The sequence below is a fragment of the Parapedobacter composti genome, assembly GCF_900112315.1.
Classification (GTDB): Bacteria; Bacteroidota; Bacteroidia; order Sphingobacteriales; family Sphingobacteriaceae; genus Parapedobacter; species Parapedobacter composti.
The window spans coordinates 1-115,343 of sequence record NZ_FOLL01000006.1; the positions used below are offsets into that span (position 1 = coordinate 1).

General features: G+C 53.5%; 101 protein-coding genes (1 of these 101 running past the window's edge). 61 read left to right on the top strand and 40 right to left on the bottom strand.

The features are described 5' to 3' along the window. Both BM030_RS08060 and BM030_RS08065 read right to left on the bottom strand, forming a co-directional pair. Positions 1 to 951 (bottom strand): helix-turn-helix domain-containing protein (locus BM030_RS08060; RefSeq protein WP_139215845.1); only part of this gene is annotated, 951 nt, incomplete at its 3' end. Between the two features lie 107 nt (positions 952 to 1,058). Then, positions 1,059 to 1,433, bottom strand: a complete 375-nt coding sequence (locus BM030_RS08065) for a hypothetical protein (protein WP_090973062.1) — start codon at positions 1,431 to 1,433, stop codon at positions 1,059 to 1,061. A 215-nt stretch (positions 1,434 to 1,648) separates the two neighbouring features. Between BM030_RS08065 and BM030_RS08070 the strand changes: the two genes are divergently transcribed. From BM030_RS08070 to BM030_RS19840, 6 genes are all read left to right on the top strand, one after another. Beyond that, positions 1,649 to 2,629 carry a hypothetical protein gene (locus BM030_RS08070; RefSeq protein ID WP_090973064.1) on the top strand — a complete coding sequence of 327 codons (981 nt, stop codon included), beginning with the start codon at positions 1,649 to 1,651 and terminating at the stop codon, positions 2,627 to 2,629. A gap of 201 nt (positions 2,630 to 2,830) precedes the next feature. Further along, positions 2,831 to 3,304 carry a protein kinase family protein gene (locus tag BM030_RS08075; RefSeq protein WP_090973066.1) on the top strand — a complete coding sequence of 158 codons (474 nt, stop codon included), beginning with the start codon at positions 2,831 to 2,833 and terminating at the stop codon, positions 3,302 to 3,304. Between the two features lie 509 nt (positions 3,305 to 3,813). Beyond that, positions 3,814 to 4,497: a DUF6266 family protein gene (locus BM030_RS08085; RefSeq protein WP_090973070.1), complete on the top strand. Its 684-nt coding sequence runs from the start codon at positions 3,814 to 3,816 to the stop codon at positions 4,495 to 4,497. A gap of 79 nt (positions 4,498 to 4,576) precedes the next feature. Continuing rightward, the gene (locus BM030_RS08090) at positions 4,577 to 5,017 is read left to right on the top strand and encodes a DUF5675 family protein (RefSeq protein WP_170845665.1); all 441 of its coding nucleotides are present in this window, start codon (positions 4,577 to 4,579) and stop codon (positions 5,015 to 5,017) included. Between the two features lie 111 nt (positions 5,018 to 5,128). After that, complete coding sequence (locus BM030_RS08095) at positions 5,129 to 5,368, top strand: hypothetical protein (RefSeq protein ID WP_139215846.1); 240 nt, start codon at positions 5,129 to 5,131, stop codon at positions 5,366 to 5,368. Further along, a complete protein-coding gene (locus BM030_RS19840; protein ID WP_170845666.1) occupies positions 5,358 to 5,528 on the top strand; it encodes a hypothetical protein in 171 nt (56 codons plus the stop codon). The genes BM030_RS08095 and BM030_RS19840 overlap by 11 nt, the downstream gene beginning before the upstream one ends. Before the next feature lie 138 nt (positions 5,529 to 5,666). Here the strand turns inward: BM030_RS19840 and BM030_RS08100 are convergent, their stop codons facing one another. The 5 genes from BM030_RS08100 to BM030_RS08120 all read right to left on the bottom strand — a co-directional run bounded on the left by BM030_RS08100 (position 5,667) and on the right by BM030_RS08120 (position 10,477). Then, positions 5,667 to 6,044, bottom strand: a complete 378-nt coding sequence (locus tag BM030_RS08100; RefSeq protein ID WP_090973077.1) for a VOC family protein — start codon at positions 6,042 to 6,044, stop codon at positions 5,667 to 5,669. A gap of 42 nt (positions 6,045 to 6,086) precedes the next feature. Continuing rightward, positions 6,087 to 7,355: an RNA polymerase sigma factor gene (locus BM030_RS08105; protein WP_090973078.1), complete on the bottom strand. Its 1,269-nt coding sequence runs from the start codon at positions 7,353 to 7,355 to the stop codon at positions 6,087 to 6,089. Positions 7,356 to 7,360: 5 nt separating this feature from the next. Beyond that, the gene (locus BM030_RS08110; RefSeq protein ID WP_090973080.1) at positions 7,361 to 7,705 is read right to left on the bottom strand and encodes a YciI family protein; all 345 of its coding nucleotides are present in this window, start codon (positions 7,703 to 7,705) and stop codon (positions 7,361 to 7,363) included. Between the two features lie 97 nt (positions 7,706 to 7,802). After that, a complete protein-coding gene (locus BM030_RS08115) occupies positions 7,803 to 9,044 on the bottom strand; it encodes a metallophosphoesterase (RefSeq protein ID WP_090973082.1) in 1,242 nt (413 codons plus the stop codon). A gap of 2 nt (positions 9,045 to 9,046) precedes the next feature. Next, positions 9,047 to 10,477 (bottom strand): RtcB family protein, encoded by a 1,431-nt coding sequence (locus BM030_RS08120; protein ID WP_090973084.1) that lies wholly within the window; start codon positions 10,475 to 10,477, stop codon positions 9,047 to 9,049. A 104-nt stretch (positions 10,478 to 10,581) separates the two neighbouring features. Here BM030_RS08120 and BM030_RS08125 point away from each other — a divergent pair, with 104 nt between their 5' ends. After that, positions 10,582 to 11,046, top strand: coding sequence for a VOC family protein (locus BM030_RS08125; RefSeq protein ID WP_090973086.1), 465 nt, complete (start codon positions 10,582 to 10,584; stop codon positions 11,044 to 11,046). Positions 11,047 to 11,095: 49 nt separating this feature from the next. Here BM030_RS08125 and BM030_RS08130 read toward each other — a convergent pair whose 3' ends face one another. From BM030_RS08130 to BM030_RS08160, 7 genes are all read right to left on the bottom strand, one after another. Then, positions 11,096 to 12,235, bottom strand: a complete 1,140-nt coding sequence (locus BM030_RS08130; protein ID WP_090973089.1) for a TlpA disulfide reductase family protein — start codon at positions 12,233 to 12,235, stop codon at positions 11,096 to 11,098. A gap of 27 nt (positions 12,236 to 12,262) precedes the next feature. Further along, entirely contained in the window at positions 12,263 to 13,687 is a 1,425-nt protein-coding gene (locus tag BM030_RS08135) for a PKD-like family lipoprotein (RefSeq protein WP_090973091.1), read from the bottom strand. A 1-nt stretch (position 13,688) separates the two neighbouring features. Next, positions 13,689 to 14,537: a DUF4843 domain-containing protein gene (locus BM030_RS08140; protein ID WP_170845667.1), complete on the bottom strand. Its 849-nt coding sequence runs from the start codon at positions 14,535 to 14,537 to the stop codon at positions 13,689 to 13,691. Then, positions 14,524 to 16,011 carry a RagB/SusD family nutrient uptake outer membrane protein gene (locus BM030_RS08145; protein WP_090973095.1) on the bottom strand — a complete coding sequence of 496 codons (1,488 nt, stop codon included), beginning with the start codon at positions 16,009 to 16,011 and terminating at the stop codon, positions 14,524 to 14,526. The genes BM030_RS08140 and BM030_RS08145 overlap by 14 nt, the downstream gene beginning before the upstream one ends. Positions 16,012 to 16,045: 34 nt before the next feature. Then, complete coding sequence (locus BM030_RS08150) at positions 16,046 to 19,435, bottom strand: SusC/RagA family TonB-linked outer membrane protein (RefSeq protein WP_244518790.1); 3,390 nt, start codon at positions 19,433 to 19,435, stop codon at positions 16,046 to 16,048. Positions 19,436 to 19,530: 95 nt separating this feature from the next. Then, positions 19,531 to 20,706 carry a FecR family protein gene (locus BM030_RS08155; RefSeq protein WP_090973097.1) on the bottom strand — a complete coding sequence of 392 codons (1,176 nt, stop codon included), beginning with the start codon at positions 20,704 to 20,706 and terminating at the stop codon, positions 19,531 to 19,533. A 69-nt stretch (positions 20,707 to 20,775) separates the two neighbouring features. Next, a complete protein-coding gene (locus BM030_RS08160) occupies positions 20,776 to 21,369 on the bottom strand; it encodes an RNA polymerase sigma factor (RefSeq protein WP_090973099.1) in 594 nt (197 codons plus the stop codon). Positions 21,370 to 21,507: 138 nt separating this feature from the next. Here BM030_RS08160 and BM030_RS08165 point away from each other — a divergent pair, with 138 nt between their 5' ends. From BM030_RS08165 to BM030_RS08185, 5 genes are all read left to right on the top strand, one after another. Continuing rightward, positions 21,508 to 22,197 carry a FadR/GntR family transcriptional regulator gene (locus BM030_RS08165; RefSeq protein ID WP_090973101.1) on the top strand — a complete coding sequence of 230 codons (690 nt, stop codon included), beginning with the start codon at positions 21,508 to 21,510 and terminating at the stop codon, positions 22,195 to 22,197. A gap of 164 nt (positions 22,198 to 22,361) precedes the next feature. Continuing rightward, entirely contained in the window at positions 22,362 to 23,513 is a 1,152-nt protein-coding gene (locus BM030_RS08170) for a sialidase family protein (protein WP_211657557.1), read from the top strand. 54 nt (positions 23,514 to 23,567) lie between these two features. After that, on the top strand, positions 23,568 to 24,479 hold the full coding sequence (locus tag BM030_RS08175) for a DUF6772 family protein (RefSeq protein ID WP_090973103.1): 912 nt from the start codon (positions 23,568 to 23,570) through the stop codon (positions 24,477 to 24,479). A gap of 11 nt (positions 24,480 to 24,490) precedes the next feature. Next, positions 24,491 to 24,829 carry a hypothetical protein gene (locus tag BM030_RS08180; protein WP_090973105.1) on the top strand — a complete coding sequence of 113 codons (339 nt, stop codon included), beginning with the start codon at positions 24,491 to 24,493 and terminating at the stop codon, positions 24,827 to 24,829. Between the two features lie 6 nt (positions 24,830 to 24,835). Further along, the gene (locus BM030_RS08185) at positions 24,836 to 26,305 is read left to right on the top strand and encodes a sodium:solute symporter family transporter (RefSeq protein WP_090973107.1); all 1,470 of its coding nucleotides are present in this window, start codon (positions 24,836 to 24,838) and stop codon (positions 26,303 to 26,305) included. A 19-nt stretch (positions 26,306 to 26,324) separates the two neighbouring features. On the opposite strand, the gene BM030_RS08190 is transcribed toward BM030_RS08185, so the two are convergent. Continuing rightward, positions 26,325 to 28,037 carry a hypothetical protein gene (locus BM030_RS08190; protein ID WP_090973108.1) on the bottom strand — a complete coding sequence of 571 codons (1,713 nt, stop codon included), beginning with the start codon at positions 28,035 to 28,037 and terminating at the stop codon, positions 26,325 to 26,327. Positions 28,038 to 28,042: 5 nt separating this feature from the next. Further along, positions 28,043 to 30,517, bottom strand: a complete 2,475-nt coding sequence (locus BM030_RS08195) for an alpha-L-rhamnosidase (protein ID WP_090973256.1) — start codon at positions 30,515 to 30,517, stop codon at positions 28,043 to 28,045. A gap of 278 nt (positions 30,518 to 30,795) precedes the next feature. Here BM030_RS08195 and BM030_RS08200 point away from each other — a divergent pair, with 278 nt between their 5' ends. Genes BM030_RS08200 through BM030_RS08210 form a run of 3 tightly spaced genes read left to right on the top strand, consistent with a single transcriptional unit; the run spans position 30,796 to position 32,609 of the window. Then, positions 30,796 to 31,374, top strand: coding sequence for a hypothetical protein (locus tag BM030_RS08200; protein ID WP_139215847.1), 579 nt, complete (start codon positions 30,796 to 30,798; stop codon positions 31,372 to 31,374). After that, positions 31,295 to 31,903, top strand: a complete 609-nt coding sequence (locus tag BM030_RS08205; RefSeq protein WP_139215848.1) for a hypothetical protein — start codon at positions 31,295 to 31,297, stop codon at positions 31,901 to 31,903. The genes BM030_RS08200 and BM030_RS08205 overlap by 80 nt, the downstream gene beginning before the upstream one ends. Beyond that, a complete protein-coding gene (locus BM030_RS08210) occupies positions 31,884 to 32,609 on the top strand; it encodes a hypothetical protein (protein WP_090973111.1) in 726 nt (241 codons plus the stop codon). Before BM030_RS08205 ends, BM030_RS08210 begins: the two co-directional genes overlap by 20 nt. Positions 32,610 to 32,685: 76 nt before the next feature. On the opposite strand, the gene BM030_RS08215 is transcribed toward BM030_RS08210, so the two are convergent. Beyond that, the gene (locus tag BM030_RS08215) at positions 32,686 to 33,438 is read right to left on the bottom strand and encodes an acyl-CoA desaturase (RefSeq protein WP_090973112.1); all 753 of its coding nucleotides are present in this window, start codon (positions 33,436 to 33,438) and stop codon (positions 32,686 to 32,688) included. Between the two features lie 231 nt (positions 33,439 to 33,669). Here BM030_RS08215 and BM030_RS08220 point away from each other — a divergent pair, with 231 nt between their 5' ends. The 5 genes from BM030_RS08220 (at position 33,670) to BM030_RS08240 (ending at position 38,496) form a co-directional block, all read left to right on the top strand. Continuing rightward, positions 33,670 to 34,239 carry an RNA polymerase sigma-70 factor gene (locus BM030_RS08220; RefSeq protein ID WP_090973257.1) on the top strand — a complete coding sequence of 190 codons (570 nt, stop codon included), beginning with the start codon at positions 33,670 to 33,672 and terminating at the stop codon, positions 34,237 to 34,239. 1 nt (position 34,240) lies between these two features. After that, the gene (locus tag BM030_RS08225) at positions 34,241 to 35,191 is read left to right on the top strand and encodes a FecR family protein (protein WP_090973113.1); all 951 of its coding nucleotides are present in this window, start codon (positions 34,241 to 34,243) and stop codon (positions 35,189 to 35,191) included. Then, on the top strand, positions 35,191 to 36,810 hold the full coding sequence (locus BM030_RS08230; RefSeq protein WP_090973114.1) for a peptidase associated/transthyretin-like domain-containing protein: 1,620 nt from the start codon (positions 35,191 to 35,193) through the stop codon (positions 36,808 to 36,810). Before BM030_RS08225 ends, BM030_RS08230 begins: the two co-directional genes overlap by 1 nt. A 78-nt stretch (positions 36,811 to 36,888) precedes the next feature. After that, positions 36,889 to 37,461, top strand: a complete 573-nt coding sequence (locus BM030_RS08235; protein WP_170845668.1) for a porin family protein — start codon at positions 36,889 to 36,891, stop codon at positions 37,459 to 37,461. Positions 37,462 to 37,470: 9 nt separating this feature from the next. Next, positions 37,471 to 38,496, top strand: a complete 1,026-nt coding sequence (locus tag BM030_RS08240; protein ID WP_090973116.1) for a hypothetical protein — start codon at positions 37,471 to 37,473, stop codon at positions 38,494 to 38,496. Between the two features lie 86 nt (positions 38,497 to 38,582). Here BM030_RS08240 and BM030_RS08245 read toward each other — a convergent pair whose 3' ends face one another. Together BM030_RS08245 and BM030_RS08250 are read right to left on the bottom strand one after the other, a co-directional pair. Continuing rightward, positions 38,583 to 40,844, bottom strand: coding sequence for an alpha-L-rhamnosidase-related protein (locus tag BM030_RS08245; protein ID WP_090973117.1), 2,262 nt, complete (start codon positions 40,842 to 40,844; stop codon positions 38,583 to 38,585). 93 nt (positions 40,845 to 40,937) lie between these two features. After that, a complete protein-coding gene (locus BM030_RS08250; protein ID WP_090973118.1) occupies positions 40,938 to 41,687 on the bottom strand; it encodes a YoaK family protein in 750 nt (249 codons plus the stop codon). A gap of 254 nt (positions 41,688 to 41,941) precedes the next feature. Here BM030_RS08250 and BM030_RS08255 point away from each other — a divergent pair, with 254 nt between their 5' ends. From BM030_RS08255 to BM030_RS08270, 4 genes are all read left to right on the top strand, one after another. After that, positions 41,942 to 42,811 carry a DUF4886 domain-containing protein gene (locus tag BM030_RS08255; RefSeq protein WP_170845669.1) on the top strand — a complete coding sequence of 290 codons (870 nt, stop codon included), beginning with the start codon at positions 41,942 to 41,944 and terminating at the stop codon, positions 42,809 to 42,811. A gap of 103 nt (positions 42,812 to 42,914) precedes the next feature. Continuing rightward, positions 42,915 to 43,961, top strand: a complete 1,047-nt coding sequence (locus BM030_RS08260) for a sensor histidine kinase (RefSeq protein ID WP_090973120.1) — start codon at positions 42,915 to 42,917, stop codon at positions 43,959 to 43,961. 98 nt (positions 43,962 to 44,059) lie between these two features. Beyond that, on the top strand, positions 44,060 to 44,251 hold the full coding sequence (locus BM030_RS08265; RefSeq protein ID WP_090973121.1) for a cold-shock protein: 192 nt from the start codon (positions 44,060 to 44,062) through the stop codon (positions 44,249 to 44,251). A 59-nt stretch (positions 44,252 to 44,310) separates the two neighbouring features. Further along, complete coding sequence (locus BM030_RS08270; protein ID WP_090973122.1) at positions 44,311 to 45,036, top strand: SDR family NAD(P)-dependent oxidoreductase; 726 nt, start codon at positions 44,311 to 44,313, stop codon at positions 45,034 to 45,036. A gap of 33 nt (positions 45,037 to 45,069) precedes the next feature. Here the strand turns inward: BM030_RS08270 and BM030_RS08275 are convergent, their stop codons facing one another. Beyond that, complete coding sequence (locus tag BM030_RS08275; protein WP_090973123.1) at positions 45,070 to 47,514, bottom strand: OstA-like protein; 2,445 nt, start codon at positions 47,512 to 47,514, stop codon at positions 45,070 to 45,072. A 71-nt stretch (positions 47,515 to 47,585) separates the two neighbouring features. On the opposite strand from BM030_RS08275, the gene tilS reads away from it, so the two are divergent. From tilS to BM030_RS08300, 5 genes are all read left to right on the top strand, one after another. Then, entirely contained in the window at positions 47,586 to 48,911 is a 1,326-nt protein-coding gene (gene tilS / locus BM030_RS08280) for a tRNA lysidine(34) synthetase TilS (RefSeq protein ID WP_090973124.1), read from the top strand. Positions 48,912 to 48,915: 4 nt separating this feature from the next. Next, on the top strand, positions 48,916 to 49,401 hold the full coding sequence (locus BM030_RS08285) for a hypothetical protein (protein WP_170845670.1): 486 nt from the start codon (positions 48,916 to 48,918) through the stop codon (positions 49,399 to 49,401). 78 nt (positions 49,402 to 49,479) lie between these two features. Next, positions 49,480 to 49,776, top strand: a complete 297-nt coding sequence (locus BM030_RS08290) for a DUF4834 family protein (RefSeq protein WP_170845671.1) — start codon at positions 49,480 to 49,482, stop codon at positions 49,774 to 49,776. Between the two features lie 26 nt (positions 49,777 to 49,802). Beyond that, positions 49,803 to 50,942, top strand: a complete 1,140-nt coding sequence (gene recF, locus BM030_RS08295) for a DNA replication/repair protein RecF (RefSeq protein WP_090973127.1) — start codon at positions 49,803 to 49,805, stop codon at positions 50,940 to 50,942. Next, on the top strand, positions 50,917 to 51,216 hold the full coding sequence (locus tag BM030_RS08300) for a DciA family protein (protein WP_397235459.1): 300 nt from the start codon (positions 50,917 to 50,919) through the stop codon (positions 51,214 to 51,216). The genes recF and BM030_RS08300 overlap by 26 nt, the downstream gene beginning before the upstream one ends. Here BM030_RS08300 and BM030_RS08305 read toward each other — a convergent pair. Further along, a complete protein-coding gene (locus BM030_RS08305) occupies positions 51,211 to 51,924 on the bottom strand; it encodes a response regulator transcription factor (RefSeq protein ID WP_090973129.1) in 714 nt (237 codons plus the stop codon). The genes BM030_RS08300 and BM030_RS08305 overlap by 6 nt on opposite strands. 76 nt (positions 51,925 to 52,000) lie before the next feature. Beyond that, the gene (locus BM030_RS08310; RefSeq protein WP_170845672.1) at positions 52,001 to 53,431 is read right to left on the bottom strand and encodes a sensor histidine kinase; all 1,431 of its coding nucleotides are present in this window, start codon (positions 53,429 to 53,431) and stop codon (positions 52,001 to 52,003) included. A 311-nt stretch (positions 53,432 to 53,742) separates the two neighbouring features. On the opposite strand from BM030_RS08310, the gene BM030_RS08315 reads away from it, so the two are divergent. The 7 genes from BM030_RS08315 to BM030_RS08345 all read left to right on the top strand — a co-directional run bounded on the left by BM030_RS08315 (position 53,743) and on the right by BM030_RS08345 (position 66,085). After that, a complete protein-coding gene (locus BM030_RS08315) occupies positions 53,743 to 56,856 on the top strand; it encodes a SusC/RagA family TonB-linked outer membrane protein (protein WP_090973131.1) in 3,114 nt (1,037 codons plus the stop codon). 40 nt (positions 56,857 to 56,896) lie between these two features. Beyond that, positions 56,897 to 58,693: a RagB/SusD family nutrient uptake outer membrane protein gene (locus tag BM030_RS08320; RefSeq protein WP_090973132.1), complete on the top strand. Its 1,797-nt coding sequence runs from the start codon at positions 56,897 to 56,899 to the stop codon at positions 58,691 to 58,693. A 24-nt stretch (positions 58,694 to 58,717) separates the two neighbouring features. Next, positions 58,718 to 59,668, top strand: coding sequence for a BT_3987 domain-containing protein (locus tag BM030_RS08325; protein WP_090973133.1), 951 nt, complete (start codon positions 58,718 to 58,720; stop codon positions 59,666 to 59,668). Positions 59,669 to 59,838: 170 nt separating this feature from the next. Continuing rightward, complete coding sequence (locus BM030_RS08330; protein ID WP_139215849.1) at positions 59,839 to 60,720, top strand: hypothetical protein; 882 nt, start codon at positions 59,839 to 59,841, stop codon at positions 60,718 to 60,720. 34 nt (positions 60,721 to 60,754) lie between these two features. Further along, the gene (locus BM030_RS08335) at positions 60,755 to 61,420 is read left to right on the top strand and encodes a basic secretory protein-like protein (protein WP_211657558.1); all 666 of its coding nucleotides are present in this window, start codon (positions 60,755 to 60,757) and stop codon (positions 61,418 to 61,420) included. Beyond that, complete coding sequence (locus tag BM030_RS08340; protein WP_090973136.1) at positions 61,420 to 63,744, top strand: GH92 family glycosyl hydrolase; 2,325 nt, start codon at positions 61,420 to 61,422, stop codon at positions 63,742 to 63,744. The genes BM030_RS08335 and BM030_RS08340 overlap by 1 nt, the downstream gene beginning before the upstream one ends. Before the next feature lie 85 nt (positions 63,745 to 63,829). Beyond that, on the top strand, positions 63,830 to 66,085 hold the full coding sequence (locus BM030_RS08345) for a GH92 family glycosyl hydrolase (protein WP_244518806.1): 2,256 nt from the start codon (positions 63,830 to 63,832) through the stop codon (positions 66,083 to 66,085). Here BM030_RS08345 and BM030_RS08350 read toward each other — a convergent pair. The 5 genes from BM030_RS08350 to sucC all read right to left on the bottom strand — a co-directional run bounded on the left by BM030_RS08350 (position 66,063) and on the right by sucC (position 72,285). Further along, the gene (locus BM030_RS08350) at positions 66,063 to 67,583 is read right to left on the bottom strand and encodes an ATP-binding cassette domain-containing protein (protein ID WP_090973138.1); all 1,521 of its coding nucleotides are present in this window, start codon (positions 67,581 to 67,583) and stop codon (positions 66,063 to 66,065) included. The genes BM030_RS08345 and BM030_RS08350 overlap by 23 nt on opposite strands. A gap of 4 nt (positions 67,584 to 67,587) precedes the next feature. Beyond that, entirely contained in the window at positions 67,588 to 68,769 is a 1,182-nt protein-coding gene (nhaA, locus tag BM030_RS08355; RefSeq protein ID WP_090973139.1) for a Na+/H+ antiporter NhaA, read from the bottom strand. Positions 68,770 to 68,814: 45 nt separating this feature from the next. Further along, positions 68,815 to 69,435: an L-threonylcarbamoyladenylate synthase gene (locus BM030_RS08360; RefSeq protein ID WP_090973140.1), complete on the bottom strand. Its 621-nt coding sequence runs from the start codon at positions 69,433 to 69,435 to the stop codon at positions 68,815 to 68,817. A gap of 107 nt (positions 69,436 to 69,542) precedes the next feature. Then, positions 69,543 to 70,988: an asparagine--tRNA ligase gene (asnS, locus tag BM030_RS08365; protein ID WP_090973141.1), complete on the bottom strand. Its 1,446-nt coding sequence runs from the start codon at positions 70,986 to 70,988 to the stop codon at positions 69,543 to 69,545. Positions 70,989 to 71,094: 106 nt separating this feature from the next. Further along, positions 71,095 to 72,285 carry an ADP-forming succinate--CoA ligase subunit beta gene (gene sucC / locus BM030_RS08370; RefSeq protein WP_090973142.1) on the bottom strand — a complete coding sequence of 397 codons (1,191 nt, stop codon included), beginning with the start codon at positions 72,283 to 72,285 and terminating at the stop codon, positions 71,095 to 71,097. A gap of 149 nt (positions 72,286 to 72,434) precedes the next feature. Here sucC and BM030_RS08375 point away from each other — a divergent pair, with 149 nt between their 5' ends. The 5 genes from BM030_RS08375 (at position 72,435) to BM030_RS08395 (ending at position 78,304) form a co-directional block, all read left to right on the top strand. After that, positions 72,435 to 73,097 (top strand): ABC transporter ATP-binding protein, encoded by a 663-nt coding sequence (locus BM030_RS08375; RefSeq protein ID WP_170845673.1) that lies wholly within the window; start codon positions 72,435 to 72,437, stop codon positions 73,095 to 73,097. A gap of 1 nt (position 73,098) precedes the next feature. Beyond that, a complete protein-coding gene (locus BM030_RS08380) occupies positions 73,099 to 73,584 on the top strand; it encodes a hypothetical protein (protein WP_139215850.1) in 486 nt (161 codons plus the stop codon). Positions 73,585 to 73,617: 33 nt separating this feature from the next. Continuing rightward, positions 73,618 to 74,247: an HAD family hydrolase gene (locus BM030_RS08385; RefSeq protein ID WP_090973144.1), complete on the top strand. Its 630-nt coding sequence runs from the start codon at positions 73,618 to 73,620 to the stop codon at positions 74,245 to 74,247. A gap of 11 nt (positions 74,248 to 74,258) precedes the next feature. Further along, the gene (locus BM030_RS08390) at positions 74,259 to 75,719 is read left to right on the top strand and encodes a S41 family peptidase (RefSeq protein WP_090973145.1); all 1,461 of its coding nucleotides are present in this window, start codon (positions 74,259 to 74,261) and stop codon (positions 75,717 to 75,719) included. Between the two features lie 164 nt (positions 75,720 to 75,883). Then, the gene (locus BM030_RS08395; protein WP_090973146.1) at positions 75,884 to 78,304 is read left to right on the top strand and encodes an alpha-ketoacid dehydrogenase subunit alpha/beta; all 2,421 of its coding nucleotides are present in this window, start codon (positions 75,884 to 75,886) and stop codon (positions 78,302 to 78,304) included. A gap of 6 nt (positions 78,305 to 78,310) precedes the next feature. On the opposite strand, the gene BM030_RS08400 is transcribed toward BM030_RS08395, so the two are convergent. From BM030_RS08400 to BM030_RS08420, 5 genes are all read right to left on the bottom strand, one after another. Beyond that, positions 78,311 to 79,168 (bottom strand): ROK family protein, encoded by an 858-nt coding sequence (locus BM030_RS08400; protein ID WP_090973147.1) that lies wholly within the window; start codon positions 79,166 to 79,168, stop codon positions 78,311 to 78,313. Beyond that, the gene (aroC, locus tag BM030_RS08405) at positions 79,155 to 80,255 is read right to left on the bottom strand and encodes a chorismate synthase (protein WP_090973148.1); all 1,101 of its coding nucleotides are present in this window, start codon (positions 80,253 to 80,255) and stop codon (positions 79,155 to 79,157) included. The genes BM030_RS08400 and aroC overlap by 14 nt, the downstream gene beginning before the upstream one ends. A 73-nt stretch (positions 80,256 to 80,328) precedes the next feature. Further along, positions 80,329 to 81,591: a 3-phosphoshikimate 1-carboxyvinyltransferase gene (gene aroA, locus BM030_RS08410; protein ID WP_090973149.1), complete on the bottom strand. Its 1,263-nt coding sequence runs from the start codon at positions 81,589 to 81,591 to the stop codon at positions 80,329 to 80,331. Beyond that, positions 81,592 to 82,698 carry a chorismate mutase gene (locus BM030_RS08415; RefSeq protein WP_090973150.1) on the bottom strand — a complete coding sequence of 369 codons (1,107 nt, stop codon included), beginning with the start codon at positions 82,696 to 82,698 and terminating at the stop codon, positions 81,592 to 81,594. Between the two features lie 128 nt (positions 82,699 to 82,826). After that, positions 82,827 to 83,651, bottom strand: coding sequence for a prephenate dehydratase (locus BM030_RS08420; RefSeq protein WP_090973151.1), 825 nt, complete (start codon positions 83,649 to 83,651; stop codon positions 82,827 to 82,829). Positions 83,652 to 84,015: 364 nt separating this feature from the next. Here BM030_RS08420 and BM030_RS08430 point away from each other — a divergent pair, with 364 nt between their 5' ends. The 6 genes from BM030_RS08430 to BM030_RS08445 all read left to right on the top strand — a co-directional run bounded on the left by BM030_RS08430 (position 84,016) and on the right by BM030_RS08445 (position 86,960). Further along, positions 84,016 to 84,513, top strand: a complete 498-nt coding sequence (locus BM030_RS08430) for a hypothetical protein (RefSeq protein WP_090973153.1) — start codon at positions 84,016 to 84,018, stop codon at positions 84,511 to 84,513. 69 nt (positions 84,514 to 84,582) lie between these two features. After that, positions 84,583 to 84,948: a hypothetical protein gene (locus BM030_RS08435; RefSeq protein WP_139215851.1), complete on the top strand. Its 366-nt coding sequence runs from the start codon at positions 84,583 to 84,585 to the stop codon at positions 84,946 to 84,948. A 32-nt stretch (positions 84,949 to 84,980) separates the two neighbouring features. Beyond that, positions 84,981 to 85,124 (top strand): hypothetical protein, encoded by a 144-nt coding sequence (locus BM030_RS19845; RefSeq protein WP_170845674.1) that lies wholly within the window; start codon positions 84,981 to 84,983, stop codon positions 85,122 to 85,124. A 26-nt stretch (positions 85,125 to 85,150) separates the two neighbouring features. Beyond that, positions 85,151 to 85,348, top strand: a complete 198-nt coding sequence (locus tag BM030_RS20180) for a response regulator (protein ID WP_244518808.1) — start codon at positions 85,151 to 85,153, stop codon at positions 85,346 to 85,348. Beyond that, positions 85,300 to 85,647 (top strand): winged helix-turn-helix domain-containing protein, encoded by a 348-nt coding sequence (locus BM030_RS08440; RefSeq protein ID WP_244518795.1) that lies wholly within the window; start codon positions 85,300 to 85,302, stop codon positions 85,645 to 85,647. The genes BM030_RS20180 and BM030_RS08440 overlap by 49 nt, the downstream gene beginning before the upstream one ends. Then, positions 85,644 to 86,960 carry a sensor histidine kinase gene (locus tag BM030_RS08445; RefSeq protein ID WP_090973155.1) on the top strand — a complete coding sequence of 439 codons (1,317 nt, stop codon included), beginning with the start codon at positions 85,644 to 85,646 and terminating at the stop codon, positions 86,958 to 86,960. The genes BM030_RS08440 and BM030_RS08445 overlap by 4 nt, the downstream gene beginning before the upstream one ends. Positions 86,961 to 86,981: 21 nt before the next feature. On the opposite strand, the gene BM030_RS08450 is transcribed toward BM030_RS08445, so the two are convergent. Further along, a complete protein-coding gene (locus BM030_RS08450) occupies positions 86,982 to 87,356 on the bottom strand; it encodes a DUF423 domain-containing protein (RefSeq protein WP_090973156.1) in 375 nt (124 codons plus the stop codon). A gap of 9 nt (positions 87,357 to 87,365) precedes the next feature. Beyond that, positions 87,366 to 88,151 (bottom strand): patatin-like phospholipase family protein, encoded by a 786-nt coding sequence (locus BM030_RS08455; RefSeq protein WP_090973157.1) that lies wholly within the window; start codon positions 88,149 to 88,151, stop codon positions 87,366 to 87,368. 130 nt (positions 88,152 to 88,281) lie between these two features. On the opposite strand from BM030_RS08455, the gene BM030_RS08460 reads away from it, so the two are divergent. Next, positions 88,282 to 89,268, top strand: coding sequence for an ABC transporter substrate-binding protein (locus BM030_RS08460; protein ID WP_090973158.1), 987 nt, complete (start codon positions 88,282 to 88,284; stop codon positions 89,266 to 89,268). 14 nt (positions 89,269 to 89,282) lie between these two features. Here BM030_RS08460 and BM030_RS08465 read toward each other — a convergent pair whose 3' ends face one another. Beyond that, entirely contained in the window at positions 89,283 to 90,320 is a 1,038-nt protein-coding gene (locus BM030_RS08465) for an LLM class flavin-dependent oxidoreductase (RefSeq protein WP_090973159.1), read from the bottom strand. A 143-nt stretch (positions 90,321 to 90,463) separates the two neighbouring features. On the opposite strand from BM030_RS08465, the gene BM030_RS08470 reads away from it, so the two are divergent. The 4 genes from BM030_RS08470 to BM030_RS08485 all read left to right on the top strand — a co-directional run bounded on the left by BM030_RS08470 (position 90,464) and on the right by BM030_RS08485 (position 96,204). Continuing rightward, complete coding sequence (locus BM030_RS08470; protein WP_090973160.1) at positions 90,464 to 91,765, top strand: Gfo/Idh/MocA family oxidoreductase; 1,302 nt, start codon at positions 90,464 to 90,466, stop codon at positions 91,763 to 91,765. 57 nt (positions 91,766 to 91,822) lie between these two features. Continuing rightward, entirely contained in the window at positions 91,823 to 93,268 is a 1,446-nt protein-coding gene (locus BM030_RS08475) for a carbon starvation CstA family protein (RefSeq protein WP_090973161.1), read from the top strand. Positions 93,269 to 93,370: 102 nt separating this feature from the next. Beyond that, positions 93,371 to 95,566, top strand: a complete 2,196-nt coding sequence (locus tag BM030_RS08480) for a DUF7133 domain-containing protein (RefSeq protein ID WP_090973162.1) — start codon at positions 93,371 to 93,373, stop codon at positions 95,564 to 95,566. An 11-nt stretch (positions 95,567 to 95,577) separates the two neighbouring features. Continuing rightward, a complete protein-coding gene (locus BM030_RS08485; RefSeq protein ID WP_090973163.1) occupies positions 95,578 to 96,204 on the top strand; it encodes a bifunctional 4-hydroxy-2-oxoglutarate aldolase/2-dehydro-3-deoxy-phosphogluconate aldolase in 627 nt (208 codons plus the stop codon). A 161-nt stretch (positions 96,205 to 96,365) separates the two neighbouring features. On the opposite strand, the gene BM030_RS08490 is transcribed toward BM030_RS08485, so the two are convergent. Further along, entirely contained in the window at positions 96,366 to 97,391 is a 1,026-nt protein-coding gene (locus tag BM030_RS08490) for a LacI family DNA-binding transcriptional regulator (RefSeq protein ID WP_090973164.1), read from the bottom strand. A gap of 116 nt (positions 97,392 to 97,507) precedes the next feature. Between BM030_RS08490 and BM030_RS08495 the strand changes: the two genes are divergently transcribed. The 8 genes from BM030_RS08495 to BM030_RS08530 all read left to right on the top strand — a co-directional run bounded on the left by BM030_RS08495 (position 97,508) and on the right by BM030_RS08530 (position 110,262). Further along, a complete protein-coding gene (locus tag BM030_RS08495) occupies positions 97,508 to 98,353 on the top strand; it encodes a sugar phosphate isomerase/epimerase family protein (RefSeq protein ID WP_090973165.1) in 846 nt (281 codons plus the stop codon). 51 nt (positions 98,354 to 98,404) lie between these two features. Continuing rightward, positions 98,405 to 99,829, top strand: coding sequence for a Gfo/Idh/MocA family oxidoreductase (locus BM030_RS08500; protein ID WP_090973166.1), 1,425 nt, complete (start codon positions 98,405 to 98,407; stop codon positions 99,827 to 99,829). Between the two features lie 82 nt (positions 99,830 to 99,911). Further along, complete coding sequence (locus BM030_RS08505; protein ID WP_139215852.1) at positions 99,912 to 100,712, top strand: PorV/PorQ family protein; 801 nt, start codon at positions 99,912 to 99,914, stop codon at positions 100,710 to 100,712. Beyond that, complete coding sequence (locus BM030_RS08510; RefSeq protein WP_139215853.1) at positions 100,699 to 102,747, top strand: ComEA family DNA-binding protein; 2,049 nt, start codon at positions 100,699 to 100,701, stop codon at positions 102,745 to 102,747. Before BM030_RS08505 ends, BM030_RS08510 begins: the two co-directional genes overlap by 14 nt. A 55-nt stretch (positions 102,748 to 102,802) precedes the next feature. Then, positions 102,803 to 103,942 carry a glycerate kinase gene (locus BM030_RS08515; RefSeq protein WP_090973259.1) on the top strand — a complete coding sequence of 380 codons (1,140 nt, stop codon included), beginning with the start codon at positions 102,803 to 102,805 and terminating at the stop codon, positions 103,940 to 103,942. Positions 103,943 to 103,979: 37 nt separating this feature from the next. Then, positions 103,980 to 106,040, top strand: coding sequence for a ComEC/Rec2 family competence protein (locus BM030_RS08520; protein ID WP_170845675.1), 2,061 nt, complete (start codon positions 103,980 to 103,982; stop codon positions 106,038 to 106,040). Continuing rightward, a complete protein-coding gene (locus tag BM030_RS08525) occupies positions 106,037 to 107,926 on the top strand; it encodes a RecQ family ATP-dependent DNA helicase (protein ID WP_090973170.1) in 1,890 nt (629 codons plus the stop codon). Before BM030_RS08520 ends, BM030_RS08525 begins: the two co-directional genes overlap by 4 nt. 122 nt (positions 107,927 to 108,048) lie before the next feature. Continuing rightward, a complete protein-coding gene (locus BM030_RS08530) occupies positions 108,049 to 110,262 on the top strand; it encodes an NADP-dependent isocitrate dehydrogenase (RefSeq protein ID WP_090973171.1) in 2,214 nt (737 codons plus the stop codon). Between the two features lie 246 nt (positions 110,263 to 110,508). Here the strand turns inward: BM030_RS08530 and rpsA are convergent, their stop codons facing one another. Continuing rightward, positions 110,509 to 112,452, bottom strand: coding sequence for a 30S ribosomal protein S1 (gene rpsA / locus BM030_RS08535; RefSeq protein ID WP_090973172.1), 1,944 nt, complete (start codon positions 112,450 to 112,452; stop codon positions 110,509 to 110,511). Positions 112,453 to 112,664: 212 nt separating this feature from the next. Here rpsA and BM030_RS08540 point away from each other — a divergent pair, with 212 nt between their 5' ends. Then, positions 112,665 to 113,585, top strand: coding sequence for an OmpA family protein (locus BM030_RS08540; RefSeq protein WP_090973173.1), 921 nt, complete (start codon positions 112,665 to 112,667; stop codon positions 113,583 to 113,585). Between the two features lie 76 nt (positions 113,586 to 113,661). On the opposite strand, the gene BM030_RS08545 is transcribed toward BM030_RS08540, so the two are convergent. The 3 genes in view from BM030_RS08545 to mltG are tightly spaced (at most 2 nt apart) and all read right to left on the bottom strand, a layout consistent with a single transcriptional unit that may run on beyond the window. Then, the gene (locus BM030_RS08545) at positions 113,662 to 114,639 is read right to left on the bottom strand and encodes a YihY/virulence factor BrkB family protein (RefSeq protein ID WP_090973174.1); all 978 of its coding nucleotides are present in this window, start codon (positions 114,637 to 114,639) and stop codon (positions 113,662 to 113,664) included. A 2-nt stretch (positions 114,640 to 114,641) separates the two neighbouring features. Continuing rightward, on the bottom strand, positions 114,642 to 115,049 hold the full coding sequence (locus BM030_RS08550; protein WP_090973175.1) for an acyl-CoA thioesterase: 408 nt from the start codon (positions 115,047 to 115,049) through the stop codon (positions 114,642 to 114,644). Further along, positions 115,049 to 115,343 carry the 3' end of an endolytic transglycosylase MltG gene (gene mltG / locus BM030_RS08555; protein WP_090973176.1) on the bottom strand. The gene runs 752 nt beyond the window's last position, so the window shows 295 of its 1,047 coding nt (coding positions 753-1,047); its start codon lies off the right edge, out of view; it ends in the stop codon at positions 115,049 to 115,051. The genes BM030_RS08550 and mltG overlap by 1 nt, the downstream gene beginning before the upstream one ends.

Here is a 115,343-nt window from a genome sequence, read left to right on the forward strand (position 1 = left end):
TGCCCAGCCAAGGCCATAGGCCACCGCGGCGATGGAATGGCCGGTGCTGAGCCTGCGCTTGGCCTCTTCAATACGGCAGGCGGTGATGTGCTGGATCAGTTTGTGTCCATGCAGGCGGCGGTGGAGCTCGCGCAGGCGCCGCGGCGTGGTTTGCAGCGTGGCAGCAACCTGGCCCACGGTTGGGGGCGGCTGGCTGCCGTCCATACGGGCTACCAGCTTCTGGATGAGTTGGCGGGCTGTATCAACGAGCGCCGCGGACCTCCCGTCGTGCTCGGCTTGCTTGCATTCATCATAACACAGCGCCACCAGATGGGCTACGGGGCGTTGCAGGGCATAGTCCATGAATATGCCGGCATGGCGCGGCATGGTGAGCAAAAGGTGCAGCCAGGTGTGCATGTGATGTGAAATGGGCGAGGGACGAAGGTAGCGGTATTCAGCAAGCTGCTGCTTTTGATATAGCAGCAATTCATCAAATGGGTTTTGCCGGCTACGGACATGGCGGGTTAGCCACTTGCCTTTGGGTACGCATGTGGCCAAGGCGTACCGATGGGTTTGCCGGTCTGGAACGATGCGAACCACCGCGCTGGCGGGTGGCGTGTACACGGCCACATGGTGGTTGCGGGGTAAGTGTAGCGCATGGCTATCCAGCGGAGCGGCGGCGCGGAATGCCGAATGCCCCGCCAACTGATATACCAGGTACAGGTCGTGGAGGTGGCTCTCAACGCGGAGCTCCACTGCGGCTGCCGCGGGCAGGTATGCCTCCAGCACGGCAACAAATACATTAAAGGCGTCGTACCAGCGGTAGATGAGCTGACAGCCATCTCCGGCGTAGTAGACCGTGGCATCCGCTGCTACGAACGGCATGGGATGGCTGGGTGCAAACGGCCGGTTGCGCAGGCAGGTGAGCAAGGGAACGGCCAGCCCGAAATGCAGTGTAAAAGGTGTTTTCATACGGCAGCGGAATGGCAATCCGGCGCGGTCGGCCCGGGGTCCCACGAGCCGGCTCCGCGCGGATTGACGAACCAAGAAACTGCTTTCCGATCTGCGGGAAGGTGCCGTCAGTAACTTATCCGGACAATGAACTGCCCCGTGAAGCTGGCCTCGCGGCCTTGCCCGTCGGCGCTTTCAAACTGCTTGATAAGCTCTTCCAGCTTGGCTCCTTTGATAGCCGGCTTTTCCGGTTTTTCCAAGATGATGGGCAGCCGGTGGCGCACGGCGAAGTACACACCGTCTGCAGCAAAGCGCACGTGTGCGTAGTCCAGTTGCCGCAGGTATGCCTGCTGCGACTCATCAAGCGAAAACCGCTGGATAAGCCAGTCTTCGAAATGAAGGAAAGCAAACTCCGCCTCTTGGCGGACAACAGGGTCTGGTTGCGCGTAAAGGCGGTCCTGCCAGTCGCGCACACCTTCAGGTGTAAATGGATAGTTCATCATGTGTTTGAATTTTGGTTTTGAGAGGGCTAATTTCGAGACACCTGTGAAAAGATAAAACCCTGAACCGCCTTGTGCTGCAACGAACGGCCATAACCGGCTAACGAAGTGGCCCGGGTTGCCAACGAACGACACTTTTTTTGGAACGAATTGTCGCAGAAAATTGTACTTTTGTATACCACAAGACATAAACCCATTCTTAAAACCGTAGGATAATCATGGAAGAAACCCCAAAAGTTCCGGATTATGACGATCGTGCGCCAAAGTTGTGGGCAGCTGCCGTGGCCGGCTTGGCCATCTGCGCTTTGGGCATGCGTGAGAAATTACTGGTGTTGATAGTGGAGCACTTCTTGGCTGTGATGACCGTTTTCCTGCTCACTGCCGGGTTGGCGTGGTGCCTGATACATTACGTGTCTTGGCAAACACGCCGCCTGGACCGCACCTTGCCCTGGCATACGGCTTTTGGGCAACGCCTGCTCCGCCAACTGGGGTGGTGCGTGGCATTGCCCGCAACGGTGATATTGCTGTTTGCCGTGGCGTTTTTCAACGCGCTGCCGCAACCGGTATCCGTGGGCGATACCCGTTACTTTTATGCGGATTTTCCGCTGGCGGTATTGATGCTGATAGGCCTCAGCGCCGGCTACGGCTTTGCCTATGGCTACTGGTACGTGGAAGAACTCCGGAGCGAACGGGCTTCGGTCAGGGAGGCACTTGGCCGGGAGGTAGCGGTATACCGGGAAACCATTGCCCGGCTGGAAGAGAAGAATGCCGCGCTGGTTTCCTTGCTTCATGGCGGGCAGGCTAATGAGTCGGAAGCAAGGTATTCGCTTACCGATAAGGAAGGGACCCATGCCATTCTTTATACGGATATCGCCTATTTCCGCGTATGGAGGGATAAGGTTGGGGAGGGCCGGGTTAACCGCTTCATCCAACTGGTATTGCTTGACGGCACGGTCTATGTTGCCAAAGAGCCGTCGCTCGCCAAGGTGGTGGAGGTGACCGGGGGGTATTTTGTACCGATACACCGCCGTTATGCGGTTGCGCCGCATGGCATCAAATCGTGCACCCAAAACGGCAAGGGCAGGCTTACACTGTTGCTCCAACCCAATGACATACCGGTAAAGCTGAGCGGCAGGGCCTCGCGCAAGCTGAAAGCGTGGGTGTTTGAGCAGGTAGGTGCCATTTTGCTTGAATCTTGATGATGATGTTTAAGTAGTTTTGGATAAAAACTTTATCTTTAGCCTGTTAAATTAATCAATTGTTTCACCGCCATCTACCGGTGGAGCTATTGGCCGCCTAGGGAAGCCGATCTGCGGGCGGTTGAAGTTTGGAACTGTATTCCTGTGGCATGCCGGTTGCCGGGTCTGCCGCCTTGACGATGGCGCTTCATCCTAAGTGCCATGATTGCCAACCTATTGCTTGAGATAATCAACTTGTTGGGCCACCTGGTGCGGACCGCCAGCGGTCTGGTGAAGGAAGTACGGCCCCTTATCCGTGAGTTCAAAGAGTATTTGCGCGCTCGGCGCGAGAGCGGTATGCCATTGACGGATCCATCGGCAGAACATCCGCTTGTTCAGGAACATCTTGCTTCCATTGCAGCCGTAGCCCGAACGCTCACGGAAACCGGCGTGCTGGAACAACTGGCCAAGCACCTGCCGGACATGACCCTGCGCCTGCACCGCGGTTTGCACCGCGAAGAACCTAAACTGTTCATGGCGGATGTGCTGCGGCACCTCGGCATCAGTGAGCGTACGTACTACCGCAAGGTAGCCCAAGGCAAGCTGAGGCCCCGCAAGTGGGAGGGGCCGGACTTCTTTTACCTCAGTGACCTGGAGGAGGAACGCAGAGAGAGCGTGCGCCGCGGAAGGGTGTAGGCACCGCCCCCGGTCTGCGCGTGATTCGTCCGGCTTTGGCAGCACCCTTGGCTTGCTCTTGCCGGCGCGACCTCCGGCTGGCGTTCGGCCAGTTGTCGAAGGATTGTCGAAGCGCCGTCGAAGGATTGCCGAAGCGCTGTCGAAGAATTGTCGAACAAGTCTCGAACAACTGTCGAAGCCGTGCCGAACAATTGCCGAGCAACCGGGGGCCGTACTCTCCTGCGAAGACCCGTAAGTGTGACCGCCTGGCGCAAACGGGAGGCCGTGGTGGAAAAGCGGATCCGTCCGGACGGGCCGCCCTGTATGCTTATACCTAATTACTGTTATGCCGTTTTTTTGAATTTGGCAGCGATTGGCAGCAATCTGTGCCAATTACTGCCAATCGCTGCCATAAGTTGGCGCATGCCCCTCCACGGGGCTACGTTTGCTCCCGGAAAGCAAAGGATACCGGTATACAGCAGCTTTCTGGGAGTAATAAACAGAATGTTCAACAGTAAAATTTTCAAATTATGGCAATTTTCAAGAAAGGAATCAACGGCGCGTTTTCGGGCACCATCGGCAGTACGGTGGGCGCCAGCTGGCGGCACATCCACTACATGCGCAGCTTGCCCAAGCCGAGCAAGAAGCCGGCATCGCCGCAGCAGCTGGCACAGCGGGCCAGGTTTGCGCTGGCGGTGAGTTTCCTCCAGCCCATGAAATGGCTGGTGAACCTGGGCTTTAACGACCGGCAGCGGGGCCGCAGCACGGGATATAACCGCGCGCTGCAACTGTTCATCACGCAGGCCATCACGGGCGACTATCCGGATTATGGGATAGATTTCTCCAAGGTGACGGTAAGCCAGGGCAATATGGATAAGCTCGTGGGCCTGTCTGTGGCTTCAGATGCCCCCAACACGTTGTCGCTGGCGTGGACGGACCTCAGCGAGGGGGCGGTTGACCCGGGCGAGGTGAAGGGATCGTATGATGACGACCGTGTGTATGTGCTGCTCTACAACCGCACGGAGCAGCTCTTCACCACCAACCGCTCGGCCCTGCGCGGCAGCGAAGGGCTGCAGCTGGAGCTTCCGCCGGTCTTTGCGGGCCATGAGTTCCATGCGTGGGCGTTTGTGCGCCACCGCGATGGCATGAGGCAGTCGACCAGCCAGTATGCTGGCACGGTGGTGCTGGCGGGCGAACCGGACCCGGGGCCGTAACAGCGGCGGGGCCAATGCCCATCGCAGCGGGGCGGGGAAGGCCCCGCTGCTTTTTGTGTTACCCAAAAGCTGATGGATTATGATAAGCATTATCCGCGTGGCGCAGGGGAAGAACAGTACCCTGAGCCACCTCTATATCGGCGGCCTGTTTGCCTGCTACCTGCTGGAAGACAGCATCCGCGAGGAGAAGATTCCGGGGGCTACGTGCATCCCGGAAGGGGAATACCGCCTGCGGCTGAACCCTTGGGCGGGCATGAATGCGCGCTACAGCGTCCGGTACCCGAAGGTGCACCGGGGTATGGTGGAGATTACGGGGATACCGGACTTCAGCCTGGTGTTCATCCACATCGGCAACTACCATACCGACACGAGGGGGTGCCCGCTGACGGGGGCTTACTGGCGGCTGGTGGATGGCGACTACCAGGTGCTGCACTCGGCGGCGGCGTATAAGTTTGTGTACCCGCAGCTGGTGGAGGCTATCGAGCGGGGAAATGACCGTGTGGTGGTTGGGGGACGGTGATCGGGGTTGGGTGGACGGTGATGGGTGGTCGGTGGTGGGTGATCGGGGGTCGGTGATCGGTGGGTGGGTGATTTAGTTAATTTTTTGGTTTAATTTAAAATGTATAAAAATATGAATTACAGCAATAAAACTACGGATACGTCAACGGATAAGGCACAGGGGTTGTACGACCGGATTAAGGCGACGCTGGCGGTGGCGAGCCAGTTCATCATTGCTGCGCCGGTGAAGCTGCCGCCAAAGGTGGTGGCGGTGGCCAGGTATGTGGCGCTGGCGATTGGTGTGCTGGAGGCGGTGGAGCAGGCGGCCCGTGAGCCGCTGGCAGGGAAAGGGGGTGCGGACGATGAGGGTTGACCAGCGGCTGGGCATCGGCACTACGGGTGGCACGCTGCTGAGCGTCGTGGGCCAGCTGGGCGTGCACGACGTGGTGCGCACCGCCGTGCTGGCGGCCATCGGGGCGGTGGTGAGCTTTGCGGTTACGCTGCTGCTGCAACGCTGGTGCAGGCGGCGGTGAGGGAGAGATGCAGGGCGGGCGGTTATGCGTCCGCCTTGTTTATTTCTGCCGTCGCACTATTTGTCGGAACCTTGTGATGTAGTTTGATAGGTATCACTGGTTTTTTTGTTAAAAATCAAGGAGATATCGGAGCGGCGCTTAACTTTCAGGTTCGCGCTGCTGCAGGTTGAAGACCGTACCTGCCGGGTCGGTGATCCAGTGCATGTTTTCAGGGAGCGCTTCAAGCTCATCGCACGTTTCCACGCCTTGTGACCGCAGGTATCCGGTAGCCGCCTCCACATCCGGCACGGTAAGTTGCAGCCAGGTTTCTGAATGGGTATAGTTGTCCACACAATCCAGCCAAACCACGTTGCTGCCGAATTTTACCCGGTGCGTCCGGGAAACGGTGGGGCTGGTTATGGGTTTTTCTTCGACCTCCAGCTTCAGGACGTCCCGGTAGAAAGCAACCGTTTTTTCATACTTGCTTTTGGGTATCTTAATGGCGATGTTAATTCCTGCCTCAAATTTAATATCCATGGTTTCAATGTTAATTCAAGTTCACGACAATGGTACGCAAAGTTACCTGATGGTTGCGGCGCTTTTGCTGGCTTCCATCCGTTTCCGGATGAGCTGCTTGTCCAGCGGGTTCTGGGCCAAAGACAGGGCTTCTTCATAGGCGGCATGGGCCTGCGCGGTGTAGCCCGCGCGCTGGTAAACGTGGGCCTTGGTTGCGGCAAGCAGAAACGCGCTGCCGGCGCTGCCGTCGCCTTTAAAAGCCGCCAGCTCGCTGACAACCGGCAGTGGCCCCAGGGCATAGCTCTGGGCAATGAGCCGGTTCAGACGGATGAGCGGGGAGTTGGGTTCCATGTTTTCCAGCAACCGGTATAACCGATGGATGGCTCCCCAGTCGGTGGCATCGAAGCGGGGCGCGGCGCAATGGTAAGACGCAATCAGCGCCTCCAGGTAGTACTTACCTGCATGGCCCCGGCGCTGTGCCTGGTCAAGGTAATGGAACCCTTCGGCAATCAGCCTGCGGTCCCACAGCGCCCGTTCCTGTTCTTCCAGCGGTATCCAGTCGCCGTAGGCTGCCCGGCGGGCCGGAAAGCGGGCGACACCGAAAAACATCAGCGCCAGCAGGGCATCCACCTCGGCTTCGGGAGGTGCCACGGGGTGCAGCAGCTTGGTCAGGCGCAGGGCTTCGTAGCAGAGGTCAACGTCGATGCCTTTGCTGTTGCGCGTGGATTTATACCCTTCGTTGAACATGAGGTAGAGGATGGTACAGACGGTGGGCAGCTGCGGGGCCACGTCGGCCAGGGATTGCTGGCCCAGCGTGAGCGGCTTCTGGCGGAGCAGGGCTTTGCTGCGCTGCAACGCCTTTTTGACGGCCTCGCGGTTCATCTGAAGGGCATTGGCCAGCTCGGGTATGCCGAAGCCGCAGAGGATGTGCAGCGTAAGCAGGATGCGGTCGCGCTCGCTCAGTGCCGGACGGCAGCATACCACCAGCAATTGGATCTGGCTGTCTGTGCTTGCTTCGTCTGCCAGCGCGGGGTCTGGGTCGGTAGTAGACAGCGCGTGCAGCGGGGCTGCTGCTTCATCGGCGTAGCTGTGCCGCGCATCGCGCTTCAGGGCGTTGATGAGCTTATTGCGGGCAACCTGCGACAGCCATGCGCGCGGATGGTCAGGTGGCCCATGGTAGCGCCAGTGCGTCAGGGCCGTTTCAAAGGTGTCCTGCACGGCATCGAGGATGGTGTCCAGGTGTGCCATGCCATACACCCGGGCAAGGGATGCGACCATCCTGCCCGAGTGTTCACGGAAAAAGTGCGCTGCAAGTTGTCCGCTGGTGTCCATGGCTGCTAGTCTTCCATGGGCATGATTTCGCGGACTTCCACGGCGCGGTCCCAATCCAGATCGGGGTTTCCCTTGGCAATCTCGATGGCTTCTTCCAGCGATTCGGCCAGCAGGATGTAATACCCGCTCACGCATTCCTTGCCTTCCAGGAATGGGCCGTCAGATACGATGCGCTGCTTGCCGCGGATGTGGGCGCCCCCGGCTTCCAGCGGTTGGGCCTCTTTGAACCGGCCGTTTTTCTTGAGCGTTTCTACCCAGCTGTAGTGCTTCTCGATGCAGGCCTGCATTTCGTCGGCCGACATTTCGCCGTAGTTGGCATCTTCACGGATTAACATCAAAAACTCTTTCATCTGTGTTGTTGTTTTTTGTTTATACCTGAGACAACCGCTGCCTGCGTTTGGGGACAATTTTTTTCTGCAAGATACTGATTTTTTTAAAATCGGTGCATCAAGCGGGTGACAGCTCCAGCAGGGCGATTTCGGGCGGCATGCCCAGCCGGCCGAGGTAGCCGAGGAAGCCGAACCCGCGGTTGACGTATAGGTACTGATGCCCGCGACGGTAAAGTCCGGCCCATTGCTTGTAGAAGTATTGCGCCGGGCTCCACTTGAACCACCGCGATTCGAAACCGAACTGCATGCCGTGCGTATGCCCGCTCAGGGTGAGCACCACCTGCGGATAGTTGCCAACGACCTCGGCTTCCCAATGCGAGGGGTCGTGGCTGATGAGTATCGCCGGGCGGTTGGCGGGTGTGCCGGAAAGGGCCTTGGCGAGGTTGCCGTAGCGGGAGAAGCCGGCGCGGCCGCTCCAGTTTTCTACGCCGGTGAGCGTGAGCGTGTCGCCGCCGCGCTGGATGGCGACCGATTCATTCAGCAGGGGCTGCCATCCGGCCTGGCGTTGGTATTGGAGCAGCTTGCGGAGGTTTTCTTGCTTGGCGCTGAGCGATGGCCAGCGGACGTAGTCGCCGTAATCGTGGTTGCCCAGCACGGAATAGACGCCCAGCGGTGCACGGAGCGCTGCGAAAATGGAAAGGTAAGGGGCAAACTCGTCGGCCCGGTTGTTGACCAGGTCGCCCGAGAAAAGGATAAGATCGGGGTGAAGGGCCAGGGCCATATCAACCCCGCGGCGCACGGCCTCCGGATTGTCAAAACTGCCGGCATGGATGTCTGAAAGCTGCACGATGCGCAGGCCGCGGAAGGCTTCGGGAAGGCCGCGGATGGGTATCTGCACCGTGCGCACCCGGTAGCGGTAGCGCCGGAATACCCCGTAGAGCAGGCCAAGGGTGAGCAGGCCTCCGCCGAGCATGGCCAGCTGGCCGGCAAGGGGGCTCCGCTGGACGGCCACGTCTGCCGTGCCCGGGGTGGCCCAGGCGGAGCGCGCCGCCGTCAGTGCGGCCTTGATGCCGGTAAGGAGGTCGCCCGCGAGCATAAGGGCGGCCATGGCAATCTGCCCCAGCAGCACGGCTATGAGCGCATGTACGGCATGTTTCGCCCACGTGTTGGGCCAGCCGGCAGCCGACCAGCGGCTGTACATCAGGGGGCTGGCCAGCGCGCCCGCGCTGAGCAGCCCGTAGGCAATCAGCAGCAACTGCCGGGCGGGGGCTTCCACATGCCGCAGGCCGGTGTGCACGGCCGTGAAGGCATAGTAGGCGGTGGCGGCGAGGAAGAGCAGTAAAAAGAGGAATGCCCGCATCGTTAATCCTCCCGGCTGCCGTCGTCAGCCATGCGCACGAGGCGCGGTGTGAATGTTGCCACCACCTCCACCAGCGCGGTCTGCGCGGCCATTACGGTGTGGATGTCTTTATAGGCCATGGGCGCTTCATCCAGCCCGGCGCCGATGAGCGTGACGCCGTGCTGCTTCAGCGTGGCCTTCATGGCGTCGCGGCTGATGGTCTTGATGGCCTGCGTACGGCTCATCTGCCGCCCGGCGCCGTGCGAGGCGGAGCTGATGGAGGCCGCTTCGCCCTTGCCGCGCACGAGGAAGCCGGGGGCCGTCATCGAGCCGGGGATGATGCCCAGCACGCCTTTGCCGGCGGGGGTGGCGCCCTTGCGGTGCACGACGACTTCCTGCCCGTTCCATGTTTCTTTCCAGGCGAAGTTATGGTGGTTTTCTACCCGCGCCAGCACTTCGGCGCCCAGGGCGGCGGCCATCTTGCGGTGGATGATGTCGTGGCTGGCCGAGGCATAGCTGCCCGCCAGCGTCATCGCCTGCCAGTATTCCTGCCCCGCGTGGGTATCCAGCCCGAGGTAGGCGAGGTTCCGCGCTTCACTGGGCAGGTGGCACAGCTCTTTGGCCAGCTTGGTGTAGTGCCCGGCGATGGTGGCGCCCAGCCCCCGCGAACCGGAATGGGAGAGGAGGGCCAGGTATTTGCCTGCGGGTATGCCCAGCGGCTCATCGGCAGCGGGAAATTCGATGATGCCGAATTCTACGAAATGGTTGCCCCCGCCGGAGGTGCCCAACTGTGCCCAGGCCTTGTCTTTGAGGTTAGCCACGAAGGGGTTCATGCCGAAGGCTTCGTCTGTGAGCACCTGATGGTCGGCCCGCTCGTGCGGCTTGAAGCCATGGCCCGCGCCGAAGCGCGTCTGTGCAATGAGCTCCCGCTTGAAGCGGGCGTGGTGTTCTACGAAGAACGTTTCCGGGATGTCGTAGATAGACAGCGCCATGCGGCAGCCGATATCTACCCCCACGCCGTAGGGAATGACCGCGTTGTCGACGGCCAGCACGCCGCCGATGGGCAGCCCGTACCCTTGGTGGGCGTCTGGCATCAGCGCGCCGGCCACCGCCACGGGCAACTGCATGGCCACATCCATCTGCGCGCGTGCGCCGGGTTCGATGTGCGATTCGCCGTAAACGGCGTAGCCGGTGCCGGCTTCCCGCAGGGGGATGGGGGCTATGTCGGCCATGGCGGCCGCTTCGATGAGCGCATTGGCCAGTTTGCCGTAAACGGCATGGGCGGCGTAGGCTTCGGGTGCCGCCAGCACATCGGCCAGTTGCGCAAGCAGGGTTTCTTTGCCCAGGCGCTGGTGTTTCCCGGCCGTGCGCAGGGCCACGCCGAAAGCACGGCCGGGTGTGTATCCGAGCGCCATCAGGTCTTCGCTGTTGATAACGTTTGTTGGTGTGTTCATCGCTTATGCTTCAGTGGTATTGTTATACGAAATCTGTGCCAGAAGCCGCTGAAAGTTGCTGTTCAATGATTTGCGGTTTGAAGAACTTTAGTTAAGTTTGACCTATGAAACCATCAGTTATAAGCTGCCTGCTTGTTTTGTTGTGCCTTTCAGGCCATGCAGGTAAAAGCTACGGCCAGGAAAAGTACACGGTGTTTAACCATATTGCCCTGTCTGTTTATGATCTGGAAAAAAGCGCTTCGTTCTATCAGAACGTGCTGCTGCTGGACACCATCCCCGAACCGTTCAAGATAGGCAGGCATAAATGGTTTGCGATTGGCGGGGGGCTGTCATTGCACCTGGTGCGCGACGCAAAAGAAATAAAGGAGCATAACCGGAGCACGCATATGTGCTTTAGCGTGAAATCCATAGACGACTTCATTGCCCGGCTGGACAGATTCGGCGTGGCCTACTACAACGTGCACCACGAACGGGGCAAGGTGAACGTGCGCGTGGATGGCGTTAAGCAACTGTACATCCAGGACCCGGACGGGTATTGGATAGAGATTAACGACGAACGCATGGAATGAAAAATCCCCGGCAACGGATGCTGACCGGGGATTTTGCAGTTGCCGGGCCTTAGTTGCCCAATATTTCGGCCAGCACGGTGTGCAGCCGCTCGTCGCGCAGGTTGGATGCGACAATCCGCCCTTCGGGGTCAATGAGGTAGTTCTGCGGTACGCCGCGCACGCCGTAAAGCACGGCAACGGCATTGCTCCACCCTTTGAGATCAGACACATGTACCCACGGCAGGCCGTCTTTTTCGATGGCTTTGAGCCAGGCATCGCGGCCGCTTTTGCTATCGAGCGATACGCCCAGCACTTCCAGCCCTTTGTCTTTATACGCTTCGTAGGCCTTTACCAGGTTGGGGTTTTCGGCGCGGCAGGGTGCGCACCAGCTGGCCCAGAAATCGACCAGCACATACCGGCCGCGGTAGTCTGACAGGCTGACGGGTTGGCCGTTGATGTCTGGCTGCGTGAAATCGGGTGCGATGTTGCCTATCTGGATGGTTTTTTCGGCTTGGATGCGGGCGGCCAGTTGCTTGGCGGTACTGAGGTTGCGTACTTCTTCAGACAGGCTGGCCAGCACGGGCTCGATTTCGCTGAGGGGATGCCCGTTGGCCACGTCGCGCAGGGCCTCGGCAGAAAAGATGGAGTTGGGGTTGTTTTTGGCAAACTCCAGCTCCTTCAGGCGCCGGTCTGCAAGGATCTTATCGTACTTGTTGCGCAGGGCGGTCATCTTTTCGTTGTACTGGGGGTCGCTCTGGGGGATGGACGCCGCCGTTTTGCCTGCTTCGTCCATAATGGCGATGAAACAGCCGCCCACCTCGTTCAGAAAGGCGGTGTATTCGGCATGCATGGGCGAACCGGTGATTGCTGCATTGTGCAATGAATCGGTAATCGCGATGTGGTAATTTTCATTGCCGACGTAGAAGTAAAGGCGGTCGCCGATGTTCTGAATCATGTATTTGCCTTGGCCCTGATGGTCGAAGATCATCCGTGAATAGCTTGGCTCGCTTACGGCCCCCCGGAACTGGAAGGTGCCGTTGGTAACGATGGTGGAGTCGCTGATGCTCTCGCCGTTGCTCGTGTAGTCAAGGTATACCACACAGCCTTCTTTTGAGGCCGGGGTAGTGCCGTTGATTTGGAAACCTGTTTGGGCAAAGAGCATAGCCGGCCCGGTAAATAAACTGATTAATGTGATTTTTAGTGTATTCATCTGTTCTTTATTTATGCTGTGTTTAAATCAAAACCGGAAGGCGATATCCACCGGATAGCCGGGTATGCCGTTGATCTGCCCGGTGAGGTCGCCGAACCGGCCGGTGCTGATGGCCAGGTAATAGAGGCTGTTGCCCGAGCCGACCACCAGCGTGTTTTCGTTGTCGGCCAGTTTGAGCATCGTGACGGGCGCCTGGAAGCTGGTGTTCAGCTCGCGTACTTCTTCGTTGAGCGGGTTATACCGGTACACCTTGCTGCCTGCGGCGATGTAGATGACTCCGTTGCGCGCGGCCAGCAGTTTGGTGCCTTCGCCGAAGAGCTCCTGGCGGATAAACGTGCGTTTGTGCAGGGGCGTAAAGGTGAACGGCCCGTTGAAGTTGACCGTGAAGGCCAGTTCATGGACAAGGCCGTCGTGGCCGGCGACATAGGCATAGGTTTCTGAATTGTTGATCTGCACCAGTTCAATGAGATCCATGCCTACGTTGTGGGGGTTGAAGATTTCGGGGTTGGCCACATTGTATTGGGTGCCGAAATACGTGGGGTCGCCATACAGGTTGAACCGCAGGAACTGTTTCCTGTGCTGATCGAACCCGATGAAGCTGGTGCCGGCATCAAGGGTGGTCATCACAAATGAGGGGGCCAGCGTGTAATCGCCGTCGGCATAGCTGCCGAACATGCCGTAGGTGGTCGACTGGTTCCACGTGCTGGTGGTGCCGCCGTAGAGTTTGCCGTTGATAACGCCCATCAGCACCCCCCGGTTGAAGTGCCGGAGCGAACTGACCGTGATGGTTTCCGGCGCAAAGAAGAAATTGGCGGCCAGCGTGTTGGGGTAGAGGGGATCTTCCTGCATGGTGGATACGTTGAGCCGTACGCCGCCGTTGCGGCAGATGATCCAATAGCCCAGGGGCATGTTGCCCGTGGCTTGGTCATGCATATAGAAGAGCTGGACGGGGTTAGCCGGAAGCTGCTTGTTATGGATGGCTTCATAAAGCCGGGCCTGCACGGTGCTGTCTGGCTTGATGAAGGAAAGGCGCGTGATGCCGTCTTCGACGCTGAGCACCGTGGTGCCGCGCACAAACTCGGTGATGCCCTGTACCTCAAAGTTATGGAAGTACCTCATCCCGTTGCTTTTGTTGTGTACGGTAAGGCGTGCGGCATATAGGTTGGCCTGCAGGCCGAAGATGATGCGCAGCGACGGCCCCGTGAGCTCGTAGGTGCCTGCGGGGGCTTCGGGGGCGAATATCCGCCATTCCAGTTCGATATCATCGCCGGGCGCGGCCTGCACCACCGGCTCGATGATCAGGCTGTCGCCCACGACGGCTTCGTACCGTTCTTCCAGGTTGGATACCTGCGGTTCGATGGGCATGTTGATGTCGTAATTGCCTTTATCTTTATAGCACCCCGCCACCAGGAAGGCGAGGACCAGGGCGAGGGAAAAATGTGGGTGTTTCATGTTATCTGACCTCCTCTCCGTTTTCGTCAATAAAATAGTACAGGCCGGACGCGCTGCGGCGCAGCGGGATGATGCGGCCGGGGTTGTCTTGGTGGTAAAAGTGGTAAAGTGCGGTGCTGCCTGCCGCTGCCGGCTCCAGCACGTAGCCTTTCTCGGGGTGGTTCTGAACCCAGCCGAAGGGGTTGTTGAGCATCATGGTAAGCATGGAGGCGAAGTACAGGTTTTTGGGGGCGTCAAGGCCATCCATGGTGAGCTCGGTCTGTTCGGTGACCAGCAGGAACAACTGGTGCTTGGTGCGCGAGTAGCTGCCCAGCCACATGCTCCACCATGCCGGTTGCTCCAGCCGTGCGGAAATGACCACCTTGGCCCGGATAATGCGGGGGTTTTCGATGCCGAAGTGGTCGGAAGCCCGGAGCTTGATGATGAGTGAAACGGCGGTGGATTCCAGATCGGCCGTATTGTAAACCACCAGCGGCAGGTAGGTAAGGCCCGAATCGGCGGGCAGGGTATATGCCGGCTTCAGGGGCTCGTAGTGCGTGCCCGCCACGGCCGACGAGGAGTCTTGCTCCACATAGGCTTCGTACTGCCGATCGCGGCCCTCGCGGACGCCGGAAAGGCGTACGGGAATGAACACCGTATCCTGGGCTTTGGTGAGGTCGTAGGCGAAGGTGTAGACGATGCTGTCGCGCAGGTCATCGTTGTCCAGGTCGAAATAGATATTCGCCGGATGGTCATACATGGTTAAACCCGCTTTTTCGCAACCGGAAAGCAGGAACGAGAGGCCGGCGAGCGCGCATAAGAGTTTCAGCGTATAATGGGGATACATGGGGTGTGAATTAACGGTTTCCATAAATAATTTCATCGTCTGGCAGGGGCAGCACGAATATGGCGTCTGATGGCGCAATGGTGGTGCCGCTTTGTGCGGGAATGCCGCGGTGCAGCCGCTTATAGGCGTAAAATACCTGCCCTTCTGCCAGCAGTTCCTTGCGGTATTCTTTGAGCAGCTCTTCGGTAAACGCTTCTTCATTGGCCGCGGTGAGCGGATCGTTGATTCCGCGGTGCATGCGCACGGCGTCTATGTAAGCGGTGGCTGCCTGGGGGTCTGCTGCGTAGGTGCATTCAGCGGCAATATAATAGAGCTCGCTGAGCCGGATGGCCGGGGCCATCAGGTAATGCCGGTTGGCATCCTGCGCGTCGCTCAGGGTATTGCGGCGGTATTTCGTGATGATGGACAGGAAATTGGTGTTTTGCGAGATGGAAGTGTACCATTGCCGGTAGCGCTGGTCGGTGCTGCCAACGGTGGCCGTTTCGTAGAAGGCCTGGTTGACCGGCTGGGCGATATACATGCCGCTGTTGTTTTCCCGGAACCAATCTTGGTTGTAGGCGTCGTTTTTGCCGGGAATGTACCAGCCGAAAATGAGCTCTTTGTACAGGATACGGTCTTTGTCTTTGGCGTCTACGGCCATGAAGTCTTCCAAGGCCGTCCAGGGGAACTTATCGGCACCGATGACCTCCTGGGCCTGGAGCAGGGCGTTGTTCTTGTCGCCCCGGTAGAGGTAGGCGCGTGCCAGCGTGCCGCATACGGCGAAGTAATTCAGCCGGTGCCGCCGGTTCTGCAGGAAAAGGTTGCCGGACGATTCTTCGGTGTTGCTTGTTGGCTCTACCGGATAGCCGATGACGTAGCCGGGGCTGCGGATGGGGTCATCGGCCAGCAGCGCCTTGGCGGCCTCCAGATCGCGCACGATGGAGTCAAGCGCTGCCGATACGGTTGACATGGGGGTGGTATTCTTGGAATATGCCGTAACGTAGGGGATGCCCTGGGCACCGGCATTGCGCAGGGGCGAGGGAGCAAACAGCCGCAGGGCGTCAAAATGGAGGTAGGCGCGCAGGGCGAGCGCTTCGCCTTTGATCAGTTCGTGCATGCCGGGCTGGAACAGCCTCGCCTGGCCGTCTATCCGCGCCAGGATGAGGTTGCAGTTGGCGATGGCATGGTACAACCCTTTCCAGATGTTGTCTTTGCGGACGATGAAGTCGCCATCGTTGTATTCGAAATTGCGTGTGCGTAGGTAACGCAGCGGATCTTCGTTGGAAATGGTGTAATGCTGTGCCAGTACCTCGGGTGTGCCGATGGTGAGCTCCTTGCCATACAGGTCGTTTTGCGTGGCGCGGCTGTAGACGCCGAGCAGGGCTTCTTCGAATCCCTCGGCGGTAGAAAAGAGCACGTCGCGGTCGACCTCCGTTTCGGGCCGGATGTCCAGCCACTTGCTGCAGGAGGCGAATCCGGCAAGGAGTATGGTGAGTAGCGATAAGGTAATCTTGTTCATCGTTTTTATATCAAAAATGTGCCGATAATTTTAATTAAAACGCCGCCTGCAGGGTAAACGTGGCCGTCCGCGCGAAGGGATAGTCTATCCCGCGCTCTATCTGGACAGACGACCACCGGAACAGGTCGTTGGCGGTTACGCCCAGCCGGAGGCGCGACATGGCGAGCTTGGCGGCCAGTGCCGGGTTCAGGTCATAGGACAGGAACACCGACTGCAGCGACAGCGTGTGGTCTGGCATGATGAAGCGCGACGATACGCGGGTTTGGCCGAGATCCTGGATGTTCTTGAAGAACGCCCTGTCGCCGGGCTTCTGCCATTTCTCTTCAAACACGCGCCGGTCTACATTATACCGCGGATCGGCGTTTTCCACCCGGTCTACGAGCGTTTGGTTGTATAGGTCGCCGCCGAAGCGGGTCTGGAAGTAAACCACGGCCATGAACTGCTTATACCGCACGGTGGTGCCGAAGGAGCCTTCCATCTTGGGGGTGGCGTTGCCCACCACGGTGATGTCGCGCGCGTCCCACTCGTAAGAGAGGGTGCCGTCTCGTTTGATGAATATTTCCCTGCCGTTTTCCGGATCGATGCCCAGTGAGGGCACGGCGTAAATGGCGTCAATGGATTGCCCTTCGTTGTAACGCAGCAAGGGGACGCCGCGGAGGTCCGGCTCGCCGTTTTCCGGCGTTTTCTGCTGGGCATCGTTTACGCGATCGTTATAGGCTTTCAGCGCGTTGGAAATGCGGACAATCTTATTGGTGTTGTGGGCGAAATTGCCCATCAGCGAAACCGTCCAGTCGCGGTTGTTGACGGCTTGCCACGTGAGGTTGAGCTCTGCTCCGCGGTTTTCCATATCGCCCAGGTTTTCTTTGTATGACGAGAACCCGGTGGAAGGCGCGATGGTGATGTCTGCCAGGATATCGCGGGTAAGCCTGCGGTAAACGCGCGGCGTCATGACCAGCCGGTCGTTGAACAGGCCCAGGTCAAAGCCGGCGTCTGTGGTCAGCGTTTTTTGCCAGGACAGGCCCGTGTTGCCGAACGACTGCACGATGGCGCCGATTCCGGAAGAGTACCAGTTATCCTGCTGGTAGCGGTAGGTGGTGCGCGACATGTAGGGCGAGAACTGGACGGAACCGGTAACCCCGGTGGTGAAGCGCAGGCGGAGGAGGCTGACGGCATCAGACCGGAACCAGGGTTCCTGATGGACGTTCCACCCCAGGCCGGCCGACCAGAAGGGGGCGGTGCGGTTGTCGCTGCCGAACTTGGACGAACCGTCTATGCGGACGGTGGCATCCAGCAGGTAGCGGTTGTGCAAGGAATAGTTGGTGCTGGCGAATAGCCCGAACAGGCGCGATTCGTAAAGGTCGCTGGATGGACTGGCATTTTCTGCATACCCTTTGGCGAAGCCGATGCTGCTGAAACGGTCGTTGGGGAAGCCGATGGCTTCGAACGCCCGTTCGTCCAGCCGCTCGGTGCGGATGTTGGTGCCGCCAACCAGGTTGAAGCTATGGTCGCCCACCTGCTTGATGTAGTTGACGCGCAGGTTGCCATCCCAGAACGTTTCGTCCAGATTGGCGTTGTAATAGGCGCCTTTCTCGTCGGTGCGCGAAGCTTCGTAGTTATAGAACTCGTTGGCCAGCGGCGAACGGTAATGGCTTACCTGGTGGAGCCGCTTGGTGAAGCTGATCTGGCCGCGCAGCCGCAGGCCGGGTGCCAGCTCGAACTCGCCGGCAAGGTTATCGATAATCTCGTTGTAGTTGCCGCGGTTAAAGCTGCTGAGGGTGGCGTCGAAGAGCGGATTCAGCAGGTTAACGTAGGAGATGTTGTTGGTGTTTCCGAGATAGGCCAGCCGCTCAGGGCTTTGCACGACGTTGCCGTTATCATCGGTCATCCGGTAGTAGGGGTTCATGCGCACGTAGTCGGCAAAATTGCCGTAGGGCGATTCCTGCGAACCCACCACGGTAATGGCGAGCTCGTTCTGGAACCGGATTTTGTTGTTCAGGTTGTAGCTGAAGTTCATGCTGCCGGAATACTGGTTGCGGTGCGAACCCTTCATGACGCCGGGCCGTGTCTGGTAGCGCAAATCCACGCCGTAGCGGAACACCTGGGAGCCGCCTTCTACGAAAAGGCCGTGTTTCTGGCCTACCGCCGTACGCACGGGCTGCGACAGCCAGTAGGTGTTTACGCCGCCGACCACGCTGGCCATCTTGGCATAATAGAGCACATCCAGGTCGTATTGCGACTGCCCTCCGCGCGCGGTGTATAGTCCGGCAAGCCGCTCGTATTCCAGCTTTTCTGCCGCATTGAGCACGTGGTAGTCGGTGAGGTCCGGCCCGCTGACACTGGTTTCGTGGTTGTAGGTGAGCTGCAGCCTGCCGTCTTTGGGCACTTTGGTGGTGATGACCATTACCCCGTTGGCGGCGCGCGACCCGTATACGGCCGTGGCGGCGGCATCTTTCAGGAGTGTTACCGACGCGATGCGGTTCATGTCGAGATCAAGCACCTTCTGCACGCTGACCTCATAGCCGTCCAGGATGAAGGCGGGCATGTTTACCGTGGTGGTGACATTGTCGCGCCGGAGGATTTCCGTATCCACCCCGCCGGGCAGGGCCGATGAGCCGCGCACCGTGATGTTGGGCAGGGCATTGGGGTTGGAGCCGGCAATGTTGTTTTCAGCCAACCGGAAGGAGGGGTCAAAAGTCTGCATGGCCTGCAACACGTTCTGTGGATTGACCCGCTGCAGCTCTTCGCCGCTTTTGGTGATGGCCGTGCCGGTATAACTGTCGCGGTTGATCACCTGGTAGCCGGTAACCACCACCTCGTCCATCTCGCTGGTTTCTTCTTCCAGCACGATGGTATATTCGGTTTGGCCGGACACGAGCATAACGGTTTGGGGCTGATAGCCCATGAAGCTGACCACCAGCCGGTTGTCTGCGGGCATTTCCGTAACGGTGAACCGGCCGGCATCATCGGCCACCACGGTGGGCCTGCCCTTCAGGGCGATGGTGGCGCCGGCCAGCGGCACCTGCTTCGCGCCGACCGTGCCCAGCACAACGCCCCGGACGGGCTGCTGCCGGGCCGGAGGGCTTTCCTGCGGCTGGGCAGGGCGTTGCTTCTGCTCCAGCATGATGGTTTTATCGACAAGACGGTAGCCCAGGGGCTGGTTTTTGAGCAGCAGCGCAACAAAGTCAAGCACGGGCATGTTGCGGACGTTTACGGTGACGGGCAAGGTATGGGCAAACATGGACGTATTGCCCACCACTTCATAATCCGTTTGCTGCCTGATTGCTTTTAGCGCCTCGGACAGCGGCTGGTTGGCCGCCCGGTAAGTGATGTGTTGTGAATACCCCGCCAGGCTAACCTGCAAAAACAGGGTCATATGAAGAAAAGCGATGATTTTCATCACGGGTAACGTATATTTTTTGTTCATTCAATTGTGTTTGGTTCGATAAGGAATTAAGTGATTCCGTGTGGGTGGTGGTTTTGATACAGGGTGTCGGTGTGTTCGATAGGGCCTCCTTTCTGTTAGGGATTACGAGTGGCTGTTGATAAGATTAGTGTGGTATCAGGCGTTAGGCGATAGCGGATGCCGTTGGTTTCCAACAGGCTCATCACCGTGGCCAGGTTGTGGTTGCGCCGGATGCCTCCGTAAAATTCGATGGCCGGGATGCGGCCTTCGTAGGCTACCTTGATGTTGTACCAGCGGGACAGTTCGCGCATGACCTGCGGCAGGGTTTTGCCGTCAAAATGGAAGCGGCCATCGCGCCAGGCGGTATACTGATCAGTAGCTACCTCCTGTATGCTGAAGCGGCCTTGCTGGAGGATGCTCTGTTTGCCGGGGGTAAGGAGCTGTGCAGGCTGCCCCGTGGCCGCGCCGTTCAGGGATACGCTGACTTTGCCGGTTACCAGTGTGGTGGTGATGGTGTTTTCGTCGGGATAGGCATTGATATTGAACTCCGTGCCAACCACGGCAAGCTCTTGGTGGCGGCTGGCCACGATAAACGGGCGCTGCGGGTCTTCCGCTACGGCGAAATACGCTTCGCCCTCAACCGTCACCCGGCGTTCGCTCCCGTAAAAACGGCTGGGATAGGTAAGGGTAGAGGCCGCATTGAGCCATACGGTGGTGCCATCGGAGAGCGTTACGCGGTAGGTGCCGCCTTTCGGGGTGGCCAGTGTAAGCGTACCGGCATGTTGCGGGGTGGGCCGGCTGGAATCGGGGGCTTCGCTGACCACCGCGCTTCCATCCGCATAAGTGATGCCATCTGCCACCACAATGCCTGTCTGCCGTTCGCTTAACGCAACGGTGGAACCGTCGGCCAGCGACAAGGTCGCCTGGTTGCGCCCCGGCGCGATATCCTGCATGGCCAGCGCCGTTTCAGCGGGCCGGGGCGGGCGGCCCCAGAAAAACCACACGGCACCCGAAACGGCAAGCAGCACGGCCGCGGCCTGAAGCCAGGTGCGCAGCGGCGCACGGCGCCGCGGTTGCCGTATGACTTGCCTGAAAATGCGGTTTGCACGCGTTGCCGGCATGGCGCGCGCATTGCCCGGCCCGATGGACGCCCAAACGCCATGCATGAGCGCCTGGAGTGTGGGTTCGTGCGCCGCGGCATGAAGCACCTGCTCCCATTCGGCCTTTTCCGCGGCCGAAAGCTGGCTATCCAGGTAACGTTGGTGTAAGTATTCGATACGGCTTTTGTCCATAACCAAGCGGAGCTTTCAATTAAAGACGCACGCGCGGCCCCGCAGGGGCAACGGTGGGTTAAAAAAATATTAAAAAAGTTTTAACAATAGCAGCAACACGCCGGATACCCCGTGCTTGTTGAGGTAATCTCGGAGAAAGCGGAGCGCCAGTTTCATGTGCCGGTGCACGGTTTGCTCCGATATGGCCAATTTCTGGGCCGCCTGGCTGTAGGTAAGCCCTTGTTGATGGCAAAGTTGGTATACCCGCTGCTGCTGGGGCGGCAGCCTGGCGATGCCTTCTTCCAGGATGCGGCGCGTATCGCGCAGCAGGATGGCCTCTTCGGTGTTGTTGGTGAAGGGTTCCTCCGCCGCGGGCAGCGGGGTATGGAGTTTTTCCCGAACCTTGTTGCGGCGGAGGCAATCCAGCGCGTGGTTGCGTGCGATAATGAAGATATACTGCTGCAGATCGCCGATACCGGCCAGGTCGCTGCCTTTTCGCCACAGCTTCAGGAACACCTCCTGCACGGCTTCTTCGGCTTGCTGGTCTGACTTCAGGTAATGCAGGGCGAACGTGTAGACGCGCGATTGATAGGCATCAAAGATGAACTTAAAGGCACGCGAATCTCCCCGGGCCGAGCGGGCCAGCGCATCTTGTTCGTCGAAATCAGCCGGGATTTCGCTCATTGTGTATTCTCCATAGTGCGAAAATAGCAAAATCGTACCGAAATGCCGCGCGCTTGCCTGATCGCCGCTTGCAAGAAGCAAAAAAGTGATTTCGTGACTTATTTTTCTATTTTTGACGCGAACTAGCGCGGAGCCAGCATGGACAAACAAGCAGTGAATCACATCGTAAGTATCACCATGACCGATCAGGCGGAGCGCCGCTTAAGGGAATACTTCGTGGATAAAGGGTATAAAATCGGGGATACCCTGCCAAAGGAAATGGAGTTGGCCGAAGCACTGGGCGTAAGCCGGAGCGTGATCCGCGAGGCGATGAGCCGCCTGCGCATGCTCGGACTCATCGACGTGCGCAAGCGCCGGGGTACTGTGCTGACGGAGCCTGACGTGCTTGGTGGTATGGAACGTATTCTTGACCCGAACTTGCTTGGCAAAAATACGCTGCAGCGCCTGTTTGAGGTGCGGCTGATGCTCGAAATGGGGCTCGGCGATTTCCTGTACCCCCGCATCCAACCCGGGCATTTAAAACAATTGGACAACATTGTGCTGGAAGAGCGCGCCGCCCAGGATAAGGCGTCCCTGGTGCGCCTGGATATCCAGTTTCATGCCACGCTGTATGAAATTACCGGAAACCCGGTGCTGATACGGTTCCAGCATATGCTGCAGCCGATTTTCCAGTATGTACTGGATTACCGCGAGGCTATCCACCAGCCCGGTGCCGCGCCGAGGGTGACCCATGGCGATTTGGTGGACACCCTCCGCCGGGGTAATCCGGCAAGCTTCCGCGAAGCGATACGGGCTCATTTTGAGCATCATTTTGGGCTTATTGGCTGATGCCTGCGGTCTTTTTCAATAATTTAAGCCTGAAATTTGGTTTTGTCAATGCGGTGGCTTTACTTTGCGTACGGTTAATAAGTCAGACATATATGATTTAATTATATGTTTGACATATAAACATGAAGTTCTATAAACCAATTATTGATGCTATTTAAATTCAGATGAGAAAGCATGTTTTTCCTTACGGCGTATGGGCAGCTCTGGTATTCATTGTGGGATGTCAGGGCAGCCGGATGGCGGTGCAGCCGCGTGAAATCCGCACCATTGATTTGTCTGACGATACGGCCCGCCATGTGATGGTGGCTGAAGGTACGGCGGAGGTTTACCAGGGGCACCCGACTACGGTGCTGCTGCCGGATGGCAAGACGATATATTGCGTGTGGACCTACGACCATGGGGGAGTGTGCGGCCCCATGAAACGCAGCGACGATGGTGGCCTGACCTGGAGCGGTCTGCTTGACGTGCCGGACAATTGGCCGGCCGTGAAAAACTGCCCTGCCATTTACCGGCTGCCGGACAGCGAGGGGAATCACCGATTGTTTGTTTTTGCGGGCGAGGGACCGGACGGTAGTATGTACCAGTCATATTCCGAAGACGACGGCCGCACCTGGTCGCCCATGGCGTCTAACCACATCGGGCCAAGCGTGATGCCGTTCTGTACGATTATGCCGATTAACGGCGGCAAGCGCTTGCTGGCGATGTCGAATATCCGGAGACCGGGAGAAAAGGTGGAAAAGCGCTCCAATGTGGTGGTGCAGAGCTATTCGGATGATGGTGGGTTTACATGGTCGCCCTGGCAGATCGTGCTCGACCTGCCCGGACTGAAACCCTGCGAGCCGGAGCTGGTGCGCTCGCCTGACGGCAAGCAGTTGCTTTGCCTGATCCGCGAAAATGTAAAACGGGTGGCGCTGTATATGACCAGCGACGATGAAGGGGCCACCTGGTCTGAAGTGAAGGCGCTGCCGGGGCCGTTGCACGGCGACCGCCATAAGGCGAAGTATGCGCCGGATGGCCGCCTGGTGGTGGTATTCCGCGATACGGGGCACGATAATCCTACGCGCGACCATTTCGTGGCGTGGGTAGGTACGTATAACGATATCCTGAAGGGACGCGACGGACAGTTCAGGGTGAAGCTGCTGCACAGCCATAAAAAGGCCGACTGCGGCTACCCCGGACTGGAACTGCTGCCTGACGGTACGTTTGTGGCAACGACTTATGTCAAGTACCGCGAGGGGCCGAAGAAAAATTCGGTGGTGAGCACGCGCTTTACGCTCCGGGAGCTGGATGCTTACGGTATATCAGCCGCTAACTGACTAAAAAGGGATCGCCAGCTTGTGCGGGTTAAGGGTAAACGATAACGACAATACATGATAGACTATCGATTAGCTAAATTCCAGCCCCTGAAACACCTGGTTTGCTATGATGATTTCGACCGGGGCCTCTGCGGGTGGACCAACCTGATGCCCAACTACACGCTGGATAATTTCGGCGTGCGCAAGAGTATCGTTGAAAAAACCCAATGGGGGCCTATCATGCTGAGTACGGCGACCTTCCGGTTTCCGGGAACGCACGGCTCGATGGATGGGCTTTATTCATTGAAACTGGCGACGCGCCCGGTTGCGAACCGCTATGAAGAGCCGCCCGCCCCGGGCAGCATGAGCCATGCGATTAAGCGGCTGACAACGCACCGGAAGCCGGGGCGCCTGCAGTTTGAAATGTGGTATGCCTATACCACCGAACAGGACCGATCGGGGCTGAGTGAAAACGATATCCGTGCCTTCGGCGTGAGTTTCGATACGCAGAACGCACAGGCCCGTAACTTCGCGGGGGTACGGTACGTGAATTCGGTAAATGGCGAACTGAAAAAGCAGTGGCAGGTGATGCAGGCGGGGGAGGTTAGTGACGCGGACTGGGCATACGGCACCGACGGCGACTGGTGCAAGCGGGGGGTAGACCCCATGTGGTACGGGCGGCGCTACCCGGATGGGGAGGCCGACGGCTACCGGTTTATCCCCGACAGCCGGCAGGAGCTGTGCTACAACGAAAGCGACGATAAAATCAACTGGTTGTACCTGCGCTTCACGTACGACCTGGAAAGCCGCCGGTACGTAGAACTGCAGTCGCGCGACCGGGTGTTCGACCTCAGCGCTTTTGCGCCTACGGATGTCCGTCCGTATGCGCGCATCGAGGGCCTGCTGAACCCGGTTATCTGGGTAGAGAACGACAGCAATCGGCGCGTATTCCTGTTCGTGGATTCGGTAGTCATTTCTGTAGATTGATAAACGGGCCGATGATGAGACATTTCCAAACAAGCACCGTGGAACAACGGAGGGTTGTTGACACCGATTTTGCCACCCACCCCTTGGAGGTGGCCTGGGCGTCTGAAGCTATCTTTTTTGTGGATGCCGAGCAATTGGATGAAGGGGGCGGTCCGCTGCTGCTGAAGGTACAGCTATCGGTGGATGGGGTGAACTGGCTGGACGAGGGCACGGCTTTCGAACCGCTCCGCGGTAACGTCAGCGCCTTCCGGCGGGTGAGCCATTTCGGGGGCTGGCTGCGCTTGGAAGGCAGCCTGCCGGAGCGGGGCAGCGCGTATCGGGTAACTATCCACCTGGTGGCTAAAGCATAGTGCCGCATGCATCCGGTAGACAGCATAATCGTTGTGGTGTATTTCATCGCCGTTGTGGTGGTGGCAAGCCTTTTCAGCAAGTCGCAGCAGTCGCTGAAAGACTTTCTGATGGGCGGCCGCAACATCCCGTGGTGGGCTGCCGCGCTGGCCGGTGTGGCCACGGTGACCAGTGCCATCTCTTATATCGGTGCCGTGGGCCTCGGTTTCAGCACAAACTTCGGGTTTTTGCAGTACCGGCTGGCGGTGCCGATGGCCATTGCCGTGATTTGCTTGATTATCATGCCCTTTTTCTTCCAGCTGCGGCTCTATTCGATATACGAGTATCTCGAGAAGCGGTTCAGCCCCATGCTGCGTCTGCTGGGCAGCGGCCTGTTTCTGCTCTTCAAATGTGCTTTCCTGGCGGTGGGTATCTATGCCCCGGCATTGGTCATGAGTGTGCTTATGGGAATAGACCCGTTGTGGATAGTGCTGGTTACGGGGGTGGTAACCACCGGCTATACGCTGCTGGGCGGAATGAAAGCGGTGATTTGGACCGACGTGCCCCAGCTGCTTATCATGATGGGCGGCATCTTCATCGTTATCTTCGTTGCTGCGTCTCGAATCGATGGCGGCTTCGGCCAGGTGTTTGCGCTTGCCGGAGCGCACGGTAAATTCGACTATGTTAACTGGTCTGCCGACCCCACGGACACCTATACCGTATGGAGCGGTATCATCGGGGGGACATTTCTCATTATTTCGCAATTTGGTGCCGACCAGGCGGAGATGCAGCGCTTCCTTTCGGTCAATTCCCTGAGGCGGGCCAATTGGGCTTTTGTGACCTCCCTGCTGGTGGCATCGTTGATCGGCTTTCTGATCTTCTTTGAGGGAGCGGTGCTTTTCGCCTTTTATACTCAGGAAGGGAATACCGACATCCCCACCAATGAAGTATTCATCCGGTTTGTTATCAACGAGCTGCCGATTGGGGTGAAGGGACTGATGGTGTCTGCCCTGTTTGCCGCGTCTATGTCGACCATCAGCTCGGTGCTTAACTCGATGAGCACCGTATTCATGGCCGATTTCCACCGGCGTTTCAGCCGGGGTGAAGGCTCCGTGCGCGTGGCGCGCGGGATGACCATGCTTTTCGGTCTGGTAGCCACGGCGCTGGCGTGCCTGGGCGGCTTGCTGGGTAACCTGCTGGAAGCATCAACGACCATTATCAACTTTTTCGGCGGTGCGCTGGTTGGCGTGTTTCTGCTTGGCATGCTCAGCAAACGGGCGGAAAGCGGCGGCGCTATAACAGGACTGGTGGCCGGCTTTGTGGCGGTACTTGCCACGTGGCTGGCCACCAGTGTATCGTTTATGTGGTACAGCGCCATCGGCGGCATCACCACCCTGGTGGTGGGTGAGCTGTACAGCCGCCTGTCTGGACGCCGGCCCCGGGCTGAGCAGCTGAAGCTGGTGCTTAAGGTGCCCCGTTTGGTCCGGCGTGGCCGGTGATGACGCCCGGGATGCGGCGTTAATACGCGTTTATGCCCTTGTTGTCTATCACCCCGTCGTAACCCGGGCCGCCCGCGCCGAGGTAGCCGTAGCTGGCACCACTTTTATCGGGGCTTACCCAGAAGGAATACAGCTTACCGTTGCTCAGCTGAAACCGGAACTGTACCGGCTTGCCGGCAATGGAAGAGAGGTCTTCCCCTCCGGTCCACTCGATCTGATGCAAGGTTTTGTTTACCCGCGTGGGCTTGCAGTGCTTCATGGAAAAGGGCTTGATGACCTTGCCCCGCTCGTCCAGGATTTCTGCGCGGAGTTCGCCCTCGGGGCAGTCTACATTGACGAAAAGGTATTTGCCGTCGAACGTAACGGGCCGGGTGACCAGGTGCCCCGCCTTTTTGCCGGCTTCCATGGAAGCGAATCCGTCTCTCCGCAGTTTGGCCATCCCGATGCTGGCGCCGGTATACATGCCGCGGAAACCGTCTGACGCCTGGCCGGAATAACCGCAATAGGGGAACCACAGTTCATCGCCCATCACCAGGCACACGCCCATGGTGCCGTGCAGGTATCCGCGGTCCCAGTCGCCTTCTTTCCGCGTGGCGGCGATGAACGGACGGCGGTCTGGCCGGTGCCAGTGGAATCCATCGCGGCTGAACCCTAATTTCAGCTCCGTGATTTTGGGGAAACGCCCTTCGTTGGCAACCCTATTGGTGGGGCCCAGGTGGACGTAAAACTCGCCGAGGATAACGCTCTCGTAAGCAACGGCATTGAGGCTGTACAATTGCGCAAAGTTGCCGATGTCGGGGTCGGGTTTATCCAGGGTATCGGCATTGACCCAGAAAACAGCATCGTCCCAGTTGGTGCCCTTCATGAACTCTTCGCTCTCCAGGTACCACCGGGCGCGGCCGCGTCCCTGCTTTTTGAGGCTGAACACCCACACATCCCGGAAGGGATTGTAGAAGAACGAGCAATAGTCGTCTGCCCGGTGAGCGGGCAGTCCGTGTGACCATATCCGGCCATCCCTGGAAAAATGCAGCGTATGGTCCCTCCGGTCGGCTAAGTGCGTGCCGCGGTCGGTAACCATCTTGAACTTTTCATCGGGATTTTCGGTTTGGCTGTCTAACCATATGGCGTTGTCGCCGCCGGCATTAAGCCAGCCACCGGGAAGAATGATATTCTGGTCTACCAGCCCCAGATCCGGACGTTTCCAGTCGACCAGATTGGTGCTCGTTGCCATGGCCAGTCCGCCGCGCCAGCCGGCCGTGTAGAACATTTTGAAGAGGCGGTCGTCAAAATCATAGAATACGCCGCCGTGGCCCAGGTAGGTAACGTCTTTATGGCCCGGTTCAGAACTACCCAGCGACTCCTTTTCGTAGTCGGTTTCGGGGAAAAATACGGGGTTTTGGTCCAGCTTCTCCGCGGCATGGAATACCCGGTTGAGCGTTGTATTGGCGATGAGGAAATCATCCACGAACAACTGGCGCCCCGTGTTGATGTTGATGACATCCGGCGGATTGACGAGGTAGGGCGGCGTGCGGTAGCCGACGAACTTCGGGTCGTCATACCGGGGTGGCCACTGCTCGGGAAGCCTGATGTTGTTATAAAGTACTTCGGGCCGCCGCTGGGCCGTGGAATCTTGGGCAGCCGCTATTCCGCAGGCGGTTATCAGCCCCATGACAGACAGGGCTTTTAACGTGGTGAGGCGGAGGGCTGGTGTGGCGTGTTTTTTCAATGACATTTCAGCTACTTCTTGTTGGGTTTATAAACAAAGGTATATGTTCCTGATCCGAGTTTGAGCTTGACCGCATCGCCCGATTGGGCGGCGTCTTTTAATCCTTTTATGGCGGTAAGCGGCTGGTTGCTCTCTTGCACATCGGCGAGCGTGGCCTGGGGCAGCAGCACCGTGGCGCTCGTATTGGGCGGTATGGTAACGCTGACCTCCATGCGGTCTGCGGTATACTGCCAAGCGGTATGGATATCGCCATACAGCAGCAGTTTGTAAGCGACGTCGGTATAGCCGAACCGGGTGAGTACATGGTTAAGGTAGGGCGTGCCGACGAAGCCGGTTGTCAGGTGGTAATCATACGATTCAATGTTTTCAACCAACCGCCGTGCGGCCTGTTCGCGGAGTTCTTCGGGCAGGATATCAAAATGCAGCGCCAACACGTAGGCGGTTTGCGTGGGAGACACCAGGCGGCCGTTTGCGGTGACGAATTCATCCATGAATGCCTGCTTCAGCGTTGGCAACAGTTGCTGGTAGACGCGATAATCGGATTCTTTGCCCAGCCGTTCAGCAGCTTTGGCAACCAGGGTCGTTGAATAGATGTAAAACGCCTGTGCGATGAGGTCTTTGTCTGTTAGGGCAGCTTTTCCGTACCGATCATCCGTGGGGGAGTAGAACAGCCAGTCGCCATACCGAGAACTGATGGTAGACAGGTTGTTTTTGCTGGTTTTGCGCATAAACTCTACCCACGCTTTCATGCTTTCGTATTGCGTTTCCAGCAGGCGTTGGTCGGCATAGTTCACAAAGAAATTCCAGGGGACGATGGTGGCCGCATCGGCCCAGGCCGCTGATCCGGAACCGCCCCTGACGTTGGGAACAACCACGGGCATGTTGCCGCTCTTGAACTGGTCGGCCCGTAAATCGGCCAGCCACTTGGCGAAGAAGTTGGACACATCCATGTTGAAGGCGGCCGTGTTGAAGAACACCTGGGCATCGGCCGTCCACCCCAGGCGCTCGTCGCGCTGCGGGCAGTCGGTTGGAACATCCAGGAAATTACCCTTCTGGCTCCATGTGATGTTGTGCTGCAGTTGGTTCAGCAGCGGGTTGGAGGTCTGGAACTTGCCGGTAACGGGTATGTCGGAGTGCAGGACCTGTGCGGTAAAGTTCTCGATATCCACGTCGCCGGGGTATCCCTGCAGCCTGACATACCGGAACCCGTGAAAGGTGAAGTGGGGCTCATAAGTCTCTTCGCCGCCGCCCCTGCAGATGTAGACGATTTCTTGTTTTGCGTCTTTGAGGTTGGCGGTATAGAAGTTGCCCGCGCTGTCCAGCACTTCTGCGTGGTGCAGGGTGATGGTGTCTCCGGCTTGGGCCGCTACGGTGAATTTTACCCAGCCGACAAGGTTCTGGCCGAAATCAAGCACCTTTTCGCCTTTCGGCGTGACGATAAGCCGGGTGGGTTTGACGGCTTCGTGTTTGGTGACAAATACACCGTTGCTGGCCACCAGGTTGGCTTTGCTGATGTCTTGTTCGATGACGTTTTCCCAGCGGCTGGCATCATACGCAGGTGCACTCCAGCGGGAATCGGCCTTGCGTGCGTCGTAGACCTCCCCGTCATAATGGTCTGCCGCCTGGATAGGTCCGTCAAAGGTTACTTTCCAGGTGCCGTCGGAAATTACCGTGGCCATGGAGCCGTCTTTATAGCGCACCTCGAGCTGATATAGCAGGGCGTGCTCTTTGCCATAGACGTTGCGGCGGGAGAAAAGCCGCCCGCGGTACCAGCCGTCGCCCAGGGTGACCAACGTGACGTTGTCGCCCCGGCGGGGGTGTTGTTTTACGTCGAACACCTGATACTGGAGGCGCTTGTGATAGCTTGTCCAGCCGGGCGTGAAGTAATAATCGCCCACCCGTTGCCCGTTGAGGGCGACCTCATAGAGGCCGTGGGCGGTAACGTACAGGCGGGCGTCGGCGATTTCTTTTTCTACGGTGAATGCTTTCCGGAACACGGGCGATGGAACCGGCTTGCCGTCAGTGGTTTGCGCGGCCCGGATCCACCGGGCATTCCATAAGCTGGTGTCCAGCAGCCCCATTTCCCAGTGCTGCACATCGCTCCACGGCGAAACGCGGCCCCGGTTGTCCCATACGCGCACTTGCCAGAAATAACGCTGGCGCGACTGGAGGGCAGGCCCACCATACGGAACATGAATGGACTGGTCTGACTGGACTTTGCCCGATTGCCATAACAGTTTGCCCCGCTGTTTCAGCGCATTGGGCGATTCAGCGACCTTAATCTCGTATGCCGCTTGGGTAATGCCGCGCGATTCCGTGCTTAGTTTCCAGCTGAACCGGGGCTCGGTGACGCCGATTCCAAGGGGGTTGTGGAGGTTTTCGCACTTCGGTGCAGCAACGGAAAGATCCTGGGCGGTTGCCGATAGGCTGGAGCCGGCTGCGATTAGCCAGCCGATGAGGATGCTTGCAAATGACAGTCGTTTCATTAAACGGAAATCGTTTTCGTTTTTCAATGTGTCGTCGTTTTTAAACGGGTTAGCGGGTTCAATAACTGACCATGCAAAGAACGCATTTACGGGGGGCATAATTGTTCACTATTTTGCCAATTGTGTATATGGATTTGCCACTTTGCATCGGGTTATGGTGCCTGGGGCGGCTAAGATAAGTTAAATAAGTATACAAAGCGGGTAATCTTTTAAACAGCTTTACCGCCGTTATGCGGGATATTTGCAGCACCAGAAACGAACATTCGCAAGTAGACCTGATGAGATTATTCGCTGTATTTATTTTCCAGTTAGCCATGACATGGCCATGCCTTCGCGCCGCGGCAGATTACGGCGCGGCCGATACGTTGCACCAGACCCGGAGCGGCAAGATGGTTGCCCCGGTGATTGATATTATGCCCCAATTGCGGGTGTTCCACGATTTGAAAGCCATTGAACGCGAAATCAGTGAGCTGAAAGCCCTCGGGTTCCAGCGGGTCTATTTCGTGTTGTGCAATCCGGGATACCCGTCATTTGCGAGTCCGCGCTTATCCGTGATGCCGCTGTACCCGGATTTACGCAACGATATGCTGCGCTCCATCCTTTGCCTGGGCGATCCCAACTGGGTATACGCGAAAGAAGCCAAACGGCAGGGCCTGGAGGCCTGGGCCATTATAAAACCCTATGAATCGGGCACGGGAAATACCATCCCCCATAACCGGCATGCCGCACTGAGCTTGGCCCATGTACCGACCGTTGGGGGGCAGCATATCGGCTTCGATGAACTGCTGTCTGCTAACCCCCAACCTGCGGGTGAAAAGGAAACCCCTTTCGGCGAGGGAGGAGGCATGCCTGTCTGAACCCATCGAAAAGCTGGAAATCGCCTTCTGCATCGACTCATTCCGCCAGCGGGTGGGGGCACAGAAGTGGATTGACCATGAAGCCGTGGAAGTTAGCCGGCTCCGGCCTCCTGCATTGGCGCTGTGGACCAGTGCCGACAACGAAACGTATGCGGAATACGATGCGGTGTTGACCACGGAAACCCGCGTGGAATGGCGGCATGTGTATGATGCAAACGGCCAGCCATTGTTTGACCAGCCCAAGCGCCACCTGGTGATGACCGTGGGTGGACTGCACATCTCCCCGGAAACGCCCTACGTGGCACTGACGGTAAGGGAGGGAAATAGGTGGTCTACGATACCTTACAGCATGATTAAGGCGTTTTCACAGTCGGGCGAAGTGCCACTGACGGCGACCGTGCAGGCCCGGGCGCCTTCTGTACAATACCGGGGGACGCTCAGCGAGCGGCAATGGGGCACCGAAGCCATCCCCGTGAAAGGCAACGTGGCCCAAGCGAACTTCAAGACGTATGGCCGGTACGCCATGTGAGGGGTATCCGGAAGTGACCGACTACTGGCTGCGACAGGTGAAAAATGCGATGGAGATGGGATTTGACGGGGTGGACTTCAGGCTGCAGAATCACTCAAGCATGGTGACCGACTACGTGGAATATGGGTATAACGAGCCTATTGTGGCACGTTACAGGGATAAATATGGCGTTGACATCCTCCAGGAGGAGGCCGACCCGCTGAAGATAATGCAGGTTAGGGGAGCGTTTTATGCCGATTTCCTCGAGCAAGCGGCCAGCCTCATCCACTCATACGGCAAAAAAGTGCAGGTGCACCTGCGGCATGCCAACGAGGCACCCACCCTGAACGATGAATTCAATGAACTTGGCTTCTGGGCAATGCCCAAAGTACAGGTCGACTGGAAGCGCGTTGTTGACCTGGCGGATGAAATAACGCTGAAGCATTACTACCACAATGCCTACGATACGGCGATGGCGGCGCAGATTAAGCGGTACGCAAACGCGAAAAACAAACGGGTGTGGGTACATGCCTATATCCAGCAGGCCGGTGAACTCAACGAAGGTTTTCTGGATGCCGTGGAACAGGACAGCGCCGTGCAGGGCATATTGCTGTATGAGTTTTCCAACGCCATATTCCAGCCCAGGCGGAAATCAGACGTTTCGTTGAACACCGTGAGGTACCACCTGGAAAAGCTGGGCTTCAGCCCGCCCGGCGATATCCGTTAGGGGCAAGACCCAGCTGCACCCGCTGCGCCCAGCAACCGGAGGCTGCATGAGCAGCACGCCGCAGGGCGTGCCGCCGCTATCCGGCAGCGGCCGGACGTTGGCCGGGCTTTGGATAGTGGATAATCCGTAACCATTTCAGCAGCATGGCCACGGGGTATACCGGATCTATTTCATGCCAGCGCCTGCCGAAGTTGACGGATGAGGGATGCTTATGGTGATTGTTATGATACGATTCGCCCAGCATCAACACATCGACCATCAGCAAGTTGCGTGATGTATTCTTCAGCTTGAAGTTGATGTACCCGTATTTGTGGGCAAACCAGTTGACCACCGCACCGTGGAAAGCACCCGAGGTGATGACCACCGGCAACAGCAGGAACCACCAGAAGCTGCTGGCAAACAGCCAGAAGTAAGCCACGTATAGCAATACCCACAGGATACGGGAAAGCGGGGAGTTGCCCCAGCGATCCAGGCGTTTCCACTCCGGAAGACCTTTGGTGAAACGCTCCTCGACCGGATACCGGCCTTTGACGATAGCAACGTAAATATTACGCGTGCGCCACATCATCGCAAAGATGTTACGCGAGAAGTTGGGCGAATGGGGATCCTTTTCGGTATCGGTATATGCATGGTGCATGCGGTGCATGATGGCATACGCCCGGGGGCTCATATAAGACGACCCCTGCGTGATGTAGGAAAAAAGGAAGAAAAAACGTTCCCAGAAGCGGCTCATGGTGAATGATCCGTGAGCAGCGTACCGGTGCTGGAAAAACGTTTGGGAAAATAACGAGAGATACCATATCCCGATAAAAAACAATAAAATAGCCATAATGTAATGCGCTTTAAATGATAAATGGAGACAGAAAATTAAATGCTAAAGCTCACTTGGCTGGTTGTAGGGAAGCGGTAACTGAAGATCTGTTTCTGAATCTTTGATTGTTGTAAAGATAGGTTATTCATCTGGAATATGCAAGCGGCGGCTTGGCTGTTTGGGGGCGCGCAAAAAAAAAATGCGCCGGCCACTAAGGGTAACGTGCGGCAGCGTTGTCTACTTAAACAAATGGAAGTAACTTTGGCCAAAAGAGAAACACCGGTGCATCCCGACCATGATATTACCCTTGCGTTTGAAGCGGCTTTTAAAAGCAATTTCAGGGCATTGCATGCTTATGCCAGCACGATACTGGAGGACGACAGCGCGGCTGAGGAAATTGTGCAGCATGTTTTTTTGAAGCTGTGGGAGCATCGCGACCGGATGCGGATACACACGTCGTTGCGGGCATACCTCTATAAAGCGGTTTACCACGAAAGTTTGAACTACCTGAAACACCGGCGGGTGCGAAGGAAATACATGAAGGAAGCGATGGTTGATTTTAAAGAGCAAGCACCGGATGCGGCACCCGATGAGGAGCTGCGGCGGCAGCTGAAGGCGGCACTGCGGCTGCTGCCCGAGAAGTGCCGGACGGTTTTTCAGCTGAGCCGCTTTGAGGAGCTGAAGTACCAGGAAATTGCAGACCGGCTGGGCATTTCGCTGAAGACGGTGGAAGCGCACATGGGTAAAGCGCTGAAGCTGCTGCGGCTGCGGCTGGCGGATTTCCTGCCGCTGCTGTTGGTTGTATTACCTTGTATATGAAATGATGGACGACGCATTATTGACAAAATATCTGCTGAATGAAGCCAGTGAGGCGGAGGCTGCGGCGGTGCGGCAGTGGATTGCCGCGGACCCCGCGCATGAAAGGCATTTCAGGCACATGCGGCTGATATGGGAGACCAGCCAGTCGCTGGCCAGCGGAAGCGGCGTGGATGAAGACGAAGCGTGGCGGCGCTTCGTGCAGCGCCGGGATAGCCGCCCGAAAGGGTACAGGCTGGGATGGGTGCGCATCGCCGCCATGTTGTTGCTGGTGCCTATCGCCGGACTGGCGGGATTCTACCTGCTGGGGCCGGGGGGCGGCGGGCGGTTTGCGTCTACGTATGCAACGGCCGATGCGCCCAGCACGGATACGCTGGCGGATGGTTCGGTGATTACGCTGAACCGGTTTGCCGAACTGGATTTTTCGCAAAGCCCGTTCAAGCGGGAGCGGACCGTAGACCTGCATAAGGGCGAAGCTTTTTTCAGGGTTGCTCCCGATGGGAAGAAGCCGTTTGTTATCCGCTCCGGAGACGTAACGGTTACCGTGGTGGGTACGTCTTTCAACGTGAAGCGCCGGGGCGACGAAACCACCGTAATCGTTGAAAGCGGAAAGGTGAACGTGGCGGGGCTTAACCAAACAGCGGAGCTGGGGCCGGGCCAAAAGGTGACCGTGAATACGCGTACCGGCAGGTTTGAGGAAGGATGGGCGGAAGACCGGCTGCACCATTATTATGTGAACCGCCGCCTGGTGCTGGACAATACACCGCTGTGGCGCATCGCGGAGGTGCTGGAGGAGGCTTATGGTGTGGACATCGCCATAAGCCGGAAGGAAATCGGGGAGCTGCCGATGTCAACCACCCTTCGCCTGGGGCCGCTGGACGAGGTGCTGAACGTGGTGGCGCAGACGCTGGGCGTGCAGGTTGAACGGACGGGAAAAAGGGTGGTCATCCGGTGATGCGGCTGAGGTTGGCGCTCGTCGGCCTGGTATTGGCCGCTCCGCTGGTTACCCGTGCGCAACACCTGATGCGTGAAATCGCAGTGGCAGACAGCGGTCCGCGCCGGCTGGGCGACTTGCTGGAGGAAGTCAGCGAAAGCCAGGGATTTTATTTTTCATACAACAGCACGCTGGTGGCCGAAGACAGCGTGGTGGCGCTGGACCGGTTTAAGGGCAGGCTGGCAGACCTCCTGGAGCGCACCTTCGGCAGTAACTATGAATTCAAGGAGGCCCCGGGGTATGTGATTATCCGGTATGCGCCGCATACGCTGGATCTGGCGATGCACATCGACAGCGAGCGGAGCGGGACGCTGGTGGTGACGGGGTGGATTAAGGATGCGGCGAGCCACCGGGGGGTGCCCGGCGCAAGTGTTTATGAACGGAACGTACTGGTGTCTACCTTGTCTGACTCCGACGGGCGGTTCAAGCTGTCCATCCGGCGGCCCGGCGAAAGCGTATGGCTTACGGTCAGCAAAGCAGACTACCGCGATACCACGGTGGTGCTGCTGCCGACGGTGAAGGTAGGGGGCGGCGATAAGGGGCGGCGCTATGCGTTTTATCCTGACGATGGCGGCAAAGCCGGACTTGAAAGTTCGGCACTGGGCCGCTTTTTTACGAGTTCAAAGCAACGTATCCAACGCATCAACCTGGGCGGCTTTTTCGCGCACAGCCCGTATCAGGTGTCGCTTACGCCGGGCCTGAGCTCACAGGGGCTGTTCAACAGCCAGGTGGTTAACCAGGTGTCGCTGAACCTCGTCGGCGGTTATACCGCCGGGGTGCGCGGCATTGAGATAGGGGGCGGATTCAATATCAATCAGCACGATGCCCACCGCGTGCAGGTAGCGGGTGCGTTTAACCTGGTGGGCGGGCAGATGCGGGGGCTGCAGGTGGCCGGTGTGTCGAACGTGGTGTTGCAGCGCGCGGGCGGTGTGCAGATAGCCGGTGTGGCCAACTGGGGCGGGGAGGTGCAAGGCGTACAGCTGGCCGGTGTTTTCAACAAGGCGCGCCGGAACAGCGGCCTGCAGCTGGCGGGGGCGATGAACACCGCCGACGGCGAGGCGGGCGTGCAGGTAGCGGGGATAGTGAACCGGGCGCGCCACGTGCGGGGCGTGCAGGTGGCCGGTCTGGTTAACATAGCTGACAGCAGCGACTACCCCGTTGGTATCGTGAACCTGGTGAAGAACGGCCGGAAAAGTATAACCGCAGGGGCGGACGAGTCTGGCATGATGCAGTTGGCATTCCGATCGGGCGGACGGGTACTCTACGGCTTGGTTGGCGTAGGGCATTACCTGAACGGCAATCCGCTGAAATATGTGGTTGAAGCGGGAATGGGGGCGCACGTGGCGGAGGGGAGAACTTTTTTGTTTGATGTTGAACTGGTGAGCCGGACGAGTACGGATCTCCGCATCGCCACGGGATCGCGGGTGGCACTCCGGGTGCTCCCGCAGTTTCGCATCGGCAGGCACGCCAGTGTCATTGCCGGTCCGGCCCTCAGCTATACCTATCCTGAAGCAGACCACCGCTATGGGGGCGAAGGCTGGCAGGCCGGTGTTTACGGCGGCCTGGCTTACCGGTGGTAATTTTTTTTCTTGAAGGCGTAAGGGTGGCGCGGGCGTTTGCTGTCTTATGATCAAAACAACATAATAATGATTAAAGACATGCAAAAGATGAAAACTATCGGAACATGCCTGGCGATGCTGGCCGGGCTGGCAGGCACGCAGGTGGCCACAGGTCAGACCCTCGATTTGGGCGTGAAGGCAGGCGTGAATTACGGAATGCTGCACAGCGGCGCTGGCGCGGTAAGCGACGCGTCTGGAAAGACCGGATGGCATGTTGGGCTGTTTGCCCGCACGGGCAACGACTTTTACTTTCAGCCCGAGGTGAATTACACGTCGTTCAGCAGTGAATTTTCTTATGAAGGGCAGGTTTATGAGCCCCGATTCCGGCAACTGAATGTGCCCCTGATGGCGGGATACCGCATCATCAGTAACGGTAACATGAACCTGCGGGTATCTGCCGGCCCTGACGTGAACCTGAACCTGAATACGCCCGTTGCGCCCCAAGCTACCAGTTATAGGCGGTTTACGGTGGGTGGCGTGCTCAACGCCGGGGTGGACCTGGGCCGGGCTACCTTTGATGTGCGCTACAGCCGCGGGCTGACCGATATCAACGAAGGGCTGAAACAGAAAACCGGCGTACTCGGGTTTTCTGTGGGATTCAAGATTCAATAAGGGGCATCTATGAAGTTACGTCATATCACGGGGCTGTTGACCCTGCTGTGCTGCTCCAGCTTGTTGCCTGCACAGGAAACCAGTCCGGCCCATGTGGGTATTCTGTACCCGCTGAGCACCCATGGCGACAAAGCCGCTGCATACACCAACCATTTCAGCCTGCATGCGCTGTGGGGCGTATCCGGAGGCGAGAAAGGCCTGGGCCTGTACGGCGCGGCGGGCACGGTGAAAGGCGACGCCAGCGGCGTGCAGGCGGCGGGCGTGTTTAACGGGGTGGGCGGCGAACTCAAGGGCGTGCAACTGGCCGGCGTCATGAACCGGGCCCATACCATGGCGGGCGGTGCCCAGTTTGCCGGTGTACTGAACGTGACTGGTGGGCGTGCGCCGGTGCAGCTGGCCGGGACGGCCAACGTGACCGACAGCGTAAAAGGAGCGCAGGTTGCCGGCGTGGTCAATGTGGCCGGCCATGTGCAGGGGGTGCAGATAGGCGGGGTGGTGAACAAAGCGGGCAAGGTAAGCGGCGTGCAGATTGCGGGCTTGCTGAATATTGCAGACAGCAGCGATTACCCCATAGCCATCATCAACATCGTCAGGAACGGAGAAAAGCGGGTGGGAATATCGACGGATGAAAACCTTTTTACGATGGTAAGCTTCCGCTCCGGCGGAAGGAAGCTTTATGGCCTGGTAGCGGCCGGTGTCAGTCCGCTGCATCCCGAACGGCGCTATGCCGCGGAGGGCGGACTGGGCATCAGCCTGGTGGAGCGCAACGCGTTCAGGCTGGATATGGAGACCGGCCACCTTTTTGCCACCGATTTTGAAGGCCATGAATATTACCGAAGCGGCCTGCGTTTGCTGCCAGCCCTGCGGCTGGGCAGCCATGTGCAGATCTTCGGCGGCCCGGGGGTGTATTATGCGAGCGCAAACACGCGGGAGGGCGCTGTCCGCGCGGGATGGGAACTCTGGGAACGGCAGCGCCTGGCGGAACGCCAGTCTATTTACCTGGGAGGCACGGTGGGTTTGCAGCTGGTGCTGTAAACCGCCGACGGCCGACAATTACCCACATCGCCGGTTGCTTCAGTTCAGCGACCGGCGATGTTTGCACCCCGCGGTGCCTGCGTGGCTCACGGCGCGGTGCCTTCCAACCGATGCGTGCCGGGCGGTAAATGGAGCACCGGCCCGGCCGCTTTCTTGCCATTGGCACGGACAATACGGTAAACGGCCGGAACATGCACTTCGGCGGAGGTTCCGGCAGGCACGGTGAGCTGCAGGGAAAACGTTTTTGACGCTTGGGTAACGGCGGCCTTTATCTCGCCATAACCCGTGGGGACAACAATGTCTACGTGATTTAACGGGCCCAGCCTGGGTGCTACCCTGAATTTCCTGAATGCCGGCTCAACGGGCGAAATGCCGGCCACGTATTGGGCCAGGATGGTGAGGCCGCCACCGCTCCAGGCGTGGTTGGTGGAACCACCGCCGTACCCTGCCTCGCCGATGCCCCAGCCCTCCCAGAGTGTGGTGATGCTGGGATGGTTTACCATCTCGGCAAACCGCGATTGCAGGCGTTGCATGGCGTATTGCTCGTGCCCCATATGGAACAGGGCCTCCACCACGTATTTCTCCATATACGGACTGGCCAGGAAGACCGTTTCGAAGATGTGCTTTAATGCCGGGTATTTGCTGGTATCGGCCAAGCCGGACACCACGGCGAGGGCTTGGGCGCGGTCGTCATAAGTGCCTTCGTAAGCGGCGGTGCGGTAGCCCTTGCCATCCCAGAACTGCCGGTTGAAGGCCTCCGAAAACTGCGCCATCTTTTCCTGCGTGGCGGCGGCCACTGCCTGCTCGCCCAGCAGCTCGGCCATATGGCGATAGCCTTTCAATGCCAGGTAATACCAGGCATTAACCAGCAGATGCTTATCGGGCTGCGTGCCCCAGTCGCCCCAATACCAGCCGCCCTGGCGCTCGGCCAGCGTGCCGTTGGGCAGCAACTGCCAAACCTCCAGGTATTTCCGGACACCGGGGAAGACCTCCGCGATGGTTTCTTTATCGCCGCTATTCAGGTAGTAGTTCCAGAAGCCGTAATAGCCGATGCTGGCCAGCATCTGCCCGGGAAGTTCTTTATCCCAGTTGCCGGCCGGTACGGGCGAATAGATCACCCCGTCCGGCCGCTGCCAGTTGATCAGTTCCAGGATGCCTTTCCTGGTCAGCGAAGCGGCTGGTGAATCCAGGGCATAGAACGCTTCGCCGCTCTCGATGACCACATCGCCCCACCACTGGGCGCGTTCACGGTCGGGACAATCCATATACGTATCGCGCATGGTAACGTACAGCGTTCTGACGGCTTTTTCCCATAGCCGGTTGAAGAAAGGGTCGTTGCAGGAGAACCGGCCGGCGAATGCGGTATTGAAGCCGGTTTCGCGGTATAGCAAGCGGACGACTTCGACCTGCTTGGGTACCACGTAATAGACATGATGCCCGTTCATCCAGCCGATGCTTTCGTAGGCCTGGGAACCCGCTTTGGTGATGTACTCCGCGCGGACGTTGGGTGTACCCCCGCCCATGTAGTGATCGGTGAACACCTCAATCTGCTGGCCGGCGCTGGCATTGATCTGGAGCCAGGGCGTTACCTGCGCATTGTAGGGCAGCTTGCACACCAGGGTATCATGCGTGTCGCCGCTGATTTTTTCAATGGCGGCATAATCTTTCAACCCGTAATCCTTCCACAGGGGGATGGGGCGTTTCACCAGTTTGTTCCAGGGTGCTACGGGCGGTTTTCCCAGCGTTTTGGCCGCCTGGAAACCGCGCAGTCCGGTGACGCCGGGCTGTGTCCAGCTGCCGATATCGCGGCGGGCATCAAACCGGATGTTCGACTCCGGCAGGCGGTAGTTCGGTTTGGTGCCGGGAGCGGTTTCAAAAGCGGGGTGGACAACGGCCTGCCATGTGCCATCGCTATACAGGCCGACCTGTTCGTGCGCGCATTCAAAGACCAGGGCCGCCTTGCCGCTGCTCAGGTGCGAAAAGCCGTCTTTGCCGAAATACCAGAGCAAAACGGCCACAAGGTTTTCGCCCTGCTTCAGGTAAGGCGCGATATCGACCTCGTCATAATACGTGTCTGACGGCGTAGGGCCCCGTTTCAGGCCACCTTCAAAAACCACCAGCCGCCCGTTGATCCACAGCCAGTATTTGCTGTCGGCAGCGATACGCGCCACGGCGCCCGCGGGTACGGAATCCACCGCGAACACCTTGCGGAAAGCCAGCCAGGTGTTGCTTTCGTTCTGGTTTTCGGCCGCGGTAATCCATTGGGCATGCCAGGCGTCTCCGGCCTGCGGGTAAGCGGTGCCGAGTTGCAGCACTGTGCAGATTAAAAGGAGTATGCTTATCTTCATGTCATATAATCGGTATGGCAAAAATGTTTAAAATATTCAGTAACCTTTGCATATCGATTACGCGTTGGTGGTATATCCTTGTTTTTCAGTTGATTATTTTGTTGAGGCAGTCCTTTTTAAGGGCTTAACACGCCGGCGGAGCCACCATTGCAGATTTATGCGGAATGCATCGTAAAAAAGGGTGAATGTCAATATGCCTGCAGAAATATAGAAGGTACGGAAATGCAGTTTCATGAATAAAAAGCCGCTGATGATTCCGCCGAGGATAAATGAGGTAATAATCACTATTCGCAATATGATGCGTTTTTTTAACCGGGAGACGTTGGCCGCCTTGACGGTAGCCCATTCAGCAAGATCGATTCCCAGGTCGGTGAAGATGCCGGTGAGGTGGGTTGTCCGGACGACAGAACCGGAGATAGCCGAGACCAGCGCATTCTGCACGCCCATCGCAAAAAGGAGGGCTCCGGCAAAATAACCCGCATTTTTGGCCGGTATTTTGGCCCCGGCAGCTAATAGCCCTACTGAAATAAGCAGTACGAATTCAACAATGATGGGAATAGTATAGGAATGGCGGCTGTTAGCGCCGGCCAGCCGTGTACATATTCCCGAAAAGAATGCACCGGCAAGAAACAGCAATAGCCATGCAATAATGGTGAATGAAGCAGTGATATGCCCTAACGAGAGGTGTTCGGCCAGCAACGCGGCATGGCCCGTTACATTGGTGGTAAGCACCTGGAAAGCCAACAATCCAGCAACGTTAACCATACCTGCCGTAAGGCATAACAAGGCTGCGAGCCTGAGGTTATGTTTGTAATTTCTCCTGTGTCCTGTGTGCCGAAACATTTTTTACAGATATTACCGGTATGCCGGTTAAACAAGCGGTAAAAATACGAAAAGAAAAGGGGCTGTTAAACTAAATGTTTTTGATTTTGGCATGACTTTTGACTAAAAAAAATCAGGTTTAGGTTGATAAGAAAAGTCCGGTAATCCCAAAACGCCGGGCTTTTCGCTTTTTAGCGCCGGACAATTCGTTGGCTGATTGGCGGCTGTTTGACGGGCCAATTTTGGCAACACCGTTTTTTTTCCTATCATTGGGCATGCTAAAGATTCATCGATTGCTGTGGATAGCGCTTGTCATGGCGGCGCTCAGCCTCCACGCACAACCGGCAAGCCAACCCGACACGTTACGGGTGTTGGCCATAGGCAACAGTTTTTCGCAGGACGCCGTGGAGCAATATTTACATGAGCTGGCGGCGGCTGATGGTAAAATCCTGATTATCGGAAACATGTATATCGGCGGCGCTCCGTTGGCGCTGCACCTGAGAAACGTTAGGGGCGACAAGGCGGTATACAGCTACCGGAAAATTGACGCGGACGGCCAAAAAAGCACGGCCGAGAAAACCAGTATACGCACGGCTTTGCTGGACGAACGCTGGGATTACGTGTCTTTGCAGCAGGCCAGCACGTACTCGGGTAAGTTTGAGACGTATGCGGAGCCCATCCCGGAACTGCACCGGTATATTGACAGCGTGACCGCCGGAAGCGTGAAGTATATCTGGCACCAGACCTGGGCATACGAGGCGACCTCTACGCATAAAGGCTTTGCCAATTATGACAATGACCAACAAACCATGTACCGGGCCATCATGGAGGCATCCGCAAAGGTGAAGACGCTGGCTCCGTTTGATCTGCTGATTCCCTGCGGCACCGCGATACAGAATGCACGCACGAGCTTTTTGGGCGATCGTTTGACCCGCGACGGATACCACCTTGACCTGCATGCCGGACGGTTTATCGCCGCCTGTACGTGGTTCGAGTCGCTCTACGGCCGGTCCGCACCAACAGCGAAGTACCGCCCTGAGGGGGTAAACGCTGCCGCAGCGGAAGTGGCCCGGCAAGCGGCGCATGCCGCCGTAAGGCAGCCGTTTTCTGTAACGGAAATTAGCGTGGAAGCACCGGGGAGGTGATCGTGCAACTTTTGAAATTTTTCTGAACATCCTTTCGGTTTTGTTGTTGTAACCTACAACCATTGGTTTCATACAGCCGTTGGTTCCAGATACAAAACAGGAGATGACAGACATTTATTTAGGGTTAATCGAATCTTCGCCTTTACCTATGTGTTTTCTGACCGGCCGGGAGCTGCGCATCGAGATGGCTAATCCGTCTATGCTGGCAGCCTGGGGCAGGGATGAATCGGTTATCGGGAAGCCGCTTGAAGAGGCCATCCCGGAGATCATCGAGCAGCCCTTTCCGGTGATGCTGCGCGAAGTGCTCGACACGGGTATCCCGATGCGGGGCAACGCCGCGAAGGCCTACCATTATATAAAGGGCAAGCTGACCACTTTTTACTACGACTTTTCGTTTAGGGCGGTTACGGCAAGCGAAGGAATCCAGGGTGTAGCGGTAATTGCATATGATGTGACCGATCAGGTAAGGGAAAAGAAGGCCCGCGACCGGTTCATTTCTGTGGTAAGCCACCAGTTCAACACCCCGCTGACATCGGTAATGGCCTATGGGCAGGTGATTGAAAAGGAGCTCAGGGAAGGTAACTATGCCAAGTGCCAGGAACTGGTAGCGAAGATGAACGCGAACACCCGCAAGCTTTCAAAATTGGTGGAGGAGTTACTGGACGTCGCTTCTTTTGAGCCGCCCCGCCCGGTGAGCCAGCATAGCTTTACCTGTGCCGACGTGGTGGATGAAGTGCTTACTGAAATGAACCTGGGCCAGGCAGTGCAGGTAGCCGTGCCCGAGCAGATCAGGGCGTGTGCCAGCGTTTCGACCACCAAGAAAATCCTGAAGTACCTGATAGAAAATGCCGTGCGGTTTTCGCCGGTGGAACAGTCGGTATCCCTCTCAGCCACGACGTTGAACGAACAGGTGGTAAAATTCATGGTTTCCGACAGGGGGGTAGGTATCAGCAAAGATGAGCAGACCCGAATTTTCGCGAAATACTATAAATCTACGAGAAACGCGCTTCCCTGGCAGAACGGGTTGGGTGTAGGCCTGTTCAAAGCATCAAAACTGGTGCAGGCCGAAGGCGGGCAACTGTGGGTGGAGAGCAACGGGCTGAACCAGGGGGCAGCGTTTTGTTTCACGCTGCGGAACGGTATAACATGACCGGCCGCGCTAGGATTAAAAATAAAAAAACTTGGTTTTCAAATATTTATTGTTATCTTTATACCAATTAATTAATTTTTTTATTTTATTCCATTACCATGCAGGAAGGCGTAGTAAAATTCTTCAATGAAACCAAAGGTTTCGGCTTCATCACCCCCAACGACGGCGGACGTGAGATTTTTGTCCACACATCGGGGTTGAAAGACCGTATCCGTGAGAATGACGATGTTTCATTTGAAGTACAGCAGGGCCAAAAAGGCCTAAACGCAGTAAATGTAAAACGGATCTAATTCATTTTTCAGCTATTGTAACGACCACCCACCTTCCGGTAGGTGGTTTTTTTATGCATATGGACCAACAAAGGATTATCATTATCGGGGCAACTTCGGGCATTGGCCGTGCGCTGGCCGAAATATATGTGCGCAACGGCTGGACGGTGGGGGTTACGGGCCGCCGGAAGGAATTGCTGGACACGCTGGTTGCCGCCCATCCGGGGAGGGTGGTGGCAGCGGCGTTTGACGTTACGGAAGAAGCGGACTGCACGGACCGCCTGGAAGCACTGATTGCCGCCCTGGGCGGTGTTGACGTTATTGTCATCAGTGCGGGCGGAGGGGCCATGAACCCACCGCTTGACTATGAACTTGAACGCGCGACGGTGGAACTGAATGTGCGTGCGTTTACACGTTTGGCGGTGTGGGCCTATCATGAACTATCGCGGCGCGGCGGCGGGCAGCTGGCGGCAATAACCTCTGTGGCGGGCACGCGCGGGAGCCGGCAGGCGCCGGCATACAGCGCCACCAAAGCCTTTCAGATAGCTTATCTGGAGGGATTGCAGCAAAAGGCGCGGAACGCCGGCGGGCAGGTGCGGGTGACGGATATCAGGCCCGGCTTCGTTAAGACAAAGCTGGTAGCGGGTATGCCGAACCGGTTTTGGGAGGCCGATGTGGAACGTGCGGCCCGGCAGATTCATCAGGGGCTGGCCGGCCGCAAGCGTGTTATCTACGTGACCAAGCGGTGGCGCTTGGTGGCATGGATTTACCGCATAGCGCCCCGGTGGCTGCTTGAACGGTTGTAACCTGGTATCTCTGGTATCAGGCAGCTGACGTTCTTACAGCGGCGCGCGCTGCGGTGCTGCGTTCCGCCGGTTTGGCGGTAAGGCCGCATCGTTGCGCGTATCCGGCCGATCGGTACCGTCAGGTATATCTGGCGCATTCTCCGAAGGCGACAGTTCGGTAGGCGGCGGATCCTCCCCGGTTAACGGGCGGCCACCCGTGGTGTCTGTGCGGGCGGTATCGGCCGGTATGGCTATGCCGGCATCGGCAGGAGGGCGCTGCCGCGCAAGGAGGTCTTCCTTGGAAGTGGGGCGGTCGCCGGGCTTCCACACAAAGCCGTCCAGTATTTCGGCCTCCTGCGGAATCAAATGAATGGGGTATAACTTGCTGTCCAATCGGCGGATAGGGATGAAATGGGTAATGGCATTGCTATCCAGCAGGATCTTGAAGCGGCTGGCACGGCTATGGTACATGTCAGTGAAGATTCCCCGCTTGTCATTCACCAGGTAATACAAGCTTTCGGCATTACCATCGACAAACATCCGCTCCAGTTCATTGTTTTTAAAGAAGCCGGTGATCTGGCGGCCCTTGACCTGATTGTATTTGCTGGAATCTAATTGCGTATTTACGATAAAGGCATTACCCACGAACAGCATGTTGTCCAGCTGTTCATTGCGTATTTGCATATAAATCGTGTCGGCCGTCATCTGCGACCCCTGCGCCCATATCATGGGTCGGCCGAAGAAGCGCATCATCGAATCCGGATATCCGTAGTATACAGAATCGGCTACCGCCTGGAGATCGGATTTAAAAAGCCGGACATTGTAATAGGCCTTGACGATACGGGTACGTGCCGTGTCATTGGCCAACGAATCTTTAGGGATCGTATCCTTGACCGCAGGGCGCAAAAGCGCCGCGGCGGCCTCGGCCATGAGGCTGTCTGCCTCTCCGCCGGATGGGATAACGACCTGCGACCGCAGCAGGCTATCGGCCACCAGGTTCTTTGCGAGGGCATCATGGCCGAGCTGCGTAGCCAACGGTACAGCCTCTACCCGCTGGATGTGGGTGTTCAGGACGGCAGCGTCCGTTTTGGCGGCCAGATCTGCCGCCACCGAGTCTTTATAGGCAATCGCCAAGCTATCGGACGGTGCGCGCAGCGTATCGGGCGGCGACGGCGTACCGTCAGGCACAGGCGATGCGGTATCGGGCTGCACCGCCAAGGAATCCGCGGCAGGAGGCTGCTGCAGCGCGTCTAAGCCGATGGCTGCCGCGGCGGTGTCTGTTAAACCGGCGTCGTCCGGATCCAGGGGATCCTCGCCGTAATCCTGATCTTCATAGTCCATGATTTCGCCCCCTTCGCGGTCGAGGTCGAACACCTTGGGCACGTAATCTTTCAGCCGGATGAGCTGGGAGAACAGCGTATCGGCCGTCATGTAGATAGTATCGACAGCCGGGCGGCTGGCCGGCGGCATGCCGAGGCTGTCGGCGGATCGCGCCAGCGTATCGGTATCCGGCAGGGTAAGTGAAGGGGCGCCGACGCTATCTATCGGTGTTGCGACGCTATCTATCGGTGTTGCGATGCTACCTACGGCCGAGGTATCGGAAGCCGTCGTGTCGTTGCGTGTGACGGTGACTACAAGCGGCCGTTCGGTCATGGTGATGGATTCGTTGTCACTACGATATAACCCCATGCCGCCGTAAGCAAAAAATTGGTCGGCCGTATCAATGAATACCACGTTGTTGACCGCCCTGCCGACGCCCACCTGTCCGTCGTAATACAGGCTGTCGCCCCGCAGAAAGCGGCTTCCCTCGGTGTAGAGGTTGTTGTGATCAAACCAGGCCTGCTTTGTTTCGGTATTGTATTCGCCACGTTCGGTATACAGGTTTTCACCGCCATGACCCTTGATGTTGGTGGGACCGTAGAAATAGGTCATTTTGGTTGCCGAATTATAGCGCATGGTGTCTGTAAAGATGTTTACATCCGGTGTGCGGACAACCACGTTATGACGGAAATAAGCGTCTTTTGTATTATCAAAATAATAGGCGTTGCGACTGGTAATGGTATCGGTAGTGTTGACGATGCGGCCGCCCCCCGTATAGGTGCCCACGTGGGTGTTCATGTTGTAAGTAAGGTAGTTGGTGGTGAGCACGGCATTGCCGTCTACCATGCGCACGTTGTTGGTGAGTGTGGCCAGCCGGGTATCTACCGTATAGTGGAGCTTATCGGCATAGATAACCGTGCCGTTGGGCTGGGTGATGATGACCTTGCCGAACGCTTCGAAAAACTGCCGTGCCTCGTTGTCTTTATAGAGGTACCCGCTGTCTGCCGATAAGGTGGAGCCGTTGTGTTCATACACGGGCCGGTAATGGATTGTCAGGTTTTTCGAGGGGTTGACGCGGCTGTATGAGGAAGAGATGAGCCGTAGCACGTTGCCCTGCTGTGCGTGCAGGGACAAAGCGGCCATCATGGCCAGCGAGACGAGCAACAGGCATTTCTTCACGGGGCAAACTTAGGTAAAATGCATTGCATTCACGAACACCAAAAACATTGTTTTTTTATACCTTTGGGCGTATGGGCCTACAGGAACGTTTTATCCAATACGTGCATGAACAAGCACTGTGCCAACCGCATGAACGTATCCTCGTTGCGGTGAGCGGCGGCAAAGATTCGGTGCTGCTGGCTCACCTTTTTGCGGAGGCGGGCTACGCGATAGGCCTTGCGCATTGCAACTTCCGGTTGCGGGGCGAAGCGGCTGACGCCGACGAGCTGCTCGTAGCTGAATTGGCCGAACGCTTGGGTGTGCCGTTTCATGTGACGGCCTTTGATACCGAAGGCCATGCCCGGGAGCACGGTATTTCCATCCAGATGGCGGCCCGGGAATTGCGGTATGCATGGTTTGAGCAGGTGCGGGCCGCCCAGGGATACGACCATATCGCCGTGGCGCACCATCAGAGCGACCATGCGGAGACGCTGTTGCTTAACCTGGTGCGGGGAACGGGGATATGGGGGCTACGGGGTATACAGCCCCGGCGCGACCATATCATCCGGCCGCTGCTCTTCCTGCGCGCGGAGGAAATACAAGCCCATGTGCATCGCCTTGGCGTGATTTACCGCGACGATGCCTCTAATTTTTCCACCAAGTATGCCCGCAACAAGATCCGGCTGGAAGTCATTCCCAGGCTCCGAGAACTGAACCCCGAGCTGGAGCGCACGATGGCCGCCAACATGGCACGTTTTGCGGACGCCTGCACGGTATTGCATGGCTATGTTGAGGGGTTGCGGAGCAGCCTCTTTGAGGTCCGCCATAACGAGTGGCATATTTCCATTGCCGGCCTGATGGCGTTGCATCCGCTTCCGTTTCTGCTGTATGAGCTGTTCCGCCCTTATGGGTTTACGGAAGCCGTGATGGCCGATGTGGCCCGCACGCTGCCGGGCACGCCGGGAAAGTGGTTCGCTTCCCCGGCATACGAGCTGCACATCGACCGGGGGAAGCTGGTGCTCCGTCGCACGGCGGTGCCTGCTCCCGGAGCCGCGATTATCACTGAGCCGGGGAAAGAAGTATATTGGGGCGGACACCGGTTTGCGGTGAACGTGACGACGGATACGGCTATCCGGCGTGAACCCCATGCGGTGCAGCTGGACGCCGACAAGGTTGTTTTTCCCATATGCATACGCACATGGCAGGAAGGGGATGCGTTTTACCCGCTGGGGATGGGGGGGCGCAAGAAACTGAGTGACCTTTTGGTGTCGTTGAAGATACCGGCATACCGTAAAGCTGCGGTACCCATTGTGGTGAACGGCAACGATGACATCCTGTGGGTAGCCCCCTACCGGATGGACGAACGTTATAAAATTACAGGCAAAACAAAAAAAGTGGTTACTTTAGCATATTTTTGAGCCGATGGAGCAAAAACCGATTTTTATAGAAAACCAATACATGGGGCGCGACCGCAGCTGGGTGAGCGTGCGGCTGGTGCTGGCGCTGTTTTGCTTCATCGCCTACTACATCAACATCGACCGGGAAAGCGAAAGTCAATTGTTTCTGCTGGTGGGATGTGCCATCCTGTTTGTTTCCATTGTGATGATGTACATGCTGCAATACCGCATTACCGTTGAAGAAGGCAGCGTGAAACTAAGCGGGCTGTGGACAACCCGCTTAGTGAAGATTGACCTGAACAGTATTGTGAAGGTGGAGGCGAAACCTTACAGCAGATTTTTTATCAATAACCCTGTATATAACCTCCATACAAAGGGACGGATACGGTTTTATGCAGGCGGAAGGGATGCCGTATGGCTGACCGACCGTGACGGACTGGTTTACGTGATTGGCACACAGCGGCCGGTAGAACTCAAGCAAGCCGTCAAGAAAGCCAAAGGCGAAGCGTAATTTGTCAGCCATTCGTTAAAGTTGGTTAAAATGCCCTTGAGAAAAGGGTGCTTAACCTTTTTTTTGTATGTTTGTGATATGACTGCATTATTGAAGTTTTTATTGATAGCGATAGCCATCCTGTGGTTGATACGCGTGCTGGCACGGCTGCTTTTCCCCTGGGTGATGCGCGAGCTGACACAGCGGATGATGAAGGATGCCCAGCGTCAGTACCAGCGCCATAGCGGAACACAACAGCAACGGGGAGGCCGGCAGCCTAAGCCTGACGGCGAAATACGGATAGACTACGTACCGCCACAGGCCAAATCTAAGCGGGGCGCCAAACGTGCCGGGGAATTCGTGGAGTTTGAAGAAATCAAGTCGTCAGCAGAATAGCCGGCAAAAACCTTACCTTTGTAGGTATGTGGCTGAAACAACTGTCCATACTGAATTTCAAGAATTATACCGAAGCCACGCTCCACTTCGCTCCCGAAGCGAACGCCTTTACGGGCAGCAACGGTGCAGGCAAGACCAACCTGCTTGACGCCATCCATTACCTATCGCTCTGCAAAAGTTATTTTAACCCGATAGATTCCCAGCAGATTAAGCAGGGTGAAGACTGGTTTATGGTGCAGGGCGAATTTGACCAGGAAGGGAGGACGGACGTGGTTGCCTGCAGCCTCAAACGCAACCAGAAAAAGCAATTCAGAAGAAACAAGAAGGAATATACACGCTTAGCCGATCACATCGGCCGATTTCCGCTGGTAATGATTTCGCCGAACGATTCGGCCATCGTGACGGACGGCAGTGAGGAACGGCGGCGCTTTGTGGACAACGTGATTTCCCAGACCGACCTGCGATACCTCGATGCATTAATCGCTTATAACCGTTGCCTGGTGCAGCGCAATAGCCTGTTGAAGCAAGCCGCGAAAAGCGGGGTGCTGGATAAGGGGCTGCTGGAGGTGCTGAACATGCAGCTGGTGGACACGGGCATCCCGATATTTGAGAAGCGACAGGCGTTTATGGCTGAGTTTATCCCTGAATTTGACCGGCATTACCGGTTTCTCACGGAAACGGCCGAGCAGGTATCGCTTGTCTATGAATCGCCGTTAATGGAGGCCGCTTTTGCCGATCTGCTGGAGCAGAGCCTGGAGCGCGACCGCCTGCTGGAGCGTACCACCGTGGGTATCCATAAAGACGACCTGCTGTTTTCCATACACGGCAATATGCCGCTGAAGAAGTTCGGTTCGCAGGGGCAGCAGAAATCGTTCCTTATCGCGCTGAAGCTGGCACAGTACAGCTTCCTGCACCGGCAGAAGGGCTTTAAACCGCTGCTGCTGCTCGACGATATTTTTGACAAGCTGGATGAACAGCGTACGCGCAAACTGATGCAGATGGTGTCTGCAGATGACTTCGGCCAGATATTCCTCACTGATACCGATGCGGTGCGTATAAGCCGTATATTTGATGAAATAGACCGGAAGATACGGGTGTTCGACATCAGCCGTGGCATGGTTAACCAACCTTTAAAACTGTATGACGATGAGCCGCAGGGGCAATGACATGACCATCAAGGAAGCTATCGAGAAAATGCTCGACGTATATAAGCTGCGCCGTAAATTCGATGAAACATCACTGCTGTCTGCCTGGCCTGAGCTGATGGGGAGTGCCATTGCCAACCGCACCAAGCAGATTTACATCCGTGACCGCAAACTGTTTGTCAAAGTAGAATCGTCGGTCATCAAGAATGAACTCCTGTTGATGCGCTCCCAAATCATCGGCCGCATGAACGAGCACGTGGGACAGGTGGTTATTGAAGACCTTGTGGTGCTATGACGGCACGGACAGGATGAACCCCACGCCATAGATGTTTTCGATTTTTACTTCCGAAGCAGAATGCCGCAGCAGCTTGCGGAGGCGGGAAATGAACACATCAAGGCTGCGCCCCATGAAATAATCATTTTCGCCCCAGAATCGGATGAGCAGATCTTCGCGCTTAACGATGGAATTACGGTGGGCGTACAAGTATTCCAGCAGCTCCGCTTCGCGCAGTGTTAATGTGGTTTTGGTTTGATCGTCTATGGTGATGCGGAGCGATTCTTTGTTCAGCGTGATGCTGCCTATGCGGATAATATGGTTTGCCGCGGCCTCGGGATGTGCCGTTGCGAGCTGCTCCGCCCGACGGGTGATATTGCGGATGCGCAGCACGAGCTCATCGATATCATAAGGCTTGGTAATGTAATCTACGGCGCCCATATCCAAGCCCATCAGCCGGTCTTTTTTCTCTTTCCTGGCGGTTAAGAACAGAAAATAAGCGTTTTTGTCTTGGCCGATAATCTGGCGGGCAAGGTCAAAACCGTTGATGTCTGGCAACTGGACGTCAATGATGATTAAACGATAGGAATTGGTGTATTTGACGTATTCTTGGTATGCCTTTTCCCCTTGCGTACACCATTCCACATCGAACCCCTTGGCTTCAATGTACTGTTTGGTTACATTTCCCAAGTCTATTTCGTCTTCTACGTAGAGTAGTTTTGTTTTCATAGAACCCGTTATCCTGTTGAAGAAAAAACGCCATTAATATACGTTTTTTTAATTGAAGATTGTGTTGTTTTACCGGTTATTCTTTTAGCTGCATGGTGATAACAAATTTGCTGCCGACGTCAATTTCGCTGGTTACTGAAATCTGCCATCCATGGCTTTTGATGCATTGATACGTATAGTATAAGCCCAATCCCAGCCCTGTAACGCTTTGGTCGCCCACCTTTGACGCACGGTAGAATTTTTCAAATACGTGTCTTGCTTCTTCGTCTGCAATTCCTTTCCCATTATCCGCTACGGTGAGGTGGACGATTGGTCCTGTTGAATCGATGGATACTGAAATGGATTTTTGGGTGTTTCGATTATGTTTCACCGCATTGTCAAACAGGTTATACATCATCGTCGTAAAAAAGAATTTGTTTAGTTCTACCGTAACCGGTCGGGGTAAAGACCTAAACGTAATGTTAACGTGTTGTTCTGAAACCTTTATGCCGTAGTCCATGATAATTTCCTGAAGCAACTGGCCGAGGTCAAAAGGCTCTTTTTGCAGCGACGAGTTGTCCATCGTTGTGATGTCGAGTACCTGATCAAATAATTTCTGTAGACGAAGCGACTGACGTTCAATGATTTTTGTGAGTGGCTGGATGTTGGAGGGATTGCGCTGTATCTCTTCGTTTTGCAGGTTTTTGTTTGCTACGATAATGGTAGAAAGCGGGGTGTTGAACTCATGGGTGATGCTATTTACGAAATCTGATTTCATTTCGGCAAGTTTTTTTTGCCGTAGCCAATTACGAAATGTGATATAGTAAACGGACACTGTACAGGCAATGGCAAATAATGCGAGTAGGAAAGTAGGCAGCATCAACTTGATGACATGCCACGTCCGGTTATTTTGGTCAGCGTGCAACGAAAACGTAATCCAATAATTATAGTCGTCAGGCGAACTGACGGTTAAGCTTGTCACGCGGTTTTGCGGGAGGGGAGTTTTCAATGAACCGCCCACCACCAGACCATTGGCAGTATTTAAGCTGTCCGGAATCGGTGGATAGTGGAAGCCTTGATTATAGATTTTTACAACACTGAAGTTTTTGAACACTAGTTGTACGGCATTGATGGTCAGTAAGTAATTTAAATCCTGATCCAAACGCGACGCTGTTTTAAAAGCCGCGAATAAACTATCCATAGGGTTCGCCTCTCTCAGTTCGACGAACATGCTATCTAAGACGGCATTTTTGGTACGTTCGAAGGCCAGGGTGTCTTTCAGGTACATCGACTCCAATGCATGGATATTGCCCATTAGATACCGATTAATGATAGTTATACCGCCAGGGAACACCTTGTCGTTGCGTACAAGTCCGGTATACCATTCGTTGATAATGGCTTTTTCGGCAAGCTGGAATTGCGCATTTTTAAGCTTGAACGTATTGTAGGTGAGGTAAAACAACACGCCAATGAGCAGGATGAACCCGAACAGCGAGACACCTTTATGTATCCGTAACGAATATTCCATAATCATTGGCTCATAACCTCTATTCGAGGGGGAATGATAACTGTTTCAGCGAATCTATGGATATTCGGGGAGCTTCTTAAAGCATTAACGCTTTGTTTGCTTTTTGTTAACATTTTATCATGCAGAAGCTGTAACGTCATGCCTGTACTTTTCATATCTAAAGTCTATTTGAAACGAAAAATAGTGCTTTTGGATTTTGTTAACAAATCATTAGGTTTTGATTAACAACGATGCCTGCTTGTTTGGGTTACTTTTACGACCGTGAATTAACCGATTCTTTTGAGTCATTGCGTAACCTAACGTAATACATTATGAAAAAAAAGATACAATATTGTTGCAGAAACGGTTTAGCTATTCTGTTGTCTCTGTGTGTTCAGTTGGCTATCGGTCAGCAGACAGCGCAGCAAGGAGAAATCGCTATTAGCGGAACCGTTAAAGACAACCTGGGAACCCCTTTACAAGGGGTAAGCATTACTAACCTGCGCACGGAAACGGTAACAAGTACCGATGAGCGAGGGCAGTTTTCGCTTACGGCGGCTAAAGGCGACTCGTTAGTGGCCCGTTATGTTGGCTATGAAGATTATCATTTTGGGGTGACCGATCGCTTAGTATTTGACATTGTGTTGGAATCGTCTAATGTGGGTATCGATGAAGTGGTAGTAGTGGGTTTTGGCCAACAGCGTAAAATCAGCCTTGTAGGTGCGCAGTCTACTGTAAAAGTGGATGAGTTGAAACAACCGGTCACTAACCTCAGCGCGGCGCTTGCTGGCCGAATTGCGGGATTGGTAGGGGTACAGCGTACCGGATTGCCGGGCCAGAATGATGCCGATTTATGGATTCGTGGTATTTCGACGTTTAATGCGTCTAATCCGGCTGGACCGCTTATCGTTGTGGATGGGGTAATGGGACGAGATATCAATGCGTTTGATCCGGAAGACATTGAGTCCTTCAGTATACTAAAAGATGCCGCTGCTACGGCAGTATATGGCGTAGATGGTGCGAATGGAGTCATTCTGATTACTACCAAAGGAGGCCGTATAGGAAAACCGCAGTTAAGTGTCAACTATAACCAAGGAGTGTCTGCATTTACCAAAACACCACAGTTGACCGATGGTATCACCTACATGAGGCTACGAAATGAAGCCATGATGGCCACCGGGCTTGCACCTTATTATTCGGAAGAATATATTCAGAATACGGCCAGTGGTATAGACCCGTTATTGTATCCGAACGTCAATTGGATGGAGGAGCTGTTTAATGATGTGTCGAATTTCAGGAGGGCCAATGTAAGCGTAAGAGGCGGATCCGAACGAGCACGCTACTACGTTTCGTTGGCATATGTGGATGACCAAAGTTTGTTGAAAACGGACGGACTGCAGCGCTACAACTCCGATACGCGGTTCAGACGATATAATTTTACTTCAAACGTGAATATGGACTTGACAGCGACCACCAAATTTGACGTAGGTGTGCAAGGCTATATCACGAATACCAATTATCCTGGAGAAACGCCGGGGAATGCCTTCGGGCAGATGATGCAGATCAACCCGGTTTTGTATCCGGTGATGTATCCAGGGGGCTTTGTGCCAGGAATCAGCCCTAATGGGGATCAGCGTAACCCGTATGCTGATATTACACAGCGGGGATTCCAAAATATATTTGGCAATCAGGTATATTCCAATGCCCGAGTAACACAAGACTTGGGTTTTTGGGTGCCGGGCCTTTCTGTTCAGGGATTATTTGCCTTTGATATCAATAATACGCAAACTATCAATCGAGCCCGGCGCCGTAGTACTTGGTTTGTTGATCTGAATAATCCGTATAACGAGGACGGTACATTGAACCTGCTACAAACCTATCAGGGTACGGATAACCTCGGATATAGCCGGTCGAACGGCGGGCGCCGGAGTTTTTATGTGCAGGGATCAGTTAATTACAACAGAACGTTCGGAACGGAGCACTATGTTACCGCTGCACTGGTGTATAACCAGGAGAGCGAAGTGGATGCATTTGCGGGTAATCTGACCTCATCTATCCCTTACCGGATGCTTGGTCTGGCCGGACGGCTGAACTATACCTATGCTAACAGGTACATGGCGGAGGTGAACTTCGGTTATAATGGCTCAGAGAACTTTGCGCCGGAAGCCCGGTTTGGATTTTTCCCTTCATTCGGCGTTGGCTGGGTCGTTTCCAGCGAGCCGTTTTTTGAGGGGATGCGTGATGCTGTGCAGAACCTCAAAATACGTTATTCAAATGGCTTGGTTGGAGCATCCGGCGGTGGAAGAAGGTTTGGTTACTTGACAATCATCAATGAGTATGGTAACAACGATGGAGAGCGTTTTACATTTGGCAATGGCACCAACAATCGCAGATACAATGGCTTGGCTGTGGGCGACTATGGTGTGGACGTGACCTGGGCCGAGGCCCATAAACAGAATCTTGGTCTGGAAGTTACCACATTGAATTCGAAGCTAAGCTTGATGGTGGATTTCTTTAAGGAGCGGAGAGAAGGAGTATTCCTTCAGCGTGAGGGCCTGGCAGGTTTCGTTGGGCTGTTGAATAATCCTTGGGGTAACCTTGGAGTCATCGAGAACAAGGGGGTGGACATGACCCTGGAAAGTGCTCCGATAAATATAGGAGCAACCGCGTTGACGCTCCGTGGCACACTAACGTATAATCGTGATGAAGTCATTGAAAACGACCAACCAGCCCAGCCTTTCAGGTATCTGGAAAGCAGGGGATTCAACTACCTGTCGCGATTCGGTTACATAGCCGAAGGGTTGTTCCAAAGCGAAGCTGAAATCGCTAACAGTGCGGATCAGTCGTCATTGGGCACGGTAAGGGTTGGAGATATTAAGTATAAAGATCTCAATGGCGATGGTGTGATCGATGCCTTTGACCGTACACGGATTGGTAATGGAGACGTACCCCGGTATGTGTATGGTTTCGGTTTTAATTTAGCTTGGAAGCGCTTTAATTTCGGAGCTTTTTTCCAAGGTGTGGCCGAAGCTGACCGCTTGCTAAGTGGTGATGGTATTATCCCATTCAATAATTCTACCGGGGCGGATCGTAGCAATCTTTTTGCCATTGCTGAGGACCGCTGGACACCGGAAAACCCTAACCCCAATGCTTTCTATCCACGACTGGCTTATGGGAACTCTGCCAACCGGAACAATGCGGTGGCCAGCACTTGGTGGGTAAAGGACATTAGCTTTTTGCGGCTGAAGAATCTGGATATTGGCTATTATTTTCCTGATAACTGGTTTTCAAAAGTCGGGGTAAGCAACAGTCGCTTGTATTTGCAGGGTATAAACCTGTTTTACTGGAGTAAGTTTGACCTTTGGGATCCGGAATTGAACACATCAAACGGGACAGCCTATCCGAATACACGCACCATCACGTTGGGCATTCAGGCCAGTTTTTAATAAATAAAAGATTACTAATCAGAGTATAGATATAGCAGCAATGAAACTTCTCAAAAACATAATGATTGGTCTGCTGGCAGTAAACCTGTTAGGCGCTTGCAGCAATTACCTGGATCAGGTGCCGGACGACCGGCTGACGTTGGAAGATATCTTTAAGACCCGAACGAATACCGAACGCTACCTCGCGATGGTTTATTATCGATTGCCCAATGAGGCGCGGCAGCGGTTTGTGGCGACCGAAAATGCCGGGCCCTGGACGGCGGCATCAGACGAAGGAAAATACAATTGGGATTTCAACTATGCGAATAATATCAATTTTAGTACATGGAATCCAACTAATAGCCAAGTCAGCAATATCTGGAACAACTTCTATCGGGGTATCCGTGATGCATCATATTTCATTGAACAGATAGACGACGCTACTGAAGAGCTGTCGCCGGCCATGAAGGCACAATACAAAGCTGAAGCACGTGCATTGCGGGCAATTTTTTACTATAACTTAGTGAGAATATATGGTCCGGTGATTATTTTATATGACATGCTTCCGCCTGATGCACCATTAGCGGATGAACAGATTCCGCGGAGCCCATTGGACGATTGTATCGCATATATCACTCAAGAGCTGGAAATGGCGGCTGCAAATCTGTCTGTAACGCCGATAAACGCCGAGTACGGGCGTGTGACTCGCGGGGCGGCGCTGGCTTATCGCGCGCAGGCACTGCTCCTGGCCGCCAGTCCGCTTTATAACGGCAATACCGATTTGGCCGGTTTCAGGAATAAGGATGGTACTCAACTGGTGAGCCAGAGCTATGACCCTGCAAAATGGCAGATTGCTGCGGATGCCGCGAAAGAATTTATCGATGAATTTGTGCCTAATACATATGATCTATACCGCGAAAATGGTCCAAGTGGTTACGACCCCTACCTGTCTACCCGCAATGTAATGACCGTAGACTGGAATAAAGAATGGATTTATGCGCGAGCAAACTCACAGAATAACACCCAGTATGACCGGACACCTTATCATGCCGGTGCACCTACCGAGATAAGGGGCGGCGGCGCACTGGGAGTTACTCAAAAAATGGTTGATGCTTATTTCACTGCTAATGGGCGTTCCATCGACGACCCCGCTTCCGGTTATCTAAGGGACGGCTTCAGTGAATTTCAGGCACCTTTCGATACAAGACCCCGGCGTACCTATAACCAATGGGTTAATAGGGAACCTCGTTTTTACGTAGGGGTGACGTATAACAATAGCCTATGGCTGAATCAACCCAATGCCGACCGGGAATACCTGACCGTTATGGAGTTTTCAGGAAACTCCGGGAGGATAAATAGTGACAGCGACGTAACGCCTACCGGTTATATTATCCGGAAAAATGTTCATATCAATGGCAATGATCGCGGGTTTGTGTATATACGATTGGCTAATGTTTACCTTGATTATGTAGAGGCACTGAATGAGTACCAACCTGATCATCCGGATATCCTCACATACCTGAACCTGATCCGGGAGCGCGCGGGAATACCTGCCTACGGCACGGAGGGGCTGCCTGTACCGAGCGGACAATCAGCGATGAGGCAAGCTATTCGCAAGGAGCGGCAGGTAGAATTGGCATTCGAGAATGTACGTTATTTCGATATCCGCAGGTGGAAAATCGCTGAACAGGAAATGAGCGGTCCTTTCTATGGGATGAACCTGGCGGCCAACGGTGAAGCTTTCTATGAGCGCACCCAACTGGAAGTAAGGCGGTTCAACCAACGGGATTATTTCTTCCCTATACCGCATGATGAAACGTTGATTAATCTGGAGTTGGTGCAAAATCCGGGATGGTAATGTCGGCTAAAAAATATAACTAAAATGAAATCTGTTACATATAAATTTTTGCTGCTTATTTGTTTTACAGTAGCATTGGTTAGTTTAGGAGGTTGTTTAAAGGATGAAATACCATTAAGCGAACATGAAGGGTATATTTACATGCCCCAAGCCGTGGGTAATCGTGCGCAGATGCGCCTGGCACGGGTAGATGAAGCACAGGATATTGTGTTCGGTGCGGCTTACGGTGGTGTTAATTATCCGGAAGCGGACATCCGCGTAGCCTTCAAGTTGGATATCAGCCGTATTGCGGAATATAATGCGGAACATGAAACCAACTATATCCCGTTGCCCGAAAATAGCTATCAGGTTTCGGGGTTGGCCGCAACAATACCAGCCGGCAAATCCAATTCAGAACCGCTTGCAGTGTCCGTGCAAAGTAACATGCTTGACGTTAATGAAAAGTACATGCTACCCATCACTATGGTGTCCGTGTCAGGCGGTATACTCGATAATGAATTGGCTACAGCGTGGTTCAGGATTGATAGCATCGTAACGAGAGAACGCGACGTGACTGGCTTGTCGTCGGTATCGGTTAGTGATGAAAATAGGGGAGGGCCAAACGCAGCAGAGGGTTCTGAAAAATTGATTGACAATGATTACAACACGAAATTCTTGACCTTTGATTACTCGCCCCAATTCTGGATGCAATTGATGTTCACTACTCCGGAGGTGGTAAACGCATACACATTGACATCCGGCAATGACGCCCCAGGACGAGACCCCCGTAGTTGGGTGTTAAGTGGATCAAATGACGGAACGGATTGGGTGGAACTGGATGTACAAACCAATGAGTTGTTCTCAGGACGTAATCAGACCCGTCGCTTCAACATCAATAATGACGAAGCGTATCGCTATTATCGGATTAATGTCACAGCGAACGGGGGAGATGCTCTTTTCCAGTTAAGTGAATGGCGGCTTATTCAGTATTATTAATCAGCATTCGGAAAGCTGTCAGTGCAGTTACTAATTGCTGGAACACCTACGGGTAGTTGCAAACCGGGAGACACACAATGATATTCGGAAAAATTTCACTATTTTCTATAGGACTATGGTTTATTTGCTCAGGGTTATCACAGGCATGTAATAAACCAGTTGCGGATAAGGTGGCAAATGAAGAGCAACCAGGGGAATCGGAAGGAAACGACGACCCGGATGCTCCGCCATTGACGTGGCGCGAGCATTGGTTTGAACATAACCAGTTGCTTTCGCGCGTATATTATGATGATGATGTAGCAGTGTATTATGATGAAGATATGGAGAGGTCCATCACATGGCCCCAACGGATATGTGGTGAGATTTGGCGGTACGTAAAACAGGTTTATGGTGATTTTGGCGATGACAAACGGCTGTTTGTTATCATGCATGCTGGAAAGTACGCCGGCGGCCACCCATCTACCTATTTTGATGCCAGCCACGACTACCGGAATGTCATCGACAACGGGCAGATGAATTCTTGGGCGGATAGTTCCGGTTGGAACTTGGATATCCTGGCACATGAAATCGGGCATATTGTAGAAGGCGCTTCAAAGCATGTGCATCGCTCTCCGGCTTTTCCGATTTGGCGGGACAGCAAGTGGATGGAGATTTTTCAGTACGATGTCTATAAACAGCTTGGATGGGAGGCTGAGGCCGAACGTTGGTTTGCGCAAATGAATAGTACCGTGGATGACTTTCCCAGAGCCGGCACTCGTTGGTTCCGGGATTGGTTTTTTCCGATTTACCGAGATCACGGCGAAACAAAAGTGCTCAATGCTTTCTTTGAACTACTGGCAGAACACTTTCCCAAACGAGCATTAGGCGGAGGCTACTACCAATATACCCGGGATTTGAATTTTGGAGAATTCGTGCATTTTTGGAGCGGCGCAGCGGGAGTGAGCCTTCGTGATCTCGCCCGAACGGCGTTTGGCGATCTTGACCAGCATGGCCGCAACTGGCAGGAACAGTATGAACAGGCTATAGTGGATTTTGCTGGAGTGACGTATTGAACAGATGAGACGATAACGAATAACTGAAATAATAATGATGAAGATTACGATGATAGTGACAATATGTTCTGCCATTATGTTCGGCGCATTTGCCGATAGTCCTGAAATTACGTTGACCACAAAAAAAGGGTATACCTTGGAATTTGTGATCCAAGATACAACTTTTGATAAAGCGATCCAACGGCGGCTGACGGACGTCTTTTTTTCCGTTTATCCGAAACTGGCCAAAACATATAACAAAAATGCGGTAAAAACTGTTTCAATCACCATTGATACGACGTACGATGGCGTTGCTTATGCCCATAACGGAAAGGTTGTTATCGCCCAGGCGTGGCTGAAAAAAAATCCGGGTGATGTGGACGTAGTGACTCACGAGGTAATGCATATTGTGCAGGCTTACCCGCCACGCAGTGGTCCGGGCTGGCTTGTTGAAGGGATTGCCGACTATGTGCGTTATAAATATGGCATAGACAACGCTGGGGCTAACTGGACGCTTCCAGAACTGAAGCCGGAACACCATTATACCAATAGCTACCGAATCAGTGCACGCTTTTTGGACTGGGTGGAACATAACAAAAAGAAGGGAACCGTGAAGAAACTGGATAAGGCCTTGCGTGAACGGGCTTATAAGAAGCAGATCTGGGAGACGATTACCGGAGCTTCGTTAGACGAGTTGTGGGACGCTTATACTGCAGGATAATGAGTAAAACGATTCGCCAGCAGGTGATAACATGCTGCCTCACCGGACTGCTGGTAGCCGCGTGGTGCGGGCGGCAGGCAAATGGCCAGTACTTGGAGCAGATAGATGAACCGGAGGAATGGGTGAACCCGTTGATGGGCACCGACTCGAAGGTATCTTTTTCCAATGGGAATACGTATCCGGCCATTGCCGTACCGTGGGGCATGAACTTTTGGAGTCCGCAGACGGGGCGGATGGGTGACGGCTGGATGTATACATACAGTGCCGATAAAATCCGGGGATTCAAGCAGACGCACCAGCCCTCGCCCTGGATGAATGATTATGGCCAGTTTTCTATCATGCCCGGTTCGGGTAGGCCGACGGTCGATCAGCACGAACGGGCCAGTTGGTTTTCACATAAGGCGGAAATCGCTAAACCTTATTACTACAGCGTGTACCTGGCCGACGCGGATGTGACTACGGAGATCACACCGACCGAGCGGGCAGCACGCTTCCGGTTTACCTTTCCGGAAACAGATAGTGCCTTTGTGGTTATTGATGCGTTTGACCGAGGGTCTGAAATTACTATTATCCCCTCCGAACGAAAAATCGTAGGCTATTCGAGCCGGTATAGCAGAGGAAATTTACCTAATTTCAAAAATTATTTTGTTATCGAGTTCGATAAGTCGTTCGCTTTTACCAAGGGATGGTGCGACAGTGTGTACAGTAACACGGCGTTGCAACTGAAGGGTAATCATGCAGCTGCCATCGTGGGCTTCAAAACCAAACGTGGTGAGCAAGTGAACATGCGGGTAGCATCTTCGTTTATCAGTTCAGAACAGGCGGAGTTGAACCTAAAACGGGAAGTGGCGGATAGGGGATTCGACGATATCCGGAGGGAAGCCAAAGCTATATGGAATGAAACCCTTAGCCGAGTCGCCGTAGAGGGTGGTACACATGATCAGTTTAAAACGTTCTATTCGTGCTTGTATAGGACGGTATTGTTCCCCAACCGTCTTTATGAAATTGATAAAGATGGTCAGATCATACATTATAGTCCGTATAACGGTCAAGTGTTGCCGGGATACCTTTTCGGGGGAACCGGGTTTTGGGACACCTTTCGGGCACTGTACCCTTTCTTGAATTTAGTATATCCCGAGATCAACGTGGAGATGCAGGAGGGGTTGGCGAACGCCTATCGCGAAGGGGGATTCCTGCCAGAATGGAGCAGTCCCGGATATGCCAATATTATGGTGGGCAACAACTCGGCTTCTGTAGTATCCGATGCTTACATTAAAGGGTTGCGGGGATATGACATTGAGACGCTTTACGAAGCTGTACTACACGGTGCTAATAATGAAGGGCCGATGACGGCCGTAGGCAGGGCTGGTGCGCCTTACTACATCGAATTAGGTTACGTACCCTATGATGTGGGTATTAATGAGAGTGCTGCCCGTACGCTGGAATATGCGTACGATGACTTTGCCATTTACCAGTTGGCCAAGGCGTTGGGGCGTCCTAAGGCAGAAATAGACCTGTATGAAAGGCGGAGCCGCAACTATCGGCATTTGTTTGACCGGGAAACAGGGTTGATGCGGGGAAAGAATAAGGATGGCACTTTTCAGTATCCTTTCAATCCGTTTAAGTGGGGCGATGCGTTCACCGAAGGCAACAGCTGGCATTATTCGTGGTCTGTGTTTCACGATATCGAGGGGCTGGCTCGGTTAATGGGTGGTTATGAGGAATTTGTGAAAAAATTGGATTCAGTTTTTTCTCTGCCACCAGTTTTTGACGAAAGCTACTACCGGGGTGTAATACACGAGATCAGGGAAATGCAGGTGGCCAATATGGGACAGTATGCGCATGGCAATCAGCCTATCCAACACATGATTTACCTTTATAACTATGCGGGGCAGCCCTGGAAAGCGCAATATTGGGTAAGGGAGACCTTGAACCGCATGTATACCCCACACCCTGATGGGTATTGTGGAGACGAGGACAATGGGCAGACATCGGCATGGTATGTTTTTTCGGCACTTGGATTTTATCCAGTGTGCCCAGCAACCGATGAGTATGTGCTGGGCGCGCCACTATTCCGGAAAGCTACGGTAAGCTTCAGCAACGGCACGCAGTTGGTCGTTAATGCGCCGGGCAATAGTGCGCAAAATCGGTATATTGGTTCATTACGGCTGAATGGAAAGGAATATAGCAAGAATTTTATCAAGCACAGTGAATTAACTAAGGGCTCGGTATTGGATGTCGAAATGGTTGCCCAGCCAAACGAATCAAGAGGCATAGACAAAGACGACTTTCCGTATTCGCTGACGAACGAAAGGGAAAATTGATTTGGATGGGGGACTCTATAATGGGATAATAAATAAGATGAAAGCACAGAACTATCAGTTGTTTTTTATAGTCGTATGGTTGGTAATGGCACCTTCAACCGAACTGACGGCGAAAACGGATAGCCTAATACGCTACGTGCAGCCGTTGATCGGCACAGCCAAGATGGGCCATACCTTTCCCGGCGCCACAGTGCCTTTCGGCGCGGTACAGCTTAGTCCGGATACCGACACCATCCCCTATGCCGTTGGCGGAAAATATAACCCGGAGGTATACCGGTATTGCGCCGGATACCAATATGACGACCCCACCATTGTGGGATTCAGCCATACGCACTTCAGCGGCACAGGGCATTCCGATTTGGGAGATTTCCTGGTAATGCCCACCACGGGACCCTTGCAACTGAATCCGGGAACAGCGGCGGCGCCACATTCGGGCTTCCGGTCGGCTTACCAGCATGCAAACGAAGCAGCCGAGGCCAATTATTACCGGGTGAAACTGGATGATCATGGCATTCTCGCGGAGCTGACCACCAGCACCCGCACAGGAATGCACCGTTACACGTTTCCGGAACAAGCGGAAGCGCATATCATCCTTGATCTGATGCATGGTATCTACAACTATGATGGCAAGACCGTATGGACGGTGGTGCGTGTATTAAATGACAGCACGGTTACAGGTTACCGTCAGACCAATGGCTGGGCGCGCACCCGGACGGTATACTTTGCCCTTTCTTTTTCAAAACCGTTTAAATCGTATGGCAGTAAGGATTTCGAAGAGACCCAGGTATACCGCGGTTTCTGGCGCAAATTTGACCAGACGGATAATTTTCCCGACCTGGCGGGGCGCAAGCTGCGGATGCACTTTGATTTTGACGTAGCGCCGGGCGAACAGGTGCTGATGAAGCTGGCACTGTCGCCCGTAAGCATGACCAATGCCTTGGCGAATATGGAAGCCGAAATCCCGCATTGGGATTTCGACCGTACCAAGCGCGAAGGGCAGGATTTGTGGGAGCGGGAGTTGGGCCGCATACAGGCCACCTTGCCGGCAGAAGAAGATTACGTGAATTTCTATACCGCCATGTATCATGCGGCTTTAATGCCCACGGTATACATGGACGTAAACGGTCAGTACCGGGGGTTGGACTATGAAGTGCATACAGCGGCAGGTTTTACCAACTACACGTCGTTGTCGCTCTGGGATACGTTCCGCGCATTTCATCCCTACCTCAATATCGTAAACCCATCGCGTAACGCCGACATTGTTGCCTCGATGATGGCGCATTATGAGCAAAGCGCTTTGGGCATGCTGCCTATCTGGTCGCACTACGCTAACGACAACTGGTGCATGAGCGGCTATCACAGCGTCTCTGTTATCGCTGATGCCATCATTAAAGGCGTGTATCGGGGTGACGCCAACGCGGCCCTGGATGCTTGTGTGGCGACGGCCAGCCAGCGCCGGTATGAAGGCATCGGGGAGTATATCGATAGGGGATTCATCCCCGACGAAGCAAACGCCACCTCCGTTTCCAATACACTGGAATATGCCTATGACGATTGGTGTATCGCACAGTTGGCCAAGTACCTGGGACGACAAGAGGTCTACGACAGATTCATGAAGCGATCGGAAAACTGGCGCAATGTTTATGACCCGGCCATTGGTTTCATGCGCCCGCGCCACGCTGATGGCACATTCCGCAAGAATTTTGATGTGCTGGAGACACATGGCCAGGGGTTCATTGAAGGCAACACCTGGAACTATAGCCTCTACGTGCCGCACAACCCCGAAGGGCTGATGGCGATAATGGGAGGGCAAAAGCGGCTTGCTCGCTACCTGGATTCGCTTTTTACCATGCACCTGCCGGATAGATTTTTTGCCAATACCGAAGACATCACCCGTGAGGGCATTATTGGCAACTACGTACATGGCAATGAACCCGCCCACCATGTGGCATACCTTTATAATCTGGCTGGACAGCCCTGGAAAACGCAGGAAAGAGTGCGGATGATTCTGAAGAACCAATATCACAACGGGCCGGACGGATTGGGGGGCAATGATGATTGCGGGCAGATGAGTGCCTGGTACCTCTTCAGCAGCCTGGGCTTTTACCCGGTATCGCCGGGCTCCGATGAATACTGGTTAGGCAGCCCGTTGGTGGAGCGTGCCACCATCCGCCTCGAAAACGGAAAGACGTTTTCGGTGGAAGCGGTGAACCAAGGCGATGATAACGTATATGTGCGGCAGGTACTGCTCAACGGCAAGCCATTGAAGGGGTATAAGCTGAAGCATGCCGATATCATGAATGGCGGGACGCTGCAGTTTACGATGGCGAGCAAGCGGTGACGCTGCCTTGCTCCAGTTGGATGGTGCGGTTTACGCAGGAAGGGATATCCTCATCATAGTGGCTCACATAGATGATGGTGGTGCCACTTGCTGCATGGATTTCATTGACAACGGCCTTGAAAAGATCCCGGTGCCGGGGGCTTAACCCTTGGCACGGTTCATCCAGGATGAGCAAGGAGGGGTTCTTGATAACCGCCCGCGCGAGAAGGCACAGGCGCTGCCTGTCGGGACTGAGCTGGGCAAGCCGCTCGCGCGCCACACCGTCCAGTCCGAAAAGCTGCAGCCAGCCTAAGGCCGCCTCTCGCTGGCTGGCCGTAACCTGCCGGAACAAGCCCACGGTATCGAAGTATCCCGACAACACCACCTGCAGGACGGTCTGGTGCTTGGGGAAATACTGGTGTAACTCCGGCGATACATAACCGATATGTTTCTTGATATCCCAGATGCTCTCGCCTGTGCCACGCCGGCGGCCAAACAGCGTTATGTTGTTTTTATAGGCTTGCGGGTTGTCGCCATTGATGAGGCTCAGCAACGTAGACTTGCCTGCGCCGTTATGCCCGCGCAATGCCCATGCTTCGCCGGGTTGTACCAACCAATTGATGTTATCTAAAATGGTCTTTTCTCCGTAGATGACCGTAACGTCTTTCATGGACACGATGGGCGAAGACACGGGCGTATTATGGCCTGCCAACAGCCTGGTTAACAAGCCCTGGAAATCAGCACCGAGTTTGGCCGCCGCCGATGGTGCAGCTAATTCGGGAAGGGTGACCGTTTCGCGCGGACCGCGGGCAACGACGGTATGGCCATCGACCACCATGATATGCGTGATAATTTCAGGGATTTCATGGGGGGAACTCGTAAGAATCACATGTATGCCCGATTGAATAATGTGTTTTAAAATGTCATTGAAACGGGCGCGGGTAGTTACATCCAGCCCCGCCAAAGGGTGTTCCAGCAAGAGTATTCTGGGATTGCGCACGAGTGCCGTGGCGAGCATCAACCGCCGTGTTTCGCCATTGGAGAGTGTGATAAGGCTCTTGTTGGCCAACAATGCTAACCCCAACAAGGCCATAGCCTTTTCGGCAGTCCACACAACGACGGGATTTTTGGGCGTTATGCGCTGCAGGTATTCAGCCACGGTGTCTGCATCATCGGCGTCCATGCTGTTAAACCGCTGCTGGTAGTAAAAAGCCTGCACGTTACTGCGGTTGCGGAAATGATGGTGAAACGGCACGAAGCACACCAGGTCATGATGGCTGCGGTATATGCCGTCTGACGGTAGGCGGAGGTAGTCATCGGCATGGTGATGCCGGATAACCCCCTGTGTTATGGCCACCCGGCCCGCCAGGATTTCCAGTATCAGCGTCTTAGCAGCCTCGGGGCGGCCGGTAACAGCCCAGTGCTGACCTTCTTCCAGCGCCCATTGCAGGTTGGCTATCGCCGTGCCATCGGCCTTGGCTGCCGCAGCACCAGTAATGGTAAGCAACGGAAGGCCCACAGCACTATACCTTATCGTTATCGTTGACGAGGTAACGGCGGCCCAATCGCTTTAGGATCAGATACCCGAGGATACCGGACAGCGCAGAAGCCACCAGAATGGCAAACTTAGCCTCGGTCTGATGGTAAAGGTCGCTAAAGGACAGCAGCGCAATGAATATGGACATGGTAAAGCCGATGCCTCCCATAAGACCGATGGAGAAGACCTGTAACCACTTGGTGCCTACGGGCAATTCACTCAATCCCAATTTAACCGATACCCATGAAAAAATGGTGATGCCGAGGGGTTTTCCGATAAACAAGCCGACGATGATGCCGAAACCCAGCGGACTGGCAAGCCCGTCTATCATACCCGGCTCGAAACGTATGTTGGTATTGGCCAGCGCAAACAGAGGCATAATGATAAAATTGACCGGTGTGCTGATGGCGTGCTCGACGCTCTGGATGGGCGAAGGGCCGCCATTTTTCCCCAGAATGGGGATGGTAAATGCCGTGAGTACGCCCGCAATGGTGGCATGGATGCCGGAATGGTGGATGAAGTACCACATGAACAGGCCGGGGATAAGGTAAAACCATACCGACTTGATGCCCATGCGGTTGAAAAACATTAATACGGCGAATATACCAAGGGCATAGAGCAGGTATGTGGCTGCAAGCTCAGTGGTATAGAAAATAGCGATGACCAGGATAGCGCCCAAATCGTCTACAATAGCCAGGGCAGTAAGAAATACTTTTAACGCGACGGGGACGCGTTTGCCCAGAATAGACAGGATACCGATGGCAAAGGCAATGTCCGTGGCCATAGGAATCCCCCAGCCATGAGCCGTTGGTGTACCGGCATTGAAAAGCACATAAATGGCCGCTGGCACCAGCATGCCGCCCAGCGCTGCAAAAAACGGCAGTGACGCTTTTTTGGCAGACGACAGCTGGCCATGGGCCAGTTCCTGTTTGATTTCGATGCCCACCATCAGGAAAAAGATGGCCATCAAGCCGTCATTAATCCAATGGAGGATACTGTACCTCAAATGGATGGCGCCGGATTCATAACCGACTTTCTGGGCGAGCAGGGATTCAAAGCCGGGGCCTAACGGCGAATTGGCAATAAACAAAGAGATGACCAAAAAGATAAGTAAAGTAATGCCACTGGCTGAATCAGCCTCGAAGAACTGCTTGATCTGTTTACGCATCGGATATGTATAGTTGTTTACGGAGTATTGTTTTACGGGGCTAATTTACAAAAACAGGTTTAAATCACCTTTGCCGTCACGGATTATTTCGAAATCGCCGGAGGTGGTGTCTACTACGGTAGAAGCCACATTGCCGCCATAGCCGCCATCGATAACGATGTCTACCAGATTGCCGTACTTTTCGTGGATAAGTTCGGGATCGGTGGAATATTCGATGATCTCGTCATCGTCATGGATGGATGCCGAAACGATGGGATTGCCGAGGACACGCACGATTTCGCGTGCGATGTTGTTATCGGGGACACGGATACCCACGGTCTTTTTCTTGGAGCTTAGCAGCTTGGGAACCTGGCCACTGGCATTGAAAATAAAGGTGAACGGGCCGGGAAGAGCCTTTTTCAGCACCCGAAAAGTAGCCGTATCAAAAGGCTTGGTGTACTGCGCAATATCCGTGAGGTCATAACACACGAACGAGAGATTGGCTTTTTCGGGCTTAAGCCCGCGAAGCTCGCATACGCGCTCGATGGCCTTGTGGTTATGGATGTCACACCCCAGGCCATAGACCGTATCCGTAGGGTAGATGATTAATCCCCCTCGGCGCAACGTATCCACGACTTGCTGGACGGCTTTGGGATTCGGGTTCGCTTCGTATATCCTGACTAACATGTTGCTAATTGTCACTTAACAATCGTCAATTGCCGTCTTTCCAGCGACACTGTGACGCTCATATCCGACCGTGCGCAATGGGTTGACCCACCACCATTGACCAACAATCAAAACTCGGCGTTGTTTGGCGTACGGGGGAATGGGATAACGTCGCGGATGTTTGTCATCCCCGTTACGAACAACACGAGCCGTTCGAAGCCTACGCCGAAACCTGAGTGCGGTGCCGTACCGAAGCGGCGCGTATCTAAGTACCATTCCAGCTCTTCGGTTGGAACACTCATTTCCTGCATGCGTTGCACCAACCTGTCGTACCGCTCCTCGCGCTGCGATCCGCCCACCAGCTCGCCGATGCCGGGGAAGAGAATATCCATGGCCCGCACGGTAAGGCGTCCCTGTTCATCCGGTTCATTCAGCCGCATATAAAATGCCTTGATATCTGCCGGATAGTCGGTGAGGATAACGGGTTTTTTGAAGTGCCGCTCAACGAGGTATCGTTCATGCTCCGACTGGAGGTCGGACCCCCATCCTTCAATCAGGTACTTGAACTGCTTTTTCTGGTTTGGCTTGCTGCGTTGCAAGATTTCAATAGCCTCGGTATACGTGAGCCGTTCGAAGCGGTTATCCAAGCAGAAATGCAGCTTGGTTATTAAATCCATTTCGGAACGCTCGGCCTGGGGTTTGTTTTTTTCTTCTTCTGACAGCCTGTTTTTCAGGAACTCGATCTCATCCGGACAATGATCCAAAGCAAAACGGATAACATACTTCAATAGCTCCTCAGCCAGGTCCATGTTGTCTTCCAGTTCATAGAAGGCCATTTCCGGTTCAACCATCCAGAATTCAGCCAGGTGGCGGGTAGTGTTGGAGTTTTCCGCACGGAACGTGGGCCCAAAGGTATAGATGTTGCCCAGGGCCATGGCCGCCAATTCTCCTTCGAGCTGGCCGGACACGGTGAGGTTGGTGGGTTTTCCGAAAAAATCTTCCTTATAGTCTATTTTCCCATCGGGTGTTCTTGGCGTATGGTCAAAGTCTAGCGTAGTGACTTTAAACATTTCGCCGGCACCCTCGGCATCCGATCCCGTGATGATGGGAGTGTGCATATACACGAATCCGCGGTCAAAGAAAAACTGGTGGATGGCGAAAGACAGCGCGTTGCGGACCCTGAACACGGCATTGAACGTATTGGTACGGAACCGGAGGTGTGCAATCTCCCGCAAAAATTCCAGGCTGTGCTTTTTAGGCTGCAGGGGGAACTTCTCGGGATCGCTATCGCCCAGAATTTCCAACGTTTCTACTTTGATTTCTACGCGTTGCCCTTTGCCGAGCGACTCAACGAGCGGCCCGGTGACGGCTATTGCCGCACCTGTGGTGATCCGCTTAAGCAACGCCTCATCAGTGCTGTTAAAGTCGACCACCGCCTGGATATTGCCCAGTGTAGAACCATCGTTAATGGCGATGAACTGGTTGTTGCGGAACGTCTTTACCCATCCCTTTACGGTAACCTGCTGCCCATATTCCGTGGCGTTCAGTAAATCCTTTATACGTGTATGTTTCATTTCTCTATTGCCTATTGGAAAATTGCGTTATATAACAAAGAACCTCCAGCACGTGGAGGTTCTTCAATAACAATTGTCTATTTGCTTATCAATGTGCCGACAATGACTAAGACAGTACTTTGGTGACCAAATCTGCCGCTTCTTTGAGCAGAATCGCGGAATATACCTCCAGTCCGGATTCGTCAATCAGGCGTTTTGCCTCTTCTGCATTGGTGCCTTGGAGACGCACGATGATGGGCACAGGAATGTCGCCGATTTCTTTGTAAGCATCAATGACGCCCTGGGCAACGCGGTCGCAACGGACGATACCGCCAAAGATGTTAATGAGGATAGCCTTTACGTTCGGATCTTTAAGGATAATGTTAAATCCTGCCTTTACCGTCTGCGCATTGGCTGTGCCACCCACATCGAGGAAGTTGGCCGGTTCGCCACCCGCCAGTTTGATGATGTCCATGGTAGCCATGGCCAAGCCGGCGCCGTTGACCATACAGCCCACGTTGCCATCGAGTTTCACATAATTGAGGTTAGATTCTCCGGCCTCCACTTCGGTCGGGTCCTCTTCAGCCACATCCCGCAAAGCCGCATAGTCCGGATGGCGGAACAGTCCGTTTTCATCCAGGTTTACTTTAGCGTCAACAGCCAGTATTTTGTCGTCTGACGTCTTCAACACCGGGTTGATTTCGAAGAGCGATGAATCCGTAGCTTCGTATGCCTTATATAATGCAGCCACGAACTTGGTCATGTCTTTGAATGCCGCCCCGCTCAATCCCAGGTTAAATGCAATTTTACGGGCCTGAAATGCCTGAAGCCCTACTTTGGGGTCTATTTCTTCTTTGAAAATGAGGTGCGGTGTTTTTTCAGCCACTTCTTCGATATCCATGCCGCCCTCGGTGGAATACATGATGATGTTACGGCCGCTCGAGCGGTCGAGCAGCACGCTCATGTAAAATTCTTTGGTTTCACTTTCGCCGGGATAATAAACATCCTGCGCAATCAATACTTTGTTTACCCGTTTGCCTTCAGGGCCGGTTTGCGGGGTAACCAACTGCATGCCGATAATATCGGTAGCACGCTGCTTTACTTCGTCGAGGTTTTTTGCAAGTTTGACACCTCCGCCTTTGCCACGGCCGCCGGCATGGATCTGGGCCTTTACAACTACCCAATCCGAATTGTAGTCTTCCTTCAATTTTTTGGCTGCTTCTACAGCCTGCTCCGGGGTTTCAGCTACGATGCCTTCCTGCACGCGCACGCCGAAACTTTTCAGTATTTGCTTGCCTTGATACTCGTGAATGTTCATTTGCGAAAAATTTGGCGTAAAAGTAGGGTTTTAATCGGGAACGGTCAAGGGAAAGGCGAAACTTCGTGTATTTTCCGGAAGGAAGCTGGTGTATCGGCGTCTTTTCAGGTATTTATGGAAAACAAGGACGAAATCCCTACCTTCGCATCATGCTACAAGCAACGGGTATCTATAAATCTTATGGGACGCTGCCCATTCTGAAAGGAGTGGATCTTCATGTCAACACAGGCGAAATTGTTAGCATTGTGGGAGCTTCGGGAGCGGGGAAAAGCACTTTGCTGCATATCGTTGGCACGTTAGACAGGCCCGACAAAGGCACGGTGACGATCAACGGCACGGATATCGGAACGCTCTCTTCCAAGCAATTAAGTGCATTCCGCAATGAACATATCGGTTTTGTATTCCAATTTCACCACTTGCTGCCTGAGTTTACGGCCCTGGAAAACGTATGCATTCCGGCGTTTATCAAGAAGGTAGGCCGAAAGGAGGCTGAACAGCGCGCAGAGGCGCTGTTGGACCTGCTGGGGGTGGCGCACCGCATGGACCATAAGCCTGCAGAGCTATCGGGCGGCGAACAGCAGCGGGTGGCCGTGGCCCGCGCCTTGGTAAATAATCCGGACATTGTGCTGGCTGATGAACCGTCGGGCAACTTGGATTCGGAAAACGCCTCGGCGCTGCACCGCCTCTTTGTGGAACTGCGCGACAGGCTGAACCAGACATTCGTAGTGGTGACGCATAATGAGGAACTTGCGGCTACCGCCGATCGTATTGTGCATATCAAAGATGGGGTGATCGAGTTAAATGCGGAATAGCATGGACGCGAAAGTCTTAGTTACACAAGGGATGTGCCCGTTGGCCCAACGGGTGGCCCGGCTTTTACCTGCGGCAACGGTGTTGTTCGGCTCTGCCGATGACTTGCCGGAGGTGCTGCTGCGGACGGGGAACTACCTGAAGCTGCCGCAACCCGATAACCCTGCATTCGTGCATGAGGTGCTTAAGCGATGCTTGGACAGCGAAGTGCAGCTGCTGATTCCGCTGGGACTGGATGAGTTATATCCGCTGGCGGCCGTTCGTCCTTTGTTTTCCGAGTATGGGATAGCGATAGGAGTGCCCACCCCGATGGAGTTAGATAACCTGGTGGTGGTGCAAAATCCGCCCAAAGCACATCCGCTGCTGATCTTACAAGACGGCCGGGAGCTGGCTGCTGGGGCGGGTGGCACATCACATGGAGCGCTGTCTGGTGTTTTCACTCCGTTGGATAGCGGCGAAGGTTTGGCGCTGTGCTGTGTAGGCGGTTAAACCATTTCTGGATTTTGTATTCAAACTGAACGTATGTTTACCCACGTGGATATCGAACCCCATAAGAAGGCGGTTGTTTTTGGTCTGGATGACGTGCTTTTCCCAAAAAAGGATTATTTGCTGCAGGTTTATTACCTGTTTGCCAATCTCCTGGAGTATACCGAAACCGTGCCTCCGGCGGACGACTTGACGGCGTTCTTGAAGAAAGCCTACGAACACCAAGGCGAAACCGACCTGTTTGAGCGTGCAGCAGAGGTGTTTGGGATAGATGCTAAGTACAAGGCATCGTTTGATCGCCTGCATGTGACGGCTAAGCTTCCATTGAAGTTGCTCCTGTATCGTCCTATGCTGGATCTGATGCAGGAACTGAACAGCAGGGGGACACTACTGCTGGTGCTGACGCCGGGTAACCCCGCCATGCAGTTGAATAAATTGGGGCAGGTTGCATGGAATGGGCTGGAGCGTGTGCTGAAGGTTTATTTTGACGAAGAACTGGCAAAGGGAGACGTAGACCCTTTCAGTTTCCTGCTGGCCGATAATGGCCTGCTGGCCGACCAGGCGCTATACATCCACGCAGGGAATACTGCGCCGGCGGGAATTGCCGGGGTGGAGGCGGTCCATGTGAGTCGTTTCTTGGGCGCTTCAGCAGACCTGGCATATTAGTAAGGAATAACATGAGTAAAATTAGCCTGATCGATTGGATGGTTGTGCTGCTGGCGGGAGTGATGACGGTCAGTTGCAGCCAAGATAACATCATGCCTGAGCCGGAACGGCCGGTGCGCCCCGAGCTGGAAGAGGATAGACTGAAGGATTCGGTATATGTGTATACCTACGGGTTTTACCTTTGGCAGGAAGAACTCCCCGATTGGAGGAGCAATATACGCGAGCGCACAGCGCATTTCCGTTCGGCCGAGGAGTTATTGACGGCTTTGAAAGGGTATGCGCGCGATGAATCAGGTGAACTGTATGATCGGTACAGTTTTCTGGATCGCTGGGGTACGGTAAATGCGGAGGTGCAGCAGGGTCTTGCCGGCTCTTTCGGCATTGATGTGCGTTACCTGAATGATGATGAGCTGTATATTAAACGGGTGGACATCGGCTCGCCGGCGTACAGTGCCGGTATACGGCGGGGGTGGCGGGTGATGCGCGTGAACGGAAGAACGGACCTGTCGCTCGCATCGATGGAGCGGGACAATTTTACATTCCTTTTTAATGCCTTGGATGCCGGGACGATAACTTTGGGGCTGGTCAGACCGGATGGGAGCGAGGTGTCCGTTGAGTTAGCCAGGAAAAGTTACCAGTTACAGCCGATTCTGGCGCGACAGGTATATGCAGTAGGTGGTAAGCGTATTGGATATTTTGCTTTCGATGTTTTTATTTCGACCCTTAACGAACGGAACAACCCAACATATGTGAAGGGCCAGCTGGACCGACTGATGGAAGAGTTTGAAGGTGAGGGGGTACAGGAGCTTATTGTGGATCTCCGGTATAACGGAGGAGGGGCGGTAATCACGGCCGAGTACCTGTCTAACCTATTGGCACCCGCAACCGCCAACGGCCAATTAATGTATACCAGCAAGGCGAATGAGGGGCTGGTGCGATTCCTCCATTCAAGGGGAAGCGACATCGATTTGTCGCCGGTTTACTTCAACAAGGTTAACGGCCTGAATATCAACCGAATTTATTTTCTGGTGACGGAAAGTACGGCATCAGCCAGTGAATTGCTGATTAACAACCTTGAGCCCTATATGGATGTGAAGTTAATCGGTGAGCATGCTACGTACGGAAAACCTGTGGGGTATTTTCCGTGGGACATCCGCGGCGTTGATCTTTATGCTGTTTCATTTCAGATGTTCAACGCGAAAGGCTATGGGGATTATTTTTCTGGCATGGGGGTAGACAAGGAAGTGTATGATGATTTAACGCGGGATTTCGGTGACCCGGCAGAGTCTATGATTGCCGAGGCACTGTATTATGCCGCCCACGGCCGCTTCAGTGCCGACGGCGTAAACCGGCGGGCCGGTATACGGGCCGCGGATGGCAATACCGTATCTTCTCACCTTAATCGGGCATTGGATAGACAGGAACGTAAAGGTATGTATGTTTTCGACGTACATAATTTTTTCCGGAATTAAACGTTATCAACCTATACCGGCAGTTGTAAACTGAAGTGGCTGGCACGCAGGTGCCAAAGTAGGGGAGATTTGGTAAAGTGCCATAAAGACACCTGAATTTAAAAGCGACTAACCCTTTTAAACGAATATTTTTTTTATACTTTTGGAGCAAACGCAATTTAATTATGTCTGATACCCATATTAAACAAAGCGAACACCCGACCCAAAGTAAACTCAGTTTCGATGATTTTAAAGCACTTGTTGTGCAGGATTACCGGATGGCTGTGGAAAGCAGGTTCGTGAGTTTGTTGGGCCGTAAGGAGGTGCTTACGGGAAAGGCGAAGTTTGGCGTCTTTGGCGACGGCAAGGAACTTGCGCAGATTGCTATGGCAAAGGTATTCCAGTTAGGCGACTGGCGCTCGGGGTATTACCGGGACCAAACGTTTATGTTTGCCGCAGGCATAGTGTCGGTGTACCAGTTTTTTTCGCAATTGTATGCCCATCCTGATTTGGAAGCCGATCCGTCATCGGCCGGGAGGCAAATGAACAGCCACTTCGCAACGCGGATGCTTACGCCAGAAGGGCGGTGGGTTGACCAGACGTTGATGAAAAACTCGGCATCAGACATTTCCACTACAGGTGGGCAGATGCCCCGCTTACTGGGTTTTGGACTAGCTTCTAAATTATACCGGAATAATCCTGAACTGGCTGCGATGACGGCTTTTTCCAACAACGGCAACGAGGTGGCCTTCGGGACGGTTGGGAATGCGTCTACATCAGAAGGAGTCTTCTTTGAGGCCGTGAATGCCGCCGGTGTGCGGCAGATACCGGTGGTCATTTCAATATGGGACGATGGCTATGGCATATCAGTACCGAATGAAGTGCAGACGACCAAGGCTGATATTTCAGAAGTGCTGAAAGGTTTTCAGCGCGACGAGAAAGGAGAGGGGTTTGAGATTTTTAAGGTGAAGGGGTGGGATTATCCGGGACTTTGCGAAACGTATGAGCGGGCGGCCCATATCAGCAGGGAGCACCATATCCCGGTATTAATTCATGTGACGGAAATGACACAGCCGCAAGGCCATTCGTCATCGGGCTCACATGAGCGGTACAAGAGCAAGGAGCGGCTCGCCTGGGAGCAGGAACACGATTGCATCACGAAAATGCGTGATTGGATGATTGCTTCGGGCATTGCCAGTGAAGAAGAGTTGGCAGGCATTGAACGTTCGGCAAAGGAACGTGTGCGCGCGGAGCAGCGGCGGGCTTGGGCCGACTATAACCGGACGCTTAAGAAGGAAGTGGACGAGGCCATTGCATTGCTGACCGTGATTCCGAACGAGACGGTGCAGCTACTGCTGGGCGAATTGAAGTCATTCACGGAGCCATCGCTGCGTGAGGTGTACAGCACGGTACGAAGAGCGATCCGCCTGTTGCGCGGCAGCGAAAGCAACGAAAAGTCGGCCCTGCTCAAATGGTATGAAGAAAAGCAACGGATTAACCGTGACCGTTATAATTCGCACCTGTTTACGGATACCGTGGAAGCACCGCGCCACGCGGTCGTTGTATCGGCAGAATATGGGGCGGGCAGCAGGATGGTGGATGGCCGGGAGGTACTGAATGCCTGTTTCGACGCTAATTTTGCACGGGATCCCAAACTGGTTGCCTTTGGCGAAGATGTAGGTAAAATCGGAGATGTAAATCAGGGCTTCGCAGGCCTTCAGGCCAAATATGGCGAGCTCAGAATATTTGATACCGGCATCCGTGAATCGGCCATCATTGGCCAGGGGATGGGATTGGCCATGCGTGGCTTGAGGCCTATTGCAGAAATCCAGTACCTCGATTACCTGGTGTATGGCCTGACGGTGCTGACAGACGACCTGGCCAGTTTGAGCTACCGGACGAAGGCAGGACAGAAAGCCCCGCTGATTATCCGCACCCGCGGACATCGCCTGGAAGGGATTTGGCATTCCGGATCACCCATGAGCATGATTCTGGGATCTATGCGGGGCATCCACGTATGTGTGCCCCGGAATATGACCCAGGCGGCTGGAATGTACAATACTTTGCTGCGGTCTGACGAGCCGGCGTTGGTTATTGAATGCCTGAACGGATACCGGCTCAAGGAACGCATGCCGGCCAATGTGGGGGAGTTTACCGTGCCGCTGGGCAAGGCCGAAATCGTGAAAGAAGGGCGTGATGTAACGGTAATCTCCTACGGCTCAACCTTGCGGATAGTGCAGGAAGCCGCCGCTGAGCTGGAAAAGCTGGGTATTTCAATCGAAATTCTGGATCCCCAAACATTACAGCCGTTTGACGAAGACCATTTGTGTGCACAGTCGCTCAGCAAGACCAATAAGCTATTGGTCGTAGATGAGGATGTGCCCGGGGGCGCTTCAGCATTTATCCTGCAACAGGTACTGGAAGTGCAAAACGGCTATTACCACCTCGACGGACAACCCCGTACGCTGACTGCGAAGGCACACCGGCCGCCGTATGGTTCGGACGGCGATTACTTTTCCAAACCCTCGGCAGACGATGTGGTAGAAGCGGTTTACGCCATCATGCATGAAGCCAACCCACGGGATTATCCGCCATTGTTTGGGTAAAGGGATTTAGCTAAAGAGCGTGGCGGCACCGATTAACGCCGCATGTTCGCCCAGTTGGCTGATGTGGATATCGAAGCGGCCGAAGGCTTCCGCATTGAAGCTGCGGAACAGATCCCAGGCCCGGGAGATGTTGCCCCCGATAATGAATTTATCCGTCCCTTCCTTTTCGCTGAAAAAGGTGATGAACTGAAGCAGGTGGTGGCTGTATTCGGCCAGGATATCGTTGACAAACGCATGCTGTTCCTGCAACTGGAGCAGTTCGCGCAGTCCGGTAACCGATATGCCATGTGCCGCCGTGCGGCGCACAAACCAGCGGGTTACCAGGTGTTCCTCCATATTGCTGTCTAAGTAAGGGGTTTTCCACAAATCGGCATCCACGGCCTGTTCGCCTTTCTGCCAGGTGGCGCTTCCCAGGCCGGTGCCCAGCGTTATGCCAAGAACCTTTGCGTGCCCATTGTGTTTCCCGGCAAAGACTTCGCCTTGAAGAAAGGCTGCGGCGTCGTTAATGAACCGGATATTGGTTCCGGATATGCCGGTGCGTTCAGCCAGTTCCCTTCGGATATCCATCCCATAAAGATTGTCATATTTATCTTGATCCCGCATGTGCGAGATGCCCCTTTCGTAATCAAACGGGCCCGGCATGGCGATGCCAATGGACGGCGAATCACCGGGATAATTACGGGCCACCGTCTGGAATGGGGCAGCCCAGGAAAGTAAAATCGATTTAGCATCAGCGTGTGAATCAACATGATGCCGACAGATAGAAGACTCGACAACCTGCCACTGGTTGGTGTCTACCAGGGCGGCGGTAATGTGGGTGCCACCGATATCGGAGGCAATGATATAACGGTTATTTTGTTGCATAAATTTGGTTTTTAAGCAGATGGTCAGTGATAACAAGTGCGGCCATGGCTTCCACGATAATAACAGCCCGGGGTACCACGCAGGGGTCATGCCGTCCTTTACCGGTAATTTCGGTTTCTTCGCCCGATTCATTGATGGTTTGCTGTGCACGCATAAGGGTTGCCACAGGTTTGAAAGCAACGCGGAAGGCTATTTCCATGCCGTTTGAGATGCCTCCTTGTATGCCGCCGGAGAAGTTGGTAAGTGTTTTAAGTTTGGCGGCATCCCGGTCGGGATTGACGAAGATGTCGTTATGTTCAGAACCCCGCATTTCTGACCCTGCAAAGCCCGAGCCGTATTCAAAGCCGTGTACCGCGTTAATGCCCATCATTGCTTTCGCCAGATCGGCATGTAGCTTATCAAATACCGGCTCACCCAGCCCCACGGGTACGTGCTGGATGATGGCACTGATGCGGCCGCCCACGGTATCGCCGGCCTTGCGGATGGAATCGATAAATGAGACCATTTCGTTGGCCGTGGCCGGATCGGCACAGCGCACAATATTGCTTTCGCGCATTTGCACCAGTTCGTCAATATCGTGTGAAGGCAGGTTAGGCGCTTCGATTTTGCCGACACCCGACACGTGGGCGAAAATACGGATGCCGTATTGCGCCAAAAAGCTCTTCGCAACGGCACCTGCCGCTACCCGTGCAGCGGTTTCCCGTGCGGAAGAGCGCCCACCGCCGCGGTAATCGCGGATGCCGTATTTCATCTGATACGTATAGTCGGCATGCGACGGACGGTACTTGTCTTTGATGTGTGTATAGTCTTTGGAACGCTGATCTTCATTAGGAATGAGCATTGCCAGGGGAGTTCCCGTGGTTTTGCCCTCAAATACGCCCGAAAGGATGCTGGCGGTATCGCTTTCTTTTCGCTGGGTGGTGATTTTTGATTGCCCCGGCCGGCGCTTATCCAGCTCCGACTGGATGAACGATTCATCTACCGCGATATTTGGCGGACAACCGTCAATAATTACGCCGATAGCCTTGCCATGAGACTCTCCGAACGTAGTGATGCGGAATACATCTCCAAACGAATTCCCTGCCATTCCTTTTTAGATTTTAGCTGTTAGACATTAGATAACGAAACGCCTGATTGTTGACTTATAAAGTTTACGCGGGCTAAGATATAACAAATCCCTGTTGTTTCAAATGTTTCCAGAAATCGGGATACGATTTGCCCACAACATCAGGCTCATTAATTTGCACTTGCGGGAATACCATTCCGAGCGGGGCGAATGCCATGGCCATCCGGTGATCCTCGTAGGTGTCAATGACGAGATGTTCCGCATGGTAAACGCCTTCCGTTTGCAGATGGTAAACGGCCCCATCTTCAATGAGCGTGGCACCGAATTTCCCTAATTCCTTTTGCAAGGCCGCAATACGGTCGGTTTCTTTGATACGGAGCGTATGTAAGCCTGTGAAGGACGCATTACGTCTGAGCGCTGCTGCGCATACCACAACGGTCTGCGCAAGATCCGGACATTCCTTAAAGTCCAGTAAGGGGACGCTTTCAGGCATGTTACCAGCAACTTTTTGGATGCGTAATCCGCCGCGCTCAAATGAGGAGGCGACTCCGAAATGGCTCATGATATCCACGATGGCAGTATCGCCCTGTAAGCTGCTCCTTTTCAGATTCGGCAGGAACAGATTGGCTTCATCAGCCAATGCCACCATGGCATACCAATAGGATGCCGCACTCCAGTCGGGCTCTACCGTAATGGTGCAGGGTTGCGCTTTTTGGGGGGCAATGTGGATAACGTCGCCTTGCCATTCATGGTGGATACCGGCTTCGGAAAGCATATCAAGCGTCATGGTGAGGTAAGGACGTGACGTAAGTTCACCCTCGATTTGCAGAGACAGTCCCCGTGGCAGTGCGGGCGCAACAAGCAGTAAAGCCGACAGGTATTGGCTGCTTACATTGCCCTGCACGCGCACCGTGTCGGTCTGCTGGTCAAAACCGCCCCGGATAGCCAGCGGGGGATAGCCCGGAGCCCCAGCATATTGGACACCGGCGCCCAGTGTACGGAGTGCATCCACCAGGATGCCGATGGGGCGCTGTTTCATCCGTTCACTTCCCGTAAGCAGGAAATTTCCCGGGGTGATGGCAAGGTAAGCCGTAAGGAAACGCATGGCCGTGCCCGCCGGCCCCACATCAATGGTGGTTGGGGCTTCGGCCGACGCAGCGGTCACCGCCGCGGCTTCCAGGGCTCCGTGCAGCGTAATTGTGTCGTCTGCGGACGACAAATTAGCGATGTTCACGTGGTCGCCCCCCAGTGCCTGGATGATAAGGGCCCGGTTGCTTTCACTTTTTGAGCCAGTGAGCGCTACCGTGCCCGACAGCAATTTGGACGGATGCGTAAGCTTGATGGCGTCTGTACCCATTTAGGCCTCCGCTACCGGTTTGGTGTTCATAATCTCGTTTTGCTTACGGATGGATTCGTTATGAATCAGTTCCAGCAGCTTCACGGTGAATTCTTTATCCAATTTGAGCGCTTGCGCTACGTTGCTGCGCTTCTGGATGATCTCATCCCAGCGGCTAACCTGCAGGATAGTCACGTTGTTATCGCGTTTGTATTCGCCGATTTTTTCAACGATTTTCATGCGGTCGCTCAATATTTTGATAATCTGGTCGTCCAGCTTATCGATATCTTTGCGCAGTTGGGCCAGCTTGTCTTCGAAGACCGGATCATCCGACTTGGCATGGCGAAGGGCTAAGTTAGCGAGCAGGTCAGATAACGCCTGCGGGGTTACCTGCTGTTTGGCATCGGTCCACGCCACGGAAGGATCGATATGCGATTCCACGATGAGGCCTTGCATGTCCATGTCAAACGCCTTTTGCGCAATGTAGGGAATGAGTTCACGGTTGCCGCAGATGTGGCTGGGATCATTGATTACAGGCAGGTCTGGCACCATGGTTTTCAACTGGATGGCGATATCCCACATCGGCTCATTGCGGAAGGCTGTTTTTTCGTAAGAGGAGAAACCGCGGTGGATGGCGGCCAGTTTCTTGACGCCGGCACGGTTGATACGCTCCAGGGCACCCAGCCAGAGCGAAAGATCAGGGTTAACAGGGTTTTTAACCAGTACCGGAACGTCCACGCCTTTCAGCGCATCGGCAATCTCCTGTACGGTGAAGGGGTTAGCCGTTGAACGTGCGCCGATCCAAAGGATATCAACCCCCGCAGCCAGCGCTTCTTCCACGTGCTTGGCGGTAGCTACTTCCGTGGTGATGGGCAGTCCGGTTTCTTCCTTAGCCCGGCGCAGCCATTGAAGGCCGATGCTGCCAATGCCCTCGAATTCACCCGGACGGGTACGGGGCTTCCAGATACCTGCGCGCAGCACGTTCACCCTGCCCGTATTGGCTAACAGGTGGGCGGTAGCTAATACCTGTTCTTCCGTCTCCGCACTGCATGGCCCGGCAATAATTAACGGCGCATCGCCTGTGTCGAACCACGATTTCAAAGGAACAATGTCTAATGTCTGTTTCATTGTCTTAATTGTTAATTTATTTGTCTTTTTGTTTTATACATTACGATTGATGCACCTACATCACCTGCCATCCGCTGCTTTTCATCCGGTAACTGTGGCCCTCGTTTGCACGTAGCCGGTGTGTCTTCTTATACCTTTTCATTCTTTATGTATTCGCCCATGATACTGAAGTTGCTGGTATGCTTCAGTACCCGTCGTATAGCCGCATCGTAATCGGCCTGGTTTTTCCATTCAACATCTACATAAAAATCGTATTCGTTGCGCTTACCCAGTACCGGCATGGATTGAATCTTCGTGAGGTTAATCTGCTGCTCAGCGAAGCATTGCAATACCGTGGATAGTGAGCCCACCCCATTGCCGGTCTGGAAAGACAACGAAGCCTTGTTTACCTTCGCCTTTTCTTCCGATTGGGTAGACAGGATGAGAAAGCGTGTGTAATTCTTTTTGTTGGTCTCGATGCGACGTTCCAGAATCTCCAGGCCATAGAGCTTGGCCGCGAGTTGCGGAGCGATGGCTGCAGTATCTTTGAGTTGCTGCTCGCTTACCTTTTTGGCACTGCCCGCGGTATCCTCACCCTCCGTCACCTGGAACTGCGGATTCTCTTCGAGGAAATCGTTGCATTGCTGCAGCGCAATAGGGTGCGACTCGACAAACCTGATATCTTGCAGGGTAACCCCCGGTAATGCCATCAGATGCAGTTTAATATGGAGGTAAACTTCGCCAACGATGGGGAAACGGTAATCGCGGAGCAGGTTATAGTTGGGGAGGAGGCTGCCCGCGATGGAGTTTTCAATGGCCATGACGATGTAGTTGACTTTACCCTGTTTTAACAGTTCACACGTCTTCTTGAACGATTCACACTCCACGGTTTCAATCTGTTCACCGAAATACTTGTAGGCCGCTTCTTCGTGGAACGAACCCTTGATACCCTGTATGGCTACTTTTAGCTGCATATATCGTTAAAAATGGATAATAAAAAAGTCCCGGCTTTTCTTGCCGGGACTTTACATTTATATCGTTTACGCTATCAATGCATATCAATCCCGGCTTTTACCGCTAAAGTAAAAGAATCCAAAAAATCGATATGCGTTGCGCTGTGCTATCATCTCTTTGATTTGATGTGCCAAATGTACGCAAGTTTTTTTTATTGTCAAGAAAAAAATAATTTTTTCGTTGTATGGCTGAAATTTTTGAAATAAAGTAAGCCGACTGTTACGAAAAACTCAACGTGGTATAATTTTTTACCGATTTTCATCTTATCTTCATCTTATCTTCATCTTCGTGCTTCAACTTTGTCTTAACTAAATTGATAAAGTTATGAAAACGATGTTGATTTCAGCGATAGCAGGGATGGTGATGTCCACTGCTTTCGCACAGGAAAACGGAACCGGAGTGACCGGCAAAGCAAACACCGCAACCCAGGCCGGAGTTGGTAAGGGAACAACGGCGGTAACTCATGGTATGCAGGGAGAAGCAAAAGCCGGCATAGCGTTGGCCGCACCGAAGGTGGCAGCGGAAGCCAACGGCAATTCGGTAATTCAGGTAGGCGGAGACATCCAAGAGCTGGCTGTAATGAGCGGAGATGTGATTGGCGATGTGGCCATCGCTAACGAGCTGGAGGTATTGCAGCATGCAGAAACGATAAGACTGCAGGCAACGGCGGTTCCGCGTGCGGATGTGGGAAGTGCGGTGGCGGTTCCTGACGTGGCAGCCAAGGTGAAGGCGACTGTTAACGCTGTTACGGGCATCAACGTGAAGCCGGTTCCGGTATCGGCAAAAGTTAATATCAGGAACGGCCTGCGTGTAAAACTTTAATCCGGAAATAACTATATTTGTTTGCGGAATGCCGGCAGTTGGGCCGGCGTTCCTTCTATCCGGACGGCGATGAGTAACGATGCAATCCGCATATTGAAATGTCTGGCAATAATAGGGTGCCTGTTTATAGGGAAGCAAGTGTCAGCAAAAGACGACCTACGGTATGCTTATTATGCGGTGGACACCACGGCCGTAGCACAGCAGGAGCGACCGTCTCGAGTCAAAGAAGGGAGCCCTGATAAGGCAAACGGAAAAGTGCAGGAAGTGGTAAAGCCCGACGATATCGTTACTGATGTGCAGCAGGTGGTTAAGAAAGTACCGAAGGCCCGTCGGCAGGCTAAGCCTGTTTCTGTGCCGTCTGTAAAAGTAAAGCCGCCCGTAAAGGTAAATCCCCCTAAAATTAAAACAGCCCTGCCAGTCAAGATCAAACTTTGACCGGCCGGATATCCAGATTTTTATTACTTCGAATGAAACTGAACATACTGTTAGCCTATGCGCTAATTGTGGTGCCTGTTGTCTCAGGGCTGGGCCAAACCGATACCGCGCAGCGCAGAACCTCGTTGACCCTGGCGACTATCTATAGCACCAATGCCAGCTACTACTGGATTTAGGGTTGCCCGACCGCGACGGCCTTACGGTGTTGCGGGATTGCAAGCAGCACAATCCGGATGCGGCTATCATTATCCTTACTGCACGCGGCGACCTCGAAGACCGTATTAAAGGGCTTGAAATGGGGCCGATGATTACCTGCCGAAGCCGTTTTCACTGCTGGAACCGCAAGTGCGCATGCAAGCCATTGCCCGGCGTAAGTTCGGCCTCCGGGAAGACACGGTGAGCATAGGCGGCTTTGTGGTACACCTGGGTAAACGGCTGGTGACGTGCGGCGAGCAGGAAATCCCACTCTCGCGGAAAGAGTTTGATATGCTCAGCTACCTGCTCATGCATCGCAACCGGCCGTTAAGCCGGATACAGCTCTATGAGCATGTCTGGGGCGACTTCGCCAGTGAGGAAAGCGACTCCAACCACATTGACGTGCACATCAAAAACATCCGGAAGAAACTCGGTGAATTTGCGGATGTAAGTTGGTTGGAAACTGTTAGGGGCATCGGCTATAAGATCAGGGCAGCGACATGAAACTGAATACTAAGCTGACGTTGTATTTCACGCTTTCCAAGCTGGCCATCATCGGCGTATTCCTGCTCATGCTGCCCTATATTTTTGATTGGATAGCATTGGCTTCCATTGATAATTATTTAAGGCAGCAGGAAAAGAAAGTGTTCGGTACCATTCAGGAGAATGGGTTGGAGTATTACCTGCCGGACGATGAAAGCTTTGGTAGCTATACCATGCTTAAAGAAGAATATATTTCCATGGAGCCTGCCAGTCCGGAAATGGCAGACATTAATCAAGTGGCTGACGGGCAGCGATTGATTGAATCGGACACGTTGAACTATCGTATCTTAAGCCGGACGTTTATTTACGGAAACCAACGGTACCTTCTGGAAATCGACCGGACAACCGCCACGATAGCGCAGTATAATCTGGCTATCCGTAAGATAGCGCTCTATGTATTAATCGGACTGGTGGTGATAACCATCATCCTGGACTTCTTTTTTTCACGGATTATCCTTCGTCCGCTCGGAAAAATCATCAAGACACGCCTTTCAGGTGATGGATTCCCGTTTCAACAAGCCCTGCAGCCGATCAAGACTTCTACCCGCGACTTTAAGTTGCTTGACGAATCGTTCATCCAGCTGATGCAGCGCATTCGGCATGCTTTTGACCGGGAAAAAGCCTTTACGGCCAACGCCTCGCATGAGCTGCTTACGCCGGTGAGCGTGCTGAAAAGTAAGATTGAAAACTTGATGATGACTGAAGGGCTGGACGAAGGGGTGGGCGAGAAGCTGACAGAGATGATGCGTACCTTGAACCGGTTAAACAAGATTGTGCAATCTATGCTGCTGATAGCGCGTATAGATAATGCACAGTTCGGGAAAAGGGAAATGGTGGATATCCATGAGGTGGTGGAAGAAATCGCTGAAGAGCTGCAGCACGAAATGGATGCCAAAGCCATTGGTTTCCGAAACGAAATGACGCGCAGGGAGCCGTTGCCGAACCTTAACCGGGAGCTGATGTTTCACTTGTTTTCCAATCTTATCCGTAATGCCATCCGTTATAACCGCGAAGGGGGCAGCGTGGCGGTTACTGACGAGGTGGCCCATGGCCGCTACTGGGTGCACGTCCGGGATACCGGCATCGGTTTCCCCGACGGGTACGGGGATGAAATTTTCGAACGTTTCAAAACAGCACACCGGGACCGCAGCCAGGGGTTTGGGTTGGGCCTTTCCATCGTGCGCAGCATCGCCGAATATTTTTCAATCGCCATACAGGTAGACTCCGCCGAGGAGGATGGCACTGTCTTTTTTATTGGTTTTCCGTTAGAATGAAATGTATAGGCGGAGGAGAGGTTAACCCGTTGCGACTGCAACCAGCAGGGCGACCCACCCAGCGGCCAGCAACAAGCCGCCAATAGGCGTGACCGGACCGAGGAAACGCCACTTAGCGCCGGAAACTGCGGTGAGGCAAAGCCCATAGATGCTGAACGAAAACAGGATGGTGCCCGCTATAAATAGGATAGTATAAGGGCCGGGCGAGATGAGTCCGGCGGTTTGTGCAAAACCGGTTATCAGTAACGCCAGGGCGTGGTAGAACTGATAGCGTACGCCGGTTTCGAAGCTCTCCCGCTGGTCTGCAGTGAACTTTTTTTTGAGCGCATGAGCCCCGAAGGCCCCGAAAACTACGGCCGTTAAACCAAAGGCCGCACCGAATAGCAGAGCTAACATATTGCAAAGTTAGGCTTTTTGTGCGAGGTATTCCGATGTATAGGCATATACGTGGTTATAAATTTTCAGCAGTTCTTTTTTTCCAAATATGCTGAACTGCAGCATGGCTGGCGGCTCGATGAAGAGGTTGCATCGGGCTGCATTTCGGGCAACGGTTTGGCTAATGGCGAGGTGAATAATCCGGTCGAGCGTTTTGATGGGCGTAAGCTGCTCCGGTGCTACTGTATCCGGCGCATTGACGTGTACACCGATGAGGTAATCGCAACGATCGATTAAGGGCTGTACCGGAAGATTGTCGAGCACGCCGCCATCATAGTAGATGGCCGAGCTGCGCGGCACCGGACGAAACATCAACGGCACACTGGACGACGCCAGCAACGCCTCGTCCAGAGGCCCGCTGTCGATGTATTCGGTTTTACCGGACAACAGGTTGGTGGCCGCCACATAGAGCGGTATTTGCAGCGACTCAAAGGAGTTGCCGGGGATGTGGGCATGGAACAGCTGTGTAAGAAACCGGGTGTCGACAAAACCGGAAGCACGCAGGCGAAAACTCGTTGCGGGGAACAGGTTATGTTCCTGTGCGATATGCAGCATTTCATCGATTGTGTAACCCGCCGCATAGAACGCCCCGATGATTGCCCCTGCACTGGCGCCGGAGATCATGGCGGGCCGGAAACCACGTTCTTCCAATGCCTTGATAGCGCCTAAATGGCCGATGCCCCGCAATCCGCCGCCGGAAAGGACAAGCCCTATCTTCTGGGGAGGTTGCCGTCGTTTTTTCCGAAAGAAATCCATGCGGTAAGATTACCGATTTTTGGTTGAATTATAAAGAAGCATACCGGGTTGGCTGTCGGCATAAGGAAAGAATGATGCGTTTGGTTGGCAACGGCCGGTAAAAACTTAAAAAAAATGTAGATTTGCCGGTATGAAGAATCAGCATTGGGTTTGGTTGGCGTTAGTGACAGCGCTGCTCACCTATTCGTGCCGGTCTAAGCAACGGCAGGAGGGCGTACCTGTTGTAGGTTTCGTGGAAGCCTTTGAAGACGCTACCATCGCCGCAGCGCGTCAGGGATTTACGGATGCACTGCGTGACGGCGGATATAGCGAAGATGGCGGAACGCTTAAAATCATTTATCGGAATGCCCAAGGCGATGCGGCCGCGCTCAACCAGATAATAAGCTACTTCAACAGCCAACAGGTAGACGTTATCGGCACCAGCACCACATTAGCTACGTTGGCAGCGGTACAACGGAATAAACATATTCCCATTTTCCAGACGGTAACGGCCATGCCGGACCTTTTGGGCGTACTGGATACGGACGGAACCCCGCCGGTGAACCTCTTTGGTACCGGTGAGAGCCTGAACTACATTGATACATCATTTGCTATCATTACTAAAACGGTGAAGCCGAAAGGGGAACGGCTGACGGTGGGAATGATTTATAACCAATCTGAACCGCAATCCGTGGATGCTTATAAGCGCATTGCCGAGCTTGCCGAAGATATGGATGCACGGGTTGTGGCGCTGCCGCTCAACTCATCGGCCGAAGCACAGTTGGTGGTTCGTTCGTTGCTTACCAATCGTATAGATGCCTTCTTTGCAAATCCCGACAATACGGTGTTTGCGGCATTTGAAACCATTCTGAAAAATTGCAACGACCAGAACGTTCCGGTATTCACCAGTGAATCAGGCCTTGTGGCGCGGGGTGCCGTCGCGGCGTTTGGTGCCGATATTTACCAGTGGGGATACCAAAGCGGAAGGCAAGCTGCCAGCTACCTCGCGAGCGGTACAGGCGATGGTTTGCACGTGGAAATGGTCAAGGTAAGGAAACGCGTGTATCACCCCGGTGCGGCCAAGCGGTTCGGGTTTACCTTCCCAGCGGGCTTTGAACCCATAAGCGCCGGGCGCTGACAGGTGGTCGAGCATCAGCGGTTGCGCAATGCCGTCCGTATCGCGGGTGCGATTCTGGTGCCATAGATTTCAATTGATTTCATGATAATGGCATGGGAGGGCGCTCCGACGTCCATGTGCGCAGCAAACCGGGTAAGCCCAAACAATTCTTGATAGTACAGGATTTTGTCAACCATAGCTTCCGGTTCGCCGATGAATAGCGCACCATGCTTTGACATCCCGAAATCGAATTGCGTGCGCTGGTAAGCCGGCCAACCCCGAGACCTGCCCACCCGATCCATCTGTGCCGCATATACAGGGAAATAGGCGTTGCTTAATGATGAGGCGTCATCGCCGAATAACGCATGCGAGTGGATACCGACCTGGTATTTCGCCGGATCATGGCCGTTTTCCAGATACGTCTTCTTGTAAAGCTCAAAAAGGGGCTGGAACTGCGCAGGTGAGCCGCCGATAATAGCGATCATTAACGGCAAGCCCAGTTTGCCCGCCCGTACAACCGATTGGGGAGTGCCACCAACAGCTATCCAAATGGACAGATGGTTACCCACCGCACGCGGCAAAACAGCCTGATCGTCCAACGGTGCTCGGAATTTGCCCTTCCAGGTAACGCGTTCATTTTTGTTGATGGTGAGCAGCAAATCCAGTTTTTCCGCAAACAGCGCATCGTAATCTTCAAGGCGGTATCCGAATAAGGGGAACGACTCAATGAAACTGCCTCGTCCGGCCATCAGCTCCGCACGACCTCCCGAAAGGAGATCAATCATTGCAAAATTTTGATAAAGCTTTACCGGATCGGATGAACTGATAACAGATACGGCGCTGCCCAATTTGATCCGCTGGGTGACGGCGGCCGCTGCCGCCAATACGATTTCGGGGCTTGGCACCGCATAATCCGGACGATGATGTTCTCCTATGCCAAAATAGTCCAGTCCCACCTCGTCCATCAATTTGATAGCCTCGATGAGTTCGGTAAGCCGCTGCTGCGCAGGCTGGAGCCTGCCGGTCGCTGAATCGACCCGTAAATCACCGAACATGCTGATGCCTAACTCCATAGTAATCTCGTTTTAAACCGCTGCTTGCAAAAGTAATGATGTTGTGCAACATTTGTGCTAAAGTGTACAACGTTCGGAAAAAATGTTAGTTTTGCAGGATGCATCCGATAAGCATTCACATCAATTATAAATAGTCTTAACGTATGGAAAAAGATATTAATGAAGGCCACTCGCGTAGGAGCTTTCTGAAAACGGGTGCCGTTGCAGCGGCGGGATTTATGGTGCTGCCACGGCATGTGTTGGGCGGATCGGGGTTTATTGCGCCAAGCGATCGGATTAATCTCGGATATATAGGTGTGGGGAAACAGTCATATTCGTTGCTGAGGAATATCGGTAAGGTAGGCGAAACCATGGTAGTGGCTGCAGCCGATGTAGACCGTAAAAAATTGGCGCGTTTTGCGGGCGAAGCTACGCAACTCAACGCGACGAAGGCCAGCCATACTGTGGCAACATACGGTGATTACCGCGAGTTGCTGGCCCGTAAAGACGTGGATGCGGTAGTGATTGCCACGCCTGACCATTGGCATGCGCTGAATGTGGTTGATGCTGCAAAGAATGGAAAGGACATTTATTGTGAAAAGCCACTGGCACTGACTATAGACGAAGGGAGGGCAATGGTAAATGCGGTGAAAAAATACAAACGTGTGCTGCAAACGGGCAGCATGCAGCGTTCTCAGTATAATTTCCGGCAGGCTGCAGAATTGGTGCGGAATGGATATATCGGAGCGATCCGCGAGATAAATGTGTCAGTGGGCGAGCCGGTAAAACAATGCGACCTGCCTTCCTTGCCGATACCGGACTACCTCGACTGGGATAAATGGATAGGGCCGTCGCTTTATCGGGGTTATCACCCCGATCTTTCACCACCTATTGAAAATGACAAATGGGCTTGGTGGCGTGGTTACCGGGGGTTTGGCGGCGGATATATTACCGACTGGGGTGCCCATATGTTTGACATCGTGCAGTGGGCTTTGGATATGGATGGTTCCGGCCCGGTCTCATTCGTGCCTCCCGAACAACCCGGCGCCACGGAAGGCCTTTATTTTGTGTATGCCAACGGCGTGCGGGTAAACCATCGGGCGTGGGGGAAGCCTAATGCTATCCAGTTTATTGGTACGGAAGGAAAAATCGAAGTGTCCCGTAGCTTTTTGGAAACCGACCCTGAGGGACTGGCCTCTCAGCAACTAAGGCCGTCGGACAAACCGTTATATCGATCGGACAATCACTATCAGGACTGGATCGATGCCATCAAAAAACGGAGCAAGCCTGTGGCTGATGTAGAAATAGGGCATCGTACGGCCACCGTCTGCAATGCCGTTAATATTGCCTACGAACTTCAGCAACCCCTAAAATGGAATCCGCGGAGAGAGACGTTTGATAATGCATATGCCAACATGATGAAAACCAAGCCCTACCGCAAAGGCTGGGATTATATGGATTTTTAACATGGTGCTGCACGACCAGAAGCAGGAGTAGGCAAAAAATAGCAAAGGATTAGTTCAATGGTTACGTTTTTTATATGCATTGTGGTACTGGTGTTGGGGTACTATTCGTATGGTTTGATTTGTGAACGCGTTTTTGGAATTGACCGGAACCGGGTTACACCTGCGACAGCGCTGGCTGATGGGGTGGATTACGTGGTGCTTCCCCGGTGGAAGTCATTTCTGATTCAATTTTTGAATATAGCGGGGCTTGGGCCCATTTTTGGGGCAGTTGCCGGCGCGATGTGGGGGCCTGTGGCGTTTCTGTGGATCGTGCTGGGCACGCTGATAGCGGGCGGCGTGCATGATTATTTTTCAGGAATGCTCTCGCTGCGCCATTCGGGAAAGAGTTTTACAGAAATCACGGGCCATTACCTGGGGGCCTCCCTGAAGCAGGGCATGCGCATATTGACCTTCGTGCTGCTGATTATGGTGGGTACGGTGTTTTTTGTGGGGCCTGCCCAGATTCTGGCCGATTTGACGGTAGAGTGGCTGTCGGTGGTGGTTTGGTCGGCGATCATACTGGCTTACTATATTTTGTCGACAGTGTTGCCCATTGACCAGCTTATCGGCAGGCTGTATCCCGTATTCGGAGCGGTATTTCTGGCCATGACGGTGGCCCTTGGCGTGGCTATGGTTTATGGCGGATTGCCGGTGCCGGAATGGTCGATGGACATGTTGTCAAACAACCAGCATATCCATCCGGAAAAGTTTCCGGTTTTTCCCATGCTTTTCATCACAGTGGCATGTGGAGCAGTCTCGGGGTTCCATGCCACACAGTCGCCTTTGATTGCCCGTTGCCTCCGGCACGAGGGACAGGGAAGGAGCGTGTTTTATGGCACTATGGTAACGGAAGGAGTGGTCGCGATGGTATGGGCGGCGATCAGCATGAGCTACTTCGGTGGCATCCGCGAGCTGAACGTTTTCATGGATGAGCGTTCCGGCAACGCGGCCATGGCGGTAAACGAGATTTGTACGGGGCTGTTGGGGCGCCTGGGAGGGATACTGGCCATCATCGGTGTCGTGGTCGCGCCCATTACATCGGGCGATACAGCGTTTAGGAGTGCCCGGTTGCTGCTTGCTGATATTTTTAATTTCAATCAAAAAGCGATAAAGAACCGGCTGCTATTAGCCCTACCTATGTTTGCCGTAGCATTTGCTATTAGCAGAATGGACTTCGGGGTCATCTGGCGCTATTTTGCCTGGACGAACCAGACCTTGGCAACCGTAGTACTGTGGACAGTGGCCGCATACCTTATCCGATCGAGTAAAAACTACTGGATCGCGTTAATACCTGCTGTGTTTATGACCAATGTGGTTGTCGCTTATATTCTGATAGCGCCGGAGGGCTTTTCTTTGCCCCATGGGATTTCTTATGGATGCGGTTTGCTGGTTGGTACCGGCTTGCTGCTGTATACTTTTTTCTATATCTACCGGAGAAAAAAAAGAGAAGTGCCTGTAGTGTAGTATCGTACGTATCTGCTTATTTTACCAATTTGGTGCGTGAAAACTAAACAAAAACAAATATCTTATTATTTCGCCTTAGCTCTTGTGGTTGCTGTTTGCGTAATGTGTGTTCAATGTCGTAACCGTTCGGACAACGATGTGCTGTCGCCCAAGGCTTCTATCAACGCCATGGAAGTGGCCGAGGGGTTCACGGTTGAGGTCGTGGCTTCGGAACCCTTGGTTGTAGCTCCTGTTGCCATGACATTTGACGGGGATGGTAGAATCTGGGTCGTGGAAATGGATGGCTATATGCCTGATACATTGGGTACAGGAGAAGATGCCCCGGTGGGACGTGTCGCCATTCTTGAAGACGTGAACGGCGATGGGCGGATGGATAAGCGGCAAGTTTTTCTGGATTCACTGGTTATGCCCCGTGCGCTCTGCTTGGTGGATGGCGGTCTTATGCTGGCTGAACCACCCCGATTGTGGTTTTATGCGATCAGAGACGGCAAACCGGCCGGTAAAACATTGGTGGATAGCGCCTATGCTGAAGGCGGTAATGTGGAGCATCAACCCAATGGGCTGTTGCGCGGATTAGACAACTGGATTTATAGTGCAAAGTATGATTACCGGTATCGCAGGCTTTCTGATGGAACGTGGCAAAAGGAAAGAACGCATTTCCGGGGGCAATGGGGGATTAGTCAGGACGATTGGGGCAGGCTTTTTTATAACGACAACTCAAGCAACCTATCCGGCGATTATTTTCCGCCCGGACTTGGTGGGGATAATCCAAATCAGCGTAAGGTTGCGGGATACGGCCAAACGGTGGTTGCTGACACGAGGGTTTATCCCATCCACCCGACGCCAGGCGTAAACCGTGGGTATATGGAAGGCGTGTTGGATAGTGCCGGACGCTTGGTTAACTTCACCGCCGCCTGTGGTCCGCTTGTTTACCGCGGTGGATTAATGCAGGGGATGAACGCCTTTGTAGCTGAACCTGCGGCAAACCTCGTGAAGTGGAATGTGTTGCATGACGAAGGCCACCGGGTAGTGGGCAGGCAGGCCTTTGAAGGTCGTGAGTTCTTGGCGAGCAGAGACGAGCGTTTCCGGCCGGTAAACCTTTATGATGGTCCGGACGGCGGGATTTATATCGTAGACATGTACCGGGGGATTATTCAGCATAACACGTATCTGACACCGTATCTCAAGAAAGAAATCGCTGAACGAAAGCTGAGTTTACCATTAGGTATGGGCCGTATCTACCGGATATTGCCTAAAGGCGCAAAGCCCCAATCCGTATATATGCCAGCGCACACCGACTCGTTAGTAGCCTTATTGGGCCATCCTAATGGGTGGGTGCGCGACCAAGCTCAGCGCACATTGGTAGACCGGCGGCCGGACGGCGCGGAGACGTCGCTGCGACGTGCGTTGCACGACAGCAACCCAATAAAGGTAGTGCATGCGATGTGGACAATGGAGGGGATTGGAAAGCTGACAGACGACGATATTGAAGGGTTGTTACGGCACTCCAACTGGCGTGTTCGCGCTCAGGCTATAGCTGTGATTCCGGCATTGGCGGAGAGCGGAAATCCTGAACAGGCAACGGATTTGCTTAAAGCCGCCGCTGCTATGAACGACACACTGTTGACGCCCCTTATGGCATTGGCTATGGCCTCCCCGGCGCTGTCAAACCTTCCCGGAGTGGCTGATATGGCCGAACAGTGGGCCATGGACCATGGGAATGACGCCTATGTCGTTGACGCGTCGATCAGCGGATGGGGCGGACGGGAAGAACAACTGCTCCGTCTACTGCCGGATACTTCGGTATTATTGTACAGGCGGCTGCGACGGCTGGTAGCCGATAAGGAAGGCAAAGAAAGCAAGGCAAAACGTGAAGCGTTGGCAAAACGGTATAAAGAAGGCATTGCCTTATTCAGAACGGCATGCCAGCCTTGTCATGGCGAGGACGGCAAGGGGGTTACGCCGATTGCACCACCCTTGGCGGGGTCAGAGTGGGTAACAGGCAATAAAGAGCGGCTGATTGCCTTGGTACTTTATGGTCTGACCGGTCCGGTAAGTGTAGCCGGCCACACTTATGATACGCCTGAGGTGAGCGGAGAAATGCCCGGAATTGCGCATAACCGGGCTATCGAGGAGGCAGAGCTGGCCCAACTGCTCAGCTATATCCGGAATGCTTGGGGCAATAATGCCGGTGATGAGGTCTTGCCGGAAGATTTAGGGACAGTGCGTGCAAGGTTCGGTAACCGGACCGAGCCTTTCACGCAAGCAGAGTTACATGAGATGTTTGGTAAAGATTAGTTTTTTGGATTATGGCTGCATTCGCTCAACTCACTAAACACGGAATTATCGTTATTATACGGGGGTTGCATCCGGATGATGCACCTGACGTTGCAGAGGCGCTGTATGCAGGAGGCATCCGGCTGCTGGAGATTACGATGAACTCAGAAGCGCCACTGACGGCCATTCGGGCGGTCGCCGATGTGATGGCGGGGCGGATGGTTATCGGTGCGGGCACAGTATTAAATGCGCGAATGGTGGAGGAGGCTGTTACCGCGGGGGCAGAGTTCGTGCTTTCTCCGATAGTATGCGAAGAAGTGATCCAAACGGCCAGGCAACTGGGGGTGGTGGCGGTTCCGGGAGCTTATACGCCTACCGAGGTTTATCGGGCACATCAGGCCGGCGCGGATATCGTAAAGATATTTCCGGCAACCTCGCCCGGATATATCAGGGATATTGCAGGGCCGCTGCCACAAGTTCCCTTGTTGCCAACAGGTGGTATTAATCTTCAAAATATATGCGACTATAAGGCGGCCGGTGCCGTAGGATTCGGGATTGGCAGCGCGTTAGTGGATACGAAAAAAGCCATAACGCCACAATACTTGGCTGAAATAACGGCCAAGGCCCGCCAATTCGTTGAAGCCATCGCTGTTCCATAGGTTTCCAGCGTTATGGCCTGACTAGCCGAAGGCCCATCGTACCGGGTACGAAAAAATCCAGTACATCGTTTGAATAATAGTATAAGCGGATTTTTGTTGAAGCGGATATAATCTTGATGTGTAAAGTTTTGGATGGGAACGGCTTTTAAAATACGCATTCTTTACCTTTGCTTATGTGTGTTGAAAACCTGTAATTCACAAGGTAGTTTAACCAGTTGGGGTTGATATCCTGTTCGGGGATGGTTAACCAGGTCCAACAATAATGAACCTGCTTTTTGCCCGATTTCATAGGGTTGTTCTTTGAGTGAAGCGAGTGGGGGATGCTCTAAGTACTGGATAATGGGGTTCGCACCGTAGCCTATCAGTTCGACGGTCGTTGCTTTGGAGGGAAATTCCCGGCGCAGGCAACACATGGCGTCAAGTAGCACCTGGTCTTTGAACGCCAATACGGCCGTAGGAGGCGATTCGAGCTGCATCAGTCGGCGCATGGCCTGCAGATTGCTCTCCTGTGTGAAGTCGCTCTCTTGGACGAGTGATTTATCAAAAGGGATGTGGTGTTGAACTAAACCATCGCGGTAACCCAGAAAACGATCGCGGCTTGTAGTCCAAAAGGATGATGCGTTGATAAATCCGATACGCTTATGGCCCCTCGAAACAAAATAAGCGACGGCATCGATGGCACCGGTATACACGTCACTGCAAACGCAATGGAAATCTTCATTGATGGGCTTGCGCATAAAGTATACGATAGGTATACCCGCCTGGACACATTCATTGATGTGGGAAGTGTCTACGGTTTCACGTGATATGGCGATGATTAAGCCGTCAACACGGTTGCTTTGCATCGTCAGCAGCAGCTCTTTCTCGCGCAGAAGGCTTTCATGGCTCTGACCGATAAGAACGTTGTAGCCGCTGTCATAGGCAAATTTTTCGAAGCCCTCCACCGCAGCTACGTAGAAATGGTCTAACATGCTCGGGATGAGTATGCCAAGGGTAAACGACTTTTGCTGCTTAAAGCGGATCGCACTTTGATTGGGAACGAAATGGAGCTGCTTAGCCAGTTTTTTGACCCGTTCTTTGGTGACCACCCCGATGTTAGGGTGATCCCGCAGTGCTTTTGAAACGGTAGACGGCGAAAGTTTCAATTCGGACGCGATGTCTTTAATAGTGGCTCTTTTGTGATCCATTGGGCTAAGATAGAGAAAAGTAGGGAAAGTTCAGAAACTCCGATGGTGAAGCAGGGATGGTTAGCACCATAACAAGGGAAATAACCGATATAAATTCAATATTTACTAAGCAATTGATGGAAACAAGAAGAACGTTCATTCAGAAAGGCCTACTGGGCATGACAGTGGCTGCTATGGCCGGTACCGCGCAGGGAATGACCCAGGTGGGATTGCGTAAGCAGAAAGAAGACAAGTTTCAGTTAGGTATAGCGGGATACAGCTTTGTGAAATTCGGATTGGATGAGTCCCTTGCTATGATGAAGCGCATGGGAGTGCGTTACCTTTGCATCAAGGACTTTCACCTTCCTTTTAAGAGCACTCCTGCAGAAATAACGGCGTTTCATGAGAAGCTGGCTGCGTCCGGCGTAACAGGTTATGCGGTTGGGCCTATCTATATGACAAAGTCCCGGGCCGACATCGATAATGCTTTCGAATATGCCAAACGGGTAGGTGTCAAGCTCATTGTCGGTATTCCCAACAAGGATGACTTAGCGTATATTTCCGATAAGACCAAGGCATATGACATCCGGTATGCCATTCATAACCACGGACCCGAGGATAAATTATATCCTAACGCCACGAGTATTTATGAGCTTGTTAAAGGGTTAGATCCGAGAATGGGTTTATGTTTCGATATGGGACATAACATGCGGGACGGCCAGGATCCGATTAAGGATTTGGAACGTTACCATAAACGGATATTTGATATTCACCTAAAAAACGTCACTGCTGCAGCCAGAGAGGGGAAGACTTGTGAACTGGGCCGTGGCGTGATTGATATTCCGAAGTTCGTGAAAATGCTGAGGAAAGTAGGGTACGATGGAAAGTGCAGTCTGGAATTTGAGAAAGACATGAGCGACCCGTTGGCGGGATTAGCCGAATCTGCCGGTTACTTTAAGGGAGTACAGGATGCATCCGCATAAGTGTGCGCGTTTACGAACAATGCGTTTGAATTTTAAAATCAATTATAGATAATGAAGAAGAGTGAATATTCAAGAAGGATTTTTCTTAAGCATGCAATGCTCGCATCTGCCGCAGCAGCGGTGGCACCGGGGCTGTTGATGGCTAAGCCGAAATTGGCTGCAGCAAATGAACGGGTAAACCTGGCCTGTATCGGTATCGGAAATCGTGGAGGTGAAATCATCCGCGAACTGTATGATACAGGGTTGGCCAATATCGTAGCCTTGTGCGATGTAGATATGGAAGCTCCGCACACGCACCGGATTTTAAAGCAGTTTCCCGATGTGCCCAGGTTCCAGGATTTCCGGGAGATGTTTGATAAGATGGGCAATCAAATCGATGCGGTGTCTATCGGCGTACCTGATCATTCCCATTTTCCGATCACCATGCATGCCATGGGATTGGGTAAGCACGTATATGTGGAAAAGCCGCTTGCCCGTACCTTCCAGGAATGCGAACTGCTCATGAAAGCTGCCCGGAAATACCGAAACGTAGTTACTCAAATGGGTAATCAAGGGCATTCTGCGGCTAATTATTTTCAGTTTAAGAGTTGGGTTGATGCCGGAATAATCAAGGATGTGACCGCGATAACAGCGCATATGAATTCTCCGCGCCGTTGGCATGGATGGGATCCGAACATCAAATCGTTCCCGCCTGCCGAGCCCATCCCCGATACGCTGGACTGGGAACTTTGGCACGCGGCCATTGCGCAACAGCACGATTTTAACAAAGATTATATTAACGGGCAATGGCGCTGCTGGTATGATTTCGGAATGGGCGCTTTAGGTGACTGGGGCGCGCATATCATTGACACGGCTCATGAGTTCCTTGATTTGGGACTGCCGTATGAAGTGGAATGTACCAAAGCCACAGGCCACAATCCCTTTTTCTTTCCGATGTCTTCGACCATCGTCTTCAGATTCCCTAAGCGTAAGCGTATGCCTGCGCTTGACATTACCTGGTATGATGGATTGGATAATCTGCCACCTATACCGGAAGGGTATGGTGTCTCGGGCTTAGATCCCAATATCCCGCCCCCGAGTACGGGCGAACTTGAGCCGGTGAAACTGAATCCGGGAAAAATCATTTACAGCAAGGAGCTGACGTTCAAGGGAGGATCCCACGGCAGTACGCTTTCTATTATCCCAGAGGAAAAGGCGAAGGATATGGCCTCCCGTTTGCCTGAAGTGCCCAAGAGTCCGTCCAATCATTTTGCTAACTTCCTGAAGGCTTGTAAGGGTGAGGAGAAAACCCGGTCGCCGTTCGAGGTTGCAGGGCCACTAAGCCAAGTATTTTCATTGGGAGTATTGGCTCAAAGATTGAATACAAAACTGGAATTCGATCGGAAGAAAAAAGTAATTACCAACAATCAGGCGGCCAATGACCTGTTGGTAGGCCCTCCGCCGCGAAAGGGCTGGGAACAGTATTACCGGGTATAAGTTAGCCGGCTAAAGTGGAATAACACGGATGTTACGGACATTTGTTCGTTTACATCCGTTTTTTTTTTATATCTTCACCTGCATGATTAGCAGGTGGCCCATACTCCTTCTGATCTCCTTTGGATGCAACGCCCAGACCTACCTCGGACCAAGATACCAGGCCATGGGTCATACGGGAGCGGCCCTTCAGGGAATATATAGCTTGACGGCGAATCCGGCAGGCTTAGCCGGAATGGATCGCCCTATGGCTACCATTACGCATCAATATCATTTTCTTACAACAGATATTGCCACGCAACAGGCTATGTTGGGCCTGCCTACACGTCTGGGTACGTTTGGCGTTGCCGCCAGCCGGTATGGCATACAGCAGGGGTATCAGGAACTCAGGGGTGGCTTTACATTGGCCAAACGATTTGGCCCGCAGTTTTCTGTAGGGCTTTCTACCGTTTTTCATCAGCTTTTTATTCCATATTATTTAACCAATAGGTCATTCTCAGTCGATTTAGGTGTGCAGTATGCATTGGAGCAAGGTACAGCGGTGGGATTCCAATATACCAACATCGGTAGCGCACGTTACGGGCAGGATATATATGGCACTATTCCGGCTTACGCCATATTCGGAATAAGCCATCCCATGGGTGAGGTGAGGCTTTCGGCCGATGCGGCATACCGAAGTGAGGAAGAAGTGCTTAGCGGGCATTTGGGATTGGAATACCAAATAGGAACGGTATTGTGCCTGCGCGGCGGGCTTTCTGTGAACCCGGTTTTGCAGCATGCCGGCTTCGGCATCGTCTGGCGGCATTTCGTCTTCGATGCTGCGGCAACTTTTCATCCCCGTTTAGGTACATCTCCGCAAATAGGTGTGTGCTATGCGTTTAGATAAATTGATCATAACCCTTATCGCTGTTTTGCTGGTGAGTGTGCTGAAGGCACAGACCGAACCGGATATATGGGTGGAACAGTTGATGGAATTGACTGCAGAGGAACTGCCAGAGGACGTGGATTTATCAGAATTGGTAGAACGCTTGCACTACTATCAAAATCATCCTATTGATCTAAACCGTACTGATGGGACAGAGTTGCTGGAATTGCAGTTTCTGCCGCAATCGTTTGTCGAGAACCTGTTGGCTTACCGCGAGTATACCGGGCGTTTTTTGTCAGTATATGAGTTGCAGGTTATTGATGGGGTGGAGGAACGGTTGTTGCGGTGGCTTATGCCTTATGTTAGCGTGGATACACGTTCGTCACTCCGGGAAATAGGGTTGGATAGCCTATTACGTGCCGGGAGGCATGAACTCATGGTCCGGTATGGCCGTACATTGCAACAGCGGCGCGGGTATACCATCACAGATGAAGCCCGATCACGTTACCTGGGTAGTCCTGATCAATTGTTGGTGCGTTACCGGCTTCACCTAAGCCGGGATATCCAGTTTGCCGTTAATATGAAAAAGGACGCAGGGGAAGCCTTTTTCAGCGGCGCGCAACGATATGGTTTCGATTTTTATTCCGGCAGCCTGTATGTGCGCAACCAGGGTATGCTCCAACACGCTGTAATAGGCGACTATGCCCTGCAGCTGGGGCAGGGAGCGGCCATGTGGAATGGGCTTGGTTTCGGCAAGAGTGCCATAATGCACGGCATGGCCCGCCAGGCTACGGGCATACGGCCCTATACATCTACCAACGAAATCCGGTTCCTGCGAGGGGCAGCCGCTACTATTGGCTCAGGGCGTTTCGCGATCACGCCTTTCTTTTCGTGGCGCCGTATGGATGGTTCGGTTTCCCACACCGCTGATGGACGCGCTATCGTCACGTCTTTCGGTGAGACGGGTTTACACCGAACACCTTCGGAGGTTGCCGGCCGCGGCGCAGTGAAACAATGGGTGTATGGCGCTGATGTGCAGTACCGGCATCGGCAACTGCGGATAGGCAGTGCCGTATTCCACACCCGTTTAGATGCTGAGGTGACGGCGCCTTCACAGTTGCGTAACCGTTTCGTATTCAATGGTGATCGCCTTTGGAACACCAGTTTATACTATAATTATTCACTGCATGGGGTATACCTGTTTGGCGAAGCGGCCCATAGCTTGGGAAGTGGCTATGCTTTCGTGAATGGGCTCATGGCGTCCCTGCATCCGCACCTTTCTTTGGGACTTCATTACCGCAATTACCGGCCGGACTATCATTCGTTTTTCAATCAGGGCATTGCAGAAAGCAACACCGCGTTCAATGAGCGCGGATTTTACTCGGGGCTGGTATACCATCCCAGCAGAACCGTGGAATGGGTGTTATACGCCGATGTTTTCCGTTTCCCGTGGTTACGCTATCGCGTAGACGCGCCATCACGGGGAATAGATCTGTTCAGCCAGTTTACTTATACCTGGTATAAAAAAGCCAATGTTTCTGTTCGTTACCGTTTCCGCCAGCGCGAAGAGAACACGTCTGCGGAACTTCAACACCATACCGTGGTGCCCGTTGTTCGGCAGCAGATGCGCATCAGCGGGCAGTATAAGGTAAACGATGTATGGCAGATGCGCAGCCGTATAGAATCATCCTATTACCGAAAGGAAGCTGCGCCTTTGGAGATTGGTTGGTTGGTTTACCACGATGTCATTTGCAAACCGATGAACGGGCGATGGAGCGGCAATGCCCGTATTGCGGTGTTCAATACGCCGAGCTACAATTCTCGTATTTATGCTTATGAAAACGATGTGCTGTATGCCGGTTCCTTCCCATTATACCATCAAAATGGGATCCGTACCTACATCAACCTGCGCCGGCGGTTCGGCCGTATGACGGACGTATGGCTCCGATATGCCTTGTCTGTCTACCGGGGCACCGCAGAGATTGGCAGCGGACTAGACACCATCGAAGGGAGCAGACGTTCGGATGTACGGTTACAAGTTCGATGGAGGTTTTAGCATGGATTGAAATGTAAGTATTTTCGGTATGTTTACAAACCCTGATTAGATGATTATGCACGTCCTTATAGCTCCGAATGCATTCAAAAACGCGTTAAATGCCCGCGAAGTTGCCGAGGCCATCCAAACGGGCCTGCTGGCAAGCAAACTGTATTGTTCATGTACATGTTTTCCGATAGGCGATGGGGGCGACGGTACTGGCGAACTGCTTGTTAATCGGTTGGGCGGCGAACAGGTAGAGGCTGTTGTTACTGATCCTTCGGGAAGATCGGTAAGCGCCGGATTTGGATGGATAGCCGACAGGCGCATGGCGGTCATCGAAATGGCGGCGGCATCCGGACTGCACCTTCTGGCGTCTGACGAACGGAACCCGCTTCGAGCTTCGTCTGTCGGCGCGGGGCAACTTATAAAGGCCGCATTGGACCTTAATCCCAGGGATTTGGTCATTGCGATGGGAGGTACCGCGACCATAGACGGTGGAAGCGGCATGCTTGCCGCTTTGGGCGTACGCTTTATCAATGACGAAGGCAACGAAATAACTGATTTTCCTGCTGGTTTGAGAAAGCTGAGGACGATTGACCGGTCGGCTCTGGACAGGCGGTTGCTGGATTGTAACGTTACGGTACTGTGTGATGTGGACAATCCCTTGCTCGGTAAAAATGGTGCCGCTCGTGTTTTCGGAGCCCAGAAGGGCGCAGACTTGGCTATGGTAGCACAATTGGAGGCGCTGCTTCATCGGTTTTCCGTGGTCATACAGGCAGAAACCGGTATTGCAGTAGCCGACCTAGCGTCGGGGGGCGTAGCTGGGGGCGCAAGCGCAGGCTGGTACGGAATAGTAGGGGCAACCTTGGTAAAAGGTATCGACTATTTTCTTGACATAACCCGTTTCGACGATGTTCTGAGGAATGCAGATTTGGTAATTACCGGCGAGGGCAGTATTGATGAGCAAACGTTGCACGGTAAGGGCCCTTACGGAGTAGCCCGCCGGGCAAAGCGTAACGGGGTGCCTGTTATCGGCCTGGCTGGCCGGATTCCCGTCACCGTCAGTGCGGAACTGAATCGGTATTTTGATGCGTTACTGGCCATAAACAATGGGCCAGATACCTTGGAGGAGGCGCTGGCTGCGACCTCCGTAAACCTTGAGCGGATAGCTATGCAACTTGGAAATTTGTATGCTGCCAAATCCGATACATAGAGGGCATGTACCATTTGCCCGTTTGCTTTTTGCGCTGTTGGTTGGGATAAGTCTCGGCTATGCAGCGGAACCAAACCGCACGGTTTATTTAACGGTATGCGGACTGTTGGCGGCAGTAGTGCTGATTTTCATGGGGATGCTATGGTACACGCGTTTACGGAAATATCAACATTACGGGGTATTGGGTCTTCTGGTTCTGGTTTCCTTGGCAGCCGCAGGTTTAATTAGGACCTGGCAGCCGCACCCCGGCATCGATCGAAAGCATTTTAGTCATTATCCCGCCGCGGCATTGGTCGGTTATGTTGGTGATGAACCGACCGTACGGGGAGAAACCATACGTTTTCCGCTGATGGTAACTCACGTGTATGGCGACAGTGGCATGGCGGCGGTACGGGGCACGCTTATGCTCACCATCCATCGTGCGGACACCCTACCCATCGCTTTTACCTACGGCGATGAACTCATTGTTCCTGCAACATATCGGCAGGTGCCGCCTCCTTACAATCCCGGGGAAATTGATTACCGGAGTTTTCTGGCTAACCGGAATTGCTGGCATCAGGCCTATATCCCGCTGCATGAAGTGCAAAAGATTGGCAAAGACAAAGGTCTTGCTCTTCGGGCATACGCTCTTTCGGTACGTCAGCAAATGGTTGCGAAATTTTCACGGTATATCCGAGACAGGGACGCCTTGTCCATCGCTTCCACATTAATATTGGGTTACCGTGCTGAACTGCGGGAGGAATTGCTCCAGGCGTTTTCCAATACCGGAACCATACATGTGCTGAGTGTATCCGGTATGCATGTCATTATTGTATATTGGCTTTTTTCAAGGCTGTTCTGGTGGATGGACAGGGGTACCGCCCTCCGTGTGGCTAAATTGATGGTTCTGCTTCTCGCCGTCTGGGGGTATGCGTTACTAACCGGATTTTCTCCATCCGTTTTACGGGCGGCTACGATGGCCAGTTTCGTTATAGCGGGAGCCACATTCAGACGGCAGTCTCGGATTTATAACAGCATAGCTGCTTCCGCTTTCTTTTTATTGTTATATCACCCGAAGTTCATTGCATATATCGGGTTTCAATTGTCCTATTTAGCCGTACTGGGAATCGTATTTCTTTACGCTTTCTTCCGTCAGGCAGTACCGTCAGGTAACCGGTTCACCAAGCCTGTGTTAGCATATGCGTCGGTGTCAACGGCCGCTCAGGCCGGTGCGGGGCCGCTGGCGGCTTACCATTTTCATCATTTTCCGCTTTACTTTCTGCCTGCTAACTTACTGGTCGTTTTACCCGTAAGTGCAATTATGTACCTGGGTTTTGTATTGTTGGCCATTCCGTATGTTCCCTTTGCTTCGGTAATCGCGGTAGTTTTGGAGCAATTGATTCTGGCGGTGAATAGGGCGCTGCATGTTATTGAAGGATGGCCGGGGTCGGTTGTCAATGGCATTTGGGTGCCTTGGTGGGAGCTTCCGTTGATGTATGGATTGCTGGTGGCTTTTGTTTTGGCGATGAACTTGCGCAGCAAGCGATGGGCGGTATGCGCAGGGGTATGTATGGTGTTATGGACATTGTCTTCGTTTATGTCGTGGTTTTCCCAACACGACAGGGATGAGATGGTTGTCTTTAATGTGCAGGGTGATATCGCTATTGGACTGATTGGGCAACGAAATGCGTGGCTGTATTCCAATTTAGCTTATCCTGACGACCGTAAAGTAAATTATTCGGTTAGGCCTAAGTTAACAGCCCATGTTCCTGAAAAGGCCGTCCGTTTCATACCGTATGGGAGCAGTTATGGCGATGGACGTGTTTATGTGAGCGGCCCCGTTATCCAGTTCGGTGGCCGGTGCATGATGATATATGACGGCCGGGAGTCTTTTACAGGACATCTGGCTGTTGACATTTTGCTGTTCCGGAATAATCCTTCAATAGCATTGGAGTCCCTCACGAAGATGGTCAGCTGCCGCCGATTGGTGCTGGATGGTTCAAATAATGACGTCACCATCGCCCGGCTGAAAGCCGAAGCCGAGGCTATGGATATTCCGGTATATGTGTTGAAGAACAATTTTGCTTATGTTTGGGACGAGGAAGCCCATTTGCCATGAACAGTATAGAAGTGCTGCGTAAGTATTGGAAGTATGAGTCGTTCCGGCCGTTACAGGAAGAGATTATCCGGTCGGTACTGGACGGGCGCGATACGCTTGCACTAATGCCCACCGGCGGAGGCAAATCTATTTGTTTCCAGGTGCCGGGTATGGTCCTCGACGGGATCTGTATAGTGGTGACACCTTTGATTGCATTAATGAAAGATCAGGCGGAAAACCTTCGGGCCAAAAGCATTGAAGCGGTAGCTATTTTTTCGGGTATGACCAAGCGTGAGGTAGACATTGCCTTGGATAATTGTATTTATGGGCCCATTAAGTTCCTATACCTGTCTCCCGAGCGGTTAGCGAGTGAATTAGTGCAAGAACGAATCCGGCACATGAAGGTTAACCTCTTCGCCATAGACGAAGCACACTGCATATCACAGTGGGGGTACGATTTCCGGCCGTCTTACCTTAATCTTGTGATATTACGGGAGCTCCATCCAAAGGTGCCTTTTCTAGCGCTAACCGCCACCGCCACCAGTCGGGTGATAGACGATATCCAAGCCAAACTGGCCTTTTCGGGGCCGAATGTGATGCGCAAGAGTTTTTTTCGGGAGAATGTGGCTTACATGGCGTTCAATGAGGAAGATAAGATAGGCAGGACGCTTCGGGTTATCCGGAAACTTGGCGGTAGCGGCATCGTGTATGTACGCAATCGGCGTGAAACGCAGGAAGTGGCACGGATTTTAGCCCATGAAGGTGTATCTGCGGCGTACTACCATGCCGGGCTGGACACGCTGGAACGCGCTCGCCGGCAGGAGGCCTGGAAATCCAACGATGTCCGGGTAATGGTCGCTACGAATGCCTTTGGCATGGGGATAGATAAACCAGACGTTCGCTTTGTTATTCACCTGGATGTGCCGGATTCGCTTGAGGCCTACTACCAGGAAGCCGGTCGGGCTGGCAGGGATGGCAAAAAGGCATATGCTGTGCTGCTGCATCACCAAAGTGACAGGTTACGCCTGCAAAAGAACCTTGAACTGGGATTTCCTTCTATCGATTTTATCAAACGGATTTACCAACATCTGGGCAATCACTACCAACTGGCGTATGGAGCGGGCGAAGGCCTTAGTTTGAACTTTGATGTGGGCGATTTCTGTTCGCGGTATAAACTGGATGTAATGACAGCCCTTAGCGCGCTCAAGTTTCTTGAGCGGGATGGGTGGATCGCTGTTACCGAGACGGTGTACCTGCCATCTCGTATTAAGTTTGAGGCGGGGCCGCAGGACCTGTATAAATTCCAAGTAGAACATGCAGCGTATGACAGTCTAATCAAGGTGATACTGCGAAGCCACGGCGGCGCGTTTGACCACTTTATTCCCATCCGGGAACATGAACTTGCGCGCAGGGTCGGCAGGGATTTGAATACAGTGGTTAATATGTTGAACCATCTTCAGAAACTGGAAGTTCTGACATATATCGCGCGGACAGACAGTCCGCAGATCCAGTTCCTGCGCCCCCGTACTGATGACAAACGGCTACATATCGACAGCGGCTTTATCCGCCAGCGCAAGCGTATTTTATCAGCGCAGCTCGATGCTGTGTTCGGTTATCTCGACGGTCAGGTTTGCCGAAGCACAATGCTTTTGGCTTATTTCGGTGAAAAGCACTCGGCGCCTTGTGGTGTATGCGATTGCTGTTTGGCAGCTCGAAAAACAGTTGATTTAGAGGATAAATTGATGGCTGAACTAACGGAGGTACTCGCAGATGGGCCGCTCACCCTCGAACAATTGGTGCTGCAGCTTAAATCGGGCGACGAAAAGGCGCGGCTGGCTTTTATCCAAAGGCGACTGGATGACGGCAAACTGAGAATAAATGGGAGTAAATACGATTTGGCAAGATAAATGCACTGGCCGGCACGAGATAGCAAATTGCTGTTTGGATATGCACGTCAATTTGTATAAGTTTGTGACCGCTCGATGGTAGCGAGCAGCAATTTCCTAATTTAAGCTATACATTGCATACTATGTCTGAAAACGCAAAAATCCATTACACCAAGACAGATGAGGCCCCATTATTGGCCACGTACTCATTTTTGCCCATTGTCAAGGCTTTCACAGCCGCAGCCGGCATATCGGTTGTGGAAAAAGATATATCGTTAGCTGGGAGGATCCTCGCTAATTTCCCCGAGTGCCTGACCGAAGATCAACGGATAGGCGATGCCCTGGCCGAGCTAGGCCAACTGGCCACGACCCCTGAGGCCAACATCATTAAGTTGCCCAATATCTCAGCATCTGTACCGCAGCTGAAAGCCGCTATAGCGGAACTGCAAGCCAAGGGCTACGCCGTGCCCAACTATCCTGAAGAACCCAAGACGGAAGAAGAAAAGGCTATTAGAGCACAGTATGCCAAAGTTCTCGGCTCGGCCGTAAATCCTGTACTGCGGGAGGGCAACTCCGACCGCCGCGCGCCACGCGCGGTAAAGAATTATGCCAGACAGCATCCGCACTCCATGGGAGCTTGGTCCGCTGATTCCAAAACACGGGTTGCATCGATGCCGGATGGTGATTTTTACGGAAGCGAACAATCACTCACCGTACGGGAAGCCACCGAATTTACCATTGAATTTGTGGGCGAGGATGGGACCAGAGTGCAACTAAAAGGCGCTACCTCTCTGCAGGCTGGCGAAGTGATAGACACTGCACGGATGCGCATCAGCGCATTGAAGGACTTCGTGGCAAAGGAAATACAGGCGGCCAAGGAGGCCGGTGTCCTGCTTTCAGCCCACCTCAAGGCGACCATGATGAAAGTGTCTGATCCGATTATTTTTGGAGCCATCGTGGAAGTCTATTTTGCGGATGTGTTTGCGGCATATGCTGAGCTGTTTGAAGAACTCGGTGTAGACACCCGTAACGGTTTGGGTGATGTATACGCCAAAATAGCCGGACACCCGAAGGAGGAAGAAGTGAAAGCCGCACTGGCGAAGGCCATTGAGGAAGGTCCGGATCTTGCCATGGTTAATTCCGACAAGGGTATTACCAATCTGCATGTGCCATCTGACGTGATTGTGGATGCGTCCATGCCGGCAATGATACGCAGTTCAGGAAAGATGTGGAACAAGGATGGGCAGTTGCAGGACACGGTTGCATTGATTCCCGATCGCTGCTATTCGGGCGTGTACGCAGCCACTATAGCCGACTGTAAACAACATGGAGCATTTGATCCTGCAACGATGGGATCGGTTTCAAACGTTGGGCTGATGGCTCAGAAGGCTGAAGAATACGGATCACACGATAAGACATTCCAAGCTTCGGCTAAAGGAACAATACAGGTGATAGACGGCCAGGGTCGTGTAGTAATGGCGCAGGAGGTTGAAGCCGGTGACATCTTTAGGATGTGCCAGACGAAAGACGCTGCAATTCGCGACTGGGTAAGGTTGGCTGTAAACCGGGCCCGCCTGTCTAATACGCCCGCCGTATTCTGGCTGGACGATAAGCGCGCACACGATAGACAGATTATCGAAAAAGTAAACACTTACCTAAAAGACCACGACGTAACGGGATTGGATATTCGCATTCTTAGCCCTGTTGAGGCGACGAAGTTCTCCTTGGACCGTATCCGGCGGGGTGAGGATACGATTTCCGTAACGGGGAATGTTTTACGGGATTACCTTACCGATTTATTCCCAATTTTGGAGCTTGGAACTTCAGCCAAAATGCTTTCCATCGTGCCGCTTATGAATGGAGGTGGACTATTTGAGACCGGAGCCGGTGGTTCTGCCCCTAAGCACGTAGAACAATTCGTTCAGGAAGGTTACCTTCGTTGGGACTCATTGGGTGAGTTTCTGGCGTTGGCCGTTTCATTGGAACATCTCGGTCAGACCCAGGGCAATAACAAGGCGCTGGTACTTGCCGAGGCGTTAGATACGGCTACGGAGAAGTTCCTTGAAAACGATAAATCGCCTGCACGTAAAGTCGGGCAATTGGACAACCGGGGGTCGCATTTTTATTTGGCCATGTATTGGGCTGAAGCATTAGCGGCTCAGGATAACGACGCTGAGCTGAAAGCCGGGTTCCGCCCGATTGCTGAACAGTTGAAAGCAAACGAAAATATAATAAATGATGAGCTGATTGCTGCTCAGGGCAAGCCTCAGGATATCGGCGGTTATTATTTTCCTGACGATGAAAAGGCCAGCCATGCGATGCGGCCGAGTAAAACGCTCAACGCAATTATCGGATAGGGGAAGTGCCATGCGACCCGGACGCCCCGCTTATGCTTAAGCTATGGGATTGTGCCGGAATTTGCAAGCCTATCCTGCCCTGCCATTGGAACGCGCTAAGCCAGTAAAGGTTATACGCGTTTCAGCGGCAGGGTTTTTTTATTCAATTTTGACCAGCACAAAACAGCACAAAAATCTATGAAACAAAAAAAACCCTCCTGCCAAATGTGATAGGCAGGAGGGATAAGTGATGAAAGTTTATGCGAATTATTTTTTCGCTTTCTTTCCGCTTTCTTCGTCTTCCAGCTGTTCTTTCAGTTGGGCGAGTACGTCAAGGTCACCCAAGGTAGACTTCTCAACAGACTCTTTTACTTTCTTCACAGCGGTGGAAGCGGCTTTTGCTTCCTTCTTGCGGTTATTGAATTCTTCCATCCGTGCTTCAGCGCGTTGATCTTCCCAGATACGGGAGTGCGAAATAACCACACGTTTGTTTTCTTTGTTGAATTCAATGATTTTGAAGTCGGAAGTTTCGTCCAGTTTCAATACGCTGCCATCTTCTTTTACGCTGTGCTTGGCCGGGCAGAACCCTTCCACGCCATACGGAAGTGCAACAATATTGCCTTTTTCGCCGACTTTAATAACCGTTCCCTGATGGATGGAATCCAGCGTGAATATGGTTTCGAATGTATCCCATGGATTTTCTTCCAATTGCTTGTGACCCAAGCTCAGTTTGCGGTTTTCCTCGTCAAGTTCCAGCACTACCACTTCCAGCTCTTCGCCTACTTTGGTGAATTCGTTGGGGTGATTGATTTTCTTAGACCAGGAAAGGTCCGAAATATGAATCAAACCGTCGATACCCTCTTCTAGTTCAACAAATACGCCGAAGTTAGTCATATTCTTTACGACCGCTTTTTGCTTAGAACCAATAGGATAACGATCCGCAATATTCTTCCAGGGATCCGGAGTCAGTTGTTTAATGCCGAGGCTCATCTTGCGCTCGTCGCGATCAAGCGTCAGAATAACCGCTTCAACCTCATCGCCCACTTTCAGGAATTCCTGTGGACTGCGCAGATTTTGCGACCAAGACATTTCCGATACGTGTATCAGGCCTTCTACGCCCGGGGTGATTTCGAGGAATGCACCATAGTCTGCTACGGTTACGATTTTGCCTTTTACCTTTGAACCAACTTCCAACGACGTATCCAGGGATTCCCAAGGATGTTCGGTCAGTTGTTTTAAGCCCAGCGCTATACGTTTTTTCTCATCATCAAAATCCAAGACCACTACGTTGACGGTTTGGTCAAGCTGCAATACTTCCCGTGGGTGCTCAATGCGGCCCCAAGAAATATCGGTGATGTGCAACAGGCCGTCTACACCTCCCAAATCAATGAACACACCGAAATCGGTGATATTCTTGACAGTACCTTCCAATACTTGTCCTTTCTCGAGTTTGGAAACGATTTCTGATTTTTGGTTTTCTAAATCGTCCTCGATAAGTACTTTATGTGATACAACTACATTCTTGAATTCATGGTTGATTTTCACCACCTTGAATTCCATAGTTTTGCCCACGTAGATGTCGTAATCGCGGATAGGTTTAATGTCGATCTGTGAACCCGGTAAGAATGCCTCTACACCCTTGATGTCAACGATGAGTCCTCCTTTGGTCCGGCTTTTCACAAAACCTGTTATAATGGTGTCGTTTTCAAGTGCTTCATTGATCTCTTCCCATGATTTCTGGGTCTTGGCACGCTTACGTGAAAGCACCAACTGACCATTGGCGTCTTCCTGTGATTCAACGAAAACGTCTACCACATCGCCCACTTTCAGATCAGGGGTGTCACGGAATTCAGAAAGGGATACCAAACCGTCCGACTTGAAACCGATGTTCAGCACCACATCTTTGTTGTTGATGGAAACCACTGTGCCTTGCACGATCTCCCCTTTGTTGACGGAATTGAACGTGCCGGCGTAGAGGTTTTCCAGTTTAGCGCGCTCTTCGTCGCTGTAATTGCCGAAACCTTTTTCATCCTTGTCCCAGTCAAAATCATCCTCAGGGGTGTTCCAAGCATTCGATTTGATTTCATCGATAAACGTCGAATCGGCTTCCGACTCGATGTTTTCCTTCTCCTTCACCAAGGTGTCCTCGGCGTCATGGAGTTCAGCTTTTTTTGCTGCCAGTTCCTTTTCTGCTTCTTGTTTTTTTGCCATTAATTCATTTGTCTCCTTTTTCCCGATTTTTATCAGGACTGCAAAGGTATGAAAAACTTTTATTTATAGGGAGTTATTATTTCAAATTTAATGATGAGCATGGTGGCGATGCGGGTGACATTCGGTGCGCGCTGTGTTTTGCTGTGTGAAAGTTTGGCATCAAGTTGGCATATCATATAATTAATTAGGTTGATGAACAAAGGAGGATTGTTATGAAACGAATATGGATATATGGGGTCGCCATTATGCTTGCGCTCCCTTTCACGCAAGGATGCGTAAGCAACAAAAAATATCAATCATTGCAAACGGAATACAACGAAATGCAGACGAGAGAACAGGAGCTGAATAAACGCTATCAGGAGGCTCAACAAAAACTTTCGTCAACGACCACCAGAGTAAGTGGCCTGGAGGATCAGATTGCATCGGAAAGGGCCAATGTCAAAGCGTTACAGGATGCCCTGGATAAGTGTTTAGCTTCGTCGAATCAAGGCAATGTGAATATTTCCAAGCTTGTGGATGAGATAAATGCGTCGAATCGGTATATCCAGCACTTGGTTAACGCCAAGAACCGGAGCGACTCACTTAATATGGTGCTGACCAACCGTTTAACCCGTTCGCTCAGCCGAGAGGAGATGCGAGACGTAGATGTGCAAGTGTTGAAAGGTGTTGTATATATTTCGCTTTCCGATAATATGCTATATAAATCAGGTAGCTACGAGATCTCAGAAAGAGCAGGGGAGACCCTTAGCAAGATTGCCAAAATCATCATGGATTACAAGGATTATGATGTGCTGGTGGAAGGTAATACCGATAATGTGCCCATCTCCAAGCCAAATATCCGAAATAACTGGGATTTAAGTGTTTTGCGAGGGTCCTCGGTAGTGCAGGCATTGCAAAACGAATACGGAGTAGACCCCAGGCGGCTCACTGCCGCTGGCCGGGGTGAATATAATACGATTGCTGACAATGCTACCGAAAGCGGGAGAGCTCGCAACCGCCGCACGCAGATTATCATTACCCCCAAGCTGGATCAGTTTATGGAACTCATAGATAAAGCGCCGGAAGGCGGGGGCAATGATCAGGATTCAGCAGCAGCATCTACCGTACCAGCAGACACGTTACGCATGCAATAGCGTCCTACGATTATATTTCGATTGCCCGACGGGTAGCGGCCCAAGGCTGTTTACTCCCCGGGCAACCGAATAAAACTCATCCGGCATCGGCCTTCGGGTTTTTAAAGGTGTTGAATGCCCGCGGACGTACAATTTTTATGCTCTGTTTGGATAATGCGATCGCGGCATTCAACTCGAAACCCACCAGTAGAATCAAGGAATTGAGGTAAAGCCAGATCATGATAACGATTAATGTTCCGATAGAACCGTAAAGTTTGTTGTAAGCATTGAAGTTATTGATGTAAAAGGCAAAACCTGAAAACGTAAGAATAGCCAGGATAGTGGCCAGCATGGCGCCCGGACTAAAGAGCCGCCATCTGCGCGACGAGGCGGGACCGAATTTATATAATATACTTACCGTGAAAAAATAGATGCCGAACAGGATGAACCAGCGCGCTGCGGCAATTATGAATCGCCAAAATGAAGCGTTGATTGTTATATTCTCTCTAAGGTACCCTACAATGTAACCCGCAAGGGTGAAGATGGTCATACCTATGGTAAGCGCGATGATGATCATCAACGTCAGACCGACAGCAACAAGCCGCTGATGCCCCCAGGAACGGCTTTCGGCAATCAAAGAGGCCTTGTTAAAGGCCAACATCAACGAACTTACCCCATTGGTGGCAAAAAACGTAGCCAAGATGAAACCAATGGAGAGTAAGCCGCTGTTCTGGTTCTTGACAATATCTTCTAAGGTCGATTCAACAGTCAGGAATGCATTTTCAGGCATCACCACTTCCATGAAATCAAGCAACTGTTCCTGAAAATTAGCTATGGGGATGTAAGGAATAAGTGTAAAGAGGAAAATAATGCCGGGAAAAATGGCCAGCATAAAATTATAGGCCAATGAGGATGCTTTGTTAAGAATTGATTCCCGGGCAATTTCCTGAAAGAAAAACGTAGCTACTGTATAGAGCGGCAATGAACCAAACCCTGGCAGCACCACGGCCTTGCTCCATTCGATAAACAGCCAATAGGGCTTGAATTTCAATAACGTACGGTGAGCCCAACCCATTGTCAATTAAAATACGTATGCAACCGTTCCAGAAAACCCGCGGGTGCCATGCAGGGCTTGTTGCGCTTCATGTCGACAAAAACCAGCTGTGTATAACCGGTATTGATTAACTCGCCTCCCGGATTAAACAACTCGTATTCAAACTTGATTTTAACGGCGGGTTTTTCCCGAAGATGTACCCTTACGGTGATTTCTTCATCATACCGTGCAGGTTTCAAATACTTGCAGCGGAGCTCCATTACGGGTAGCATGATGCCGCTGTCTTCGAGTGCTTTGTATGAAAATCCGAGACTCCGGAACAATTCTACACGGCCTACTTCATAATAAGTGGCATAATTGCCGTAATAGACATATCCCATTTGATCGGTTTCAGCATAGCGGACTCTCACTTTTGTTTCAAAGGTATACATTAGCGCATGATGTTTCGTTCGTTCAGTGCCTGCTGGAATTTACGTGCATTCCTGTTGTGTTCAGCCTGCGTAACGGCGAAGTTATGATAACCCGAGAAGTCGTCTTTGGCTACCATATAGATATAATCGTGACGCTCGTGATTCAACACAGCATCGATGGAAGCGATGCTGGGCATCATGATAGGACCGGGCGGCAGGCCGCGGTATAAGTATGTGTTATACGGTGAATCTGTACGGAGATGCCGGTAAAGCACACGCCTGATCGTGAAATCTCCGGTCGCGAAAATGACAGTG

Coding starts and splice junctions, on each gene's coding strand:
- BM030_RS08065 (WP_090973062.1), bottom strand. CDS start 1,433: ATGATGAACTATCCATTTACACCTGAAGGTGTGCGCGACTGGCAGGAC.
- BM030_RS08070 (WP_090973064.1), top strand. CDS start 1,649: ATGGAAGAAACCCCAAAAGTTCCGGATTATGACGATCGTGCGCCAAAG.
- BM030_RS08075 (WP_090973066.1), top strand. CDS start 2,831: ATGATTGCCAACCTATTGCTTGAGATAATCAACTTGTTGGGCCACCTG.
- BM030_RS08085 (WP_090973070.1), top strand. CDS start 3,814: ATGGCAATTTTCAAGAAAGGAATCAACGGCGCGTTTTCGGGCACCATC.
- BM030_RS08090 (WP_170845665.1), top strand. CDS start 4,577: ATGATAAGCATTATCCGCGTGGCGCAGGGGAAGAACAGTACCCTGAGC.
- BM030_RS08095 (WP_139215846.1), top strand. CDS start 5,129: ATGAATTACAGCAATAAAACTACGGATACGTCAACGGATAAGGCACAG.
- BM030_RS19840 (WP_170845666.1), top strand. CDS start 5,358: ATGAGGGTTGACCAGCGGCTGGGCATCGGCACTACGGGTGGCACGCTG.
- BM030_RS08100 (WP_090973077.1), bottom strand. CDS start 6,044: ATGGATATTAAATTTGAGGCAGGAATTAACATCGCCATTAAGATACCC.
- BM030_RS08105 (WP_090973078.1), bottom strand. CDS start 7,355: ATGGACACCAGCGGACAACTTGCAGCGCACTTTTTCCGTGAACACTCG.
- BM030_RS08110 (WP_090973080.1), bottom strand. CDS start 7,705: ATGAAAGAGTTTTTGATGTTAATCCGTGAAGATGCCAACTACGGCGAA.
- BM030_RS08115 (WP_090973082.1), bottom strand. CDS start 9,044: ATGCGGGCATTCCTCTTTTTACTGCTCTTCCTCGCCGCCACCGCCTAC.
- BM030_RS08120 (WP_090973084.1), bottom strand. CDS start 10,477: ATGAACACACCAACAAACGTTATCAACAGCGAAGACCTGATGGCGCTC.
- BM030_RS08125 (WP_090973086.1), top strand. CDS start 10,582: ATGAAACCATCAGTTATAAGCTGCCTGCTTGTTTTGTTGTGCCTTTCA.
- BM030_RS08130 (WP_090973089.1), bottom strand. CDS start 12,235: ATGAATACACTAAAAATCACATTAATCAGTTTATTTACCGGGCCGGCT.
- BM030_RS08135 (WP_090973091.1), bottom strand. CDS start 13,687: ATGAAACACCCACATTTTTCCCTCGCCCTGGTCCTCGCCTTCCTGGTG.
- BM030_RS08140 (WP_170845667.1), bottom strand. CDS start 14,537: ATGGAAACCGTTAATTCACACCCCATGTATCCCCATTATACGCTGAAA.
- BM030_RS08145 (WP_090973095.1), bottom strand. CDS start 16,011: ATGAACAAGATTACCTTATCGCTACTCACCATACTCCTTGCCGGATTC.
- BM030_RS08150 (WP_244518790.1), bottom strand. CDS start 19,435: ATGAACAAAAAATATACGTTACCCGTGATGAAAATCATCGCTTTTCTT.
- BM030_RS08155 (WP_090973097.1), bottom strand. CDS start 20,706: ATGGACAAAAGCCGTATCGAATACTTACACCAACGTTACCTGGATAGC.
- BM030_RS08160 (WP_090973099.1), bottom strand. CDS start 21,369: ATGAGCGAAATCCCGGCTGATTTCGACGAACAAGATGCGCTGGCCCGC.
- BM030_RS08165 (WP_090973101.1), top strand. CDS start 21,508: ATGGACAAACAAGCAGTGAATCACATCGTAAGTATCACCATGACCGAT.
- BM030_RS08170 (WP_211657557.1), top strand. CDS start 22,362: ATGAGAAAGCATGTTTTTCCTTACGGCGTATGGGCAGCTCTGGTATTC.
- BM030_RS08175 (WP_090973103.1), top strand. CDS start 23,568: ATGATAGACTATCGATTAGCTAAATTCCAGCCCCTGAAACACCTGGTT.
- BM030_RS08180 (WP_090973105.1), top strand. CDS start 24,491: ATGATGAGACATTTCCAAACAAGCACCGTGGAACAACGGAGGGTTGTT.
- BM030_RS08185 (WP_090973107.1), top strand. CDS start 24,836: ATGCATCCGGTAGACAGCATAATCGTTGTGGTGTATTTCATCGCCGTT.
- BM030_RS08190 (WP_090973108.1), bottom strand. CDS start 28,037: ATGTCATTGAAAAAACACGCCACACCAGCCCTCCGCCTCACCACGTTA.
- BM030_RS08195 (WP_090973256.1), bottom strand. CDS start 30,517: ATGAAACGACTGTCATTTGCAAGCATCCTCATCGGCTGGCTAATCGCA.
- BM030_RS08200 (WP_139215847.1), top strand. CDS start 30,796: ATGAGATTATTCGCTGTATTTATTTTCCAGTTAGCCATGACATGGCCA.
- BM030_RS08205 (WP_139215848.1), top strand. CDS start 31,295: ATGAACTGCTGTCTGCTAACCCCCAACCTGCGGGTGAAAAGGAAACCC.
- BM030_RS08210 (WP_090973111.1), top strand. CDS start 31,884: ATGGCCGGTACGCCATGTGAGGGGTATCCGGAAGTGACCGACTACTGG.
- BM030_RS08215 (WP_090973112.1), bottom strand. CDS start 33,438: ATGGCTATTTTATTGTTTTTTATCGGGATATGGTATCTCTCGTTATTT.
- BM030_RS08220 (WP_090973257.1), top strand. CDS start 33,670: ATGGAAGTAACTTTGGCCAAAAGAGAAACACCGGTGCATCCCGACCAT.
- BM030_RS08225 (WP_090973113.1), top strand. CDS start 34,241: ATGATGGACGACGCATTATTGACAAAATATCTGCTGAATGAAGCCAGT.
- BM030_RS08230 (WP_090973114.1), top strand. CDS start 35,191: ATGCGGCTGAGGTTGGCGCTCGTCGGCCTGGTATTGGCCGCTCCGCTG.
- BM030_RS08235 (WP_170845668.1), top strand. CDS start 36,889: ATGCAAAAGATGAAAACTATCGGAACATGCCTGGCGATGCTGGCCGGG.
- BM030_RS08240 (WP_090973116.1), top strand. CDS start 37,471: ATGAAGTTACGTCATATCACGGGGCTGTTGACCCTGCTGTGCTGCTCC.
- BM030_RS08245 (WP_090973117.1), bottom strand. CDS start 40,844: ATGAAGATAAGCATACTCCTTTTAATCTGCACAGTGCTGCAACTCGGC.
- BM030_RS08250 (WP_090973118.1), bottom strand. CDS start 41,687: ATGTTTCGGCACACAGGACACAGGAGAAATTACAAACATAACCTCAGG.
- BM030_RS08255 (WP_170845669.1), top strand. CDS start 41,942: ATGCTAAAGATTCATCGATTGCTGTGGATAGCGCTTGTCATGGCGGCG.
- BM030_RS08260 (WP_090973120.1), top strand. CDS start 42,915: ATGACAGACATTTATTTAGGGTTAATCGAATCTTCGCCTTTACCTATG.
- BM030_RS08265 (WP_090973121.1), top strand. CDS start 44,060: ATGCAGGAAGGCGTAGTAAAATTCTTCAATGAAACCAAAGGTTTCGGC.
- BM030_RS08270 (WP_090973122.1), top strand. CDS start 44,311: ATGGACCAACAAAGGATTATCATTATCGGGGCAACTTCGGGCATTGGC.
- tilS (WP_090973124.1), top strand. CDS start 47,586: ATGGGCCTACAGGAACGTTTTATCCAATACGTGCATGAACAAGCACTG.
- BM030_RS08285 (WP_170845670.1), top strand. CDS start 48,916: ATGGAGCAAAAACCGATTTTTATAGAAAACCAATACATGGGGCGCGAC.
- BM030_RS08290 (WP_170845671.1), top strand. CDS start 49,480: ATGACTGCATTATTGAAGTTTTTATTGATAGCGATAGCCATCCTGTGG.
- recF (WP_090973127.1), top strand. CDS start 49,803: ATGTGGCTGAAACAACTGTCCATACTGAATTTCAAGAATTATACCGAA.
- BM030_RS08300 (WP_397235459.1), top strand. CDS start 50,917: ATGACGATGAGCCGCAGGGGCAATGACATGACCATCAAGGAAGCTATC.
- BM030_RS08305 (WP_090973129.1), bottom strand. CDS start 51,924: ATGAAAACAAAACTACTCTACGTAGAAGACGAAATAGACTTGGGAAAT.
- BM030_RS08310 (WP_170845672.1), bottom strand. CDS start 53,431: ATGGAATATTCGTTACGGATACATAAAGGTGTCTCGCTGTTCGGGTTC.
- BM030_RS08315 (WP_090973131.1), top strand. CDS start 53,743: ATGAAAAAAAAGATACAATATTGTTGCAGAAACGGTTTAGCTATTCTG.
- BM030_RS08320 (WP_090973132.1), top strand. CDS start 56,897: ATGAAACTTCTCAAAAACATAATGATTGGTCTGCTGGCAGTAAACCTG.
- BM030_RS08325 (WP_090973133.1), top strand. CDS start 58,718: ATGAAATCTGTTACATATAAATTTTTGCTGCTTATTTGTTTTACAGTA.
- BM030_RS08335 (WP_211657558.1), top strand. CDS start 60,755: ATGATGAAGATTACGATGATAGTGACAATATGTTCTGCCATTATGTTC.
- BM030_RS08340 (WP_090973136.1), top strand. CDS start 61,420: ATGAGTAAAACGATTCGCCAGCAGGTGATAACATGCTGCCTCACCGGA.
- BM030_RS08345 (WP_244518806.1), top strand. CDS start 63,830: ATGGCACCTTCAACCGAACTGACGGCGAAAACGGATAGCCTAATACGC.
- nhaA (WP_090973139.1), bottom strand. CDS start 68,769: ATGCGTAAACAGATCAAGCAGTTCTTCGAGGCTGATTCAGCCAGTGGC.
- BM030_RS08360 (WP_090973140.1), bottom strand. CDS start 69,435: ATGTTAGTCAGGATATACGAAGCGAACCCGAATCCCAAAGCCGTCCAG.
- asnS (WP_090973141.1), bottom strand. CDS start 70,988: ATGAAACATACACGTATAAAGGATTTACTGAACGCCACGGAATATGGG.
- sucC (WP_090973142.1), bottom strand. CDS start 72,285: ATGAACATTCACGAGTATCAAGGCAAGCAAATACTGAAAAGTTTCGGC.
- BM030_RS08375 (WP_170845673.1), top strand. CDS start 72,435: ATGCTACAAGCAACGGGTATCTATAAATCTTATGGGACGCTGCCCATT.
- BM030_RS08380 (WP_139215850.1), top strand. CDS start 73,099: ATGGACGCGAAAGTCTTAGTTACACAAGGGATGTGCCCGTTGGCCCAA.
- BM030_RS08385 (WP_090973144.1), top strand. CDS start 73,618: ATGTTTACCCACGTGGATATCGAACCCCATAAGAAGGCGGTTGTTTTT.
- BM030_RS08390 (WP_090973145.1), top strand. CDS start 74,259: ATGAGTAAAATTAGCCTGATCGATTGGATGGTTGTGCTGCTGGCGGGA.
- BM030_RS08395 (WP_090973146.1), top strand. CDS start 75,884: ATGTCTGATACCCATATTAAACAAAGCGAACACCCGACCCAAAGTAAA.
- BM030_RS08400 (WP_090973147.1), bottom strand. CDS start 79,168: ATGCAACAAAATAACCGTTATATCATTGCCTCCGATATCGGTGGCACC.
- aroC (WP_090973148.1), bottom strand. CDS start 80,255: ATGGCAGGGAATTCGTTTGGAGATGTATTCCGCATCACTACGTTCGGA.
- aroA (WP_090973149.1), bottom strand. CDS start 81,591: ATGGGTACAGACGCCATCAAGCTTACGCATCCGTCCAAATTGCTGTCG.
- BM030_RS08415 (WP_090973150.1), bottom strand. CDS start 82,698: ATGAAACAGACATTAGACATTGTTCCTTTGAAATCGTGGTTCGACACA.
- BM030_RS08420 (WP_090973151.1), bottom strand. CDS start 83,651: ATGCAGCTAAAAGTAGCCATACAGGGTATCAAGGGTTCGTTCCACGAA.
- BM030_RS08430 (WP_090973153.1), top strand. CDS start 84,016: ATGAAAACGATGTTGATTTCAGCGATAGCAGGGATGGTGATGTCCACT.
- BM030_RS08435 (WP_139215851.1), top strand. CDS start 84,583: ATGAGTAACGATGCAATCCGCATATTGAAATGTCTGGCAATAATAGGG.
- BM030_RS19845 (WP_170845674.1), top strand. CDS start 84,981: ATGAAACTGAACATACTGTTAGCCTATGCGCTAATTGTGGTGCCTGTT.
- BM030_RS08440 (WP_244518795.1), top strand. CDS start 85,300: ATGCAAGCCATTGCCCGGCGTAAGTTCGGCCTCCGGGAAGACACGGTG.
- BM030_RS08445 (WP_090973155.1), top strand. CDS start 85,644: ATGAAACTGAATACTAAGCTGACGTTGTATTTCACGCTTTCCAAGCTG.
- BM030_RS08450 (WP_090973156.1), bottom strand. CDS start 87,356: ATGTTAGCTCTGCTATTCGGTGCGGCCTTTGGTTTAACGGCCGTAGTT.
- BM030_RS08455 (WP_090973157.1), bottom strand. CDS start 88,151: ATGGATTTCTTTCGGAAAAAACGACGGCAACCTCCCCAGAAGATAGGG.
- BM030_RS08460 (WP_090973158.1), top strand. CDS start 88,282: ATGAAGAATCAGCATTGGGTTTGGTTGGCGTTAGTGACAGCGCTGCTC.
- BM030_RS08465 (WP_090973159.1), bottom strand. CDS start 90,320: ATGGAGTTAGGCATCAGCATGTTCGGTGATTTACGGGTCGATTCAGCG.
- BM030_RS08470 (WP_090973160.1), top strand. CDS start 90,464: ATGGAAAAAGATATTAATGAAGGCCACTCGCGTAGGAGCTTTCTGAAA.
- BM030_RS08475 (WP_090973161.1), top strand. CDS start 91,823: ATGGTTACGTTTTTTATATGCATTGTGGTACTGGTGTTGGGGTACTAT.
- BM030_RS08480 (WP_090973162.1), top strand. CDS start 93,371: ATGTGTGTTCAATGTCGTAACCGTTCGGACAACGATGTGCTGTCGCCC.
- BM030_RS08485 (WP_090973163.1), top strand. CDS start 95,578: ATGGCTGCATTCGCTCAACTCACTAAACACGGAATTATCGTTATTATA.
- BM030_RS08490 (WP_090973164.1), bottom strand. CDS start 97,391: ATGGATCACAAAAGAGCCACTATTAAAGACATCGCGTCCGAATTGAAA.
- BM030_RS08495 (WP_090973165.1), top strand. CDS start 97,508: ATGGAAACAAGAAGAACGTTCATTCAGAAAGGCCTACTGGGCATGACA.
- BM030_RS08500 (WP_090973166.1), top strand. CDS start 98,405: ATGAAGAAGAGTGAATATTCAAGAAGGATTTTTCTTAAGCATGCAATG.
- BM030_RS08505 (WP_139215852.1), top strand. CDS start 99,912: ATGATTAGCAGGTGGCCCATACTCCTTCTGATCTCCTTTGGATGCAAC.
- BM030_RS08510 (WP_139215853.1), top strand. CDS start 100,699: ATGCGTTTAGATAAATTGATCATAACCCTTATCGCTGTTTTGCTGGTG.
- BM030_RS08515 (WP_090973259.1), top strand. CDS start 102,803: ATGCACGTCCTTATAGCTCCGAATGCATTCAAAAACGCGTTAAATGCC.
- BM030_RS08525 (WP_090973170.1), top strand. CDS start 106,037: ATGAACAGTATAGAAGTGCTGCGTAAGTATTGGAAGTATGAGTCGTTC.
- BM030_RS08530 (WP_090973171.1), top strand. CDS start 108,049: ATGTCTGAAAACGCAAAAATCCATTACACCAAGACAGATGAGGCCCCA.
- rpsA (WP_090973172.1), bottom strand. CDS start 112,452: ATGGCAAAAAAACAAGAAGCAGAAAAGGAACTGGCAGCAAAAAAAGCT.
- BM030_RS08540 (WP_090973173.1), top strand. CDS start 112,665: ATGAAACGAATATGGATATATGGGGTCGCCATTATGCTTGCGCTCCCT.
- BM030_RS08545 (WP_090973174.1), bottom strand. CDS start 114,639: ATGGGTTGGGCTCACCGTACGTTATTGAAATTCAAGCCCTATTGGCTG.
- BM030_RS08550 (WP_090973175.1), bottom strand. CDS start 115,049: ATGTATACCTTTGAAACAAAAGTGAGAGTCCGCTATGCTGAAACCGAT.